This window comes from Roseburia sp. AF15-21 (assembly GCF_003479505.1).
In the GTDB taxonomy this organism is placed as follows: Bacteria; Bacillota; Clostridia; order Lachnospirales; family Lachnospiraceae; genus Roseburia_C; species Roseburia_C amylophila.
The window spans coordinates 1-85,450 of the sequence record NZ_QUHG01000012.1; the positions used below are offsets into that span (position 1 = coordinate 1).

At 38.7% G+C, this 85,450-nt stretch carries 87 protein-coding genes, 2 tRNA genes and 2 pseudogenes; 24 read left to right on the top strand and 67 right to left on the bottom strand.

The genetic code is table 11. The features are described 5' to 3' along the window. The 10 genes and pseudogenes from DWW33_RS13590 to DWW33_RS13645 form a co-directional block, all read right to left on the bottom strand. Nucleotides 1-744, bottom strand: a pseudogene (locus DWW33_RS13590) (ATP-binding protein); the annotation flags it as partial. Between the two features lie 8 nt (nucleotides 745-752). Beyond that, the gene (locus tag DWW33_RS13595; protein WP_118639709.1) at nucleotides 753-1,487 is read right to left on the bottom strand and encodes a LytR/AlgR family response regulator transcription factor; all 735 of its coding nucleotides are present in this window, start codon (nucleotides 1,485-1,487) and stop codon (nucleotides 753-755) included. 1,371 nt (nucleotides 1,488-2,858) lie between these two features. Beyond that, complete coding sequence (locus tag DWW33_RS13610; protein ID WP_181977215.1) at nucleotides 2,859-4,250, bottom strand: tyrosine-type recombinase/integrase; 1,392 nt, start codon at nucleotides 4,248-4,250, stop codon at nucleotides 2,859-2,861. A 1-nt stretch (nucleotide 4,251) separates the two neighbouring features. Further along, entirely contained in the window at nucleotides 4,252-5,241 is a 990-nt protein-coding gene (locus DWW33_RS13615) for a helix-turn-helix domain-containing protein (RefSeq protein ID WP_118639710.1), read from the bottom strand. A gap of 119 nt (nucleotides 5,242-5,360) precedes the next feature. Next, entirely contained in the window at nucleotides 5,361-5,537 is a 177-nt protein-coding gene (locus tag DWW33_RS13620) for a helix-turn-helix domain-containing protein (protein WP_003864535.1), read from the bottom strand. A 486-nt stretch (nucleotides 5,538-6,023) separates the two neighbouring features. Next, a complete protein-coding gene (locus tag DWW33_RS13625; RefSeq protein ID WP_117739565.1) occupies nucleotides 6,024-6,446 on the bottom strand; it encodes a hypothetical protein in 423 nt (140 codons plus the stop codon). After that, on the bottom strand, nucleotides 6,446-8,854 hold the full coding sequence (locus DWW33_RS13630; RefSeq protein ID WP_117739566.1) for an ABC transporter permease: 2,409 nt from the start codon (nucleotides 8,852-8,854) through the stop codon (nucleotides 6,446-6,448). Before DWW33_RS13630 ends, DWW33_RS13625 begins: the two co-directional genes overlap by 1 nt. A 13-nt stretch (nucleotides 8,855-8,867) precedes the next feature. Further along, nucleotides 8,868-9,533 carry an ABC transporter ATP-binding protein gene (locus DWW33_RS13635; protein WP_117739567.1) on the bottom strand — a complete coding sequence of 222 codons (666 nt, stop codon included), beginning with the start codon at nucleotides 9,531-9,533 and terminating at the stop codon, nucleotides 8,868-8,870. A gap of 165 nt (nucleotides 9,534-9,698) precedes the next feature. Continuing rightward, nucleotides 9,699-10,991, bottom strand: coding sequence for a sensor histidine kinase (locus DWW33_RS13640; RefSeq protein WP_117739568.1), 1,293 nt, complete (start codon nucleotides 10,989-10,991; stop codon nucleotides 9,699-9,701). 63 nt (nucleotides 10,992-11,054) lie between these two features. Further along, a complete protein-coding gene (locus DWW33_RS13645; RefSeq protein ID WP_117739569.1) occupies nucleotides 11,055-11,768 on the bottom strand; it encodes a LytR/AlgR family response regulator transcription factor in 714 nt (237 codons plus the stop codon). A gap of 136 nt (nucleotides 11,769-11,904) precedes the next feature. On the opposite strand from DWW33_RS13645, the pseudogene DWW33_RS16295 reads away from it, so the two are divergent. Further along, a pseudogene (locus DWW33_RS16295) lies at nucleotides 11,905-12,132 on the top strand (transposase); the annotation flags it as partial. On the opposite strand, the gene DWW33_RS13655 reads toward DWW33_RS16295, so the two are convergent. Both DWW33_RS13655 and DWW33_RS13660 read right to left on the bottom strand, forming a co-directional pair. After that, nucleotides 12,057-12,401, bottom strand: coding sequence for a DUF3784 domain-containing protein (locus DWW33_RS13655; RefSeq protein WP_242999649.1), 345 nt, complete (start codon nucleotides 12,399-12,401; stop codon nucleotides 12,057-12,059). The pseudogene DWW33_RS16295 and the gene DWW33_RS13655 sit on opposite strands and share 76 nt — an antisense overlap. Before the next feature lie 51 nt (nucleotides 12,402-12,452). After that, nucleotides 12,453-12,830: an SdpI family protein gene (locus DWW33_RS13660; protein ID WP_003864540.1), complete on the bottom strand. Its 378-nt coding sequence runs from the start codon at nucleotides 12,828-12,830 to the stop codon at nucleotides 12,453-12,455. Nucleotides 12,831-13,258: 428 nt separating this feature from the next. On the opposite strand from DWW33_RS13660, the gene DWW33_RS13665 reads away from it, so the two are divergent. Genes DWW33_RS13665 through DWW33_RS13690 form a run of 6 tightly spaced genes read left to right on the top strand, consistent with a single transcriptional unit; the run spans nucleotide 13,259 to nucleotide 16,984 of the window. Then, a complete protein-coding gene (locus DWW33_RS13665) occupies nucleotides 13,259-13,645 on the top strand; it encodes a plasmid mobilization protein (protein ID WP_117739830.1) in 387 nt (128 codons plus the stop codon). Beyond that, on the top strand, nucleotides 13,623-15,176 hold the full coding sequence (locus DWW33_RS13670) for a relaxase/mobilization nuclease domain-containing protein (RefSeq protein ID WP_117739829.1): 1,554 nt from the start codon (nucleotides 13,623-13,625) through the stop codon (nucleotides 15,174-15,176). The genes DWW33_RS13665 and DWW33_RS13670 overlap by 23 nt, the downstream gene beginning before the upstream one ends. Nucleotides 15,177-15,205: 29 nt before the next feature. Continuing rightward, complete coding sequence (locus DWW33_RS13675) at nucleotides 15,206-15,532, top strand: hypothetical protein (RefSeq protein ID WP_117739828.1); 327 nt, start codon at nucleotides 15,206-15,208, stop codon at nucleotides 15,530-15,532. After that, entirely contained in the window at nucleotides 15,519-16,298 is a 780-nt protein-coding gene (locus tag DWW33_RS13680; protein ID WP_118639711.1) for an FAD-dependent thymidylate synthase, read from the top strand. The genes DWW33_RS13675 and DWW33_RS13680 overlap by 14 nt, the downstream gene beginning before the upstream one ends. Before the next feature lie 16 nt (nucleotides 16,299-16,314). Beyond that, nucleotides 16,315-16,701 (top strand): dUTP diphosphatase, encoded by a 387-nt coding sequence (locus DWW33_RS13685; RefSeq protein WP_255494011.1) that lies wholly within the window; start codon nucleotides 16,315-16,317, stop codon nucleotides 16,699-16,701. A 4-nt stretch (nucleotides 16,702-16,705) separates the two neighbouring features. Then, nucleotides 16,706-16,984, top strand: a complete 279-nt coding sequence (locus DWW33_RS13690) for a helix-turn-helix domain-containing protein (RefSeq protein ID WP_029471616.1) — start codon at nucleotides 16,706-16,708, stop codon at nucleotides 16,982-16,984. A gap of 131 nt (nucleotides 16,985-17,115) precedes the next feature. Here DWW33_RS13690 and DWW33_RS13695 read toward each other — a convergent pair whose 3' ends face one another. From DWW33_RS13695 to DWW33_RS13810, 26 genes are all read right to left on the bottom strand, one after another. Continuing rightward, nucleotides 17,116-17,544, bottom strand: a complete 429-nt coding sequence (locus DWW33_RS13695; RefSeq protein WP_029471615.1) for a hypothetical protein — start codon at nucleotides 17,542-17,544, stop codon at nucleotides 17,116-17,118. A gap of 115 nt (nucleotides 17,545-17,659) precedes the next feature. Further along, complete coding sequence (locus tag DWW33_RS13700; RefSeq protein ID WP_029471614.1) at nucleotides 17,660-17,974, bottom strand: helix-turn-helix domain-containing protein; 315 nt, start codon at nucleotides 17,972-17,974, stop codon at nucleotides 17,660-17,662. A 224-nt stretch (nucleotides 17,975-18,198) separates the two neighbouring features. Then, on the bottom strand, nucleotides 18,199-18,489 hold the full coding sequence (locus DWW33_RS13705; RefSeq protein ID WP_003864551.1) for a hypothetical protein: 291 nt from the start codon (nucleotides 18,487-18,489) through the stop codon (nucleotides 18,199-18,201). A 3-nt stretch (nucleotides 18,490-18,492) separates the two neighbouring features. Continuing rightward, complete coding sequence (locus tag DWW33_RS13710; RefSeq protein WP_117499797.1) at nucleotides 18,493-19,377, bottom strand: DUF4316 domain-containing protein; 885 nt, start codon at nucleotides 19,375-19,377, stop codon at nucleotides 18,493-18,495. After that, the gene (locus tag DWW33_RS13715) at nucleotides 19,367-19,627 is read right to left on the bottom strand and encodes a transposon-transfer assisting family protein (protein WP_096240118.1); all 261 of its coding nucleotides are present in this window, start codon (nucleotides 19,625-19,627) and stop codon (nucleotides 19,367-19,369) included. Before DWW33_RS13715 ends, DWW33_RS13710 begins: the two co-directional genes overlap by 11 nt. Next, complete coding sequence (locus tag DWW33_RS13720) at nucleotides 19,624-21,645, bottom strand: YodL domain-containing protein (protein WP_117739825.1); 2,022 nt, start codon at nucleotides 21,643-21,645, stop codon at nucleotides 19,624-19,626. The genes DWW33_RS13715 and DWW33_RS13720 overlap by 4 nt, the downstream gene beginning before the upstream one ends. An 81-nt stretch (nucleotides 21,646-21,726) precedes the next feature. Then, nucleotides 21,727-22,776 (bottom strand): DUF5688 family protein, encoded by a 1,050-nt coding sequence (locus tag DWW33_RS13725; RefSeq protein WP_117739824.1) that lies wholly within the window; start codon nucleotides 22,774-22,776, stop codon nucleotides 21,727-21,729. Nucleotides 22,777-22,804: 28 nt separating this feature from the next. Next, complete coding sequence (locus DWW33_RS13730; protein WP_117739823.1) at nucleotides 22,805-24,916, bottom strand: DNA topoisomerase 3; 2,112 nt, start codon at nucleotides 24,914-24,916, stop codon at nucleotides 22,805-22,807. Between the two features lie 72 nt (nucleotides 24,917-24,988). Next, nucleotides 24,989-25,735 (bottom strand): CD1107 family mobile element protein, encoded by a 747-nt coding sequence (locus tag DWW33_RS13735; RefSeq protein ID WP_117739822.1) that lies wholly within the window; start codon nucleotides 25,733-25,735, stop codon nucleotides 24,989-24,991. Further along, complete coding sequence (locus DWW33_RS13740; RefSeq protein WP_003864571.1) at nucleotides 25,710-26,018, bottom strand: DUF4315 family protein; 309 nt, start codon at nucleotides 26,016-26,018, stop codon at nucleotides 25,710-25,712. The genes DWW33_RS13735 and DWW33_RS13740 overlap by 26 nt, the downstream gene beginning before the upstream one ends. Nucleotides 26,019-26,044: 26 nt before the next feature. After that, the gene (locus DWW33_RS13745) at nucleotides 26,045-28,288 is read right to left on the bottom strand and encodes a C40 family peptidase (RefSeq protein ID WP_117739821.1); all 2,244 of its coding nucleotides are present in this window, start codon (nucleotides 28,286-28,288) and stop codon (nucleotides 26,045-26,047) included. Between the two features lie 51 nt (nucleotides 28,289-28,339). Next, nucleotides 28,340-28,798: a hypothetical protein gene (locus DWW33_RS13750; protein ID WP_029471606.1), complete on the bottom strand. Its 459-nt coding sequence runs from the start codon at nucleotides 28,796-28,798 to the stop codon at nucleotides 28,340-28,342. After that, nucleotides 28,782-31,250, bottom strand: coding sequence for a VirB4-like conjugal transfer ATPase, CD1110 family (locus DWW33_RS13755; RefSeq protein ID WP_117739819.1), 2,469 nt, complete (start codon nucleotides 31,248-31,250; stop codon nucleotides 28,782-28,784). The genes DWW33_RS13750 and DWW33_RS13755 overlap by 17 nt, the downstream gene beginning before the upstream one ends. Next, nucleotides 31,201-31,590, bottom strand: a complete 390-nt coding sequence (locus DWW33_RS13760) for a PrgI family protein (RefSeq protein WP_117739818.1) — start codon at nucleotides 31,588-31,590, stop codon at nucleotides 31,201-31,203. Before DWW33_RS13760 ends, DWW33_RS13755 begins: the two co-directional genes overlap by 50 nt. A 22-nt stretch (nucleotides 31,591-31,612) precedes the next feature. After that, nucleotides 31,613-32,485 carry a VirB6/TrbL-like conjugal transfer protein, CD1112 family gene (locus DWW33_RS13765; RefSeq protein ID WP_117739817.1) on the bottom strand — a complete coding sequence of 291 codons (873 nt, stop codon included), beginning with the start codon at nucleotides 32,483-32,485 and terminating at the stop codon, nucleotides 31,613-31,615. Between the two features lie 19 nt (nucleotides 32,486-32,504). Beyond that, nucleotides 32,505-32,720 carry a Maff2 family mobile element protein gene (locus tag DWW33_RS13770; protein WP_005334815.1) on the bottom strand — a complete coding sequence of 72 codons (216 nt, stop codon included), beginning with the start codon at nucleotides 32,718-32,720 and terminating at the stop codon, nucleotides 32,505-32,507. A gap of 127 nt (nucleotides 32,721-32,847) precedes the next feature. After that, nucleotides 32,848-34,671 carry a VirD4-like conjugal transfer protein, CD1115 family gene (locus DWW33_RS13775; RefSeq protein WP_117739573.1) on the bottom strand — a complete coding sequence of 608 codons (1,824 nt, stop codon included), beginning with the start codon at nucleotides 34,669-34,671 and terminating at the stop codon, nucleotides 32,848-32,850. Then, on the bottom strand, nucleotides 34,668-35,231 hold the full coding sequence (locus DWW33_RS13780; protein ID WP_003864610.1) for a PcfB family protein: 564 nt from the start codon (nucleotides 35,229-35,231) through the stop codon (nucleotides 34,668-34,670). Before DWW33_RS13780 ends, DWW33_RS13775 begins: the two co-directional genes overlap by 4 nt. After that, on the bottom strand, nucleotides 35,232-35,510 hold the full coding sequence (locus DWW33_RS13785; protein ID WP_005423569.1) for a hypothetical protein: 279 nt from the start codon (nucleotides 35,508-35,510) through the stop codon (nucleotides 35,232-35,234). Further along, nucleotides 35,500-35,643: a hypothetical protein gene (locus tag DWW33_RS15860; protein WP_164492145.1), complete on the bottom strand. Its 144-nt coding sequence runs from the start codon at nucleotides 35,641-35,643 to the stop codon at nucleotides 35,500-35,502. The genes DWW33_RS13785 and DWW33_RS15860 overlap by 11 nt, the downstream gene beginning before the upstream one ends. A gap of 68 nt (nucleotides 35,644-35,711) precedes the next feature. Next, nucleotides 35,712-40,973: an LPXTG cell wall anchor domain-containing protein gene (locus tag DWW33_RS13790; protein WP_118639712.1), complete on the bottom strand. Its 5,262-nt coding sequence runs from the start codon at nucleotides 40,971-40,973 to the stop codon at nucleotides 35,712-35,714. 473 nt (nucleotides 40,974-41,446) lie between these two features. Continuing rightward, nucleotides 41,447-42,106: a sigma-70 family RNA polymerase sigma factor gene (locus DWW33_RS13795; RefSeq protein ID WP_117739575.1), complete on the bottom strand. Its 660-nt coding sequence runs from the start codon at nucleotides 42,104-42,106 to the stop codon at nucleotides 41,447-41,449. 122 nt (nucleotides 42,107-42,228) lie between these two features. Beyond that, complete coding sequence (locus DWW33_RS15865; protein WP_181977217.1) at nucleotides 42,229-42,375, bottom strand: hypothetical protein; 147 nt, start codon at nucleotides 42,373-42,375, stop codon at nucleotides 42,229-42,231. Nucleotides 42,376-42,726: 351 nt separating this feature from the next. Continuing rightward, entirely contained in the window at nucleotides 42,727-42,954 is a 228-nt protein-coding gene (locus DWW33_RS13800; protein WP_005334838.1) for a hypothetical protein, read from the bottom strand. Nucleotides 42,955-43,188: 234 nt separating this feature from the next. After that, nucleotides 43,189-43,542: a hypothetical protein gene (locus DWW33_RS13805; protein WP_096240143.1), complete on the bottom strand. Its 354-nt coding sequence runs from the start codon at nucleotides 43,540-43,542 to the stop codon at nucleotides 43,189-43,191. Nucleotides 43,543-43,619: 77 nt separating this feature from the next. Next, a complete protein-coding gene (locus DWW33_RS13810) occupies nucleotides 43,620-44,909 on the bottom strand; it encodes a Y-family DNA polymerase (RefSeq protein ID WP_330427582.1) in 1,290 nt (429 codons plus the stop codon). Nucleotides 44,910-45,156: 247 nt separating this feature from the next. Here DWW33_RS13810 and DWW33_RS13815 point away from each other — a divergent pair, with 247 nt between their 5' ends. From DWW33_RS13815 to DWW33_RS13830, 4 genes are all read left to right on the top strand, one after another. Next, on the top strand, nucleotides 45,157-45,615 hold the full coding sequence (locus tag DWW33_RS13815) for a helix-turn-helix domain-containing protein (RefSeq protein ID WP_005334845.1): 459 nt from the start codon (nucleotides 45,157-45,159) through the stop codon (nucleotides 45,613-45,615). Between the two features lie 83 nt (nucleotides 45,616-45,698). Beyond that, complete coding sequence (locus DWW33_RS13820; protein ID WP_005334847.1) at nucleotides 45,699-46,223, top strand: ImmA/IrrE family metallo-endopeptidase; 525 nt, start codon at nucleotides 45,699-45,701, stop codon at nucleotides 46,221-46,223. A gap of 65 nt (nucleotides 46,224-46,288) precedes the next feature. Continuing rightward, nucleotides 46,289-46,939 carry a CpXC domain-containing protein gene (locus tag DWW33_RS13825; protein ID WP_117739577.1) on the top strand — a complete coding sequence of 217 codons (651 nt, stop codon included), beginning with the start codon at nucleotides 46,289-46,291 and terminating at the stop codon, nucleotides 46,937-46,939. A gap of 153 nt (nucleotides 46,940-47,092) precedes the next feature. Then, complete coding sequence (locus DWW33_RS13830) at nucleotides 47,093-48,307, top strand: IS256 family transposase (RefSeq protein WP_118639713.1); 1,215 nt, start codon at nucleotides 47,093-47,095, stop codon at nucleotides 48,305-48,307. Between the two features lie 403 nt (nucleotides 48,308-48,710). Here DWW33_RS13830 and DWW33_RS13835 read toward each other — a convergent pair whose 3' ends face one another. The 21 genes from DWW33_RS13835 to DWW33_RS13940 form a co-directional block, all read right to left on the bottom strand. Then, nucleotides 48,711-48,902 (bottom strand): DUF6219 family protein, encoded by a 192-nt coding sequence (locus tag DWW33_RS13835; protein WP_117739578.1) that lies wholly within the window; start codon nucleotides 48,900-48,902, stop codon nucleotides 48,711-48,713. A gap of 27 nt (nucleotides 48,903-48,929) precedes the next feature. Further along, nucleotides 48,930-49,274: a hypothetical protein gene (locus tag DWW33_RS13840; RefSeq protein WP_117788246.1), complete on the bottom strand. Its 345-nt coding sequence runs from the start codon at nucleotides 49,272-49,274 to the stop codon at nucleotides 48,930-48,932. Nucleotides 49,275-49,326: 52 nt separating this feature from the next. After that, nucleotides 49,327-50,007, bottom strand: coding sequence for a hypothetical protein (locus DWW33_RS13845; RefSeq protein WP_004614749.1), 681 nt, complete (start codon nucleotides 50,005-50,007; stop codon nucleotides 49,327-49,329). After that, nucleotides 50,004-51,584 (bottom strand): hypothetical protein, encoded by a 1,581-nt coding sequence (locus DWW33_RS13850; RefSeq protein WP_118639714.1) that lies wholly within the window; start codon nucleotides 51,582-51,584, stop codon nucleotides 50,004-50,006. The genes DWW33_RS13845 and DWW33_RS13850 overlap by 4 nt, the downstream gene beginning before the upstream one ends. Nucleotides 51,585-51,596: 12 nt before the next feature. Next, nucleotides 51,597-51,908, bottom strand: coding sequence for a TIGR04197 family type VII secretion effector (locus DWW33_RS13855; protein WP_158551238.1), 312 nt, complete (start codon nucleotides 51,906-51,908; stop codon nucleotides 51,597-51,599). Then, nucleotides 51,883-52,542: a hypothetical protein gene (locus DWW33_RS13860; protein WP_044988162.1), complete on the bottom strand. Its 660-nt coding sequence runs from the start codon at nucleotides 52,540-52,542 to the stop codon at nucleotides 51,883-51,885. Before DWW33_RS13860 ends, DWW33_RS13855 begins: the two co-directional genes overlap by 26 nt. Before the next feature lie 214 nt (nucleotides 52,543-52,756). Next, nucleotides 52,757-53,374 carry a hypothetical protein gene (locus tag DWW33_RS13865; protein ID WP_004614753.1) on the bottom strand — a complete coding sequence of 206 codons (618 nt, stop codon included), beginning with the start codon at nucleotides 53,372-53,374 and terminating at the stop codon, nucleotides 52,757-52,759. Nucleotides 53,375-53,376: 2 nt separating this feature from the next. Further along, on the bottom strand, nucleotides 53,377-53,913 hold the full coding sequence (locus DWW33_RS13870; RefSeq protein WP_117739580.1) for a hypothetical protein: 537 nt from the start codon (nucleotides 53,911-53,913) through the stop codon (nucleotides 53,377-53,379). 30 nt (nucleotides 53,914-53,943) lie between these two features. Next, on the bottom strand, nucleotides 53,944-54,345 hold the full coding sequence (locus DWW33_RS13875; RefSeq protein ID WP_181977218.1) for a hypothetical protein: 402 nt from the start codon (nucleotides 54,343-54,345) through the stop codon (nucleotides 53,944-53,946). Between the two features lie 13 nt (nucleotides 54,346-54,358). Continuing rightward, complete coding sequence (locus DWW33_RS13880) at nucleotides 54,359-54,655, bottom strand: hypothetical protein (protein ID WP_015514766.1); 297 nt, start codon at nucleotides 54,653-54,655, stop codon at nucleotides 54,359-54,361. A 9-nt stretch (nucleotides 54,656-54,664) separates the two neighbouring features. After that, nucleotides 54,665-55,663: a DUF6017 domain-containing protein gene (locus tag DWW33_RS13885; RefSeq protein WP_117739581.1), complete on the bottom strand. Its 999-nt coding sequence runs from the start codon at nucleotides 55,661-55,663 to the stop codon at nucleotides 54,665-54,667. Nucleotides 55,664-55,741: 78 nt separating this feature from the next. After that, nucleotides 55,742-56,644, bottom strand: a complete 903-nt coding sequence (locus DWW33_RS13890; protein ID WP_005334867.1) for a ParB/RepB/Spo0J family partition protein — start codon at nucleotides 56,642-56,644, stop codon at nucleotides 55,742-55,744. Next, nucleotides 56,634-57,419, bottom strand: coding sequence for a ParA family protein (locus DWW33_RS13895; protein ID WP_005334870.1), 786 nt, complete (start codon nucleotides 57,417-57,419; stop codon nucleotides 56,634-56,636). The genes DWW33_RS13890 and DWW33_RS13895 overlap by 11 nt, the downstream gene beginning before the upstream one ends. A 14-nt stretch (nucleotides 57,420-57,433) precedes the next feature. Next, nucleotides 57,434-58,399 (bottom strand): ParB/RepB/Spo0J family partition protein, encoded by a 966-nt coding sequence (locus tag DWW33_RS13900; RefSeq protein ID WP_005334872.1) that lies wholly within the window; start codon nucleotides 58,397-58,399, stop codon nucleotides 57,434-57,436. 326 nt (nucleotides 58,400-58,725) lie between these two features. After that, nucleotides 58,726-58,799 (bottom strand) — tRNA-Arg (locus DWW33_RS13910). A gap of 280 nt (nucleotides 58,800-59,079) precedes the next feature. Continuing rightward, the gene (locus DWW33_RS13915; protein ID WP_022242309.1) at nucleotides 59,080-59,952 is read right to left on the bottom strand and encodes a DUF3881 family protein; all 873 of its coding nucleotides are present in this window, start codon (nucleotides 59,950-59,952) and stop codon (nucleotides 59,080-59,082) included. A gap of 114 nt (nucleotides 59,953-60,066) precedes the next feature. Beyond that, nucleotides 60,067-60,567 carry a DUF4446 family protein gene (locus DWW33_RS13920; protein ID WP_117699147.1) on the bottom strand — a complete coding sequence of 167 codons (501 nt, stop codon included), beginning with the start codon at nucleotides 60,565-60,567 and terminating at the stop codon, nucleotides 60,067-60,069. Between the two features lie 39 nt (nucleotides 60,568-60,606). Continuing rightward, complete coding sequence (locus DWW33_RS13925) at nucleotides 60,607-61,494, bottom strand: ParB/RepB/Spo0J family partition protein (RefSeq protein ID WP_118639715.1); 888 nt, start codon at nucleotides 61,492-61,494, stop codon at nucleotides 60,607-60,609. Next, the gene (locus DWW33_RS13930) at nucleotides 61,495-62,262 is read right to left on the bottom strand and encodes a ParA family protein (protein WP_117842299.1); all 768 of its coding nucleotides are present in this window, start codon (nucleotides 62,260-62,262) and stop codon (nucleotides 61,495-61,497) included. 492 nt (nucleotides 62,263-62,754) lie between these two features. Beyond that, nucleotides 62,755-63,408 (bottom strand): response regulator, encoded by a 654-nt coding sequence (locus DWW33_RS13935; protein ID WP_117842298.1) that lies wholly within the window; start codon nucleotides 63,406-63,408, stop codon nucleotides 62,755-62,757. After that, nucleotides 63,401-64,423 carry a sensor histidine kinase gene (locus DWW33_RS13940; RefSeq protein WP_117947867.1) on the bottom strand — a complete coding sequence of 341 codons (1,023 nt, stop codon included), beginning with the start codon at nucleotides 64,421-64,423 and terminating at the stop codon, nucleotides 63,401-63,403. The genes DWW33_RS13935 and DWW33_RS13940 overlap by 8 nt, the downstream gene beginning before the upstream one ends. 152 nt (nucleotides 64,424-64,575) lie before the next feature. Between DWW33_RS13940 and DWW33_RS13945 the strand changes: the two genes are divergently transcribed. Then, entirely contained in the window at nucleotides 64,576-65,520 is a 945-nt protein-coding gene (locus DWW33_RS13945) for an alpha/beta fold hydrolase (RefSeq protein ID WP_118639716.1), read from the top strand. Nucleotides 65,521-65,763: 243 nt separating this feature from the next. Here DWW33_RS13945 and rsmG read toward each other — a convergent pair whose 3' ends face one another. From rsmG to rpmH, 8 genes are all read right to left on the bottom strand, one after another. Continuing rightward, entirely contained in the window at nucleotides 65,764-66,486 is a 723-nt protein-coding gene (rsmG, locus tag DWW33_RS13950) for a 16S rRNA (guanine(527)-N(7))-methyltransferase RsmG (RefSeq protein WP_118173656.1), read from the bottom strand. 21 nt (nucleotides 66,487-66,507) lie between these two features. Then, nucleotides 66,508-68,385, bottom strand: a complete 1,878-nt coding sequence (mnmG, locus tag DWW33_RS13955; protein WP_118173657.1) for a tRNA uridine-5-carboxymethylaminomethyl(34) synthesis enzyme MnmG — start codon at nucleotides 68,383-68,385, stop codon at nucleotides 66,508-66,510. 30 nt (nucleotides 68,386-68,415) lie between these two features. Further along, complete coding sequence (gene mnmE / locus DWW33_RS13960; RefSeq protein ID WP_118173658.1) at nucleotides 68,416-69,801, bottom strand: tRNA uridine-5-carboxymethylaminomethyl(34) synthesis GTPase MnmE; 1,386 nt, start codon at nucleotides 69,799-69,801, stop codon at nucleotides 68,416-68,418. Nucleotides 69,802-69,920: 119 nt separating this feature from the next. Continuing rightward, nucleotides 69,921-70,544, bottom strand: a complete 624-nt coding sequence (jag, locus tag DWW33_RS13965) for an RNA-binding cell elongation regulator Jag/EloR (RefSeq protein ID WP_118173659.1) — start codon at nucleotides 70,542-70,544, stop codon at nucleotides 69,921-69,923. Between the two features lie 15 nt (nucleotides 70,545-70,559). Further along, nucleotides 70,560-71,831 carry a YidC/Oxa1 family membrane protein insertase gene (locus DWW33_RS13970; protein WP_199535058.1) on the bottom strand — a complete coding sequence of 424 codons (1,272 nt, stop codon included), beginning with the start codon at nucleotides 71,829-71,831 and terminating at the stop codon, nucleotides 70,560-70,562. A 16-nt stretch (nucleotides 71,832-71,847) separates the two neighbouring features. Continuing rightward, on the bottom strand, nucleotides 71,848-72,063 hold the full coding sequence (gene yidD / locus DWW33_RS13975) for a membrane protein insertion efficiency factor YidD (RefSeq protein ID WP_022242297.1): 216 nt from the start codon (nucleotides 72,061-72,063) through the stop codon (nucleotides 71,848-71,850). 24 nt (nucleotides 72,064-72,087) lie between these two features. Further along, on the bottom strand, nucleotides 72,088-72,411 hold the full coding sequence (gene rnpA / locus DWW33_RS13980; protein ID WP_022242296.1) for a ribonuclease P protein component: 324 nt from the start codon (nucleotides 72,409-72,411) through the stop codon (nucleotides 72,088-72,090). A gap of 57 nt (nucleotides 72,412-72,468) precedes the next feature. Beyond that, complete coding sequence (gene rpmH, locus DWW33_RS13985) at nucleotides 72,469-72,612, bottom strand: 50S ribosomal protein L34 (protein WP_022242295.1); 144 nt, start codon at nucleotides 72,610-72,612, stop codon at nucleotides 72,469-72,471. A 478-nt stretch (nucleotides 72,613-73,090) separates the two neighbouring features. On the opposite strand from rpmH, the gene dnaA reads away from it, so the two are divergent. The 12 genes from dnaA (at nucleotide 73,091) to DWW33_RS14045 (ending at nucleotide 85,291) form a co-directional block, all read left to right on the top strand. Further along, nucleotides 73,091-74,440: a chromosomal replication initiator protein DnaA gene (gene dnaA, locus DWW33_RS13990; RefSeq protein ID WP_118173660.1), complete on the top strand. Its 1,350-nt coding sequence runs from the start codon at nucleotides 73,091-73,093 to the stop codon at nucleotides 74,438-74,440. Nucleotides 74,441-74,712: 272 nt separating this feature from the next. After that, nucleotides 74,713-75,825, top strand: a complete 1,113-nt coding sequence (gene dnaN / locus DWW33_RS13995; RefSeq protein WP_117699187.1) for a DNA polymerase III subunit beta — start codon at nucleotides 74,713-74,715, stop codon at nucleotides 75,823-75,825. A 29-nt stretch (nucleotides 75,826-75,854) separates the two neighbouring features. Then, on the top strand, nucleotides 75,855-76,064 hold the full coding sequence (locus tag DWW33_RS14000; RefSeq protein ID WP_022242292.1) for an RNA-binding S4 domain-containing protein: 210 nt from the start codon (nucleotides 75,855-75,857) through the stop codon (nucleotides 76,062-76,064). After that, nucleotides 76,061-77,152: a DNA replication/repair protein RecF gene (gene recF / locus DWW33_RS14005; protein WP_022242291.1), complete on the top strand. Its 1,092-nt coding sequence runs from the start codon at nucleotides 76,061-76,063 to the stop codon at nucleotides 77,150-77,152. Before DWW33_RS14000 ends, recF begins: the two co-directional genes overlap by 4 nt. A gap of 27 nt (nucleotides 77,153-77,179) precedes the next feature. After that, entirely contained in the window at nucleotides 77,180-79,096 is a 1,917-nt protein-coding gene (gene gyrB / locus DWW33_RS14010; protein ID WP_118639717.1) for a DNA topoisomerase (ATP-hydrolyzing) subunit B, read from the top strand. Nucleotides 79,097-79,108: 12 nt separating this feature from the next. Further along, entirely contained in the window at nucleotides 79,109-81,703 is a 2,595-nt protein-coding gene (gene gyrA / locus DWW33_RS14015; protein ID WP_117947859.1) for a DNA gyrase subunit A, read from the top strand. 74 nt (nucleotides 81,704-81,777) lie between these two features. Then, the gene (locus tag DWW33_RS14020) at nucleotides 81,778-82,581 is read left to right on the top strand and encodes a putative ABC transporter permease (protein WP_118057781.1); all 804 of its coding nucleotides are present in this window, start codon (nucleotides 81,778-81,780) and stop codon (nucleotides 82,579-82,581) included. Nucleotides 82,582-82,623: 42 nt separating this feature from the next. Continuing rightward, a complete protein-coding gene (locus DWW33_RS14025) occupies nucleotides 82,624-83,088 on the top strand; it encodes a hypothetical protein (protein WP_147404729.1) in 465 nt (154 codons plus the stop codon). 11 nt (nucleotides 83,089-83,099) lie between these two features. Continuing rightward, nucleotides 83,100-83,945: a fumarate hydratase gene (locus tag DWW33_RS14030; RefSeq protein WP_118639718.1), complete on the top strand. Its 846-nt coding sequence runs from the start codon at nucleotides 83,100-83,102 to the stop codon at nucleotides 83,943-83,945. Nucleotide 83,946: 1 nt separating this feature from the next. Continuing rightward, a complete protein-coding gene (locus DWW33_RS14035) occupies nucleotides 83,947-84,459 on the top strand; it encodes a GNAT family N-acetyltransferase (RefSeq protein WP_118088421.1) in 513 nt (170 codons plus the stop codon). Between the two features lie 60 nt (nucleotides 84,460-84,519). Further along, entirely contained in the window at nucleotides 84,520-85,077 is a 558-nt protein-coding gene (locus tag DWW33_RS14040; protein WP_117842284.1) for a Fe-S-containing hydro-lyase, read from the top strand. Between the two features lie 126 nt (nucleotides 85,078-85,203). Then, a tRNA-Ser gene (locus tag DWW33_RS14045) sits at nucleotides 85,204-85,291 on the top strand. Nucleotides 85,292-85,450: the final 159 nt, after the last annotated feature.

Sequence of the window (85,450 nt, forward strand, 5' to 3'; positions counted from 1 at the left end):
GGTTTGATCATATTTTTTTGTCTGCGTCAAATAGTATTCGTATTGTACCTTTGCCTGTTGCTCTAAAGCGATGAGCTGCTTTTCATAATAGTTCTTTTCATCTGCCATTTTAACAAAATATAAAAGGTATAGATCTGCCAGAACAATACACCCCATATTGACTGCACATAAATAATTTTCTTCTCCATTTTTAAAATTCTCTACAATTACACCCATGTTAATCAGATTGTATAGGAGTATAATTCCATACATGATGTACCTTGTCTTTGCATAAGGAATATCGCTCTTTTTCACAAACCTGTTTATGAATGTATAATACAAAAAAATAAGTATTACTTTTGAAAATGTTACCTCAAGGCAGTAAAGCATCGTTTCATTCACATTTTTTATATCTGCTGCCTGCAAAATACATTGTAAAAGAATCACTCCTAATGATTCACAAACAGACATGCAAAATACCAATGCCTCACATTCAATGATACGTCTTAACGGTTTATCCATATCCTCATAATACAGAGCATATGCTATTATCCCCGTCAACACGCCCCAGACCACCAAATTTAATATGGAATGATTGAGCATATTGATACAGGTTGTAAAAATCACTGTGACAGCCTCGATCACAATATATGCATATCTATTTTGACTGCTCCTTTTATACTTTCCATTCATAAACTGGAACAGTATGTTACTTATGATAAAACAGGAAAGAGCATTACATAATATCAGTAAAATCGTATTCATCGTTTCTCCTATGAATTTTTCTGCAAAAATTTATTTACTTCTTCTCTAAAATCGCTGCTTCTCTTTTGCGCAATCTGGAGTTCTTTTCCATTATCCATATAAATGGTAAAGCCTTTTATTTTTTCAATATGCCTTAAATTAACCAGATTTCCTCTGCAATTCACAACAAAATCATAGGGCTGCAGTTCCTCAACCAGTTTTTCAAAAATGCAGTCATACTCATATGTGATATCAGACAACGCTATCAGTACTTTTCTTGATCTTTTTATGTATTCAAAATATAAAATGTCCCTGAGTTTCAATTTAATCGACAGATACTCTTTCCCATTGCTGTCCGTCACTTTATAAAAATCCTTTTCTGCTCCGGTATCCGGCAGTTGATCCAGCAGTTCCAACATCTGCGTTTCCAATTTATCATATTCCAATGGCTTACATAGAAATGAAAATGCGTGAACTTCGTTAATGACCTGCATACAATATTCTTCATAACTCGTAATATACACTAATTTCACATCCGGAAATTTTTCTTTCAATGTTCTCCCCAGTTTAATACCATTCAGTTCTTCCATCGAAATATCTAAAATTCCGATATCAATGTTGCTGATATTTTCAAGCATTTGATTTGCAGACGCAAATTGCTCAATATGATAAGCAATCTTTTGACTTGTAAAAATCTTATGCAGCATAGTCACTGCACACTCAAGATCTGCTATATCGTCATCACAGACAACAATTTCCAGCATAGCACTCACCTTCTTTCTCATTTATATATCGGCTCAATCTTTATTCTGTTTCAAATCTCACCTATAAAAGATATCACATGAAACAAAATATTACGGTATTTCTTCACCAAATACAATTTTTTAACACGAAATACGATTAAAAAAAAGCATTAAACCATTTACCCCTGTTAATACACAAAAGCACTGTATCTCAAACTCTTTGAAATACAATGCTTCCCTGCATTTTCTATATCGTCATGTTGATATTATTACTTTACTATCCTGCACACTCTCTGGGAGTGACTGTATCTATCAAAAAAGAAGCCAGCAGTTTATTCACGCACTACTGACTTCCTATATTATTCATTTTATTTACTTCGCTGCGTCTCAGACAAGTTTTCCATCTTTAAACACAATCTCTTTTATTTCTTAATATGCTTAAAAAGTTTCGTAACAAACAAGGCTTTCAAGAATATAGTGTTTTTTCACTTCTTTTCCTAATTTTACACCCCAAAGCTCATCCTACATTGTAGTTAATCCCTTTGTGTGATAAATCAGAAAATGTGAATCGGTGACAAGCATCCATTCCCGCTGACAAAATCAGTATTTTCAGTCCTGCTTCGCTGACAAATTTGTCACTGAAATTACAATTCTGCATGAAAAAAGCGGCAATGAAACTATCTTCATTACCGCTAAAAATGAGCGTCTCCTATAGGAATCGAACCTACAATAGAGTCTTAGGAGAGCTCCAACTTATTGTCACTCTCTGTCAATCTGAGGTAAGGTAAACCCATATGGGACACTATTAAAAACTGTTTCCGATTCAATTTGAGTTATTCTGAATACCCCCTCTGTCAAGCTCTGTAAAGCTCTGAAAGTTAGCTGATTGTTTGCTCCAGCTAATAATTGGGGAATGCCTTGATATTACCATCGACATCTGTTATATGACCACCATGCTTCGTACGTTCGATCATGGTAAACAGTATTCAATTAAACTTCCTATCGAAAGCACAAGATATTTTCTTGTCTATAAATAATATAACGCATACGAGACGGTTTGTCCATGCGTTTTTGACTGGCTACTTTGATATTTTCAAAGCAGCTTCGAAGTTGCTTCAAAGTTTTTTTTCAACTTATACCTTCAATTCGGTTGGATGCTCCCGTGCTCTGAATTAAAGCAACTTCTAAGAGTGTTTTCAATTCATCTACATTGGCTTCGAGAAATAATTCCTGTCTGCCTTGTGTTCGTGTATGCTACCAACCATTTGAATTTAAAGATTCATTTATTGATTCATTTGAAACTTTATTTGTATTATTATTCCGATACTTATTTCTTATATCGTTGCGAATCGTTTTTCCACTAAAATTACACTATTTTTTCACTATTTTTCATTACTTCATCGTCTTCGCCAGTGAATTGAGCAATGCCCGCATCTCTGGATTTGCCAACACTTTTGCCAGAAGTTCCGGATCGACTTCATCAGCAACAGTTGCATTATTATTTCCCTGTTGTACATGCATCTGTGGATCCAGATTCTTTTTCTCATAAAACGCTTCTTCAAAAAGCTCTGCATTTTTTCTTCTGTCATCATCCAGAATATGAGAGTACACATCCGTAACCATATTGACCTGAGCATGACCGGAATCACCCTGTACCGCCTTGATGTCTCCACCATTCAGTTTCAGCTTATAAGTAACGCTGCTATGACGAAAGCTGTGAAATACAACCGGTGGGAGATTATAGTCCTCGATCAGTTTCTTTAAAGGACCACGGATTGCTCCATCTCCGAGAGGAAGACCAAAGGTACTTGCCATAACCAGGTTATAGTCCATATATTCATCACCAAGAATTTCTTTCATTTCATCTTGCTCAGCTTTCCAGTCTACTAGCATATTAGCGACACTCTTTGGTAAGAATATCTTACGCACACTGCTTTCTGTCTTCGGTGTTTTCAAAATACGGACCGTAGAATTCTTCTTATGATTTGTCGGAAATACCAACAACACATCTTTTCCATCCAATGCATTCAACGATTCTTTTCTTATACGCTGTGATTCTTTGTTGATGAAGACATATGCACGGTTTTCTTCAATTGCCTCAGGAGAGATATCTACACAATCCCAGGTAAGACCAAGCAGCTCACCAAGTCGCAGGGAACATGAGAAAGATAGATTAATTGCGAGCTTTAATCGTTCATCTTCACAGACACTGAGTGCATACATCAATGTATCCGCTGTCCAGATGTCTCTTTTTTGGGATTTATGTTTTGGTACAGTCGCATGAGTACAGGGATTCTTCTCCATCAGTTCCCATTTCACTGCCTGTTCAAAACAGTTCCTGAGCAGCTTATTAACATCCCTGACCGTACTGGACGATACAAATTCATTTCGACTGGTTTTATTTAATGGATTGATAACGGCACGCCTCTTCAAAAGACTCTGATAATATCTTTCGATGAATCTGGTATTAATCTCTGAGAGTTTCGTATCACCAATGATCGGAAGAATATAGTTATTGATAAGAGAGACATTTCCTTCATATGTAGAAAGCGCCCAGTTTTCTTTGCCATAAAGTGCAACATATTCTGTAATAAGCTCGTCCAATGTTTTGCATTTACGGACGACAAATGATCCCATCTCTTTTTTATATTCAATTTCTTTTTTTCTTCTTTTAGCTTCGGCTTTTGTTTCATAGGTTTCCCATTTCTGTTTTCTCTCGCCTTTTTCATTCGTATAAGAATAGATTACATTGAATTTTCCGTTTCGTTCTCTTATTGATGCCATATTATTGCATGCTCCTTTCCAAATCTCTTTGTTCCATCCAGTCCTCAAATTCATCCCGAAGGATCCTAACCCGACTGCCAACTTTTATTACTGTGAACTTTCCTTTATCCGCCCACTTGTTGATCATGCTTCTGCTGACCTTTGCCAGATAGGAAGCTTCATCAAAAGTAAGATACTTTATATTTCCATTGCTTCCTCGTATTCCGGTTTGTGATAATTTCTTCCGCCGGAAATTAGCCAGGGCAATATTTTGTTCCTGTGCAAGTTCTTCATAATCATTCGATGGATCCAGCTTATAACGGTCCTGACCTTCCAGGAATTTTTGAAAACTCTCTTTTGTGATTCTTTTCTTTTCTGCAATCACAACGAATTCAAAAAAATGGCTATACTTTGGATTATCAAGAATTGTATATACCGAGCTTCTGGTTGTTCCAAGCAACTGTGCCATCTCCGGCATCGTAATAGTTGCATCTTCCAGAAGAGCGTCTTTTTCTCTGTCTTCCTTTGTTCGATACCGGGACTGGCTTTTATACCAGTTCTGAAAGGATTCTTTTGGTATTCGTTTCCAGTAATCGACAATAACAGCTTCCATTTGATTTTTCTTGAGTAAATCATAAACAAGATACTCATCAACACCCAACAGATCCGCAACTTCCTTAACGGAATAGGACCAGGATTTTAATTCTTTCCCTGGTTCTTCTCCGGTAACTTTATGGTATTTAATCTGATTGGCGTACCATTTTTCAAAGCTGGCAATATTGATTCGTATCTTTCCGGCAATCTCTTTAGATTCAAAAACATTTTTATGCACCAGCCAGTATCGATCTGTCTTTTTTAATCCCAGCAGCTTTCCCATTTCCGGCACGGTCATCCAGGTTCTCTTTTGTGTCGAACGCCGTTTGTAAGGACTGTCTTCTGATATCTTTGAAATGATTTCTTCAACATCGTCCATTTCCGGAACTTCTTTTTGTTTCATAATCGCTGTTGCCATTTATTCTTCACTTCCTGTCTTTTTAGTGTTAGTATTTTTTCTTATATCATATCTCAAATCCAGATAAAAATTTAGGATGTCGATTGCAGAAAAAATCTGCCTGATCAACACCCTGTTTTTTACTGTTCCAAGTTATCGAGCCAGTCATCGAAACTCTTCTTTGAGATACGATACTTTCCGCCATCCAACTGGATCCACCGGAATTCCTTTTTCTTTAAAAGGTTATAAATAGTAGGTCTGCTGACTCCTAAGATTTCCTGTAACTCTTGAACTGTATAACATCTTTTCTCTGACATTTCTTTATCCTCTTTTCTTTGAAATATGAAAAAAAATTATTCCTTCATATAACGAAACGCTCAGAGCATGTTTTACAGTGGTCAAAAGCAAATTTTTTTACTTTTTTTCCTACGAGTCTTCTTGCGAGTTTTTTAATACCACTCGTAACATTAAATTTTTCAGTAAAGAAAAAGAGCATATGGAATTGAATCCATACACTCTATGATTATTGGAACTTTATTTCATTTTTAATTCAACAAACTTTTGTTTATTTCGTTCTTAAGTTCATCTTTATTCTCGTATGTTCTCACTATCGGAATCGTACTCTGTCTGTTCTACATAATCTGCGGAACAGTCTCGTTTATACGGATAAAAAATAAACTGAGCCACGGCTGTTCCAACATGAAATCAGCCGTGGCCTTATTTATATCATTTCACTCTTTTTTGAAATAGAACAACACCACAGCAACAACTCAAATCGACTTAAAATTCCAGACTATTCGCATTCAGCAATACTTCAACGAAACCACAATTTTCTCTCCATTTTCATAGTCACAAACAAAACGACTGTCTGATTGTTTTGTCAGTAAAAAGAAGCTTTCATTTGTTTCGAGATTAAACTGTGTGGCATTTTCCGTTGTTTCTGCTTTTGCTTTATCGAAGCATTGCTGCCGTTTAACCTTCAACATTCCTACCTGCTTCGCTGTTAAGTCATACACATCTTGTCTGCCAATATTCTTTTCTATGTTGTTGGTCTGCATCACAGACTCCAGATATTCCACATACCCCTGCGGAAGTAATTCGTCCGCAGGGATTATCAATTCTTTCGTGTCTGAACATCGTATTTTCTCTATCAGCGTTCCTATGATTTGAGGTGAAAGCACCAGAATATCGTGATTACCTGTAATACGGATTGAATATTCACACATCAATTTTCCATTCCTCTTAATCTTTCTACAAGTGCTTCTTTTGAAAAGCTATGCATTGATACAAGGGTAATCAAAAGCGGTACAGCAATCAGTACAAGCGTATATGCAAGGACAAATACTGTTGGGAATTTGAATGAGATATAAAATGCTCCTCCATTATAAAGTAAATGTGTAAGCACATATCCTAACAGCGTTCCGATTGTCATCGTTACAGCCACAGCCACAAACACTAAGAGCAGGCTTTCTCCTAAAAGCATCTTTCGTATTTGACCTTTTGACATACCAATAGATTCAAGCATTGCAAGCTCCTGTTTACGGGTAACAATATTGGTAATCAGTGTATTCATCATACTTAAAATACTGAACATCATAATAAAAATCGCCAACCCGCTGATTGTTCCGAATATTGTATTTGCTGTTTGGGCGTAAGCCACTTTTCTGTCGGCGTATGCTTCCAAAGATAGCTCTGCCCTTTGAGAAATCATTTCATTTAATGCTGCACCAACTGTGCTTTCCTTTTCTGTATCAACCGATATAAGAAGGTGGGCATTTAGGCTTTCATATGGAACAAATTTTTTCACAGCTTCCTCCGGCATAACAAACCAACCGTCTAAACTACTGTTGTCCAAAGTATATTGTTCATTTAACAGACCAAGCACCGTAACTTCTTTTTCTGCCATTTTATTACCGTCATAATAGTGAAGTGTTAGAGTATCCCCAACGCAAAACTGCCAACCATAGATTTCCTGCACATTTGTATTATCTGCAACAAGGACATAATCACCTGACATTAGTTTGTCATAATCAGCAGTTCCTTCTTCAATGTATTTCTTGATTTCTGTTGTTTCCTCTTTGTTCATCGGATAAATATAATCATTATTGTCGTATTCATCCTGTTGTGGAAAATCAAAACTTACACCGAGGCTTTTCAGTTCTTCTACCTTTTCCACCCCATCTATGGCAGAAATATCCTCTACCATTTGTTCTGTTATAGGTGTCTGTGCCTGCATTCCACTCATACCGTTTTCATTCAGTTCAACGGCAGCATCAGAATATTTGATATGGAACTCTGCTTCTTTCCATATACCCTGCCTTGCATAATTATCTTTATCAAAAGAGGTCATAAATGTCGCCGCTGTCATAAAGAGAATACCACCAAGAGCAAGAGAAAGCATTGTGATAACCGCTTTCTTTTTATTCTTAGAGAAGTTCATCATACCTAATCCAAGTGGCGTAAGGCTGCGACACATCTTATTGTTTGCCGTCTTTTTCATATCGTCCTGTGCTGTATAGCGAAGTGCTTCCATAGGCGATACCGCAGCGGCTAACTTTGCAGGCTTATGAACGGAAATCATCGTAATGACATAAATGACTGCAAACACTACAACCGCCATGATCAAGGTATTGATGATACTAAATCCTGATGGAATAATAAAGTATCCTGCAATTCCGCCAATCAAAATACCGATAGGGGAAGCATACAGAAACAATCTGCGTCCTTCTTTTGATACCAGTTTTTTCATCTGCTTTTTCGTCATACCGATAGTGCGAAGCTGACCAAATTGATGAATTTTGCCGATGACGGATAGGTAGAATACACCGTAAATAACCAAAATACAGGCAAGCAGGATCACGATACCTATCAAACCATATTTTAATACATCCTGTGTATCCACAGATAAAGAGTCCAGGAATGCTTTTGATGGGCTGACATATTTTCTTTCAATACCTGCGTCACTTCCGATTAAATACATCGCTTCTTTGCAATCCTCGGAACGCATTGTTGTCGCACCGTACAGCTTTGCATAAACCTCATAAGATTCGTCCTTTAACTGACTGCCACTTTCAGCATAGCTTTGTGAGAAAAACGCCGCAAACTGTTTGGCATTTTCTCCGCCCTTCAAAAGACCTGTAACCGTAAAGGTTTCTGTATTTCCATCATAAAAATTCAAGGTAATCTGACTGCCGATACTCGCATCAATGCCCATTTTTTTTAGCATAGCACCTTGTACTGCGATTTCGTTTTCCTGTACAGGTAGCTTACCGCTTTCTAATTCTCCGATTTGAATTTTATCGGACAGCTCACTTACATAATACGGAATAACCTCAAAGCCATCCATTTCAGAAGTCGTTCCCATTTTAACCTGAATTTGATATGCAATTCTTTCATCATCCTTTAAGGTTTCTACCTGTTCATTTGTAAGATTATAGTAACCCACTTCCTGTGCGTGGGAGAGTCTTCTCTGATTATCCTCCTGCTGACCGACAGCATACATAGAAATTGCCATTAAGAGAGCCGCCGCCAAAACAATGGTAATCATCACAAAGATGTTACGCATACGGCTTGATTTTAGGCTCTGCTTTGACATCAGAGAAATCATTTTTGCCGTTATCTTTTTATTGTTCATTCCGACTGCCTCCTTACTTTGCTATTTTGCCATCTTCAATGCGTATTCTCACATCCGCCTTTTCAGCGATTTCAGGGTTGTGGGTAATCATCACGATAGTCTGATTAAACTTTTCGCTTGTCATCTTCAAAAGGTCGATAACCTTATCGCTTGTACGGCTGTCAAGGTTTCCTGTCGGCTCGTCGGCTAAGATGATAGCAGGCTTTGATACCAACGCACGGGCAATCGCTACTCGTTGCTGCTGACCGCCCGAAAGATGGCTCGGATAGTTAGAAAGTTTCCCGTCAAGTTCCAAGAAACGCACAATCTCTTTCAAAAATTTCTTGTCCTCGGTTTTTCCATCCAAACGAACAGGAAGCACGATATTCTCATACGCTGTAAGATAAGGGATTAAATTATAGTTCTGAAAAATAAAGCCGATACGCTGACGGCGGAACACCGTAAGCTGTTCTTCTGTAAGTTTTTCAAGGCTCTTATCCTCCACCTGTACACCACCGGAAGTAGGGGTATCCAATCCACCAAGCATATTGAGTAAAGTAGATTTACCACTGCCCGATGTACCAATAATGGCAACAAATTGACCATTTTCTACGGAAACATTTACATCATCCAGAGCTTTGACAAGGCTCTCGTCTTTACCATAGTATTTTTTCAAATGGGTTGCGTTTAATATTGACATAGTAATTCCTCCTTGATTTGTACCACTTGATATGCCCATCATATTCCATTTTAATAAAGATACAATAGCAGACGCAGTTTCTAATATTCAGAACGCAAAATCTAATATAAGCATTTAAAAAGCCTGCTGTCCGTGATAGACAACAGGCTCATAAGCCACAACATATTATGGGATTGGTATTAAGATTTTTAAGGTGAATTTCTCATTCTCGCATTTGATAGTCAGCTGCCCATCATATTTTTCTGCGGCTTTTCGCATATTAGAAATGCCGAAACCGTGAAGAAAATCATCACTTTTAGTAGTTCTCTGCTTTGTGTATTCTCTGTTTTGTAAACAACTATTTTCAATCAGTACGGAAAAGAAGTTTTGTACCCGTCCTGCTTTCACAAGTATCGCCCTCTGTTCTTCAGGAAGTTTTTCACTTGCTTCTATGGCGTTATCAAGTCCATTCCCGAAAATGGTACTAACATCCAAAGGCTCAATAAAATCTACACCATTAAGGTCTGCGGTAACAGATAATGCAATATGCTTTTCTCTTGCCGTTTCTGATTTTTCTTTCAAAATGATGTCAAGAATATCGTTCCCCGTATGCTCATAGTCCTCATACATTGCCACCTGCGATTGCAATTTTTCAACCATTTCTGCCGTTTCGGGAGAATTGATCTGCCGTTGCAAGACAAGCAGATGATTTTTCATATCGTGGTAAACGGAGCGTACCTTCTCCTCATCTTTGAGTTTTTCCTGATAGTAAGCAAACTGCTGTTGAAGCTGTGCAATCTGCATTTTGTCTTTCTGTTCCTGTTCGCGAAGAAACATCGTATTTTTAGAGTATAGAAAAACAATAAGAAAAATCAATATAAAAATTGTCAGACTGAAAAAAATAAGTATATGTGGTATTTTGCTTAAATTCAAGACATTATAAACGCTGAACATCAATGCAGCAAAACCTATCATAAAAACTGTTGATAAAACTGCACAATCATTTGCCTTGATTTTGTACTTAAAGTTTTTTAATACCTCATAAATGATAATCAGTGAAACAATACGAATAGCAATTGCAATAACATACACTTCCCAACGTAGAATATTTTGACAATCTATCACGACCAAAAGCATATTATTGAATATAAACTTCGAGACTGGATAGACAAATGCCTCCACTAAAAAAATACAACAGATAAACCAAATTTCTATAGCAATAACAGTTTGGTAAATGGACTCTTTGTAACTGACTTGCAATACTATGAAAGCCACGATAAAAATGATTGGCATTTTGAACGCACCAAGCCCCGAAAACCAAGTTAATATCCAAGTAACCATGAACATTATAATCGGCGGGATATATTTACATAATGATGTATGAAAGCGAGACTCCTTCAGTAAAATCCCACTGATAATATACAGACAAGCCATTTCTACTACTGTACTTAATATATCTAAGCATTGATAAACCCACATTTTATTGCACCTCCAACACTTCCGTTAGTGTGCCTATAAAATCCAAACAATAATAAAGTCCCATTACAGCATATCCCCCCAGAAGTCCGTCAGTTTCATCATAAAGTCCTTACGCTTCGGCTGGCTGATTGGAATACGCTCTCCTGTGGTCATCACAAGTTCCAAGCTCTCCACACTTTTCACATAAGCCATATTGACCACAAAGCTCTGATGCGGGCTGGCGAACTGCGGCTGTGCTAAGAGAAGGGCGGATACTTCTTTCATATTTTTGTAGATTATCTGCTGTTGCCCCTCAAAATGAAGCATAACATTTCTCTTTTCGGTTTCTGCATAGCAGAGATTTTTATACAGCACCTTATACTTTCCATTATCGTTCTGAAAGCTCATATATGGCTCGTCTTTTCCTTGATAACGGGCAAAATAGCGGTCAAGCTCCATTTTTAAGACGCTATATTTCACAGGCTTTAAGAAATAATTGACTGCACCGTACTCATAACCTCTCCATACATATTTCTTCAAAGAGGTTAAGAAAATAAGCCCAACGGTGCTGTCCATCTCGCGAATTTCCTCCGCTGTCTTTAAGCCGTTTAGCTTTTCCATCTTTATATCCATAAAAATCAGGTCATAATCTGACCTGTATTCCTGCAATAACTCGATGCCGTCGTGATAGATAAAAAAGCAAAACTCTTTATTCGTTTCAGCAGCATACATTATAAGATTTTCTTTCAGCTCATCAATGAGCGTTTCTTCATCATCACAAATCGCTATGTTAAACATTTCTGTACCTCTTGTTGTTATATATCCTCCGCCTGAATAGGCTTTTTTTACACTATGCAAATTGCTATATTATATCAAAATCTAAAGAATGAAGTCAATATTCACCCAATGACTTGTTTATGTAGAACATAAACAAATCTGCTGGCTTTTTAATTTTATCTGCAGATATATTCCCCTTAAGCAGTGGGTCTTCGATGATTCCCATTCTCCCAAATATCAAAAATTCAAGATTGATAAGCTCCCAAAAATAATCTATTACGAAAAATGGGATTACAAAGACTACATTCCTTACCTCGAATGGAAGTATGGCAAGAAAATCAAACCTGTCAGCCGCCGTTCTGAATGTGATATTGATGACAACTGTAACCAAATAATATAGGCTGGTATAGCCATATATGGGGTTAAAAAGCAGGATAATGTCGCTCCTGCTAACATTATAACAGTCCATATGAAGCACTGATTTCTTATATCACGAGAGATCTGAGCTTTATCATACATTGCCTGTTCTTCTTTAGAAAATGAATTAAATCCTGAAACATATTTAGTTGCTTTTTCCTTAAAAATCGCAAATAACACACCTATAATTACAAATGGTATAACCAAAATTATACATGACCAAAATCCTATATTCATAATACATACCTCCTCTTAAAATACCAATTTCTCTGTTTCAAAAACTGGAATTTATCGTCTTGTTCCATTCTTATCAAAATTCTTTTTTAATGCTATTTCTGTTGGGAGAATAGATCCAATTAAAGGAATAAGTTGAACACCACAAATAATTCCTCCTATACTCCCAACACAATCTTCATTTTTTCCAATTACTAAAAGCATGAATATTACTGTTATCGGCAACATAACCATTCCACAGACATACCAAACTTTACCACAATATTTATGAGCAAATTCCCATGTGTCTTTGTTCTTCATAGACATCGAAGTCCGATATCCAAATACTGAATTTATTTCCTTTGGAGCCTTTTTCATAAAATATCTTCCAAAACCAATCATCGTAAATGGAAGAAGCAAATCCATAATCAACATAAAAATCCAAAACCCCATTGTAAACCTCCTTTACTACAGCTCCCGATTTTACTTTGTAATCATAACAAATTTTCTCCACAACTACATCCTTTATGCTTTTCTCTTTTTTTCATTCTATCACAAGCTCACCATTAATCATCATTTTTTTTGATATTTTTTCTTTTCCCCCACTGTAAAACAGCCTCTGAGCGTTTCGTTATATAGAGGGGTACACATACAGAGCAAGATCCACCCATGTTTAACGGTATTGCCATTTGGCCTCCCGTCAACCTATGGGTTTTATCTTAATGGGGATCTCCCCATACCCTCTCAATAACAGACGTTTCACTTGTCTGTTGGTTCCACCTAAAGGTGTTCACAGCACTATTTCTAATATCGGAAGGGACAGCCGATATTGAAATACGTGGACTCCCGGTGGGAGGAATAGTCTCAGCGGAAGGAGGAGTATGAGAACAAAAAACAAAGATAAAGAACTGAATCACAGACATTTTATAGGATTACGTCTTACAGATGTCGAACTTGATTTATTAGCTCAAGGTGCAGCTTGTTTGTCCATTAGCCGATCAGAATATCTGAGAAAACTACTACTTGAAAAGCAAATCAATCACCAAATTGAAGTTGTTGCAGACATGAACGATCTCAGAAAACTGGTCAGTGAATATGGAAAAATCGGATCGAATCTCAATCAGATTGCCAAGCATTTTAACAGCGGTGGCAGTCAGTCACGTGCTATAGAAAATGAAATCCATCAGTGCATCACTGACTTATTCCTACTGAGAAAAGAGGTACTGAAACTGGCAGGTGGTATGAATGGCAATCGTAAAACACATTAAAAGCAGAAATGCAAATTACTCAGCTGCTATCAATTACCTTCTGTTTGAACATGATGAAAAAACCGGGAAAAAGATTGTAGATGAATCCGGTCGAAGCATCTTGCGAAAAGAGTTTTATATGGATGGACTGAACTGTGATCCGATGTCTTTTGACAAAGAATGCGAACTGACAAATGCTCATTTTCATAAGAATAAGAAACGTGAAGACATCAAAAGTCATCACTACATTATCAGCTACGATCCAGCCGATGTTACAGAAAACGGTCTTACCGGAAAGAGAGCACAGGCAATCAGTTTGGAACTTGCAAAGCAGATGTTTCCCGGATATCAGGCACTGGTAGTTACTCACACCGATGGCCACAATGAATCCGGAAATATCCATACTCACATCGTTATCAACAGTGTGCGAAAGACTGCAGTGGAAAGGCAGCCATATATGGATAAACCACATGAGGAAGCCGCCGGTTACAAGCATCGTTCCACTGATAAATTCATGAGCACTTTTAAGAAAACTGTCATGGATCGATGCCAACAGGAAGGACTTCACCAGATAGATCTTCTTGCTCCGGCTGAAAGAAAAATCACGCAGAAAGAGTATCAGGCACAGAAACACGGCCAACAAAAACTTAATGAGATCAATCAGAAAATCATCGAAGATGGTCTCAAACCAACATCCACCGTGTTCCTTACACAGAAAGAATATTTACGAAATGCGATTGATGAATGTGCTGCCACATCCAATAGTTTTGATGAATTCCAATCTAAACTTCTGGAACAATTTCAGATCTCTGTGATTGATCATCGGGGCAGATACAGCTATCTTCATCCTGATCGACAGAAGCGGATTACTGAACGTGCACTGGGAACACGATACGGAAAAGAACACCTGGAACAGACCTTCTTACGCAAGGATCCATTGACCATTCTCTACGTCAGATCTCACCTTCGCCTGGTTGTAAATCTCCAGACAAATGTGAAAGCAATGCAGAGCCCGGCTTATGCTCATCGGGTAAAACTTTCTAATCTGCAGCAAATGGCAAATACCATTATCTATGTGCAGGAGCATGGATTTGATACGCAGTCAGATTTGAAAAATACACTACTTGCAGCAAAGCAGGAACTGAAAGAAATGCAGACACAGTTTGCTCAGCATCGGTCCAATCTAAGGACTCTCAACGATCAGATCCGCTACACCGGACAGTACTATGCAAACAAGGAAGTTTATTCCCAATTTTCAAATGCAAAGTATAAAGGAAAGTACCGGAAAGAACATGCGAAAGAAATTCAGAAATATGAAGAAGCCAGAGATTGGCTGAGATCCTTTTATCAGGATGGAAAGATGACAAGCCTAAAAACCCTGACTTTACAAAAAGAAAAACTGCAACAGCAGATAGCTTCCGAAGAAGAAGCAATAAGCAGCTTGAAAGAAAAATTAAAAGATCTGGACACTGCCGATCAGAATGTTGATGCCATTCTTCAGATGCAGATTCCAGAACCAGTGAAATCAAAAACCAAAGATCTCGAACGATAACTATTACAAAACAAAGGAGGAACTATCACATGACACAAGAAGAATTTAATGTTGTATTTGAACTTCAGATGAGAAAGTGTGCCGATATTCTGGCACATAAAAAGAAAGAATATACCGGTGATAATATTGACCGCCTCAGTGCATTCAAGATTGCTGCCGCTTTACAGAACTGTGATCCAAAAGCAGCACTGACCGGCATGATGTCGAAACATGTCGTATCCCTTTACGATATGTGTTATTCCACTCTGTTACATTTTGACATGGAACAGTGGGATGAAAAAATCACAGACTGCATCAATTATCTGATCCTTTTAAAAGCTCTGGTAAAGGAGGAACAGGCCTATGGATCACATTGAAACAGCTATCTTAAACTGCTATGGAATCCGGGAAGCAGAACAAAATATGGTCTTTGCTGCCAGGCTCACACAACACGGTCATACGATTCAGAGCATAGCAGATCTGATGGACCTTTACCATCAATCCTACAGTCAGAAGACCGTAGAAAACATTGCGGGGCTTCCACATCCAACCGTACAGAAATTCATGGTCATTACCGTGGCTGTTGTTGGTGCAAGCAGACGCTTCCTGGCACAGATCACAAGGCATCAGAACGAAGTAAAGTACATGAGTGCATCTCTGCAGTACAGCAATTATTCCGGTCACGCTGCATTTGCTATTCCATATGGGATCATGAAAGCAGATAAAGAAATCCAGGATATTTACAAAAAAAGCTGTCAGTCAGATCTGGACCACTATACAGAACTCTGTGCCTTAGGCATTGATCATGATTCAGCCGGATATGCCACACCTCAGGGACTTCGAAACGTACTGATCATCAGTGCAACGCCTTACCAGTGGAAGCATATGATCGGTCAGAGAACCTGCAGAAGAAATACGGATGAAACAAGGATTGTGATGCTACAGATCTGGCAGAGATTGTACAAATTAAGCCCGATTCTTTTTGCACCGGATCTGACCGGTCCATTCTGTCAGAGAGGAAACTGTATGGAAAAACAGATGTCCTGCCAGAATCCTATTTCAAAACTTTGGATACCGTCAGATATCTTAAAAGCAGATTATCCATTGCTCATCAGAAGGGAGGTGAGCAGCCATAAAGATTAAACTGATTGACTTTGGTCTGAAAGCAGATCATTATCCCTTCCGGCCACATGAAAATGATGCCGGTGCTGATGTATTCATGCCTTATGATTGCGTATTAAAACCAGGTGAGGTTGCAAGAATTCCACTTGGATTTGGTCTTATCATCCCCGATGGATTTGCCGGATATGTCTTTCCACGAAGCAGCATGGCAGCAAAAGGACTGGTATGCGAACTTCCACCGATCGACTCCGGTTACCGTGGTGAGATCCATGCCATTATCAGCAACGTAAGCACATCTTCTCAGACCATTCATAAAGACACACGCGTCGGTCAGCTGGTGATTACACCAGTCGTGATCGCAGATTTTGTCCTGGACCTTGGTAATGAACGAGGAACCGGGGCTTTTGGAAGTACAGGAGAATAATACTATGATTACATTTGGAAGAAAATTAAAACACTTAAGACAGAAAAATCATCTCACCCAGAAAGAACTCGGCATGGCTGTTGGATTTCCAGAAAGCTGTGCTGATGTCCGGATTTCTCAGTATGAAAGCGATGTCCGAACACCGAAAGAGGATCTTATGAAACTCTTCGCATCAAAACTCGGTGTTCCGGTTGAACTCTTTACCGTACCAGTACTCTCAGAACCCAGGGAGTATGAGGCAGCGGAGTATTGGAGGTATGAGTTAGGGGCAGAACTAGATTAAGTGTCATAATACTGAAATGAGGCAACGGCTTTTCCGCTGCCTCTCTCTTATCATTTTTTGGGGTAATAATTGAAAATATCCTGCGTTGAGCAATCCTCTTTTTCTGCGCTTTATCTGCATATCTATATATTTCATTTTATTTCTGTTCCATCGATAAAAAGCACATATTTATCTAGATTATGAACAATATCATAATCTTTTCCATATTCAATCGGTCTAAATTCTATCTGCATAATGGATTTTCCATTTTCGATATCTTCTTTCCAAGAATATACGGTCATATCAAGGCTGGTTGCATATCCATGATCTGTAGAAAATTTTATTGAATGAAATGAATTCTCTTTGTACATTTTTAAAAGCAGTCTTGCAAATGCTTCTTTATCAGAAATATTTTTTCTGTTAGCAACTACTGTAAGATTTTCATCTCTATTCATAGAAAAACTGCCAACTACATCTGGCTCACCTTCTTTATACTTTAATAAGCTTTTTCCAATTATCATTCCAACAATAATCGAAAAAACGATAGCAACAAATACAAGTGTTATATTATTTTTCTTCATTTTATTAAGTTCCTCAGAATTATATATAAGTCTTTAGAACTACTATATCATATTTTCACGTTAAACCAAATAAAAAAGAAGAGCAATAAGCCCTTCCATCTTCTTATTCATGTATTTATTCCACCAATGCCCTCACCGCATTGATAATTCTCTGTTGCTTTTCTTTAGGTAGTTTCTCTATCATTTCAGATAACTCATTCGTAACGCCAGTAACCGAATGTGTCACAACATCAATCAATAGTGTATCTGCTGAAACATCTAATGCATTTGCAATCGCAATAAAGGTATCAAGTTTTGTTACTTTCAGTCCTCTCTCTATAACACTTACATGAGTTGGACTTAAGCTTACCAGTGCTGCCAATTCTTCTTGTGTAAGATTCTTAGCTTCCCTTGCAGCTTTTATTCTCTGACCAACCGCCTTTAAATCCATTGTGACACCTCCTTTAGAACGATAATTCGGTCTAAAACTAGTATAACGATTGATCTTTAAAACATACAGAATCTACAGATTGTTAACTTGTTCTTTAGAACTATTTTAAATTAAAAAGGCCCAAAAGGGCACTTTCCCTTTTGAGCCTATACACTTTATCAACTAACGTATTTTGCTTTCATTTTTCCTCATGGTCATGAGGCTTTTTTCTCTTAAATCGCATTCTATGAATCCTTTGATTGTTCTTTCTGTTCTTCAATAATTCGTTCGGTTGCTTTATGAATCCTATCCTTGGAATAGGGTGGTCTTAAATTCAATGATAACCGTCCCTTTCTGATCATATACGTTTCACTGCCATCTTCCGAAGCTCCTTTCAACCAGCAATCATCCGGATACTTCTCAGCAAAGGATCTCAACCGTTTCTGCAAGCTCTGATTGAAGGTATACACATCATAGAATCCGTCATCTTCATTGGTCAGAATAATCGTTTCTTTTTCACACTTTAACCTTCGCATATTCTACCCCCGCTTTCTTTCCATTTCCTGATCCAGGTACTTGGGTATCGGCTTTCCGGACCGACGAGCAATAGCAATCTGTTTCTGATGCAGTCGTTTGATCACGGATCTTCGTTTCTTGGGTTTGCCATCCTGTTGATTTCTGGGAGTCTGTTTGTTGCTGCGGGCATTAGAGATCTTTTCTGGATTCTTCTTCTGATTATTTACCAGACCGTCCACCATATCATAATTGGCTTCGGTACCGGATTCTCTGCTTCGTTCATAAGTGCCGTTCTGGTAGAACTTCTGGTAATGTTCCAGACGGATTTTACCATCTTGTTTTAACTGTTCGACTGAATTTAGCGGTGCCTGCTGTTGAATGTAATTATGGATCTTTTGTTTTGTTTTTTCGTCGAATTTCTTACATTCTTCGACAACCATTTTTCCATAGGCATCCAGGATAACACCTTGAGCCTGATCCCGGTATACTTGATGTTCCATCAGATAAAACTGTTTCCCGTCGATGATGATGGTGTCTGTTGCAATCCAGTTCCCTTTTTTTCCGTCAATTTGATAATTCTCAGTCTCCATAGTGATCAGTGCGCCCGATGTATTGATACGAATGAATCCGGCCAGATACTGTGGATAGTTCTCATCTACATAGTAGCAGTTGATTTCTCCATCCCTGTTCAGTACAAGTACGTCACTGACTTCGCATTGCTTTTTCATTCGTTTCCAGATGTCAGCGACTTTTTCTTCTTCCTGCATTTCATGAATCGAGATTACTCGGTAATTTTCGACAGTAATCGACACATTCTGCTGTCTTGCTTCTTGATATGGCAGATGCCACAGTGCTTTTCCTGCTGTCTGCTGATCTACTCGGTAGACTGCAAATTGATTAAGCTTCATAGGCATCGTCCTCCAAGTTATTCAGATAATAATTCAGATCCAGAGAATAGTAGTATTTGTCTTCGATCTGCTGTAATTTTCCAACTGTAGAATTGATGATCTCAATCATTTCATCATTCTCAGTATCACTTTCTTCCTGTTCCAAAACTTCCAAAGCTTCTTTCAGTGTTTGGATTGTTTCTTCCTTTGTGTGCTGCTGGAAGATAGCAGTAATAGTCAGTTCGTTTTCTTCCAGGTTTACATTTCTCATAGGCTCATTTCTCCCCTTTTCTTTTTCGGTATTGGTTTCATCTGTATATTCAGCTCCTTCTCGTTTTTTTCTTCGCTTATATTTTTTTCGTTATCCACTTTCTTATTGGATTTCAGAGGATTTTCCACATTTGGATGTCTTTCTTCCAAGTACTTTTCCACACGACTGATTGCATTTTGCACATAAGAGTTTTCTCTAAATCCAGGAATCGAATTCAAAAATTCTTTCTGTATTTTTCCTTCAATCATCAGGCTCTGCATCCCTTCATAATCACTTCCGTCTTTCAGGTCAAAGCCAACACATTTCAGTCCATGCATACGTTCTGATGGGATTTTCTCATAAGCTTCCAAGGCTTCCGGTAATGTCAGGTCATAATGTACTTCACCCATTACAGGAAATTCAGCACATTCAGCCGCATAAAAGCTGATACATGTAAGATCATTTTCATAATCCACATTTTCTATTTCCGGGACAATATCGAGTATTTTTTCTCTTTGTGCTGCAAACTCTGGAAGTTCTGCAAATCCAAATCGATCCACGTAATATGCCTGCATATCCCCACCACGGTTTGTAATGATAACATCACTGACCGACATAGAATGTGCTTTATAATCTGCCGGTGGATTATCGTTGAATACGGCATACAAATCATCCAGCTTTTCATTTTCATGTAATCTGCCAGAATAGACACACTTATAATTTGCTGCATCGATTGTAATGCCATCTTCTTTGACCATTGCCATATTCATAAATAAATGTTGTTTTCCCGGTGTGTCTTCATCCACATGATAAATCGCATAGCGGTCACCATTACCTCTGAACATTTCTTCCTCTAGGGTATAATCATACTTAAATGGGTACATAGCCCGATCAACTCTCTCCGAAATATCCGTCCCTTCTGTAATCGTGTCTTCCAGCCAGTTTTGGATATCTCCCCATGATTCAAACTGTAGATAGCCGGCAATTTCATGTGTCCCATCCGGTGCCAGTACAATATGTCCCGGTTCGCTTTCCCGATAATCATAGCGGTATCCGGCTGCTTCCAGTGCATCTACCAGAATGCCGTATTTTTCATGTAATTCTGTTTTCTGTTTTTCTTCAAGAATGATTTCCAGCTCTTCTGTAAGCTGATCGATCATTTCACCGGCTGTCTTGCGGATTACATCCATAGATGCTTTCATTTCCTTCATTTCCCGGCTGCTACTCCAACCTGCAATGTAAGGAAAACTATAATCCGATGTATCCAAACCAAAGGAAGAACACACACAATAAGCAACGGATTCTGCTTCAACCTCTTTTGTCAGTCGGTCTTTTTCTACTCCAAGACTTTCCATGATCTCCCTGTCATGCAGTTTTGCATGGGCGGTTTCATGAATAGCAGTCTTTAAGGTCTGGCTTTCACTGAGTCCTTTTTTGATCACGATTTCCTTATCTACATTGTGATAATATCCATTGGCATTGCCATTGATCTCATCGAATCGTATCGGCACTGGGGATATTTTCTGAATAGCCTGCATGAAAGAATCAAAATCCTGCACAGCTGCAGTCAATAATTCCGGTGCTAGTGTCTGGATTGGTTCCCCGGATGTCTGAGCAATATCAAAGACGGTAACTGCTTTAAAATGTGGAACCGTAACTTCCACTTTTTCAGTCTTAGGTTTTCCATCGGTTCCCATGATTGGTCGCTGATTTTCATCCAGGACCTCTTTTTCCTTCATTTTCTTATATGGTGCTGGTGCGATGATCGTAATTCCTTTTTCGCCTTTCATGACCTGTCTACCCATGGACTGCCAGTTTTTGTAGCTGGTAACAAGTGTGGCATCCGGTCGCTGCATAGCAATCAGCATTGTATTGTTAAAGGAATAATTGTGAAACTTTGCCATGGTTTTAAGAAATTCCTGATAGCGGTTACTTGTAAAAAGTTCTTCCACACCGGATTCCAGTGACTGCATAATGCTGTCCATATCTTTTCCCTGAACAGGCAGTGGAATAGTAGTAGTTTTATTTTGTTCTGTCATAATACTCCTTTCCAAAAACGCCCTACGACATTTCTTTATGCCGCAGGGCGTTTGCTCATTTAACGTTTTTCATGCTTGGTATTAAAGTTCCATATCATGTTTCTTTGCTTTCGGTTTCTTATCCGGCTGTTCTTTTCCGGCTTTCTCCGTTTTTGCAGCCTGTGCTTCTTTTTCTTTCTGACGTTCTGTGAATCTGTCAGCTTTTTCAAAGACATGATCCTTTGTATCAAAGTGATATACATCATTGGTAAGGCGTTCTGCGGGGGCTACCTGAGTGGCATTTACTTTTTTTACCATATCTCTTAACATTTCTGCATCCACTTGCCCGTCATCTGGAAAGACCAGCATTTGATGGATGGATGATGGCAAAATGAAGAAATCATTTCCAAGAAGTTCCCCCATGTTATCCATGAATTCCGGATAAAAGATCACACCGGCTCCATCAATTCTTTCTGTATTCGTAACAAAAAAGAATGTCGGCATCTCACTTGATTCCTGCAATGTTTCCTGCAGCATTTCACGTTCATCCGGTGTCAGCATGAGAATATTTTTCTGATACATTTCATCTATCAATGCACCTATACTTGATACCTCCGGGACCATAACTCGCGGTGAACTTTTCATCGCATCTTCATGAAGCTGTTCTGCCGAGATTCCATACTGTTCAAGCAGATCATTCTTGATAAACATGGAACTTAATCCATCCTGATCCTTGCCTACTGCCACATGATAGGTAATTGCGAGGTCTTCCTTCAGCTGATGCGGCGCATTTTCGAGGACTTCCTTATTTGCTTCGGCTGATGATACACGGATAAACAGCTTGTCCTTCACGTCTTCATAATTTAAAATGGATTTCAGATCAATCTGTATCGGTGTCTCAATGACTATATCTGCAATCTTTCTGCATACAGTTTCCATTGTTACGCCAGGCTGTGCTTTATATGCTTCATACAGCTGATTAAGATTAATCGTCGGGGTAAGCATCTCACCTTCTTTTCTCACCATCAATCCCGTATAGGCACGGTTCAGTTTCTGACACTCCATCGTTGATACTTCTGCATTCTCATAATCCTTTGGTAAAAAGAGTTTGATATTGTCCTTTACTTCATTTACAAATTCATTAAAATTCATTCTTCGTTTCCTCCTCTAATCTGTTTTCTTATTTCTTTTTGCTTTTGTTTTTTGGTTTCTTTTGTGGAAAGGATAAAGAAAAATTTACCCTTCCGGTTTCATCTGCATCCATAAGAAGATCTGCCTCAAAGTACATATTCTTCTTTTTGGAATACAAGTCTTTTACATGCACACTTCCACTTTTCAGAAGTTCTGCAGCCATCTTCTTATCCATGGCTTTTTCCATGCTCTGCAGATAGCGATTTTCTTTCCAGAGAGCAAAGTGACAATCATGGTTGCTACAATAGAAGTTGGTTTTGCTTTCATATACCAGGCTTCCACATACCGGACATGTTCCAATGCTTTCTCTGGTCTGAAATCTTCTTGTTTCTTCTTCGGAAATCGCATCGCATCCATTCAGCATCATGGTCAGCATGTTTTTGATCCCGGTCATAAACTGTTCCGGTGCAATTTCTCCATGCTCCATCAAGAGCAGCTGATTTTCCCATTCTGCAGTCATACTTGCAGATTTCAGAAAGTCTGGCAGGATCTCCACAAGGACTTTTCCATCGTCTGTTGGAAGAATCTTTTTTCCTTTTCGGGTAGCATATTGGGAATAGATCAGTTTCTCGATGATACCGGCTCTTGTTGCCGGAGTTCCTAATCCTTTCTTTTCCGTATCTTCATCGAATTCCTTATTTCCAGCTGTTTCCATTGCCGCAAGGAGAGTATCTTCGCTGTATGGTTTTGGTGGCGATGTAAAATGTTCTGTCTTTTCTGCAGCTACAGCATAGAAAGTCTGTCCCTGGGTTACTTTCGGCATCCTCTCTTTCATTTCCTGATCCGGATCTACGATTGCCATGCGATCCTTATTTTTGAAGCAGTTTTCAAAGAGTTTCCATCCATCCTGCAGGACAATTTTTCCTTTTGCTTTGAAGATTTCTTCCTGGCATTCCACTTCAATCTCTGTCTCCTGGTAAATGTGATCCTTACTCATTGCCATGACTGTATGGACTGCGATTAGAAACAGTATCTTTTCTTCCCAGGATTTCAGTTCACCCAGATGACAAGATGCAAGCTCCATCGTTGGGATGATTGCATGGTGATCTGTCACTTTACTGTTATTCATGACTTTCTTCACATCTGGCTGCTCCGGCTGATCAAACGGACCTGTCAGTTGATATTTCTCATAAATCTGACGAACCACATTTCTTACGGTCTGCTCCATATCTTCGGTCAGATACTGGCTGTCCGTTCTTGGATAAGTGATCAGTTTCTTTTCATACAGGCTCTGAGCGGTATCCAGTGTCTGTTTGGCTGTCATTCCGTAGATACGGTTTGCTTCTCTCTGCAGTGTGGTCAGATCATAAAGCTTTGGTGCTTTTACTTTCTTTTCCGTTTCTTTTACTGCTGTGACAATAGCTTCACTTCCTTGGCATCTGCTTCTTAACTGTTCCGCCTCATCCGGATCAAAGATTTTTGGCTTTACAGCCGGAATTCCATCACAATCGAGTTCCACATTGAAATACTTTTCTTTCTGGAAATTGCTGATCTGTCCGGCACGTTCCACCAACATGGCAAGTGTCGGTGTCTGAACCCTTCCAACGGTCAGCTTTTTGAAGTACTTTGTGGTGTAAGCTCTGGTTGCATTCATTCCTACCAGCCAGTCAGCCTGAGAACGACATACAGCAGCTTCGGCCAGATGTCGGTATTCCTCCGCGGATTTCAGATGCTGCATTCCATCAAGGATTGCGGAATCTTCCAGAGAACTGATCCATAATCGTTTCACCGGCTTTTTACTTCCAGATAAGTCATAGACATGTTTGAAGATTAATTCTCCTTCACGTCCGGCATCACAGGCATTTACGACGTATTCAATTTCCGGACTGTTGAGCAGTCTTTTTAAGATATAGAACTGATCTTTCTTATCTTCTGAGACTGTAACTTTCCAGTCTTTCGGGATGATCGGGAGATCTTCATATCTCCACTGGTTAAATTTCTCATCGTAAGCATCCGGTGAAACATATTCGGCCAGATGTCCGAAGCACCAGCTGACCATACAGTCGGTTCCTCGTAAATATCCGTCTTCTCGTTCCTGTGCTCCAATCACTTCTGCGATTGCTCTTGATACACTTGGTTTTTCTGCAATTACTAAATACATGATGTATTACCTCCTTCATATAACGAAACGGAGAGAGCATATTTTACAGCCCCCTCCGCTAAAAAAGTTTATTTATTTTTCATTTTCTTCAAAATCTTCGTCTTCAGACTCTTCCTCATCCGGAACTTCTTCCAGTCCACCTGTTTCCAAACCTTCCGGCTGATCATCCTCATCTTCCTCTTTTTTAGGTTTATAGATCTTGAAGTAGTAGTAAGCTGCCACACCGCCGAGAGCCAAAATCAGGATTGTTGCCATTGCACCCATATTGGTTTTGGTAGATGCTGTTTTCTCCGGATCAACGGTAGCTTCCTTGTCTACATCCTCATTATTTGTTTCATCCAACACTACCTTTGATGTATCCGGCTGTGGTGTTACGACAGTAGAAGTGCTGTCTTTATCCAGAAATTCAGACAGATCATTCTCATCAATCTGGGATAACATATAGACATTCTGTGATGTGGCACTGCGGTCGATCACGATATAGAAAGTGTTATTATTCTTCGTTGTAACCGTAAGAAATTCCTTTGTGGAATCATCGGTAATGTCATCCTTGACTTCGCCATTTCCTGGTGTTGTAAAGGCAGTTCCCTTGTCTGTTCCATCTTCCGGCAGCACCTCACTTGTACTTGCCACCTCATCCTTTTTGTCATCTTTTTTCTCTTCTTTGTCTGTTGACTGCTCTGTCTGAGTTGTCTCTACTTTGGATGCCTCTGCTGATTCATCCACATAGGCAAATGCTGTGGTTGATGCTGTAAAAAGCATCATGACTCCCAACAACAGTCCTGCCATTTTCTTATTCATTTTCTTCCATTTCACCATTCTGATTTTCCTCCTTATTTTTTTCTGTGAATACAAAGGAGCCTGAACCTTCTTCGTCAGACTCCCTGCTTACCTGAAATTTAACTGTTCCACTCTGGATACCATCCAAAAGATCATATAACTGATCATTATCCATCTTCATACCACGGATACACCTGATCATCTCATTGTCCTCTTCCTGCTTTAATGCAGCCTGGACACCTCTGAGATATTGCTGCAGATCCGCAATCTTTTTCTCTGTCTTAGCAATCTCATCCAGATATTTCTTAATCTTTTTATTCAAACTTTCACCTCCCTTCGTTCACCCCTTTATGGCAGTCTTCCAAAGCACATGAAGTGTTGCTGCCAGTAGGATGTGCTGATACTTGAGTAATGGATCGGATCTCCGCAATGAATCATCATATTGTTACCGACATAGATACCCACATGGCTTGCACCGGATGTGTTATACGTTCCCTGGAAGAAGATCAGATCTCCTGGTTTTGCTTCTTGCGGTGATACATAAGTACATACGCCTCTTAATCCATCCGCGGTCAATCGTCCATAGTTCCAGCCATTACCACAGTGGTTAATGACATAAGATACGAAACCTGAGCAGTCAAATCCGGACGGAGAGTAGCCACCCCATACATAAGGTACTCCCAGATATTTTTCTGCTTCTCGAATCATCCGGGCGAATTCTTCATCCTGCAGTGCTTCCGGTGGAATCTCATAACTCATTCCATTACCGCCTGATCCACTGGTCACATTGTTTACATCCCACAGATAATTTCTGTTTCCATAGGTCGTATTTAATGCATTGTAGATGATCAGCTGCTCCGCATTCAGATTGGCTCTTGCCACAGCATCAAAGCTTCCATTTGTCAGTGTCACATATAGAATCTTCTTAGTGCTTGTACTGGTAACCGTTACTTCCTGACTGCCATTGTCATCTGCGATATAGGCTTCCCAGGTCTGGTGTCCATGAGCAGAAGCGGCAGCATGGTTATCATAGTAAACGTCAAACTGCACACCATATCGTGCAAAGGCTCCGGTATCCTCAACTGTGTATTCCACACCATTCATTACTACCTTTGTTCCAATCGGCACAAACGGATTGGAAGCATCTACAGCAATGGTATGGTTTGCAGTTGGATATGCACCACTGGCAGTTGGACCTCCGGACCATACTCCACAACAGATTCGACAGTTACAGTATCCACTGGTCACTACCTGTCCCAATGATTCTCCGACTCGAACATTTCTGGTTTCTGTCACCGTTTCTGTTCGACCTTCTGTATTCAGATGATATTGTGCTTCAAAAAGAGCTTGCAGCTCGTTTTCAACATCTGCGTACGTCCAGTCCCCATATTTTGCGGTAAGATACGAGATAAGATGGTATGGATTATGGCCGATCTCAGCAATGTTGTACTGATACTCGTCATAATTCGGATGTCTTCGTTCCATCTCATTGATCTGCTGGTTCAAGGCACTTTCCAAAGTGGCATATCTGTTTTCAGCAGCATAGATATCCTCATCCGAACTTGGATACGTTGTAATACCGATCACAGATCCAGCTCCCTCTATAGAGGCACTGCAGCTCCCCAGGGATACCGCTATGACAAGAAAAAGAAGCGCAAAAATACCGATGCCTGCGAACATGGCACGATTACGCTTTATGATCTCTTTCAAGGCAATCTTTGCTTTTACCGTCATGTTCTCGACACCGGCAATGGTTGTTGCTCCACCCAGACTACCAGCGGATTTTCCAGCTCTGGCTGCCCGGTAAGCATCCTTATATCGTTTTTTCTGGAAGAAGCGATTATAAAAATGTCTCTTTTGTTCGGCTTTCTTCACCGATTCTGCATGTTTTGCTCCTTCCATACTTTCTGCAGAACCAAATTTCAGTTTCTTTTCTACGGTAGCCTCACGATAACCTCTGCGATGGGTTTTCACATCCGTTCGTTTACTCCGGATCTGAGCATGACGCAGACCACGCAAAGCAGTTTCTGTTTCACGCTCTACAAGTCTGGCACTTTCCACACCTGCATTTTCATCTATTTCTTCCTCTTCGGAAATGACTGCTTTCATGCCAGATATAACAGTTTGTGTGGCAATGTATTTCCCGGCTGTCCCTCCCGGTTTCATACCAGCACCTTTCACCATCTGATTTCCTTCATCATCAAAGGATAATCTTCCGGCTTTTGCCTGTTCTTTGGTCATCTGTTTTTGCAACTGCTTCTTCCGAATAGATTTCTTTTGACTGTTCAGGCTGTTATCATCATCCGGGATTTTTTCATGACGATGCAGTTTCTTTCGATATCCAGATACTTTTTCTTCCGGTGTGACTTCAACTGTATCCTCAACAGTTTCCTGTCGGACAGATGATTTCCGGATTTTCTCCATCTGCAGTCGTTTTCCTTTTCCCGATTTTGAATCTTCGCCCTCAGTCTTTTTTCGTTCCCGTTCCGGAACAAATTCTTCTTTATTTTCCGGTCGCCCCCGACTCCTGTGACTGATATCTTTTATGCTGCCATCACGGAGATTTTCTTCTATCAGACCATCTCTGGTCATCTTTGCGACCTTTTTATCTTTGCCTTTAAATTCTTTTCCAGCTATAGGTCATCACCTCCTGGCACAACTTTTCTTTCTGTACTCATTCAGTTCCTGGCGTCCTATAATCGGGATACCAGGATAACCATCTGCCTGTGTCCTGATTGCTGGAGAGCTCGCCTGGATATGAAATACCCAGTTCAATTCACTCGGATCTCTCGGCCAGAAACCATTGATCAGCATAGCCTCCTTGAACTGATTGTTGTGCAGATGGATCTGGGTACGTTTATACAGAACTTCTTTCAGATCATCACTGGTAAGATGCGGATAGATTTTCTGTGCCGGATAAAAATTCCAGAATACCCAGTCAAGGATAATGTTCTGTGTTTCCAGCGGAAGTTCATACAGATGATGATCATCATTGACTGTATGAACACGGTATCCTGGCTGCACATTTTCCAGATTTTTCATCTGAATGTAAGGATTGTCCTGATTCCACTGCTTGATTCGGATCTTATCGATTTCCTTCATTTGCATCCCTCATTTCTTTATCTCGTTTCAATGTTTCCTCGGGCTTCGTGGTCATCAGACCATATAATTTCAATGTCTTATCGAACTTATCCTTAAATGGAATGATCGTTGTTCCATAGAAAAGAAGTCCTTCACCTTCCCCGGAATTCGTCACATAAGACAACTGATATGGGGAAATATTCAGCTGTTTTGCAAGGATCTGTCTGTCACCTGCAGCCTGGTTCAGCATCAGGATAAAATCACTGTTCTCAAAGATATTTTCAATTTCCCTGCTGGCAAGAAGATCTTTGATATTCTGTGTGATTCCAGTCGGTACGCCTCCCCATTTTCTGAATCTCTTCCAGATTTCTACGGAATAAGCGGCTGTCTGTTCTTCTTTGAGCAGAAGATGAAACTCATCGATATAGTACCTGGTAGATTTGATGCCACGGTTGATCGTAACTCTGTTCCATACCTGGTCCTGGACAATGAGCATTCCGATTTTCTTCAACTGCTTTCCAAGTTCCTTGATGTCAAAGCAGACAATACGGTTATTCAGTTCTACATTGGTTCTATGGTTGAATACTTTCAGTGATCCATTTACATAGATTTCCAGTGCTGTTGCAATTCTCTGGGCCTGTGGTTCTTTCTGCTTTCTGAGGCAGTCATACAGGTCACCGAGGACCGGCATGTTTTCCGGTTTTGGATCTGCAAAGTACTTCTGATACACCAGTGGAAGACAGCGGTCGATCACTGATTTTTCCTCTGCTTCAATACCGTCCCTGCTTCCCATGATCAGCTCACATAAGGACAGGACAAAATCAGATTTCACACCAAGTGGATTGTCATCATCGGAATAATCCATATTGATATCCATCGGATTGATATAATCCTTACTGGTTGGTGAGATGTGTACTACCTGTCCGCCAAGTGCATGGACCAGCGGATAATATTCACCTTCCGGATCTCCGATGATAATGTCATCCTTCGTAACAAAGAAAGCATTGGTGATCTCTCTTTTGGCAGCAAAGGATTTACCGGATCCAGGAGTACCAAGGATCAGGCCATTCGGATTTTTCAGTTTCTTGCGGTCCACCATGATCATGTTGTTGCTGAGTGCATTTAATCCGTAATACAGGGATTCTCCTGCCATAAAAAGTTCCTGAGTGGTAAACGGTACGAAGATAGCAGTGCTGGTCGTGGTCAGTGCACGTTTGATGGGGATATGATTGACTCCCAGCGGAACACTGCTCATCAGTCCTTCTTCCTGCTGATAGTCCAGACGTTTCAGTACACAGTTGTATTTCTGTGCAATTCCGGCAGTCTGGAAGATGGCATTGTCCAGTGCCTGTTTGGTCTTTGCTGTATTTAAAAAGAGCGCTGTTACAAGGAACATACGCTCATTTCGTGACTGCAGGTCTTCTAACAGACGCTTAGCTTCTCCGCCATACGTGTTCAGATCCGATGGAATGATATCCATATCGTATCCGGCCCGGACTGCTTTTTTCTGTTCTTCAATTTTCATCCTGTTGATATCCGTAACCTTGCTTTTTACAAGCTTGATTGCTTTCATCTGATCCACAGACTGAACATGCAGATTGACGATGAGATTCTTATCAATATCCAGAAATTCTGCAAGCATCTTATCTGTAAGCTCCGGTGCCAGGATCTGCAAATAAGAGACTGCCCCGATGGTATTTCCCATGCGGAATGTATTTCTGTCCTTGAATACAAAACTGGTCGGTGCCACATAATCTTTGGTATTGAGTCCTGTACGGATCATGGAACCATAATCAAACTGGAAGTCTGTCATGTTATCTGGATTGAAAGTCTCATATAAAATCTGCAGTCTTTCCACCCCATTCAATGGATAAGCCGGAACTCCAAGGATCTTGAAATTGTTCAGGATATCCGACTCAATACGTTCCAGCTTTGGCTTTGCTTCCCGGATATTATCCGCTTCGATGGAAAAGGTGATATATTTTGATTTCACCAGTCCATTATTCCCTTTCGCCAGCTGCTGTTTCAGCATCTTGGCATATTCCATACGAACATCGTCAAAAGAATCCTCCTGAGGACGGATCCGGATGACCTGTTCAAATTCTTTCATGCTGCTTTTATGATTGATAAAGCTCAGCTGAAAATGAATACTGGCATCAAAGTAATTGAGGAAATCGCACCAGTTTTCAAAGATCGCATTTTTATCTTCGTTCTGAGCCAGCTGGTAGTTGATGTCATAAAAGCGGATACACTTAGAATACGTTTTTCCCTGTACCCTGCAGATCCCATCTCTTCCCATTTCCTTATAAGCGATCGACTGCTGGACGGACAGTTTTTTCTGCCTGCGTTTCTCTTCCTGCTTTTCTTTTTTCTTTTTCTCTTTTCTGTCTACTTTTTTGTATCCGGTATCTGCGACAGTTTTCTTATTTTTCTTTTTTCGCAACCGTTTTTCCTCCTTTCGGTTTTCCTGCATCCGGAGACTGTCTGATCTGTTCCGGATCTGTTTCATAATAGTTTTCAGTTTCATATTTTCTGATGGGTGGACGAAGAAACTTCACCCGGATCATATGCATCAGAACATCTTCCAGGTGCATCCCGTCTTTTTCGTACATGGCAAATAAAAATGCCGGTAACATCAAAAGCACCATGACCGTTGCCGCATTACTGTTTCCCATCACATTACGCAAGAGGAAATAGCTTGGAATTCCCATTGCAGCACCAATCCCAATACAGATCAGCTGTCTTTTGGTCAGGTTAAATGCTACTTTATTTTTTACCTTCGTTAAGTCTTTCGGTACGCTGACATATGCCATGATTTTCACTCCTTCCTGTAATTTAGTGCGCGTTAAATATCGACTTACTTAAGGATGCCGTCTTAAAGAGGCTGTAACATAAGATCACCGTGTAAGCTATAACGCCAAATAATGAAGAACTCAGATTATCTGAATACTGGATACCTGCAACAAGCACTGCATAGATTGCAACGCATACCATCATCAGAAACGCCTGGAAAGCCAGGGCAAAGAGTCCTCTGAAATAATTCGTGCCGATCTGTCCCCATTCTCTGTTACTCATAGTTGCGAATGGAATCGGCGCAACTGAGGTATATAGGTAAATCTCTATCATACGTCCATACATGATCACTGTGATCAGTACAGACAGGATTCTCATACAGAAGCCGGCGATAAGGGTTTCCAGCGCCAATACAACAAGTTCTCCGATTTCCATACTTTCCAGTGTTGCGGAAAGATCCGTCAATGCCGAAGAAATATCAATGGCGGTACTTCCTGTGATAACACCGGCCGCAGAATTAACTACGTGCTGGCCCACATCGAATACCGCCATTGTGATCGTAAATGTGTTACTCACCAGATATACAGCGATCCACATTTTTACGAAGTACTTGAAAAACATCCAGGTATCAATATCATGCATGTTGTTGCGCTCGGTCAGCATAGAAATCAATTCGTAGCAGAGTACGAGTGTGATAATAATACCTGCGATCGGCATGATCACGGAATCAGATAAGTTCCGGATCATACTGAATATGCTGCCGTTCCACCCTTGCGGGGTCTGTCCAACCTGGGTAGCGATCTCACCAGTCTTTTGATTGACATCAGTAAACATTGTGTCCAGGTTGGAAGTGATCATCCCGGTTAAGAGTTCCCTCATCCATTCCTCAATCGCATCAAAAATCTGACTGAACATGGATCTCTACTCCTTTCTCTTAACCAAATAATCCACTCAGAAGCGGAATTAGCTGTGTTCCGATCAGGATAACACCACCACCGCTCATCAGCTGCTTAATTCCCTGGGATTTTGCACCCGGATTGTCGTTTCCATAACCTTCCATCAGGTTGATTACGCCCCAGACACCAAGACCGGCACCGATTGCAACGACCAGTGTCTGAAGGATATTGATTGCACTGCTAAAAAAAGCCATAATCAAATGTATGAACAAACGCTTTTCTTATGGTCTGTAAGCGTTTGGCTCTACTCCTTTCCCTTTTATTCAGACCTTTTTGTATCCTTATCAGTAGTAGCAGGGTGCTCGAATTCTTTCTTTCATATCAGTCCTCACCTTCCTCAGCTTCAATCGATGATACGTCTTCTTGTGTTACAGTTACTTCATACATTTCAAATTCTGTATCTTCGGACATCACCAGTCGGTGTGCCAGATACTTTTCGACATCAAACGCATTATTCTTATTAAAATCGGCAAGCTCTTTGTACCGTTTATGCTTTGTGATGTCATATTTGTTGCTTAAAAACGGCCGGACTCCACGAAGCTGTAAGATACATTTTTCTCCATCCATGACCGCCAGCTCATCTCTACTCATCAGTTCTTTTCCAGTCTTTTGATAATTCAGCCCATAGGACCGGTTGCTGCCTCTGGTGTCTGATGTGTTGTAAAGATCTATGGTTTCCTTTCCCAGGGTTTCTGATATTTCTTTCAGTGTGGAACTTTCCTTTCCACCCAGGAAAAGAACGGTGTCACAGTTACCCGTGATCGTCTCAGCCGCATCCTTATAGATTGTTTTCAGCTGAGATTGTGACTGCAGAATGATAGAAGCGGAGATTTCCCTGCTTCGGATCGTAGCAATCAATTTGTCGAATTTTGGGATCTGTCCGATATTGCTGAACTCATCAAGAAGCAGTCGTACATGATAGGGAAGCCTGCCTCCATGCTCATCATCCGCTTTATCACAAAGCAGGTTAAAGAGCTGGGTGTACATGATTGCTACCACAAAGTTGAATGTGTCATCTGTATCACTGATGATGACAAACATAGCTGTTCTCTGATCACCGATCATATCCAGTTCCATCTCGTCATAGGACATGATTTCTCTTAGTTCCTGAATATCAAATGGTGCAAGTCTGGCACCACAGGAAATCAAAATCGATTTTGCAGTTTTGCCGGCAGCAAGCTTGTACTTGCGATATTGCCTTACTGCAAAGTGTTCTGGATTTTCTGCTTCCAGCTCTTCAAACAATTCATCCACTGCATTTTTAAATTCTTCATCATCCTCCCTGGTCTCACTGGCATTGATAAATTCCAACAGAGTAGAAAAGTTCTGTTCTTCCTCTGGTGCCTCATACCAGATGTATCCGATCAGTGCAGAATACAAAAGACGTTCGGCCTTCACCCAGAAATCTTCCGTTGATTTTTCGCCTTCACCCTTGGTATTTGCGATAATGGTATTGACCAGCTTCAAGATGTCTTTTTCACTCCGGATATAATGGAACGGATTGTAATGCATGGACTTTTTAAAGTTGATCGTATTTAATACCTTGATCCGGTATCCTCCATTTACCAGCATCTTCCCGCATTCGACGATGATCGTACCCTTCGGATCAGTGACCACATAGGATACGTGATCCGTCATCTGCATAAGGTTGGGCTTCACATAGAATCTTGTCTTACCGGATCCGGAACCACCGATGACAATCACATTCTTATTTCTGGCATACTTTGGTGCTTTTGGTCTGCTGTTCATGGTCAGACGTTCCGTTTCTGTGAGGATGACATTGTTTTCAAAAACCGGATCCATGAAGGGTTCGATATCTTTTCTATTTCCCCATCTTGCAGATCCATACTCCACACCCTGCCGGAACTTCTTTGCGTTTTTAGAACGATAGTAGACAACCAGTTTTAATGCACTTGCAACCAGAACACCTACTGTAAGGTCCTGCAAAGCGATACTTGGCAGCCAGCTTAAAAATGCCAGTCGAAAATTGACTAACATCACGCCAAGTCTCTGGACCATGCTTTCTCCCAGGCAATGCCGGTACAGCCAGGATCCTTTATCTGCTACATAGAAGATAAAGAAATATGGGAGATTTAAGATCACCAGCCGTTTGACCTGGATCTTCTGTAATTTCTCCCGCATCATCGTTCCTGACCTCTGGATTTTTGTCTCTGCTTCACACGCTGGCGGTGCTTTGCTTTTCTTTCTACAGATTTCTGCAGTTTCTTTCTGACCGATGGTTTCTTCACCTGTTTCTTTTTCAGTTCTACTCCGGCATATTCCCGGAAAGCCGCTGTCATCACATCCACATCTTTAGCCTTAAAGAAGACCAGATATTTCGGTGGATCCGCACCGACTTCTTTTTTCAGGCTGTAATCAATCCCGTATTTTCTTGCCACACGGTCAAAGGATTTGATATTTTCATCTGTGATCTTTATGTTGGAAAGCTGTACTCCCTGTGCATTCAGCTGCTTGATGGTCTGCTTTCCATGCGGCTTTTTCTTTTCAATCTTTTTTCGGGCTTTTTCCCTTCCTTTCTCCTGGGCCCGTCCGGTCTTTTCAGCCATTTTCACCTGCGTTGCTTTCTGTTTCCTCCGGTTGTCCATTTCCAGGAACTTCCGAATGGCTGCTTTTAGCACACTGGCAGTGATCTTGACTCCCTGGATGCTCAGGCTGATCACTTTCTGATTTACTTCTTCCTGCAATTACCCACGTCCTTTCTTTCCTTTCATTTCAGAATAAAGACGGGCAATACAATATCCGATGCATGGAACATGTTTTCCATACGGACAGCCACCACATGGTGTTGTTTTTACTGCTTTTTTCTTTTCCGGAAGCAGATAGTGGCACTGTTTCAAGCTACAGCCTTTCTTTTTGCCTCCCCACCAGTAACAGTACTTGCAGGACCATGGCTTTTCTTCGCTGTACTTTCTTCCCTCAATAGCTGCATTTGGTTCTATGATCAGATCTTTATTAGTCTTCATTCTGTTCTTCCTCTTTTCTCATGATTTCTGTCAGTTTTTTCTCTGCCTGACTTCCGGCAGCAATGAGACAATACAAAACTGTAAATATTGCCGCTGCTCCCAGAAGAGCAACAAAAATAATGATATTTCTCATGGTTTCTCCCATCTAAAAAAGCGTCCACAGATTCCTTTCGGTTTCCATGAACGCTCATTCTTATTTAATTAGTGTTTCTTTTTTCTCATAAATGCAAGGGCTCCTGTACCAGTCGCACCAATGCCGAGAAGCATAAACCACAGCCACAGATTGGTGTTATCCCCAGTCTTTGGTGAATCACTGACAGGTTTTCCACCTTCCGGTGTCTTTTCTGCCGGTTTTTCCTCATCCACCATGGTTACATGCTGTACTACACTGGTATCCTTTACTTCGAATTCCACATCTTTTGCAACCAGATAGCCATCCGGTGCTGTTTCTTCACGGAGAGTGTATTTTCCGATCGGAAGCATTTCGATGTAATGTGCTTTCTCTGTACTGGTCCAGCTTTCCACAACTTTTCCATCCTGATCAAGGATTGTGAGTTTCGCTCCCGGAAGTTCTTTTCCGGCGATATCCTGTTTGGAGATTTTCACCTTCGTTACATCATCCTTCATCTCAACTTTCTGCACATCGGCAGTATCTTTGATCGTGAACTTCACGCTTTCAGCTGTCACGTAACCATCAGCAGGTTTTGTTTCAACCAGTGTGTATTCTTTTCCGACAGTCAGCTCACGGATCACATGTGCTTCTTTACCGGAAGTCCATTCATCCACGATATTTCCATCAGCATCTACCACTTTCAGCTTACATCCTGGAAGTTCTTTTCCGGTTGTCAGACTGGATTTGGTAAATTCAACGACGGTTGGCTGATTATCAAAGGTAAAATCATAAGTGACTGTCGGCTGATTCTCACCTGCATACTCAAAAGTAAATTCCTTTACTTCATCGTTGGTTACGAATCCGTCCGGTGCATAGAGCTCTTTTACATAGTAAGTTGCTCCTATTGGAAGATCTGCAACAAATTTGATCTTTCCTTCTTCATCCGTAGATTTCAGTTCAATGATCTCATCGGCTTCAATCAGGACTTTACCTGTTGTCTCAGACTTAATGTCTTCTTTGGCAAATAATCCAAAGATAGCGCCTTCCAATGTACGGTCAGAATCTTTTTCTTTCTTAAGTACAGTGACTTCTACTCTCTGGCGGTTGTTCTGCCAGTCTTTGTCATAGACTACAACTGGTGTATTCTGATCCACGTAAGTCAGATCTACATGACGGATCTCACCATCCAGTACATGACCGTAAGCAGTTCCTGTTTCTTTCACATAGTATTTACCAAGTGGAAGATTTTCCAGTTTTGCAATACCGGTTTCATCTGTCTTGATCGTTGCAATCAGTTCATCCTTTTTATAGTAATCGTCACTGACGCCATCGGCAGCCTTAATGTCTTCCTCAGCATAGACTTCAAACGTAACATCTGTCAGCTTTCCGGTTACATAGTTGAAAATGTGTTCCACCACACCTTTGACCTTATCGGCCAGTGTAACAGAATCCAGGAATTCTCCCTTTTTGTTGATGATGAGTTCACCAACCGGTACCTCGTCCTTCATTTCCACTTTCTGAACTTCTCCGGTATCTTTGACTGTGAATATCACATCATTGGCTACCAGATAACCATGCGGTGCAAACTCTTCATGTAGGGTATAAGTCTCACCCACTTTCAGATATTTGATCACATGCGGTGCATCTTTGGAAGATGTCCAGCTATCTACTACATTTCCATCTTTATCCGTTACTTTCAGATAAGCTCCATCCAGTTCTACACCGGTTGTTGCATCTGATTTTGTGATCTCAACAGTTGTCGGCTGGTTCTTCTTTACGGATTTTAATGTTACTGTCTGTACATCCTGCCCCTGATAAGAAGCATCAAATCTCAGTACTTCATCCGAAGATACGAATCCATCTGGTGCTTTCAGTTCTTTTACATAATAGCTTCCAAGTGGAAGATCCAGTGTACATGCTGCCTGACCTTTTTCATCAGAAGTCATTTCCTGTAAAAGAGTATCTGCTTTGACAATCACTTTTCCATCTTTCGTCTGGATGTCTTTTGCATTGTAAATACCAAACACTGCTCCGGCTACTGTATTGCCTGTCTCAGCATCCTGTTTTTCGACAGTAATCGACACTTTCTGTCGTTCATCTGTGACAGAGATTTCTTTCTCGATCACTGCAGTATCCTGATCCGCATAAGCAAATTCGACATTTTCCGGCACAGTATTTAACACATAAGTGTCCGGTGCATTCTTCTCTTTAACATAGTACCTGCCAAGTGGAAGATTCTTTACGGTTGCATAACCATCTGCATCCGTTGTGACGGTTGCTACCAGTGCATCCTTTGCAAAATACAGAGTTCTCTGTCCATCTGCACCTACCTGATGATCGGCAGTATAAATATCCTCTGCCGCATAGACTTCAAATTCAGCACCTGCAAGTCCAGCCATTTCAAACTGGAATTCCTTATCAAATCCCTTTAACACTTCACCCTGTTTATAGATCTTTAACTGACCTTTGACCGGGGCATTGGTATATTCCACATCAATGACTGCATCTCCTGTGACAGGATCGGTCAGATAAGCAGTATCTGTATCAACTGCAACTGTCACATAGTTTTTGGATATTGTGTACCCATCGGGTGCCGTCACTTCCTCAATCCTGTAGTTACCAGGTTTCAGATTTCTCGGCAGTACCAGGTATCCTTCCTCATTTGTGAAATAGGATTTGTGTACCGTTGGCTTCGGATAGGATGTTGTCTGTTCCACATATTTCTGATTATCCAGGTCGTATACCTTGAACTCAGTATTAGCCAGGAGTACAGATTTCTGTGTTTCTGCATCCTTTTTGATGATCTTTAATTTTGCTTTGAATTCTTTATCCAGCAGCACTCGCCATGTCTGCGGTGTATCCGGATGATTCTCTGTGATCTTCACTACAAAATCATCGACCGGTGCATAGTTGTGTTTGCTTGTGGTTTCTCTTACCACATAAGTTCCATATGGAAGCGGAATCGATCTTGCATATCCTTTTTCATCGGTAAACATTTCTGCCTGGCCATCTGCAGTCAGTACAACTGGTCTGGCTGAGTCAAAATCGTAACTTCCATCTGCTTTTACTTTCAGATCACTGACAAGCCATGCTGAAAAACCAACTCCCTGCAGAAGATCTGCATCGGTCTTCCCATTGTTTGCTGCCTTGATGATCTGGAACGGCTGCTTGATGACGGTTTCTTTACATACAGAAGTTCTTTCTACTGTCGGAACAGTAGCACCTTCGTAAGTACAGTCCACCTCATGTTCTGTCGGATCCAGTACGTATCCCACCGGAGCACTAAGCTCTTTCAGATAATACTTTCCAAGATAGAGATCCGATACAGAAGCTTCGCCATTCTTATCCGTTGTCAGGGATGTGATCAGGCTGTCTTTCTTATGGATCATTCCGGTTCTTCCATCCGGATGAACAATATCTTCCCTTGCATAAAGACCATATACTGCACCTTCCAGCGTTGCATCACCCTGTGCTGCATTCCCTGTCTCAGCATCCTGTTTTGCAATGTTGAGCTTTGCATTTACACGTTTGTCTGTTACGTTTTTAGTCGTTGTCTTTCCGATAGCAAGAGTCACATTATAAGACTTTGTATCGATCTGATATCCTGTTGGAACAGAGATTTCTTTCAGATAAACAACTTCCTGTGTTTTCTCCATTGTGAGCTGTGAAGCACCATTCTGATCAGTTGCAGGCATCTCTGCAATCAGCTTTGTACATGCAGCATCGGAATAGATCCCGTACACTGCACCAGCCAGTGCATTTCCTGTATCCTGGTCTTTCTTTACAATGGATACCTTGCATTCTTTTGTCCAGGTTACTTTAAAATCCACATATTTCTCATTTCCGACACCTTCACCGAAAACAAGAGCCAGGTCCTGTGTTCCGGATCCTGTTACAATCTTGTAAGCAGAGTATTCTTTATCAATGCTTCCCTTCATCCGAGAAGAAAATGTAGCACTGACGCTCTCTGCCTGATCAAGTGGTGCTGTCAGATAAAACTGTGTACCTCCACTGATTTCTACACTTGCTCCTGCAGCACTGGTTTTACCGGTTGTCACATTTACAAGCTTTACACCGCTTGGCAACTTAAATGTGATTGTCTGCAGTTTATCTGCTTTGAATGTGATCACGCTTGTTCGCTGGCTGTTTCCTTCCACATAAGCCTTTACATTAGATTCGGAAAAGCTCATATCTACAGACGGAATGTCCGGCATATTTACACAATAATTGTAAAGTTCCATTGCCAGGTTCTTTCCTGTTGCATTGGTTCCGGATGCCCAGTCACTGGATCCATTTGCATAAGCTGCTGCAAGATGGGTAATGATGAATCTCTTTCCTGCCGGAAAATCCGGATGTTTCTCATCGAAGAAACCATTCTCATCACTTGCTTTTGTTCCGTAATAGCAGACCTTTGCAAGTGTCTTTCCATCGGCAAGTTTCTGGATCGTATAAGTTCCATTTCCCGGTCCTTTTTTCGATGGTTCAACACAGTATGCTGTCGCATTGATGCTTCCCCATTTCACATAATATGGACAAGTCAGATAAGAACCTAATCCATAGTCTGCGTAATAGTACCAGGAACCGGCTGTGACTGTGACTGATTTTGTTCCTGTCTCACCGGAAGCAAGCATCATTGGCATATCAAAAGTAATACTTTCGCCTGCTTCAAGATCTGCAAGAGCAACTTCCTGGTCAACAGCTTCCTGCATAACCTCTGAGAGTGTGATCCCTGTTTCCGGATCAACGGTCTCCTGATTCTCCGTTGCTTCGATCTCTGCATCAAATTCTTTTTCTGTCAGTTCTGTTTTGCTCTCCGTTTCAGCAGCACCAGTTTCCTCTGTAGACGAGTCAGCCTCAGAATCCTCTGTTTCTGTCTTATCGGAAGAACCAGCATCCTGATCAGAAGAACTTTCTGACTGCGAATCTTTCTGCTGATCCGCTTCTTTTACCACGATCTTTCGATTGATCTGGTAGGTTGGGTGATCCGTTGTCTGTGGTTCTACATAATAGACTGCCTTATAGGAATTGGCATAATCGGTAGAAAAGTCATTCCCGTCCGTATCTTTTGCTTCCTGAAATGTAACTTTTACTTTGCTGTCATCCTGGATCGTAAGACCGATATAATCACTCTTTACATCGAAATTGTCTCCAACCTTGATCTCATAATCCTTTGCAGTTACCACTTCATCTTCATCCAGCTGATCCTTGATTTCCTCATAATACGGAATCTTTTTTACAGATCCGGCATCATCAGAAGCATAGGCAACAGCGGGAGAGAGTACCGTCGATAGAACCGTTACTGCAGTCAATAAACCGGACATCACCCTGCGTGCTTTCTTTTTCACGTTCATTCTCTTAAATCCTTCCTTTCTGATTCTTTTGTGTATGGTTATCTGTTAGTTTCTGCATATTATCTTTTATACGAAGATGATCGCCTCCTTTCCTGAAATTTGCGCTATTTGGGACAGTCAGCACAAGCTGAGATAACAGCACAAATATATGGCGGTACTTGTTTGTCACAAATACCGCCACATGATTTCTACTGTCATCCTCTTTTTAGATTCAGACATTTTATTTTGATTTAAGATTTAAGCGTTTTCCTGTTTTCTTTCCCGGATCCGTTCCTATATCAGTTTCCATCTCTGATACGTTTTCTTCTGGCAGACACGCAGCTTTTCGCTCTATGCATGTTCAAACCAAATATCACTCCGGGCAGGCTATTCATTTTTCAAGGTACATGAAGGTGTTCTATGCAAACCCTTCATATAACGAAACGCTCAGAGCCTGTTTTACAGTGGTCTAATTCAATTTTTTTGAAATTTTTTTAAAATTCTTCGTTTTCCGCCTTTTTTTTCATCGTTTTTAATGCCCTGTTCAGGAGGTCATTTACACTCTGCTGTTTGATTCCCAGATAATCTGCAACATCCTGCTGACGCATTTCCTCGAAATAAACCAGATTGAGTACCGTCTTTTGTCTCTCTGTTAACTCTTTGATCAAAGCGTTCAGAATTTCTCTGTCGATAACATCGTCAACAAAATCTTTTGAAGATCCTCTCATAATCTCCGCATCATCTGTAACATCGCTGTTAGAAAATACACCATGATTGGTGCTGATTTTGCTCTGGCTGTATGCCATACGGTCTTCAGCCTCTATCAGCAGACGGATATACCAGTTTTCATTATCAAAGAACTCTTTATTGAATTCCTTGTTATCGCCAGTTACACTCACATATTCATAGTCATCACAACTATGAAGTGGAAATACGGTTGATTGATTTCCTGCTGTATAAAGCACATATCCGTGATCATAAACAGAGATTGTTGTATCTGCATTGATCATTTCCTTTACTACAACTTTGTGTTCCTTCAAGGATTTCACGCTTGGGATTCTCTTCTCCACATCAGCAACTTTCACGATTTTTTTCAGTTCTTTTAATGTCAACATAAAGACCACCTTTCTGCCTTTCGGCTCCGGGTGGTCCATTCCATCTTTTATAAAATTCCTGCACAGACATAAAGAACTGCAGTACAAGAGGTCACGAACTCACCCGTTTTTTTTGAACGGGAGTCCGCGACTCCTTTGTAACGCATGTATCTGCGTTTAGATTAAGTTTGCCAGATTGCCTGGCTTATTGAGTTGCTATGTGCATCTTCTGATTTATTCTCTGTTTGCTGTTTGCGAAACATGGAATAATCGCCCATAGCATCGTAAGGACAACGCCTTACAAATTCCTGGTATTCGATTTCAGTCATCTTTGCTTCCTCCTTTGTGTCATATTATCAAAATCTCTATTTACAATTATTTTTGCAAAAAAGAATTCAACCTCTATATAACGAAACGCTGAGAGCCTGTTTTACAGTGGTGTACGACAAAAAAATTTAAAAATTTTTCGAAATACGTCAAAAAAGCCCGACAAAACAAATACTTCAACAATCTCCAAAACCAGAAAATACTTCTGATCTTGCAGTGTATCCGTAAATGTTTTGCCGGGCTCTTAGTGATTCCAGTCAGGTTCAGCTCCTTGACAAACTCTTGCTGTCTGGTGCGTTCTTGATGGTTCCTGCCAAATCCAACGCTTACTACAGACAGCTCATTCTATTCTGTTATGATCCCTGATTCATCATCTTTCGGGAATACGTCCGCATCCTGGACTTTAATTGTTCATCTCGGATGTGGATCGGACGAACCGACACCATATCATCCTTTACAAATATCTCCAATGTACTGCGACATTTTTTGCACTCCACTTCTGAATCGCTTTGTGCGCTCTTTTCAATAAATGCTCCACATACAGAGCAGTGTACATGCCATTTAATAGCACCTGATCCCATATAGGCTTCCTCCTTTAAGCAATAAGATATTTCTCCATTTATTACTCAACGGACCAAAGGGAAATCAAATCCGCCTTATGAGCATCATGCCATCCATTCCGTAAGTGCCAAAGCTACACGAACAGCACGATTTCTATTCTGATCAGATCTGCTTTGTCGATCTGTGCATCCTTTTTTATCCTTTCACCAGCTACCACTCACTCTTTCCGGTATAAAAAATTCCGCTGTGATTCATTAACATGATATTTCAATAGTTTCAAATACATCACCAGTCAGATCACAGATGTCCTGGATCTGAATCTCGGTATCATCAATCCGTAAGTGGACTGATGGATCAAAAAATTCTACGGTTCCAGATAATGTATGGTACTGACCAATTAATGGATCCTTCCATGACTTTTGAAAATAAGTTGCCTGTATCTTCATTCCATATGCCAGGATCCTTAATTTCATATCCAGCTCATTTTTCTTTTCCTCAGATAAATCTCTTTTTGGTTCGTAAATGATTTCCTGTTGCCGGATCGTTTCATCCAGTCCACGAAGTGCCGCAAATGGAGCAAACTGTTTTGCCCTGCGTCCTACATCCATGGGATGTCTCCTGGAAACCGGTCTTGGTAAATATAAATACGGTTGATATGCACTTGCCAGCACTATTCGCACCTCCTCTAAGCACGGTGTCCTCCAACCTGTTCATTGCGTTCTCTATAGGTGGAACACTCCAGCAGATTGGATCCACGCATGATCGCATTCTTTCCATAACGCTGCTTTACATTCAATACTGCTTCCTGTAAATGCCGTTCTTTATCAGTCTGTTTGGGATCATCAAACAGGCTGTACTGCACATAACTTTCAGGAGCAACCCTGTTCGCACACACCTCGATTCTTCGGATTCCGGTATATCTGTCTGCAATCCTGAGATATAAATCTTCCACTGCATCTATGATCTTTTTGGAACTGTTACTTTCTCTTTCGAGTTTTACGGTTCCTTTGGATGCCTCATGCTCATACCTGTGGTCATAGGCGATCCATAAGGTGAGAGAGCTTGTTACCAGTCCTTTTTCAAACAGATCCAGGACCAGATTATCTGTCATTTCCCTTACGATCACAAGTGCTTCGTCAAAAGAATAATTTCGCATCAGCACCTGACCATTTGAAAGGCTGTGTTCCTCCGAATGATAGTTCTTGATGTCACTCATCCGGCACGTTTCATATCCCCATGCATGATCGATCAACAGCTCTGCATCAATCCCAAACATCTTATACAGCCAGTCTTCGGATCTTAAAGAAGCCATTGCAATATCGCCCATCGTATGGATCCCGTAACCAGCCAGTTTTTTTTCAGTCCGGGATCCAATCCTCCAGAAGTCACTTAATGGTTTATGATCCCATAGCTGCTCTCTGTAAGAGAATTCATCCAGGATTCCAATATGGTCATCCACATGCTTTGCTACGATATCCATTGCGATCTTAGCAAGATACAGATTGGTTCCCACACCAGCGGTTGCAGTGATACCTGTTTCCTCCATAACCTCCTGCATAAGCTTTATCGCCATTTCTTTTGCAGTGAGATGATAAAGCTGCAGATAGTTTGTCACATCAATAAAACACTCATCAACACTGTACACATGGATATCTTCTTTTGAGACATACCGTAGATAGATTCCATAGATCTTTGCGGAATAATCCATGTACAACTGCATCCTCGGCATGGCTGTAATGTACTTCACACAATCCGGTATCTCATGGATTCGGCACCGGTTCTTGATGCCAAGAGACTTCATAGCCGGAGTGATTGCCAGGCAGATTGTTGACTTTGATCTGGTCGGATCTGCAACCACCAGGTTTGTTTTAAATGGATTCAGCCCACGTTCTACGCATTCTACAGAAGCATAAAAGGACTTCAGATCAATACAGATAATAGAAGTCTGATCCTGACTCACATTGCCACCTCCCATACGTCTTTCCTCTTTTTGTAACATGTATCCCATTTTGACTATCAATGATTGTCTATCCTTCCTGTTTTCATTGAATTACAGGAAATTCATTTCACATATCCATTGACAAAAGAGGAAATATTGTGTATCTTATAGGAAAGATGTTTCCCTTATCTGTGATTCACATTATAGGAGAGATATTTCCCTTTGTCAAGATTAATTTTTAATTTTCAGGAGACACATTTCCCGTTTTGCCTTGAGGCGGCTAATGAAACTTATAAGACAAGGCTTAGAAAGAGGTATGTTTATGACATTCGGTGAAAAAGTAAGATCATTAAGAAAAGAAAAAAAGATGAGTCAGCAGGAACTGGCCAGTATGGTTGGTGTTTCATATAGGACCATTCGATCCTGGGAAGTAGAAGGACGTTTTCCAAAACAAAATGTTCTGTATCAGAAACTGGCAGATGCATTACAGTGTGACGTTTCTTATCTCATGAGTGAGGATGAAGCTTTTATCACAGAAGCATCCGAACAGTTTGGTAACCGTGGTGCCAAACAGGCTCAGCAGATCCTGGAACAGGCTGCAGCTATGTTTGCTGGTGGATCACTGACAGACGAAGATAAAATAGCTTTTATGGATGAGATCCAGAGCCTTTATCTGGATTCCAAAAGACGTGCAAAGAAATTTACACCGAAAAAATATCTGAAAAACCAAGAGGAAAAATAATAGAAGGCGGGATTATTGTACACCTAATCTGTTACCTTATAGTTACAAGGATATTTCTGCCCTTTTTATTTTTTACTTTTGAGGTGATTTATTTGAGAAACACTTACATATATACAGAAACAAAGAAATTAATCAAGAAATATGGCACCAGGGATCCCTTTGAGATCATGGATCAGATGAACATTGTTGTCGGGGAAACTTCCAGATATAAGACACTGAAAGGATATTGTTTTATGAGCTGCAAGACGATCTATGTCATGATCAGCAGTTTCCTTTCAGAAGAAGAAAAGATGATCGTTGCCGCCCATGAATTAGGGCATATCATCCTGCATCGTTCCCAGCTGAAAATGGCTCCGATGCAAGATGATACACTCTACAATATGACGGATAATACAGAATACCAGGCCAATCTGTTTGCTGCCGATCTTCTGATTGATGATGAGGAGATCGAAGATATGGTTCAGAACGAAGACCTGGATTACTTCGGACTCTGCAGTTCTCTGAATGCAACTCCGGAACTCATGAGCTTTAAACTATACAGCCTGACAAAACGAGGCCAGGCTTATCATATGCCGATGGAGATTCAGAGTAATTTCCTGGCAAAATAATAAAGGATAAGCGCATTCTACAATAAGAAAACTATAGATTTATCTCACTGAAAGGAGGAACATTTATGTCAAGACATCATATTGAAAAAGTAACTTGTCCTTCCTGCCATCATGAGGGGGATTTTGAGCTCTGGGACAGTATTAATACTGCACTGGATCCTGAAATGAAAGAGAAGGTACTTAATAAATCTATTTTCCTTTATACTTGCCCGAGCTGTGGAGAGACCTTTCGTTTAAACTATCCTACACTCTATCACCAGATGGAAGATCTTATCATGATTTATCTGGTTTCTGAATCAGAAGTAGAAAAGACATATGAAATGTTTTATGGTGAAAATGCTTTGTTTGATTTTCGTACTGAAAAATATTTATCCCGAATCGTAACGTCACCAAATCAGCTCGTTGAAAAGATACAGATTTTTGATGCAGGTAAAGATGACAGGATAATGGAACTTGTTAAATTACTTGTGACAGATTCTCTTCACGAGAATAATCCTGATAAAGAATTTGATGAACTGCGCTTTGCTGTCGACGACGACGGAACAAATATTCTTGTAATCATTAATAAGGGTGAGATCACTGGTGCAGTTGACATTGACAATATGTATGAATTTGCTTCTTCACACTGCACTGATTTCAAAGATCTCCGCGATGATGAGGATATTGTTATCAATAGGGAGTGGATCCTTAACAAACTTACCGAAGAACAAAATTAATAATATATTTGGTGGCTACACCCCCAAGCCCCTGTAGAATAAATAACGCCAGTACTGGAGGTAGTGTAAAATAGTTTGTGTTTTTGGTAAAAAATAACTCCTTTTTGGTAAGAATTCAGATATGACAATTCTTATCGAAAAGGAGTATTTTTTATGGCAGTTGCAAAGGAACAAATTCGACAGATCATCTCAGAAAACAACATTAATAGCGTTGCAGATATATACACGCTTCTGAAAGACAGTTTCAAGGATATCCTGCAGGAGCTGATGGAGGCAGAACTGGATGCAACTCTTGGCTACGAGAAAAACCATAAGGGAGATCTACAGACAGACAATAAAAGAAATGGTCATTCTACAAAAAACTTAAAGAGTCAATACGGTGAATTTCAAATCGACGTACCAAGAGACCGTAACGGTGAGTTTGAACCAAAACTTATCCCTAAATACCAGAGAGATATTTCAGGGATTGAGGAAAAAGTGATCTCTTTATATGCCCGTGGTATGAGTACACGTGACATCCACGACCAGCTCCAGGATCTTTATGGAATTGAGCTGTCAGCTGAAATGGTCAGCAAGATCACAGACAAAATACTTCCTCAGGTTAAGGAATGGCAGTCCCGTCCTCTGAACCCGGTTTATCCGTTTGTCTTTATGGACTGTATTCATTATAAAGTACGTGAGGATGGCAGAATCCTGAGTCGTGCTGCGTATGTAGTTCTTGGCGTTACAGTGGAGGGATACAAAGATATCCTCAGCATCACAGTAGGTGCAAATGAAACCAGCAAGTTCTGGCTTGGGATGCTTAATGATCTTAAGAACCGCGGAGTAAAAGATGTCCTTTTCTTCTGCGTGGATGGTCTTCCGGGTTTTAAAGAAGCTATTCAGGCAGTTTATCCGCAGGCAGAGATCCAGAGATGTGTGATCCATATGCTACGCAATTCTTTCAAATATGTAAATTATAATGATCTGAAAAAGTTTTCCTCGGATTTCAAAGAAGTGTACAATGCTCCGAACGAAACAGCCGCTTTAACAGAGCTGGAGAACATGAAAGAAAAATGGGGGAAGAAATATCCGTACGCGATCAGTAACTGGGAAAATAATTGGGAAGATGTAAGTTCCTTTTTCCAGTTTTCTAACGATATCAGACGCATTATGTATACGACAAATATCATAGAAGGATTAAACCGCCAGTATCGGAAAGTCACAAAAACGAAAAGCGTATTCCCAAGCGATTCTGCATTGGAAAAGATGCTGTATCTTGCCAGCGAGAACGTAGTCAAAAAGTGGACGCAGAGATACCGGAACTGGGATCAGGTATTGAATCAGCTGATCGTCCTTTACGGAGAACGGCTCACTGCTTATCTGTAAGAGAAAAGAAAAGCAGGAATGGGGAAGCTCTTTTAAGCCCCTCATTCCTGCTCTCTGTCTATTCCTTCGGCATTTATATTATTGCCAGAAATTTCCGATCCTATTCCAGAGGTCGGGTGTGGGCAGAGCCCACAAAAGGCAATAATCATGATGCCTTACTTGTCATGCAAAAAAATCAAAAATGATGTATATAATTTTCCTACATGGCAATACTGTAAGTACAAAGATATATTCGACAGCCGCATAATCATTAATTCGACAGCAAAGTTTTACATATCTATTTCTTATCAGAAAGATTTACTTTCCATAGACACAAGAATTTTTACACCCTCGTACTGGATATCAAAAATCCCGCACCGGCGTTATTTATTAAAATATTTTGTTTTTTAATCTTCAACACTCTCTACTGAAACTTCTTTTTTTTCCTACTTTTACCAGAAATCATCTTGTGTCCTGTATAAATAGCCATAATCATGCAAAGCAAAGAACTTGCTGCAAAGTACTTATGGCCTTCTTTTGATCCCCTATAACCTGTATAAAAAGTTCCAAGCATTGTAATCAGTGCACCGATAGACCAATATTTATGTGCTTTCATTCAGATACCTCCTGCCGTTTTTCTTAATCATATACCTTTTAAAAGATATATACAAACTGTTAAGGAAACAATCGGAGTTGGTGTAAACGAAAAAGCAGCCTTGAGATTTTTCGTTTGCACCACCTTCGATTCTTTCCTTAACGATTTTCTCAATCTTATGTTATCTAAAATGCTCTTTTGCTCATCAATCAAGAGTATTATCTTCTCATTTTCTCCCGCATATTCCCGCATATGTTCTAGTCCTACCAGTGCAGCGTAAATCTGTTCATCTTCCTCCTCTTCTTCTTTCCAAATCCTCTGTTCTTGAAACTTTAATTCCTCTTTATTTTTCTCCATCTTCTTCAAATGTGCCCGAAGTTCTTCCTCAGACATGCAATTAACCTCATTCACATAATACCTCCTTTATTTTTGTTGCAACAATTTATTAAGCTTCCTTATTTTCTGTATTCTTTTTTAAAGCAATCCATAAAACTATAAAAAAAGCCACATACACAACCATCCCCATCATAGTCGATTCCCTAGCATACTTTGTTGACAAATTTAATATACCCTGCTCTTTCCCAATTTCTTTTACCACATCCAAACCAGAAAATTTTTCCATCCAATGTTTGAGTTGCCATAAATAATAGACAATTACAGCAAAATATATACCTATAATTCCGCCTAATCCCAAAGTATAATTTTTCATAGATTTATTCCATAAAATTTCTTTCTTCGCTACATAAATATATAAAGCAAAGATAATGATACTCCCTAAAATAAGGATTCCCATTTCCATCATAAAGGCTGTAATAATCAAATTACTTGCAGACTTTGCAAATTGTTCTATAATAGCATCTACACCCATTTTTAAACATGCTACCGCTAAACCAAACATTACTCCAACAAATCCAATTTTTAAATAATTTTCATTTTTTCTGTTTTCTATTTTAATAGCTACATACAGCGCAGCACTATAAAATGTCCACAAAATAAATGCTGCTATAAACAATTGATCAAAATATCCCCATGCCATATATGGAACTCCAACTAATATCTTAGAAGCACCTCCGAAAATAAGCGTTGCAATTATTACAATCAAAATATCTTTATTCTTCTCCATCATTCATTTTCCCCTTTCAATAATTCTTCTAATAATTTCTGACTATCCTCGTCCGCAAAAGATGGTGTAGATAATTTATCACTAAAATCTAAAATTTGTGTTCGGCCAAACTCCATAAACCCATCAACAGATTCAATATATGCTTTATCACCAGAATAGGTTAACGGTGTATACATTAATTTTCCATCCGTTGAATATGATAAATAACCCGAAATATTTGTATCTTTATGTCTTTCATCCAAAGTGCCCGTTATCGTATAAGTTCCGTCTGGATTTGGAACATCTTTTCCCGAAGCTATTTTATATATTCCTGCTGCATAATCTGATGCCCATATTTTTCCAATGCCAGGTTCTGAGTCTCTATATGTATCCATTGGAATATTATAATTCCAGTTCTGAAAAGTTGCTCTATCTTCTGAATTTCCAACACAAATAGTGCCTCTATTTCCACCTTCTGAAGACTGGAAAATAACTGTCACTTCGCTTTTGGATAATGAAGAAAGTGTAAATTGCGTTAACCCTAATAACGCACTCAAACCTGCTGCTGCCTTTACATTTGGATCTGTTGAAGATAATTCTCCTGATAATACCTTATGTCCAGATGTTGTATATATATCTTCTTTAGGTATTTCTTCCAAACTAAATCCTAAAATTCCCTCTAATGCATCAAACTCCATTGCTGAGATTTCTTTTTTCCCATCCAACTTCCAAATAGGTTGAAAAGATATTTCATTATCTGGAACATAAATAGGATATATCTCTCCTTTATAAAACAACGCTTTTTTATCTTTTGAAAGAAATACTAATTCTGTTCCTTCTGTACGTTTTATACACGCAATATCCATTGTCGTTAAAACAATTCCTTTTTGTTTCAAATACTCAGTTTCTGATTCGCTTAATTTTAATTCCTCTTTAGCTTTCAACCACGATTCCAGCTTTAAGCATTCCACCTCCATAATTTTTTTCCAATCGAAACCTGTTCTGGGTATGTATGTTCCACTTTGAAATCGTCCGCTCATACTATTAAGTGCAGTTGTGATAGCTTCACGCAGACTACTTGTCGTTGAAAACAATATACTTGTACTACCTTCAATTTCATCATATTTATCTGATTTGCTTTTCCATTCATCATACAACTTCTGACTAGATTCAGCCAATCGTTTATAGTCATTTACCTTCCAACTATAATATAAATCTATGATAGAATTAGAAGTCTCTTTTTTCATTTCATACTCATCTGCTTTTTCCAAATAAAACTCCTTGTTATCAAGTGCTTTTTTCATTTGGCTTTGAATATTCGCCCCATCAAGAACTTCATCTCCTACCAAATCTTTTAGTGTTGAAAATTCTGCAATATCATACGCATTCGCCGACTTTATTGCATCAATTACAGTTATATAATCGACCAACTGTTGCTTTAAATTCTCAAAAGAAACGCTTTTAATTTCATTATCTGTAGAAAATGCAGTTACACTCTTAGAAACAATATCCAGAGTCTCATTATCATTTTCGAGCTTATGGATTGCCTGATCACATTGGCTTTTTATATCATTCGGGTTTAAATAATCACTTTCTTTCATAAACTTTCCTCCCTAGTCATCGGCGGCTTTAATCACTGGATATCTAGTTCCATGTTGTGCAAGTTTCCCCATCATCTCATCAAACTGCGAAAAACTAAGATTCAGACTTCTTATATTGTGAACATCACCATCTAAGGTCTGCCCTAATAATTCAATTCCTTGCTGTGCATATCCGTATGCCTCTTTACTTTTACTGTTCGCTGAAATTGTTGTCTTAGAATCCTGTGGAACTAACGGAACATGACGAAAATAACTTTTAGCCGTTTCAATTTGAGTTGCAACTTCGTTTACATGCCCATTATTTACTTTTATTCCTTTTGACATCGTCACCATCTCCTTTACTAAATTTATAAACATGCACTCTTATATTTAATACTACTTTATTTACCATAACATTCAGCATAAAAACTTTATTATTATTTTCATAAATAATATTTCCATTTAAACCTAATGTTTTTATATAATTTCCTACTTCTATATTTGTGACACTTGTGTCAAGTTTTATATTATTTTCTTGATTATTCTGTATATCTGCTATCACCTTAATTATAGTAGCATAAGTCGAATTTATTGCCTTCTCAATCCCAGATAGTAGTAAAGATGAAGCCACTTTTTCTTGTAGTACTTCTGCATCAGTTTTCTTTTCTCCAGCTATCTCTAAAATAGTTTTTTTACCTAAATTGTGTTCTATAAAATAAGAATTTCTCCACGATAGTATTTCAAATCTTTGATTTCTTTTAGCATTCTGGTTACTTTCAATTACAACACCTAACGGGTTGTAATAATTAATAAAATCTGTATGTGTTAACTTAACAATATACTTTTTGCATTCTTCCTCCCAAGAAATAGTAACATATTTTCCATGCATCATTGTTCCCAGATCTTTCATTCTACAAATATAGGAGATAATAGCAGAAATCGTACAATGATTCTTTAGATTTTCTTGTTCCTGATTCATATAATCTAACATTCTACTTTGAGCAATAACCGCTGTTATTTCTGAATATCTTTTTAGAAAGTCCTATAAAAAAGGACTTAATTTAGCATCTCCATTGAACCATCTACAGCTTCTTCAAATATAGCAACACTAAATAAAACTGCCAAAAGTACAGATGATACAATTCCATAGATATTCAATTTTTCATATCTATTTCATGATCCTACTTTCTTCTTTATTCTGCCTCATTAATTGGTTTTTTCATAATATCATCATTGATTTGATATGATGGATCGTCTGCTTTTTTCATTATTTCTTTTAGCTTTTCGTACGAAAATGACTTGACATCCTGATTTGGAAAGTCATTCCCCTCCCTAACATAATTGAGCACAATCTCTGATAGGCGTGTCCAATACCGTTCTATCTGATGTTCGCCTTCAAAGTCCATACCAGTATCTGTAATAACTCTTTTACGATACCATTCAATGTAATCATGCACTTTATTATTTTTATTTAGGACATATAAATTCCCTTCCTCATCAAACTCACTTGATAAATACTTTTTTACATCCTCTAATGTGACCTTTTCTTTACAACGGTCAGACATATTATAAACATGTAACGCAACAAACAACTCCTTTTCATCAATATGTTCATATGAACTATATTCATATAAATGAAGCGGACCATCCTTGCGAATTAATGCATCATTTTGTCTTCTATAAGCTATACAAATCTCCCATTCTCTTTCTTCCGCTTCCTTCTTTTGAAATTGCAGATATCGCAGATATAAAATAGAGCCTATTGCTATAAAGCAACATATTAACACACCAACTTTCACTATTTTTTTCATAATCAATCCTCCATTATCGAATCCTTAATAACATACCACGAATTTTCTTTTTTCTTTATCAATTCCCTTAACTGTTCTTCCGAAAGTGATTCCAGATTTGTAAGCTTTATTTCAGGGTGTTCATTCGCATAGTTTTGCATAATACTCCTTAAATCTCCCAAATACTCCTCTACTTTTGATTTTCCAGCCATTCCAACATCATCCGGCGATTTAAACCACTTTGTATACTCATCTAAAACTTTAACTTCATTACTATTCTTTTCGTCAAGACCAGCAACTAATTGTTCAATTGTTATATCAGCATTTGTTTTATTATAAACATGTACTCTTATATTTAATTCTACTTTATTTATCATAACATTCTGCATAAAAACTTTATTATTATTTTCATAAATAATATTTCCATTTAAACCTAATGCTTTTATATAATTTCCTACTTCTATATTTGTGATACTTGTGTCAAGTTTTATATTATTTTCTTGATTATTTTGTATATCAGCTACCATCTCAATTACGGTAGCATAAGTGGAATTGAACATCAAATCGTTTTCTTTATTCTATCACAGCTTCTATTGATCCGCCATCAATCTTTCAAACCAAGTGTCCATAGCAAGGATGAACTGACTTGCTCCTGCCCATTCTTCTAGCATCTCATCCAAGGTCTTGTGTTTTACATATTTCTGCACATACACCCAGGTGGCTATACCACTGGCCTCAGAAATAATTCCTGTTATGATCTTACGCATGATGTCCTCAAATTCTGCGATTTCCTCTTTTGGAACGATGTCATAGAGATTAGGAATCTGAAAATCTTCTTTCCCACAGTTCTCATGTACATTAATCAGCTCTGCTTTCACCCTCTTTCTGGATTCCTCGGGTAATTTCAAATATTGCCAGATCATTGAGACCACTTCGGAAGGTGTGTCTTTTTTGATCGGTGGTAACTGAATAAAATCATTCTTTTCGCTCATTTTCATATCCTCCTCAAGATAAAATAAAATCAATAATAGATTCTCTTGTCATGTCCAATACAGTATCTACGAAGACTCCTGCAAAAAGGATCAGATACAGAATTACACTCAGCGAAAACAGAAATGCAACCTGTACCCAGTCATGGTAACAGTATGCAGTCGCTATAATCAACAAAGTGAATATAAACCCAAGGATCCCTCTGACAACCGCATAAGTCTGTACTGTCATCTTTACTGCCAGTCCGATCACAAAAAGGATCAGCCATACCGGCAGTAATAATATTTTCCCAGCAAGTTTTAAAATAAACATGTGCACCTCCTATCTTACCAGTCCTGGCATATCATGGTTCACCTCTGCCTGATAATACCCGTTCATCGTAGACGGTGCATTAAACAGGGCTGCTAATAAATATTTCTTGATGTTCTTCACTTTGGTGGTGTTACCACGCATACAGTGTAAGACATACTCGATATGTGAATAGGTCAGCATCAGAAATTTTTTCTTCACCAGTGATGCCGGATACCAGTTGCTGGCAATCAAGATCTTGTCATTTTTACACATCACAGTTTCTACGATCAGGTTCACGATTTCATCTACCTGTCGCATATCGTCATGATGGGTTACTTCCAGTGATTCATAATCAATGGTCTCCTTGACAAGGTTTTCATAAGCCTGATAATCCTCAGAGCGATTATCGCTATCACATCTTTTCTCATCCACAGATATGATATGATTAGATTTATTATCATTCATTTCAGTATCACTAAGATTAGTATTATTAGGGTTTGAAATGTAAACTTCTTGAAGTTTGTTTTCGGGACTTCTAGAAGTTTGATTTTGGGACTTCATGAAGTTTAAATTGTAAACTTCTGCAGTCTCTTCATTTTCCACAGAAGTTTGTTTTTTAAACTTCTCTAATTCCTCTCCAAATTTTTTCTCATCTGTTTTCTCAGGCATAAAGGTTTTTACGTAGATAACATTCACCTTTCCAAATCCCTGTCTACGTTTCTCAATCAGACCAATTCCTGTTTCGTCATCCAGTTCTCTCATGGATTTGATGGCTTTATTTCTGCCACAGTTCAGTAATTCCATGATATCTTCGATGGAAAAGTAGATATATGCTCTGTTTTTGTCGTCAAACCACTGATTCTTGATGGAAAGAGACATTCGATCCAACATCAGTCCATATAAAATTTTGGCATCGCTTGATAAATCTTTAAAGTAGCTGTCTGTAAATAATGCTTTTGGTATGCGGTAGAAGCTGAACTGATCAGCTTCGGTACCGTAAAAATAATTAAATGTCATTTTTTTCTCCATAATTTCCTCCTTTCATTTTCTGCTAAGAAGTCCTCTTTTTAAACTTCTTTGACATTGTTTTCTTAGCTTTTTCTCTCCTTAACAGGACTGTTCCTGCATCCACTTTTCTAATAATGATTCAATCACCTGCTCCATATCTTTGGCTGTATAATCATCCGGAAAATACTTTGTCAGTTTCTTTTCTGAGAAAGTAAGAGACCGGGATACTTTCTTTGCCATCACACAGTTATTGAAAATCGATAACATCTGAATCTGATTGATTGGTCCATCATTCAGCTGATTTCTGAGTGCTGCAATCTGTTTTGGTTTGATGAATCCGGTGTCGCTGATATATTCGTAGATCCATCCCTGTACTTCCTTATCGATGTAGGAGATATTGACAGCAACCGTAAACTGAAGCTTCTTGTTATCTACCAGATCAAGAAGTTCCGGAATAAGTTCTGTTAATCGTACAAATCTTTGAACCTGAGCTCTACTTTCCCCAACTTGCTTGCTCAAGACTTCATCAGATCTCAACTTCGTCTCATTTTGAGACAAAGTTAAATCTGTTCTAACTCCCTGTCTTTTCATTGCCTCTAGTTTCATCTTATAAGCAAATGCTTTCTCACTCGGCAACAATTCCTCTCGCTGAATGTTAGCATCCACCATAGCCACAATGGCATCATCATCCGATAATTCTCTTACGATTGCCGGAATAGTTGTAAGTCCTGCAAGCTGTGCTGCATGCATTCTTCTGTGACCGGATACCATTTCATATTCTTCATTATCATCCATTCGAAGCAGTACCGGTGTCAGTACTCCATTGATCCTTACACTTTCAACCAGATCCTGCATCTTTTCATCATCCAGCACCTTGAACGGATGATTTTTAAACGGATGGATCTTACTGATCTCTATCTCCATTGCAGATTCTTCATTTACCACACCAAGCAGTTCATCAATGCTTGCCAGTTTAATCTTTTCGCCACTTCTATTTTTCATTTTTCAAAACCTCCTGTGTTAAGTTCTTATATGCTTCGGCAACTTTTCCTTTCGGGCAGTGCATGTAGATGCTTTTTCCCTCTGCACTGGTCTCAGCTGCTTTTACAGACATCGGAATCACATTTTCAAATACTTCTATCTGGCTTCCGTATGTTGTATGTACTCTCGATGCAATGTCCCTTGCGTAATTGGTTCTGAAATCAACCATAGTCAACAGAATGCCCTCAATCGCCAGTTTCCGGTTCAGCCTTTTCTTTACTGTAAGAATGGTCTTGATCAGCTGCTGAAGTCCTTTCACCGGCAGATATGCGGCCTGTACAGGTATCAGCACGGAATCGGAAGAGACCAGTGCATTGATTGTCATCATACCAAGACTTGGCATACAGTCGATCAGGATATAATCGTATCGGCCTCTTATCGCATCGATATATTCCTTCATGATCATTTCTCTGCTCATAACATTTCCCATCGTTACTTCCAGGGCAGAAAGCTCAATATTTGCCGGAAGTAGATCTACATTTTCCTGGTGATGTAAGATACCATCTTCCAGAGAGATTTCTTCTTCGTTAATGACATCCATCATAATCGTTGCCAGTGTGATGCGAAGATCATCCGGTTCCTCATATCCAAGACTTGCGGTTAAACTTCCCTGTGGATCCGCGTCGATCAGCAACACTTTCTTACCTTCTCTTGCCAGTCCAATGCCTACATTTACGGTTGTGGTGGTCTTTCCGACGCCACCTTTCTGGTTTACTACGGATATAACTTTACACATGATTTCTTCCTCCTTTAACTATCCCATGATTCTTTTTTCCATAATTTCAACAGTGCCAGTATTTCCCGTTTCATCATTGCCGGTGTATAAGAATTTGGAAAATACTTGTGCAACTGCTCGTTTGTGAATGCCACTCTTGTGATCTCACCCTTTTTCACTTCACACATGATCTCTTCCATCTTTTCCAGTGACAACTGTTTTTCTTTACTCAGTTGCCGGATCCTCTGGGCCTGTGAGAGTGATGGGATTGCCTGTGCATACTCCATTGCTACAAGCAGTTCTCTTTGTTCTTTTTCACTTAATGCAGCTATCTCTACAGCCGGACAAAAAGAAATGATCTCATCATCCAGTTTCTGCAACATTTCCGGTATCAGTTTTGTCAGTGAGATATAACGCTGCACTTGTTTTGGGCTATCACCACAATCTTCACTGATGATTTCTATTGCCCGCTTTCTTGGTGTTTTGTGGTCAACTTGGCTCTTTTTTCGACCACTTTTTCTTTTTAATACGTCATTCTTCAGTTTGTAAGCAAAAGCTTTTTCACTGTAGCTGATCCGTTCTCTGTGAAGATTGGAATCTACCATGCTCAAGATGGAATCATCTTCACTTAATACCCGGATGATTACCGGTACTTTACGGTATCCCAGTTTCTCCGCAGCATGTTTTCTTCTGTGGCCGGATATGATCTCATAGTATCCATCCGGTACCGGTCTGACGATCAGCGGATTTAATATTCCATACTTTTCAATGCTTTCCTGCAGAAGAAACATTTCCTTATCATCCTTCACCTGAAACGGATGCTCTTTGAACGGTCGAAGACGCTCAATCTCAATTTCTATGATTCTTTCTTCGTTTTCTTCTGATTGTCTGTTTGGTTCAGTCATCTTGACTCCTTTCCTCCAGGATTCAGGAAATAAAAAATGCCTGCCTGGAACTTTTATAGATAGTAAAGTTCCAAACAGACATTGCTGTTTGACCATTAGCTGTAGCTAATAGAATTGAATACTGTTTCAGCTAATTCATGTTTGCAGGTTTGGGAGAGATTGTTTCTTTTCCCGCCTTTTCTCTGATTTACATCCCCGAATAAGGGGTGACAACAGAGCGGAACCCAAATGTTAGCTGAACTTCCTAAAACCCATGTTTGCAAACCGGTAATTTTGATTAGCTGTCAGCTAACAAAAATCAGATTGCGTTAGCTGGAAATTGATCATTTTGAATGGAATTTCGTGTCACGAACGTGATTTGAAAATAACAAAAGCGTTCGTTGTCAGCTAATCCAGCTAACATTTTCGAACGCTTTGAAGCCCGTCGCCAAGAGGATTTGAACCTCCGACCCCTCGCTTAGGAGGCGAGTGCTCTATCCAGCTGAGCTATGACGACACATGCCGCAAACCCTTGATTTTACTGGGTTTCTGGGATTTTTCCCTTCGGCCATATATAAGATTATCAACTCTTTTTTGAGTTGTCAATCTACAGATTTTTTTGAGTTGGTAACATTAGAACGTTCCCCAATTTGGTGAATGCTTTGTTGTCACCTTTGGCATTTTTCAGAATAGATTCGAACTGAAAGTTGTTTTTCATTTTTTCCCTTTGGGGAATGCCTCGGCTTTCTCTTAGGAGGCACTTGTTATATCCATTTAACTATGAGAACTAATATTACCTAATAATTTACTTTTCCCTGCATCCAGATGACTCCCTTAAATCTTCTGCCAATTGCAGGTTCCCCCAGAAGGTCTTTTTCATTGATGCAGACATCATATATCAAATCGTTACAGTCCAGTGTAAGCAAACAGATTTTATCACCTGTCATCTTATTATTCTCCATCCTGTAATCTACAATTTCACCTAAAATGGAATACTGGTCACTTTCGATTCCGTATGGCATAAAATAAGAATCTACAATACTTAAGATATCCTCGTTAGCTATCCGTCTTGACAACATGGAATAAGTATCAATATCTTCCAGTGTAAGATTTTCAATGGCATCCTCGTCTCCCTCTCTTGCAGCTGCAATGAGGTAATTACGGTCCTGACTGTTTTTCTTTGTATTCTGGATCTGCTTTTCATTTTTGCTGATTGGCATAATGATTTTTCCATTTAATGACAATGCACTTAATGTAGCGGACATTGGACGCATCTTCGGATTTCTGTGATGCTCGGATAAATATTCTGCAACATTCTGTAAATAGAAAATCAATGTAACGCCCAGCTTCATTTCGTCACAGACACCGGCATAAGATTCTTTTTCGGAATGCTTCTCTATCTCTATCTGCTCCTGGGTCGTGATTCCGTCACCCTCTACATACGGGTAATAGTATTCAGTATGAAAGGTTCCATCTTCTGCATATTCTCCGCAAACACGGATTCCAGCTCCCGGTGCAATCTCTTTCGTCATTTCTACAAATTCATTTCCCATGGAATCTTCTGAGACTTCAATTCTATCCGGGGATGAAACGATTTTATCCGTGAGTTTCTCTATATCAGATTTTTTCATATTGTTCTGAAATCCAATTGCTCTTAAATAGCTATGCACGAATCTGTTCTTCCTTCCTTGAAATACCATCTGAAAACCTAAAACAGGCATACCCTATTATATAGTATGCCTGTCATTTTTACAATCTGCTTTCTGCAAATTTATTCATTAAATTTATTCATCTTTTGATTTCATTGCCATTTCTAAAGCTTCTTTTTCTTCTTCGGAAAGTGCAATAATAGAATTTCCATCAATAATTTCCTTAATATACGTATAGCAGCCTTCTCTGCTATGCATTGCATTGATGATATATCCGTCATTGCGCTCATTCAACATTGCAAGGGAAAAGCTCAGCTTTCCACCCATCTCATTAAAGGCATCATATTTTACAAGCCCAAGCTTCTGGAATGTAAAACGTAAAGTAGCAAATATATCTTCGATATTTTTCTTATTTGCCTTGTTAGATGCAACCAGATCATCTATTTCATCTAAACGCTCTTTCAATACATCTTCCAGCGTCCTGGCATCTTTTCCGGACATGAACTTTTTATATTTCTTTTTTAACTTACTCATCTGGACGATATTTACAATGGTAACTATGAAAAGTATCAATACCAGTGCTGCCAGTCCTACTATTACATAATCGGAATCAATTCCTAAATATTCTGAAAAAATCATGTTGTTATCCTCTTCTCTTAATTACAAACAAATGTTCTATTTTCTAATACTTTCGATTAATTCATATATTCTTGTTAATTCATCCGGGGAATAATATTCGATTTCAATTTTTCCCTTCATAGAATCCTTCTGATTAATGATAACCTTTGTTCCAAGTATTGTTTTCATTTTTTCTTCTGCTTCCTGGTAAACAGCATCCAGTTTTTTCTTTTCCGGATTCACCTCTTTTGCAGGTGCATTCTTCTGTTTCTGCATTTTCTTTACCAGCTTTTCAGTATCTCTTACACTGATTTTCTCATCGAAGATTTTCTGTGCAAGTATATACTGTTTTTCTTCATCAGTGATTCCAAGTAAAGCTCTCGCATGCCCGGTAGAGATCATATCGTCAATTACCATTTGCTGTACTTTATCACAAAGTTTTAAAAGCCGCATGGAATTAGTAACTGCAGTTCTGCTCTTTGATACTCTCTCCGCAACTTCATCCTGTTTCAGATTGAATTCATTTAAAAGGCGTTTATATGCAATTGCCTCTTCAATTGGATTTAAGTTTTCCCGCTGGATATTCTCAATCAGGGAAATCTCTACGATTTCCTGTTCAGTTAAATCTTTGATGATTACAGGAACTTTCTTTAATCCTGCCATCTTTGCTGCTCTCCATCTTCGCTCACCGGCAATGATTTCGTAATAGTCTTTCCGGTCTACTACCAGAAGCGGCTGCAAGACACCAAACTGTTTGATAGACTCTGATAATTCTAATAATGCATCTTCATCAAAATTCTTTCTCGGCTGTTCTTTATTTGGTTCTACTTTATTGATATTTACCATGACTTCATTTTTTGCATCTGTCTTCTCATTGGATGTTCCAACTTTATCTGCAATCAATGAATCCAAACCTTTTCCCAATCCACCTTTTCTTGTTGCCATTTAGATATCCTCCCTGTCAATTACTTCTTTTGCAAGAAGTCTGTAGCTTTCTGCTCCCGCTGACTTGCTGTCGTATAGATTAATTGGAAGACCGTGACTTGGTGCTTCTGCTAATCTTACATTTCTTGGAATGATTGTTTTATAAATTGTTGTATGTAAATTATTTTTTACATTATCTACTACTTCATTAGAAAGATTTGTCCTGGAATCATACATAGTAAATACAACTCCTTCCATCTTCAAATCTGGATTCAGTCTTTCCTGTACCAGGTCAATGGTATGAATCAACTGGCTGATTCCTTCCAATGCATAATACTCACACTGAATTGGAACCAATACGGTATCTGCTGTTGTCATAGCATTTACTGTCAGCATATTCAAAGATGGCGGACAATCAATAATAATAAAATCATAATCGTCCCGGATATAATCTACTGCATTTTTTAAAATATACTCTTTATCATTGATTCCCAAAAGTTCAATCTCTGCTCCGGACAAGTTTACATTAGATGGAATCAAAGTCAGATTTTCAATTTCTGTTTTATGAATACTTTCACGAATTGTACATTCATCCAGCATTAATTCGTAAACAGTATTTTCTAAATCATCTTTATCAACTCCCAATCCACTGGTAGTATTTCCCTGCGGATCCAAATCTATTGCCAATATTTTTTTTCCGGCTTCTGCCAGACATGATGACAAATTAATAGACGTTGTGGTTTTACCAACTCCGCCTTTCTGATTTGCTATTGCTATTATTCTTCCCATATTATTTTCCTTTCTGTCTCTTTCATCATTGAAACATAAATTTCAGTTTTCTATTATTTTATCTGTACCGAACTTGTTTTATTATAACACTATAACACTTTCATTTCCAGTAAATCCACGTAGAAATGAAAGTAATTTTTTCTATTATTTTCTCTGTTTTTACTTTTGTTTTTTACATAAATTTGAACAAAGAATGTACCTTGGCACATTCTCGTGCCTGCGTTGGTCGCTTGCAATATCTGCCTTATACACCGCAGTATTCATTCTCGCAGAGAGTTTTTTTGCTTTATAGGAAAGCAATTTTCTGTAAAGCAAAAAAATGTTTCACGTGAAACATGAAACATTTTCTTTCATAATATAGTAGACTAATTTTTTTATTCATACTAAATATTGTATCTATTTTATGTTTCACGGACGTTCTTTTACTAATGTTTCACGTGAAACATTTTATCAAAATACCTCTATTATGTTGTATATCAATTACTATTTATTCTAACTTATCTTATTTCGAATAGCGAATACTGCAGCCTGTGTTCTATCTTCCACATCTATTTTTCTAAATATATGGGAAATATGATTTTTTACTGTTCGTTCACTGATTGTCAACTCATCAGATATTTTCTTATTGCTACATCCTTCTGAAATCAATCGAAGTACATCTAGTTCTCTCTTAGTCAGACATTCTATTTTTTCTTTATCTAAAGCATAATCTTCCATACTTTCATTTAGTGCAGGAAGAAGACTTGGCTGAATATAAGTATTTCCAGAAATAACCACATCAATTGCTTCTTTTAATTCATCATAACTGGAATCCTTTAATAAATATCCATCAATGCCGATATCAACAGCTTTCAATAAATATTCGACTTCATTATGTACTGTTAATATCAATACCTTTACTGGAATTTTATTCTGTTTTATATATTCTAATACTTCAATGCCATTTTTCTTAGGCATATTTATATCTAATAAAAGTATATCTGGATGAATCTTCTTATTTAATAAATTCAGACATTCTTCACCATCATTTGCCTCTGCAATTACTTTCATCGTACCATCCAGTTCCAGTAATTGTTTCAAGCCTTCCCGAATCATCATATGATCATCTGCTATGATTATTTCTATTTTATCTTTCACTTTACTCATTTTCTTCCTCCTCAACAAAGTTTGGTACACGAATACTTATTGTAGTACCCTTTCCTTCTTCACTTTTTATCTGAATCTCACCTGATAAAAGATGAACTCTTTCTTTCATAATAGATAAACCAAAACCGGAATTTTTTGTTTTTGCAACTTTCTTTTTTGTATTAAATCCAATACCATCATCTTCAATTACAAGTGAAATATCATTTTCAGTATATTCTAATACAACACATATTTCTTTTGCATCAGCGTATTTCAATGCATTCGTGCATGCCTCCTGCATAATTCTTAATAAAGACAATGCAACAACAGGTTTCACGTGAAACGGTTTTCCTATTATAATATATTCTATCTTCCGGTTCCACTCCTGCTCAATTTTTGCAATAGCATGTTTCAGTGTTACATCTATTCCTATATCATCTACTGACATTGGTCTGAGGTTATATATCATTTTCCTTGTATTGCTTATCACATTGCGAATATTATCAAGTACATTTGATAATTCCATTTTACAACGCTGCGAATCCATATCCATTACACGCATAGAAAGTTCTATCTTATGAAGCATACTGGTAAGATCTTGTACTGTAGAATCATGTAAATCTCTTGCAATGCGCTGTCGCTCCATTTCCTGTGCTTCTAATAACTGAATCTTATATTCTGCATTATCTTCTTCCTGATATTGCTGGGCAATTGTCTCCTTTTCCCTCTCACATTGAATAATAGATTGACACTCTTCCAAACGACGTTGTACATCATATAACTTGTTCTGTAATTCAGACTTTTCTCTAATAATATTTTTCTGCTGTACTTTTAGCTCATTAATTTTTTCCTTATTACGGGCATTCACTGTTCTTGGAGTAAACGCTTCATAATTTGGATCATTTATTTCATCCAGAAGTTCAATAAATTTTATATTTTCTTTTTCTGTATTTTCTAAAGAAATAATTTTCTTTTCTGTCTCTCTCTTTTGATCTATCAGTTCCTTCTGAATTTTCTCCAGATATTCTCTAATCATAGCCCCTCCTAGAACATATGTTCTTATGTGGTATACATAATAATTGTAAACTATTTTTTTCTATCTGAAAAGTCTTATTCTATGATTTTAATTGTAAAGCAGCATATTTTTGTTTATAATAAAAGTATCATAAACTTTAGGGAGGAATTACGATGAACAGGAATCTGAAAAAAGTAATCGGCATCACTACTACTGCTGTTGCCGGCATGTATATTATAAATAGAATTGTAGATTATACTGCAGGACAAAAAAATCTTTTAACTACCGAAGAAGGAAATATATATCACTGGAAAAATGGTGACGTCTTCTATACTGTTTCCGGTAAAGGAACTCCGGTTGTTCTGATTCATGAACTGAATCCTGCTTCTTCCGCCAAAGAATGGAGTAAGATTGTACACCGCCTGGAAAAGAAACATACCGTCTACACTATCGACCTGCTTGGCTGCGGCCGTTCTGAGAAACCAGGTATTACCTATACCAACTTCCTATACGTACAGTTAATTAATAATTTTATCCACGACATTGTAAAAGAAGCGGCAAATATAGTCGTAACTGGTATTTCTTCTTCTTTTGTCATTATGGCACAGACAATGGAGCCGGATAACTTTAAAAAAATTATTCTGGTTAATCCATCTGACATCAATATCATCAAGGAAATGCCTACGAAAGAGACAAAGGCTGCCAAAACTATTTTAGAGATTCCGATTCTTGGTACCTTTATCTATAACCTGATTATGCATCACAAAAGAATCCGCAATTACATTGAAAGTAAATATTTCTTCAAGAAAACATTCCTTTCATCCAAATTAGAAGATACTTACTTTGAATCTGCACACAAAGGAAACAGTGCCGGAAAATATCTGCTTGCCAGCACCAAAGGAAATTATGTCAATATTGATATCAGCAATGCTGTGAAAAAAGCAGACAATCTCTACATCATTTCCAGTAGAGAAAGAAATAATGCCGTAGCTATTACAGAAAAATATCTTCACTTAAATAAGAATATTGAAGCAACCTACATTTCCAATTCCAGATATCTTCCCCAGCTTGAAACACCGGATAAATTTAAAGATATTGTTTTAATGTTCTTACAATAATAAAACCAGTCATTGAAAACAACGTATAAATCTTTAAAGGATAACAAACGAAAATTTGTTATCCTTTTTATTTACGCGAGTAGCGAGAAAAATCGCATGCTTGCATGCAGATTTGGCGAGCACCGCGATAACTCGAGAAACTCGCAAAGCGTGTTTCTCGTAGTTTACGCAACTAGCGAGAAAAATTATGATAGAAAAGAAGGAACCAAACATGTTTTCAGTAGTTTAATCTAATTTTAATTTTTACTTTAAAGGGCTTTTTGATGGAGTTCCAGCCTTACGTGGATATGCTTTTGGTGTCGCATGAACCTTATTAATTACCACAAAAGAACGTTTAATGTCACTATCCGGCAGTGTAAAGTGAATTACATCCTCTATCTCGCCGCCCAGCACGAAAACTGCCTTCTTTGCATCCTTCAGCTCATCTTCCACCTCTCCAGACTTATAAGAGATAAATTTGCCGCTTGTGTGGATAAATGGTAGGCAATATTCACTTAATGTGGATAAATTAGCAACTGCTCTGGAAACACATAAATCAAAGGATTCCCGATAATCTTTTCTTTTAGAAAGCTCCTCTGCTCTTCCATGAACCGTTTCAATATCCTTCAGATTAAGTGCTTCCATAACTTCATTTAAGAATAATAACCTTTTATTCAAGGAATCCGCCAGAGTAATCTTAAGCTCCGGAAACATAATCTTAAGTGGGATTCCAGGAAAACCGGCTCCGGTTCCCAAATCCAACAAAGTAAGCGACTTCTTTAAGTCCATCACCTGGCAAAGAGAAATACTGTCTAAAAAATGTTTCTCCACAACATCCTCAAATTCTGTGATTGCAGTAAGATTCATTACTTTATTCTTTTCTACCAGCATTTCATAGAAAGTCAGGAACTGTTGCTCTTTCTCTGCAGTAAGTTCTAAATTCCAATCTGATAGAATATTTCTCATTTTTGTAAAATCATATGCCATAAGATATCCTCATTCTTCTTCCTATTTTTTTACCTGTTCCATATAGACTAACAACATCGTAATATCTGCAGGTGATACACCGGAGATTCTTGAAGCCTGTCCAATGGAAACCGGACGATAAAGCTTTAACTTCTGTCTTGCTTCGATACGAAGGCTGTCTACTGCATCATAATCAAAATCATCCGGAATTTTCTTATTTTCTAATTTTTTAAAATGCTCCACCTGTTTAATCTGACGTTTGATATATCCATCATACTTAATATTAATATTAACCTGTTCCTGTACTTCTTCCGGAAGCTCCGGTCTGCCTTCATCAATTGGAGCTAGTTTTTCATAATCCAGTTCCGGTCTGCGAATCAGTTCGGTAAGACGGGTTCCGGTATTCAAAGGAGTACTTCCATATTTCTCTAATAGCTTCTGCACATTCTCTTTAGCACCGATTGTTACTGACTCTACCCGGTTTATTTCATCCTGAATTAATTTTTCTTTTTTTACTACCCAGTCATATCTTTCCTGAGAAATGAGTCCGACCTGATAACCATATTTACTAAGACGAAGGTCTGCATTATCCTGACGCAGTAATAAACGATACTCGGCACGGGATGTCATCATCCGATATGGCTCATGATTCTCCTTAGTAACCAGATCATCAATTAACACTCCGATATAGGACTCGGAACGATGCAATACAAGCTGTTCCTTCTCTTTTACATATAAAGCTGCATTGATTCCAGCAACAATACCCTGGGCTGCAGCTTCTTCATAGCCGGAACTTCCGTTAAACTGGCCGCCGCTGAACAATCCCTTGATATTCTTAAACTCCAGCGTAGGTAACAACTGGTTTGGATTGATACAGTCGTACTCAATAGCATATGCATTTCTTACAATCTTCGCATGCTCCAGTCCCGGAACCGTATGATACATTTCATATTGAACATCCTCTGGCAGGGAACTGCTCATTCCACCGACATACATTTCATTGGTATTTAAGCCTTCCGGCTCCAAAAATACCTGATGTCTTTCCTTATCGGCGAATTTTACCACTTTATCCTCAATGGAGGGGCAATATCTAGGACCCGTTCCTTCAATAACACCAGCATAGATTGGTGAACGGTCGAGATTTGCACGGATAATCTCATGAGTTTTTGGATTTGTATAGGTAAGCCAGCAGGATGCCTGCTCTATCTGAACACTTTCCGGGTCTGTAGTAAAGGAAAATGGTACTACTCTCTCATCACCGGTCTGCTCGGTCATTTTACTGAAATCAATACTATTCTTATCCATTCTTGCCGGAGTTCCTGTCTTAAAGCGGAACATTTCTACTCCATGGGCTTTTAAAGAATCTGTAAGATGATTAGCAGGCTGTAACCCATTCGGTCCTGTATAATTAATCACATCTCCATAGAGACATCTTGCCCGAAGATAAGTTCCGGTACACAATACAACAGCCTTACTGTGATAAATTGCTCCGGAAAATGTTTTAATGCCGGCAATCTTATTATCTTCTGTGATAATTTCAGATACTTCCGCCTGTCTTATGGTAAGATGTTCAGTAGACTGCAACGTTTTCCGCATTTCCATACTATAAGATGCCTTATCTGCCTGGGCACGAAGAGAATGCACTGCAGGACCCTTAGATTTATTTAACATCTTCGACTGAATAAATGTTTTATCAATATTAATTCCCATTTGTCCACCCAAAGCATCAATTTCACGAACCAGATGTCCCTTGGAGCTTCCACCAATGTTAGGATTACAAGGCATCATCGCAATACTGTCTACACTTACTGTAAATATAATGGTTTCGAGTCCCATTCTGGCACAGGCAAGTGCTGCTTCACAACCTGCATGGCCTGCTCCAACCACACACACATCATATGTCTCTTCGATTACCGACATTTCATTATCCTTCTTTCTATCTAAATATAATTATTTACCCATACAGAATTTACTGAAAATCTCATTAACCAGATCATCTTCTACTGCTTCTCCGATAATAGTACCCAGTTCTTCATAAGCATTCATAAGGTCAATGGAATAAAAATCTTCCGGCATTCCATTTTCTACACTCTGTTTTACTAACTTTAAGCTCTCTACTGCCTGAATCAATGCGTTTTTATGTCTAATGTTAGTAATATATACTTCATCGTTAAATGAAATCGTTCCATGGAAAAACATTTCCGTAATGGTTTCTTCTAATACATCAATTCCAAGATTTTCTTTTGCAGAAATAGCTATCATCTTATGATCTGCACCGGATAATTTTTCTTTGATCTCATCTTCTCCGGTTACCTGGATTAAATCAGATTTGTTCAATAAAATGATGGCTTTCTTCTCCCGGATGGCATCTATAATCTTTTCGTCATTTTCATCCAATGCAGTAGAAGTATCCACTACATAGATAATAAAATCAGCTTTATCCACAAGGAATAGTGCTTTATCCACACCAATCTTCTCTACCACATCCTCAGTACTTCTGATTCCAGCGGTATCCATGATATTAAGCGTAATGCCATTTAAATTAATCTGCTCTTCCAATACATCACGAGTAGTTCCAGCAATATCCGTTACAATTGCCCGCTCTCTTCCTACCAGCGCATTTAATAAAGAAGATTTTCCGGCATTCGGCTTTCCGACGATCACTGTATTAATACCTTCCTTTAAAAGGCTGCCATTTTCCGAAGATGCAATCATCTGATTCATCTTCTGCATCAGTTTCTCTATTATAATAAGAAGATTCTCTCCATATCCATCAATACTGATATGCTCCGGATCATCTAAAGCAGACTCAATAAATGCAATCTCATGTATGATTTTACCACGAATTTCTTTGATTTTCCCTGTAAGAGCTCCGTTTAACTGCTGCATGGAGCTTTTCAATGCAAAATCATTTTTTGAAGAAATGACATCCATGACAGATTCTGCCTGGCTTAAATCAATACGACCATTCAAAAATGCACGCTTGGTAAACTCTCCCGGTTCTGCCGGTCTTGCTCCATTTTTCAGCACTACTTCTAAAATACGCCGCATCACAAGTGTTCCACCATGGCAGTCAATTTCTACTGTATCTTCTCTGGTATAACTGTTCGGTGCCCGCATCAGAAGAACCATTACTTCATCTATTATTTCATCTTCATCATAAATATGGCCATAATGAATCGTATGACTCTTGCACTGTGATAATAGCTTGTTTCCTTTTTGTGACCGGTATATCTTATCAATTACATCAAAAGCATCTTCTCCACTGATACGGATGATTCCAATTCCTGAATTCGTCATGGCGGAAGCAATTGCTGCAATAGTCTCTGTTTTCATAGAAATCTCCTTAATATAAGAATTCTTATATTATCTGTGTAATATATAAGAGTTATAAAACGGTATAATTATATCATTTTATAACTCTTATGAAATCATTTTCTTATAAAATTTTTAAATTATTTTTTTAATGTAACAACTACATGACGGAAAGGTTCTTCTCCCTCGCTGTGGGTTTCTACATATCTGTCTCCCTGCAATGCAGAATGAATCACTCTTCTTTCGAATGGATTCATCGGCTCTAAAGATACCGGACGTTTTGTTCTCTTAACCTTATATGCAATATTCTTTGCAAGATTTTCCAAAGTATCTTTTCTTCTCTGACGGTAATCTTCAGTATCAAGCTTAACTTTGATATATCCATCCGAATGTTTATTAACAGCAAGATTTGTAAGATACTGAAGAGAATCTAAAGTCTGTCCTCTCTTGCCAATCAGCAGTCCCATTTCTTTACCGCTTAATTCTACTTCATAGACCTTATCATCTTCTGCTTTCTTAATATCAATGGTAACTTCCATATTCATAGCAGAAAATACATTTTCCAAAAACTCACGGATATTATCTACCGTATCATTCTTCTTCCGTGCCTTGATGATTGCACGTTTACTCTTGATACCAAGAAATCCGGTAGAACCCTTCTCAATAACTTCTACCTCAATCTTGTCACTGGTAGTTCCAAGCTTAATCGAAGCCTCTGTAATTGCATCATCCACTGTTTTTGCTGAAACTTCAATAAATTCCATTGTATATTACCCCCTCTATTTATTGTTTCTTTCATTGAATTCACGTACTCTGTTAGCTTTAGAAGCAAGGCTTCCTGCTTTTGCATTACTTCTTACCTCTGCTGCATGCTCTAAAGCTTCTTCCTTTTCTTCTTTTGTCATAGTACCTGATTCAATAACATTTGCTTTTGTACTCATCTTTGCAGCATTAGCAATCTGATTTTCAATCAGACCCATTTTCTTTTCACGCTTTGCTTTTGCTTTTTCCTGATTAGCTTTCATAATAGCATCCCAGTCCATCTTATCAAGACGTTTGTTGATACCCCACTGCTGGATACTACGAACAAGAGCACTTGCAATCCAGTAAATACCAAGACCAACCGGTACAGTGAAACACATTACAAATGAGAATAATGGCATCATAAGATTCATGGTTTTCATCTGCTGTGCCATTGCATCATTTTCACCGGTAGAAGCGGTAGGCATTAATTTAATATTTAATCTCTGTGTCAGGAAAGAAATAACCGGAATCAGTAATGCACCAATAGCAAGTAAATAAGCTCCTGACTTAAAGCCTGTTGTCATAATATTCCATGGGCTGTTTGAAATGTTAAGACCAAGGAAATAGTTTAACTTCTCTAAGGATTTCTCAGTTGCATCCAGATTAGTAAGATTACCAAATACTTTTGTTAACTCACTCCATCCGGAAGTATTCATCTTATATAAAACATCAACAATATAATTATGAAGAACATTTGTATCCGTAGCAGTAAAATCAACAGATAAACCTGCAATTTTAATTTTATCAACAAAGCTTGTCATCTTATCCGCAAAGCCATCAACAGACATAATCTCTGTAACAAGAGCAGAAAACTTTTCTTTTACAGCCGGTACATATGCCGGTACATTTAAGAATACACGATATAAAGCAAACAGAATCGGCATCTGGATTAACATCTGGATACAGCTTCCAGTCGGTGAAACACCATATTTCTGGTAAACCATCTGTGTCTCTTCCTGCATCTTCTGCATGGAAACCTGGTCTCTTTTGCCATTATATTTTTTCTGGATAGCCTGAAGTTCCGGATTCATCTTCTGTGAAAGCTTTGAAAACTTCTGCTGTTTATAGGTTAATGGAAAAAGACATGCATAAATAATCAAAGTTAAGATAATGATGCAAAGTCCGATATTTTCTATTCCAAACAAACTGTTCAGCACATAATAGATTCCATTCATAATCCATCCTAAGACCTTCGCAATCGGTCCGAGAATCTTACCATTGTACTGAGTTAAAATGATTTCTGACACTTAACGTACCTCCTAATCATGGAACCGGGTCATATCCGCCTTTTGAAAAAGGATTACATCTTAATATCCTCCAGAGAGCCAGTGCTCCCCCCTTTACTGCACCATACTTTTCCACGGCAATCAGACCATAAGTAGAACAGGTCGGGCAATAAGGGCACTTTGTTGTTTTCATTGGTGAAAGATATTTTCTATAAAATTTAATGATTGCAATTAAAATTTTTTTCAAAATCATTCCATCTTCTTTTCGATATTATCTTTAAATAATTCCATGAAGATTCGAAAGATGTAGCAATGAACTCTTTAACTTGTGATAACCTTCATTTTTTGCTGACACCCTTACGATGACTACAATGTCCCAACCACTATGAAACATCTCTTCGTGCAGTCTGTAACTTTCTCTTAATAATCTCGTCAGATGATGTCTTACTACACTATTTCCTACTTTTTTACTGACGGAGATTCCAATTCGATTCGATTCCAAACCATTTTCCAGAACATACATCACCAGATACTTGTCCGCATAAGACTTACCATTGCGATATACATTCTGGAAATCTTTGTTTTTCTTCAATGAGTCCATTTTTCAATCCTTAAAAAAGTCTTGTAATAAGAAGAAAAAGACCACAAAAGTTGTGGCCTATGCTGATAATTTCTTTCTTCCTTTTAATCTTCTTGCAGCCAATACTTTTCTTCCGCCTGCTGTACTCATTCTTTTACGAAAACCATGAACTTTATTTCTCTGTCTGTTTTTTGGCTGAAATGTCATCTTACCTTTATGCATAATAATCCACCTCCTCTATGCTAGAAAACATCAGTACAATTATAACAAAAAAACCTGTCAAGTCAAGTAAAACCTGCATTTTTCGGTAATTAATTTTTATACTACTATATATATAAGGAAGAAACTATTTTTAATCTATATCTAGTATCCATTTTCTTCCTTCCATACCATAAAATTTATATATCAAAATTTTATGAACAGGTTATCCACAATTGTTCATAACCTGTTCATAACCTGTAGATAATTTAAGGATAACTTGTTGTTAAAATGACCCTGCCTTAATTTTGAATAGCTTTTTCCGCTAAAATAAAGGCTTTTTTATCCACTTTATTCACATTAGGCTTATCACCTATACCTTTAAAAGTTCTCATTGATAATTTGCCCCATTTAGTTTATTATTAAAAGAGTAGGATTCTATATAATGCTATAAATATGAGAAGCTTTAAAAAGCTTAAATAATAGAAACATGGAGATTTTTATGGAACAGATCATTGAAAAATGGGAAGAAATTTTAAGAACTGTCAAGGAAGAGCATGAACTTACTGACATTTCTTTTAAAACCTGGTTAGAACCACTGAAGGTATTTGATGTCAAAGACAATACTTTATACATACTGGTACCGGATGAACAGATGGGGCTTAACTACATTACCAAGAAATATACACTTCCTATTAAAGTAGCAGTCGCTGAAATTATTGGAAAGGATTACGAAATCGAATTTGTACTGCCGGAGCAGGCAAAATCCATGCGTACACCGAAACCGATGGCTTTCGTAAATGCAGAGAGTATTGACAAATCCAGTTTGAATCCAAACTATACCTTCGATACTTTTGTTGTTGGAAATAATAACAAACTGGCTCATGCAGCTTCACTGGCTGTTGCAGAATCTCCGGGAGAAGTCTATAACCCACTCTTTTTATATGGAGGCGTAGGACTTGGTAAAACACATTTGATGCATTCCATCGCACATTTTATCCAGTCCAATAACCCAGATGTGAAGATTTTATACGTTTCTTCGGAAACTTTTACCAATGAACTGATTGAAGCCATCCGAAATGGCAATAATACAGCTATGACAAAATTCCGTGAGAAATATCGTAATATCGATGTACTTTTAATCGACGATATCCAGTTTATTATAGGAAAAGAAAGTACACAGGAAGAATTTTTCCATACCTTTAATGAGCTTTATCTTGCTAAGAAACAGATTGTTATTTCTTCTGATAAGCCGCCAAAGGATATGGAAACATTAGAAGAACGTATCCGCTCCCGTTTTGAATGCGGTCTGACTGCTGACATCGGTTCTCCGGATTATGAAACCAGAATGGCAATTCTGCGAAGAAAAGAAGAAATGGATAATTTCCATTTAGATGATGAAATTTTAAAATACATTGCTACTAATATTAAGTCTAATATCAGGGAACTGGAAGGTGCTTTAAATAAACTGCTTGCCTACTCCAATCTCGAACAGACTGAGATTACCATGGAAGTAGCCATGAAAGAGCTTCAGAATATTATTTCTCCGGACAAGCCGAGGGAGATTACTCCACAGCTTATTATTGATGTGGTATGCGAACATTTCCATATTACAAAAGAGCAGATGATTTCTAAAAGCCGCAGCAACGATATTGCAAAGCCGAGACAGATTGCCATGTATCTTTGCAAAAATATGACTGGGGTTTCCTTAGAAAATATTGGAGAACTCTTAGGAGGAAGAGATCATTCTACCGTAATTCATGGTATTAATAAGGTAGAAGCTGAATTACAGACTAATGAAGCAACCGTAAATCTCTTAAATACCATTAAGAAAAAAATTAACCCAAATTAATTTATGCACAGGGTTCTGTTTATAATTTGTGAACTAGCTGTGGAATGGCTTTGGATAACTAATTATGTTAACTTTACATAAAAATTTATTCACTTTTTATTAAGACACAATCCGCAGTCATTTAAACAGGTTATACAGTAACAAAATTCTTTTAAATGCTTATGAATTAAGGGTTGCAGAGGTTATTCACTTATTAACATCCCCTAAGAATAAGACGTTTAATTTCTTTTTAAATATTATATTTATATATGTCGAAAGGAGTTATGAACAACATGAAAATCATCTGTTCAAAATCAAATTTACTTTATGGTGTAAACATTGTTTCCAAAGCCGTACCAACCAGAACGACCATGGCTATCTTAGAATGTATCTTAATAGATGCTTCTGCCGGTGAGATTAAATTAACTGCCAATGATATGGAACTTGGAATCGAAACAAAAATAGAAGGAGAGATTGAAGAAAGAGGAATTATCGCATTAGATGCAAAAGTTTTTTCTGATATCGTAAGAAAGCTTCCTGACAATGAAGTTGTAATCGAAACAGACTCTTCCTTTAAGACAACCATTACCTGTGAAAAAGCAAAATTCAATATCATTGGAAAATCCGGTGAAGATTTTTCTTATATTCCATATATTGAAAGAAATGAAGAAATCAGCATTTCACAGTTTACTTTAAAAGAAGTAATCCGCCAGACAATCTTTTCTATTGCAGATAATGATAATAATAAGCTGATGACAGGAGAATTATTTGAAATCAATGAGAACAGCTTAAAGGTTGTATCACTGGATGGCCACCGTATTTCAATCCGTAATATAGAACTGAAAAATAATTATGAGCATAAGAAAGTGGTTGTTCCTGGAAAGACTTTACAGGAAATCAGCAAGATTCTCCCGGGAAATGCTGACGAAGATGTCAGCATGTATTTATCAGACAACCATATTGTATTTGAATTTGGCAATACCACCGTTGTTTCCCGTCTGATTGAAGGCGAGTATTTTAAGATTGAACAGATGCTTTCTTCTGATTATGAGACAAAGGTTAAGATTAACAAACGTGAATTATTAGACTGTATCGACCGTGCTACCCTTTTAGTAAAAGAGGGAGATAAGAAGCCGATTATCATGAATATAACAGATGATAAGATGGAATTAAAAATCAATTCTTTCATTGGTTCCATGAATGAAGAAATTGATATTACCAAAGATGGAAAAGATATTTTAATTGGATTCAATCCGAAATTCTTTATCGATGCCCTTCGTGTCATTGATGAAGAAGAAGTAACCCTTTATATGGTAAATCCAAAGGCACCATGTTTTATCCGGGATGAAAATGAGACCTTTATCTATCTGATTCTTCCGGTAAACTTTAATGCAGCTGCAAACTAGGATTTGCAGAGGCAGGAAGAGAGGCAATCATGCAGGAAATTAAGCTGCGGGATGAATATATTAAGCTGGGACAGGCGTTAAAAGCTGCCGGAGTCGTAGACTCCGGAGTCACTGCCAAGCTCGTAATATTAGATGAAAAAGTTAAGGTAAATGGCGAAGTTGAAGTACAGCGTGGCAAGAAATTATATGATGGAGATGTAGTGGAAGCTTTGGGCGAAACCATAAAGATTGTAAAATGATAATAAAGTCCATTGAACTTAAGAATTTCCGTAATTATGAAGAGTTAAATCTGAATCTTGACGGTGGAACCAATATTTTATATGGGGACAATGCCCAGGGAAAGACCAATATATTAGAATCCATTTATGTCAGCGGAACAACGAAATCCCATAAGGGAAGCCGCGACAAAGAAATGATTCGTTTTGGTGAAAATGAGGCACATATCCGTACTATGGTAGAAAAAAATCAGATGAGTTATCAGATTGATATGCATCTGAAGAAGAACCGTTCCAAGGGAATTGCCATTAATGGTGTGCCAATCCGCAAGGCAAGTGAGCTTTTCGGTGTGCTGAATATGGTATTTTTCTCACCGGAGGATTTAAATATTATCAAAAATGGTCCTTCCGAGCGCAGAAGATTTTTAGATTCGGAAATCTGCCAGCTGGATAAAATTTATCTTTCTGATTTAACCAAGTATAATAAAGTTTTAAATCAGCGCAATAAGCTGTTAAAAGATATGGTATTTCATCCGGATTTGGAAAATACGTTATCCGTGTGGGATATGCAGCTCATTTCTTACGGCAGGCGGATTATCAGCCGGCGCCGGAGATTTGTAGAAGAATTAAATGAAATTGTCCGGGGCATCCATGAAAGCATTTCCGGTGGCAGGGAGCAGCTGACGCTGACGTATGAACCGGATATCGAAGAAGCTTTTTTTGAAGATGAATTAAACCGGGCAAAGGAAAAGGACAGAAAATACTGCAGTACCTCCGTGGGACCCCACAGAGATGATATTTCCTTTTTTATCGGAGATATCGATATCCGTAAATTCGGTTCCCAGGGACAGCAGAGAACTTCTGCTTTATCACTGAAATTATCAGAGATAGAGCTGGTGAAAAGATGTATCCATGATACACCGGTACTTCTTTTAGATGATGTGCTTTCCGAACTGGACAGTAACAGGCAGAATTATCTGCTTAATAGTATACATGATATTCAGACGGTCATTACCTGTACCGGTCTGGATGAATTTGTAAGAAACCGCTTCCAGATTGATAAAATATTTGAAGTCATAAGCGGAACAGTAAGTGAAAAAAATGAAATGTAAAATAATCCGTGAATAGGAGGAATACAGATGAGTACGGAATACGGAGCAGACCAAATTCAGATTTTGGAAGGTTTGGAAGCAGTAAGAAAGAGACCTGGAATGTATATTGGAAGTACCTCTGTGAGAGGACTTCACCATCTGGTATATGAAATTGTGGATAACTCTGTCGACGAAGCACTGGCAGGTTATTGTACCCATATTATCGTTACGATTAATAAAGACAATTCCATTACAGTAGAAGATGATGGACGTGGAATTCCGGTAGGAATTAACCACAAAGCAGGTATTCCTGCGGTAGAAGTAGTATTTACTGTATTGCATGCCGGCGGAAAATTCGGCGGTGGAGGATATAAGGTATCCGGTGGATTACATGGTGTAGGAGCATCCGTTGTAAATGCACTTTCTAACTGGCTGGAAGTACAGATTTTCCACGATGGAAAGATTTATAAACAACGTTATGAACGTGGACATACCATGTATCCACTGAAGGAAGTCGGAAAATGTGATATAAATAAAACCGGTACTACTGTAACCTTTTCTCCGGACGGAAGCATTTTCGAAGAAACCGTATATGATTTTGATACATTAAAGCAGCGTTTAAGAGAGACTGCATTTCTGACAAAGAATCTTAGGATTACACTTCGTGATGACAGGGAAGAGCCTGTAAAAGAACGGGTATTCCATTATGAAGGCGGTATTAAGGAATTTGTAACTTACTTAAATAAGAGCAAGGAAGCATTGTATCCGGAGGTTATTTATTGTGAAGGTGAAAAAAACGGGGTTCTTGTTGAAGTTGCTATGCAGCATAACGATGCATATAACGAAGCTACGTACAGCTTTGTCAATAACATCATCACGCCGGAGGGTGGAACACATCTGGCAGGTTTCCGTAATGCGCTTACCAAAACTTTTAATGAATATGCGCGGGCGAATAAGATTTTAAAGGATTCTGAGACGGCACTTTCCGGTGATGATATCCGTGAAGGTTTAACTGCTATTGTAAGTATTAAGATTGAAGAGCCTCAGTTTGAGGGACAGACCAAGCAGAAGCTTGGTAACAGTGAAGCAAGAGGAGCCGTAGACAGCGTAGTAAGTGAGCAGCTTACATACTTTTTAGAGCAGAATCCTCAGGTTGCAAAGACCATTTGTGAAAAATCACTTCTGGCACAGCGTGCAAGAGAGGCAGCGAGAAAGGCAAGAGATTTAACCAGAAGAAAGACTGCATTAGAAGGAACCTCACTTCCTGGAAAATTAGCAGACTGTTCTGATAAGGATCCGAAAAACTGCGAAATTTTCATCGTCGAGGGAGATTCCGCCGGCGGTTCCGCAAAGACTGCAAGAAGCCGTGCAACCCAGGCAATTCTTCCACTTCGTGGAAAGATTTTGAATGTAGAGAAAGCAAGACTTGATAAAATTTACGGAAATGCTGAGATTAAAGCCATGATTACAGCATTTGGTACCGGTATTCATGAAGATTTTGATATCAGTAAATTAAGATATCATAAGATTATTATTATGACCGATGCCGATGTGGATGGTGCCCATATCAGTACCCTGATGCTTACTTTTATTTATCGCTTCATGCCGGAATTAATCAAACAGGGCTATGTATATCTGGCACAGCCGCCACTTTATAAGATTGAGAAAAATAAAAATGTCTGGTATGCCTACAGCGATGAACAGCTCAACAATATCTTAAAAGAGATTGGACGAGACGGTAATAATAAGATTCAGCGATACAAAGGATTAGGAGAAATGGATGCCGAGCAGCTTTGGGAGACAACCATGGATCCTGAGAAGAGAATCTTACGTCGTGTTGTAATGGATGAAGAAGAAGCATCTGAAATTGATGTAACATTCAACACCTTAATGGGTGATAAAGTAGAACCAAGACGTGATTTTATTGAAGCAAATGCGAAGTATGTCCAGAACCTGGATATCTAGGAGGAAAAATAGATGGATGACAAGATATTTGACCAGATACATGACGTAGACTTAAAGAAAACGATGGAAACATCCTATATAGACTATGCCATGAGTGTAATTGCAGCCCGGGCTTTGCCGGATGTAAGGGATGGTCTGAAACCGGTACAGAGACGTGTACTGTTTTCCATGATAGAGTTGAATAACGGTCCGGATAAGCCACATAGAAAATGTGCCCGTATCGTCGGAGATACCATGGGTAAATATCACCCACACGGAGACAGTTCAATCTATGGAGCATTGGTAAATATGGCACAGGACTGGTCTACCAGATATCCATTGGTAGATGGTCATGGTAACTTCGGTTCTGTAGACGGTGATGGAGCTGCGGCAATGCGATATACCGAAGCAAGACTTTCTAAGATTTCCATGGAAATGCTTGCTGATATTAATAAAGATACCGTTGATTTCATGCCAAACTTTGATGAGACCGAGAAAGAGCCTGTTGTACTGCCATCAAGATTTCCAAATCTTTTAGTAAATGGTACAACTGGTATTGCGGTAGGTATGGCAACCAATATTCCGCCACATAACTTAAGAGAAGTTATCAATGCAGTAGTAAAAATCATTGATAATGAAGTAGAGCAGGATCGTGGAACCGATATTGAAGAGTTATTAGATATTGTAAAAGGACCTGATTTTCCAACCGGTGGAATGATTCTTGGTACAACCGGAATCAACGAAGCATACCGTACCGGCCGTGGAAAGATTCGTGTCCGTGCAGTTACCAATATTGAGCCGATGAACAATGGAAAGAACCGTATTATTGTGACGGAGCTTCCATATATGGTAAATAAAGCCAGACTCATCGAAAAGATTGCAGAGCTGGTAAGAGATAAGAAAATTGACGGAATCACAGATTTACGTGATGAATCAGACCGTCAGGGTATGAGAATCTGTATTGAGCTGCGTCGTGATGTAAATCCAAACGTAGTATTAAATCTGTTATATAAACATACCCAGTTACAGGACACCTTTGGTGTTATTATGCTGGCACTTGTAAATAATCAGCCGAAAGTCTTAAATCTTCTTGATATGTTAAACTACTATCTGATGCATCAGAAGGAAGTTGTAACAAGAAGAACGAAATATGATTTAAACAAGGCAGAAGAAAGAGCTCATCTGTTAGAGGGTTTACTGATTGCCTTAGACCATATTGATGAAGTAATTTCCATTATCCGTGGAAGTAAGACAACACCGGAAGCAAAAGAAAAATTAATGAACCGCTTCGGACTCAGCGATGCACAGGCACAGGCTATTGTAGATATGCGTCTGCGTGCACTGACAGGTCTGGAACGCGAGAAAATTGAAAATGAATATAAGGAATTAGTAGCAAGAATCGCAGAATTAAAAGCAATCCTTGCAGATGAGAAGAAGCTTCTTGGTGTTATCAGAGAAGAAATTCTTCTGATTGCAGATAAGTATGGAGACGAAAGAAGAACATCTATCGGATTTGACGAATATGACATTTCCATGGAAGATCTGATTCCGGTAACCAATACGGTAATCACCATGACAAAATTAGGATATATCAAGCGCATGAGCGTAGATAATTTCCGCAGCCAGCATCGTGGTGGTAAAGGAATTAAGGGAATGGAGACCATTGAGAACGATTATATCGAAGAACTTCTCATGACAACTTCCCATCATTATCTGATGTTCTTTACCAACAGCGGAAAAGTATATCGTATGAAAGCATACGAAATTCCGGAGGCAGGAAGAACAGCCAGAGGAACCGCAATTATCAATCTGCTTCAGCTTCAGCCGGGTGAGAAAATTACCGCAGTTATTCCGATTAAGGAATACAAAGAAGGTGAATATCTCTTTATGGCAACCAAGAATGGTATTGTGAAGAAGACACCAATCTGCGAATATGCAAATGTCCGTAAGACAGGCCTTGCAGCAATTAACCTTCGTGATGATGATGAACTGATTGAAGTAAAGAAGACAGATAACAATAAAGATATCATCTTAGTAACCAAATATGGCCAGTGTATCCGTTTCCATGAAACAGATGTAAGAAGCACCGGTCGTGTATCCATGGGTGTTATCGGTATGAATTTAGCAGACAGCGATGAAGTCGTAGGAATGCAGTTAAATACCCAGGGTGATGCACTGATGATTGTATCTGAAAAAGGTCTTGGAAAATGCACCCTGATGTCTGAATTCTCACCACAAAACCGTGGCGGTAAGGGCGTGAAGTGCTACAAGATTACCGAGAAGACCGGTAATATCATCGGTGTCAAAGCCGTAAATCAGGATAACGAAATAATGCTGATTACCACAGAAGGAATCATCATTCGGATTCCGGTAAATGGAACAGCACTTTTGGGCAGAGTAACATCCGGAGTAAAACTGATTAATGTAAATGACGGAGTAACTGTAGCCAGCATGGCTAAGGTAAAAGAAGATAAATCCATTATGGAAAATGATATTCCGGAGCCGAAACAGCCAGAAGGTGTTATTGTAGAAGAAGATGAAGATGCATCAGCATCGGAGGAAGAGCTGATATCCAAGGAGCTTGGTGAATTAATAAACCGCGCAGAGCAGGATAGCGAAGAAGAATAAAAAACTTTATAAAAAAGAGGGCGGAATCACTGTATCATGATTTCGCCCTTTCAAAAAATAATGGGGGATTAAAGATGCCACAGACATTTTATGAAGTACTATGGATTTTTATTATTTATGCATTTATTGGATGGTGCAGCGAAGTATCATATGCAGCATTGGATAGGGGAATCTTTGTAAACAGGGGATTTTTGAACGGACCGTACTGTCCAATTTACGGATGTGGAGTATTAATCGTGGTTGTGTTACTGACACCATTAAAGAAAAATTTGCTGATATTATATTTAGGTTCCTTCCTATTGACATCAGTTTTGGAATTTATAACAGGATTCGTAATGGAAAAAGTATTTCATAATAAATGGTGGGATTACTCGGATAAACCCTTTAATATAATGGGATATGTATGTCTGAAATTTTCAATTTTCTGGGGATTGGCTTGTACCTTTATTATGCTGATTATTCATCCGATTATTTACGGATTCATTCATCTGATACCGCATATTGTGGGGGTGGTATTACTTATAATTATAATGACCGGATTTGCCATTGACGTAGTAGTAACGGTATCTACTATTGTGAAGTTCAACCGCAGGTTAAAGGTAATGGATGATATTGCAGCAAAAATTAAAGTATTGTCCAACCAGATTGGTGAAAATATTTATGAAAATGTAGAAGAAGCACTGGAAAAATCTGCAGAATTTAAAGAAGGGCATGCAGAAAAGATAGAAAAACTCGAAAATCTGCGTCATAAATATGATGAACTTTTATCCAAAAAGAATGCAGTATCCAGCCGTCTGATGAAAGCATTCCCGGATATGAAATCAAAACATCATAACGAGATTTTGCAGAAATTAAAGAAAATCAATATAAGAAAGTAGGAAAATATGAAACCGAAAATAAAAACAGGGATAAGCGCAATCATGATAATAGGATGGATATTTGCAGGGCTGGGTTCTGTCTTTTTAATAATGGGAATCCTTTTTCTGACACAGTCCGGTAAAGAGGAAGCCTTTAAAATGTTAGGACTCATCTTTGGCGGAACCGGACTATTCTTTTTCCTGATTGGTGTCATTTTTTTGATATTGCATTACAATAATAAAAGCAGCTTAAAGAAAATTGTAGATAACGGCTATTACATTATGGCAGAAATTTCAAATATAGATATGAATTATAATGTAAACGTAAATGGCAGATGCCCTTATGTGATATATGCCAGATATCAGGATATGAATGGCTGCATCCATACATTTCACAGCCGCAACATTTTCTTTTATCCGGCGGGAATGATGAAAAATAATATGGTAAAAATTTATACAAGACCGGATAATTTTAAAAAATACTATATGGATATCGATGAGATTTTACCGGAAGTACAGATGCATTAAAGGAGACAGAAATGATAAGAACAGTAAAAACAAGTGAAATAACAGAAAATATCAAAGAAATGTGCATTGAAGCAAATTATTATTTATCCAGGGATATGGATGCAGCAATGAAAAATGCGGCTGCAATGGAAGAATCTGAACTAGGACAGAAAATATTAAATCAGTTACAGGATAATCTTGAAATTGCAGATAAAGAGCAGATTCCGATTTGTCAGGATACCGGAATGGCAGTGGTATTTATTGAAGTTGGACAGGATGTTCATTTTGAAGGTGATGCTATAGAAGATGCCATTAATGAAGGAGTGCGTCAGGGATATGTGGAAGGATATCTTCGGAAATCCGTCGTAAAAGACCCACTGATTCGTGAAAATACCAAAGATAATACTCCGGCAGTTATACATTATTCCATTGTGCCAGGCGATAAAGTGAAAATGACTGTTGCACCAAAGGGATTCGGCAGTGAAAATATGAGCCGCGTCTTCATGTTGAAGCCTGCAGAAGGAATCGAAGGTATTAAAAATGCCATCATGACTGCAGTAGCTGATGCAGGTCCAAATGCCTGCCCGCCAATGGTAGTAGGCGTTGGAATCGGAGGCACCTTTGAAAAATGTGCGATTCTTGCAAAAAAAGCATTAACCAGAAGCGTAGATTCCTATTCTGAAATACCTTATGTAAAAAATCTGGAAATAGAAATGTTAGATAAAATTAATAAGTTAGGCATCGGACCGGGCGGATTAGGCGGAACAACTACAGCTTTAAAGGTAAACATCAATACATACCCGACACATATCGCAGGACTTCCGGTGGCAGTGAACATCTGCTGTCATGTAAACAGACATGTGGTAAGGGAGATTTAAAATGAACGCAATTGTAATAGAAGGAAAAGAATATCATTTTAAAATGGCACATCCGGAAAATACAGAAGAAATACTGTCTTTATATCAGAGTGCCATGGGAACAGAAGGCTGCACCTGGGATGAAACATATCCAAGCCGGGAGACCATTGCAAAAGATTTTGCAAATCAGGCATTATTTATAATAGAAGATAATGCCCATAAAATAGCCGGAGCAATTTCAATTGATGAAGATACGGAAGTAAATGCATTAACCTGCTGGTCGAAGCAGTTAGAGCCATCCGCTGAGTTGGCTCGTCTTGTCATAAGAGAGACAGAACAGAATCATGGACTGGCACGCATTATGATTCAAAAGACCATGGAAGAATTAAAAAAAAGTGGCATGAAAGGTGTGCATTTTCTGGTAAGTAAGACAAATGAACGGGCAATGCGTTCCTATCAGAAATTGAATTTTACAAAATGTGGTGAATCGGATCTTTATGGAGAAGACTGGTGGTGCTACGAAAAGGCATTATAATAGATTTATTATAAAAGCTGGTAAATATCATTATTTATTATAGAAAGAACAGGTGATAGAATGGATAAATATATTACAACACCGATAACAGAAGAAAAGACAGCGGAGCTTCATGCAGGAGATTATGTATACATAACAGGAACGATTTATGTGGCAAGAGATGCAGCTCACAAGAGAATGATGGAAGTCTTAGAAAGAGGAGAAGAACTTCCGATAGACATTTTAGATTCCACAATCTATTATATGGGACCATCACCGGCAAGAGAGGGAAGACCAATCGGTTCCGCAGGTCCGACCACTGCAACCCGTATGGATAAGTATGCACCAACCCTATTGGATTTGGGTGAAAAGGCAATGATTGGAAAAGGAAAACGTTCCAAAGAAGTCATAGATGCCATCATCCGTAATAAAGCAGTATACTTTGCAGCAATCGGCGGGGCAGGCGCACTTCTTTCTAAATGTATTACCAAATCAGAAATTGTCTGTTATGAAGATTTGGGAGCGGAAGCCATCCGCAAGCTGGAAGTAAAAGACTTCCCGGTAATAGTTGTGATAGACAGAGATGGCAACAACCTCTATGAAACAGCAATAGAAAAATATAAGAAAATCCAGCTTTAAAATGCTCTAAAAAAATAAGTGAAAAATAATTTGAATTTGTGATTGACAAAGTGAAATAGTTTTAGTATTATTATCTATGCGTCATGTACGCAGACAACATCATATTTATTTGGAAAGTTCAGATATGGAGAAATACTCAAGAGGCTGAAGAGGCGCCCCTGCTAAGGGTGTAGGTCGGGCAACCGGCGCGAGGGTTCAAATCCCTCTTTCTCCGCTTTTTCCAAAGATAAAGAAATTTATTTTTTTTGGAAAAAGTTGTTGACAGATAAGAAATAAGATGTTATACTAAATGAGTTGTGTCTGAGAGATACAATAAAGAACCTTGATAACTGAACAGTGAAATAACCTTGAAAGATTTTGAGAAAAACGTAAT

What these genes read in the sequence shown, in the direction of transcription:
- DWW33_RS14025 (WP_147404729.1), top strand. Translation starts at nt 82,624, where the DNA reads ATGATAATAGGATGGATATTTGCAGGGCTGGGTTCTGTCTTTTTAATA.
- DWW33_RS13665 (WP_117739830.1), top strand. Translation starts at nt 13,259, where the DNA reads ATGAGAACAAAAAACAAAGATAAAGAACTGAATCACAGACATTTTATA.
- DWW33_RS13725 (WP_117739824.1), bottom strand. Translation starts at nt 22,776, where the DNA reads ATGAATTTTAATGAATTTGTAAATGAAGTAAAGGACAATATCAAACTC.
- rsmG (WP_118173656.1), bottom strand. Translation starts at nt 66,486, where the DNA reads ATGGCATATGATTTTACAAAAATGAGAAATATTCTATCAGATTGGAAT.
- DWW33_RS13875 (WP_181977218.1), bottom strand. Translation starts at nt 54,345, where the DNA reads ATGAGCGAAAAGAATGATTTTATTCAGTTACCACCGATCAAAAAAGAC.
- DWW33_RS13805 (WP_096240143.1), bottom strand. Translation starts at nt 43,542, where the DNA reads ATGGATGTAGGACGCAGGGCAAAACAGTTTGCTCCATTTGCGGCACTT.
- mnmE (WP_118173658.1), bottom strand. Translation starts at nt 69,801, where the DNA reads ATGAAAACAGAGACTATTGCAGCAATTGCTTCCGCCATGACGAATTCA.
- DWW33_RS13870 (WP_117739580.1), bottom strand. Translation starts at nt 53,913, where the DNA reads ATGTTCAATTCCACTTATGCTACCGTAATTGAGATGGTAGCTGATATA.
- DWW33_RS13895 (WP_005334870.1), bottom strand. Translation starts at nt 57,419, where the DNA reads ATGTGTAAAGTTATATCCGTAGTAAACCAGAAAGGTGGCGTCGGAAAG.
- DWW33_RS13940 (WP_117947867.1), bottom strand. Translation starts at nt 64,423, where the DNA reads ATGATTAGAGAATATCTGGAGAAAATTCAGAAGGAACTGATAGATCAA.
- DWW33_RS13790 (WP_118639712.1), bottom strand. Translation starts at nt 40,973, where the DNA reads ATGAACGTGAAAAAGAAAGCACGCAGGGTGATGTCCGGTTTATTGACT.
- DWW33_RS13785 (WP_005423569.1), bottom strand. Translation starts at nt 35,510, where the DNA reads ATGAAGACTAATAAAGATCTGATCATAGAACCAAATGCAGCTATTGAG.
- DWW33_RS13695 (WP_029471615.1), bottom strand. Translation starts at nt 17,544, where the DNA reads ATGAAGAAAAATAATATAACACTTGTATTTGTTGCTATCGTTTTTTCG.
- DWW33_RS13670 (WP_117739829.1), top strand. Translation starts at nt 13,623, where the DNA reads ATGGCAATCGTAAAACACATTAAAAGCAGAAATGCAAATTACTCAGCT.
- DWW33_RS14040 (WP_117842284.1), top strand. Translation starts at nt 84,520, where the DNA reads ATGGATAAATATATTACAACACCGATAACAGAAGAAAAGACAGCGGAG.
- DWW33_RS15860 (WP_164492145.1), bottom strand. Translation starts at nt 35,643, where the DNA reads ATGAGAAATATCATTATTTTTGTTGCTCTTCTGGGAGCAGCGGCAATA.
- DWW33_RS13775 (WP_117739573.1), bottom strand. Translation starts at nt 34,671, where the DNA reads ATGATGCGGGAGAAATTACAGAAGATCCAGGTCAAACGGCTGGTGATC.
- DWW33_RS13850 (WP_118639714.1), bottom strand. Translation starts at nt 51,584, where the DNA reads ATGAAAGAAAGTGATTATTTAAACCCGAATGATATAAAAAGCCAATGT.
- DWW33_RS13815 (WP_005334845.1), top strand. Translation starts at nt 45,157, where the DNA reads ATGAAACTTATAAGACAAGGCTTAGAAAGAGGTATGTTTATGACATTC.
- DWW33_RS13620 (WP_003864535.1), bottom strand. Translation starts at nt 5,537, where the DNA reads ATGTCAGAGAAAAGATGTTATACAGTTCAAGAGTTACAGGAAATCTTA.
- DWW33_RS13640 (WP_117739568.1), bottom strand. Translation starts at nt 10,991, where the DNA reads ATGTGGGTTTATCAATGCTTAGATATATTAAGTACAGTAGTAGAAATG.
- DWW33_RS13730 (WP_117739823.1), bottom strand. Translation starts at nt 24,916, where the DNA reads ATGTATTTAGTAATTGCAGAAAAACCAAGTGTATCAAGAGCAATCGCA.
- DWW33_RS14020 (WP_118057781.1), top strand. Translation starts at nt 81,778, where the DNA reads ATGCCACAGACATTTTATGAAGTACTATGGATTTTTATTATTTATGCA.
- DWW33_RS13760 (WP_117739818.1), bottom strand. Translation starts at nt 31,590, where the DNA reads ATGGCATATGTCAGCGTACCGAAAGACTTAACGAAGGTAAAAAATAAA.
- DWW33_RS13840 (WP_117788246.1), bottom strand. Translation starts at nt 49,274, where the DNA reads ATGTCTGAGGAAGAACTTCGGGCACATTTGAAGAAGATGGAGAAAAAT.
- DWW33_RS13800 (WP_005334838.1), bottom strand. Translation starts at nt 42,954, where the DNA reads ATGGGATCAGGTGCTATTAAATGGCATGTACACTGCTCTGTATGTGGA.
- DWW33_RS13700 (WP_029471614.1), bottom strand. Translation starts at nt 17,974, where the DNA reads ATGGATTTAAAGGCGGTTGGTCAGAGAATAAAAGCTGCAAGGGAAGCT.
- jag (WP_118173659.1), bottom strand. Translation starts at nt 70,544, where the DNA reads ATGGAATTTATTGAAGTTTCAGCAAAAACAGTGGATGATGCAATTACA.
- DWW33_RS13900 (WP_005334872.1), bottom strand. Translation starts at nt 58,399, where the DNA reads ATGGTCAAACAGCAATGTCTGTTTGGAACTTTACTATCTATAAAAGTT.
- DWW33_RS13925 (WP_118639715.1), bottom strand. Translation starts at nt 61,494, where the DNA reads ATGGCAACAAGAAAAGGTGGATTGGGAAAAGGTTTGGATTCATTGATT.
- DWW33_RS13830 (WP_118639713.1), top strand. Translation starts at nt 47,093, where the DNA reads ATGGCAGTTGCAAAGGAACAAATTCGACAGATCATCTCAGAAAACAAC.
- DWW33_RS13690 (WP_029471616.1), top strand. Translation starts at nt 16,706, where the DNA reads ATGATTACATTTGGAAGAAAATTAAAACACTTAAGACAGAAAAATCAT.
- DWW33_RS13930 (WP_117842299.1), bottom strand. Translation starts at nt 62,262, where the DNA reads ATGGGAAGAATAATAGCAATAGCAAATCAGAAAGGCGGAGTTGGTAAA.
- DWW33_RS13855 (WP_158551238.1), bottom strand. Translation starts at nt 51,908, where the DNA reads ATGTCAAAAGGAATAAAAGTAAATAATGGGCATGTAAACGAAGTTGCA.
- dnaA (WP_118173660.1), top strand. Translation starts at nt 73,091, where the DNA reads ATGGAACAGATCATTGAAAAATGGGAAGAAATTTTAAGAACTGTCAAG.
- DWW33_RS13635 (WP_117739567.1), bottom strand. Translation starts at nt 9,533, where the DNA reads ATGTCAATATTAAACGCAACCCATTTGAAAAAATACTATGGTAAAGAC.
- DWW33_RS13860 (WP_044988162.1), bottom strand. Translation starts at nt 52,542, where the DNA reads ATGAATCAGGAACAAGAAAATCTAAAGAATCATTGTACGATTTCTGCT.
- rnpA (WP_022242296.1), bottom strand. Translation starts at nt 72,411, where the DNA reads ATGGACTCATTGAAGAAAAACAAAGATTTCCAGAATGTATATCGCAAT.
- DWW33_RS13735 (WP_117739822.1), bottom strand. Translation starts at nt 25,735, where the DNA reads ATGGTGAAATGGAAGAAAATGAATAAGAAAATGGCAGGACTGTTGTTG.
- DWW33_RS13655 (WP_242999649.1), bottom strand. Translation starts at nt 12,401, where the DNA reads ATGAATATAGGATTTTGGTCATGTATAATTTTGGTTATACCATTTGTA.
- DWW33_RS15865 (WP_181977217.1), bottom strand. Translation starts at nt 42,375, where the DNA reads ATGACTGAAATCGAATACCAGGAATTTGTAAGGCGTTGTCCTTACGAT.
- DWW33_RS13745 (WP_117739821.1), bottom strand. Translation starts at nt 28,288, where the DNA reads ATGACCAGAGATGGTCTGATAGAAGAAAATCTCCGTGATGGCAGCATA.
- DWW33_RS13865 (WP_004614753.1), bottom strand. Translation starts at nt 53,374, where the DNA reads ATGAAAAAAATAGTGAAAGTTGGTGTGTTAATATGTTGCTTTATAGCA.
- gyrA (WP_117947859.1), top strand. Translation starts at nt 79,109, where the DNA reads ATGGATGACAAGATATTTGACCAGATACATGACGTAGACTTAAAGAAA.
- DWW33_RS13945 (WP_118639716.1), top strand. Translation starts at nt 64,576, where the DNA reads ATGAACAGGAATCTGAAAAAAGTAATCGGCATCACTACTACTGCTGTT.
- DWW33_RS13755 (WP_117739819.1), bottom strand. Translation starts at nt 31,250, where the DNA reads ATGCAGGAAAACCGAAAGGAGGAAAAACGGTTGCGAAAAAAGAAAAAT.
- DWW33_RS13675 (WP_117739828.1), top strand. Translation starts at nt 15,206, where the DNA reads ATGACACAAGAAGAATTTAATGTTGTATTTGAACTTCAGATGAGAAAG.
- DWW33_RS13660 (WP_003864540.1), bottom strand. Translation starts at nt 12,830, where the DNA reads ATGGGGTTTTGGATTTTTATGTTGATTATGGATTTGCTTCTTCCATTT.
- DWW33_RS13825 (WP_117739577.1), top strand. Translation starts at nt 46,289, where the DNA reads ATGTCAAGACATCATATTGAAAAAGTAACTTGTCCTTCCTGCCATCAT.
- DWW33_RS14035 (WP_118088421.1), top strand. Translation starts at nt 83,947, where the DNA reads ATGAACGCAATTGTAATAGAAGGAAAAGAATATCATTTTAAAATGGCA.
- DWW33_RS13765 (WP_117739817.1), bottom strand. Translation starts at nt 32,485, where the DNA reads ATGTTCAGTCAGATTTTTGATGCGATTGAGGAATGGATGAGGGAACTC.
- DWW33_RS13680 (WP_118639711.1), top strand. Translation starts at nt 15,519, where the DNA reads ATGGATCACATTGAAACAGCTATCTTAAACTGCTATGGAATCCGGGAA.
- DWW33_RS13720 (WP_117739825.1), bottom strand. Translation starts at nt 21,645, where the DNA reads ATGACAGAACAAAATAAAACTACTACTATTCCACTGCCTGTTCAGGGA.
- DWW33_RS13610 (WP_181977215.1), bottom strand. Translation starts at nt 4,250, where the DNA reads ATGGCATCAATAAGAGAACGAAACGGAAAATTCAATGTAATCTATTCT.
- DWW33_RS13715 (WP_096240118.1), bottom strand. Translation starts at nt 19,627, where the DNA reads ATGAGAAATGTAAACCTGGAAGAAAACGAACTGACTATTACTGCTATC.
- DWW33_RS13845 (WP_004614749.1), bottom strand. Translation starts at nt 50,007, where the DNA reads ATGATGGAGAAGAATAAAGATATTTTGATTGTAATAATTGCAACGCTT.
- DWW33_RS13885 (WP_117739581.1), bottom strand. Translation starts at nt 55,663, where the DNA reads ATGGAGAAAAAAATGACATTTAATTATTTTTACGGTACCGAAGCTGAT.
- DWW33_RS13795 (WP_117739575.1), bottom strand. Translation starts at nt 42,106, where the DNA reads ATGGACCACCCGGAGCCGAAAGGCAGAAAGGTGGTCTTTATGTTGACA.
- dnaN (WP_117699187.1), top strand. Translation starts at nt 74,713, where the DNA reads ATGAAAATCATCTGTTCAAAATCAAATTTACTTTATGGTGTAAACATT.
- DWW33_RS13615 (WP_118639710.1), bottom strand. Translation starts at nt 5,241, where the DNA reads ATGGCAACAGCGATTATGAAACAAAAAGAAGTTCCGGAAATGGACGAT.
- DWW33_RS14000 (WP_022242292.1), top strand. Translation starts at nt 75,855, where the DNA reads ATGCAGGAAATTAAGCTGCGGGATGAATATATTAAGCTGGGACAGGCG.
- DWW33_RS13770 (WP_005334815.1), bottom strand. Translation starts at nt 32,720, where the DNA reads ATGGCTTTTTTTAGCAGTGCAATCAATATCCTTCAGACACTGGTCGTT.
- DWW33_RS13595 (WP_118639709.1), bottom strand. Translation starts at nt 1,487, where the DNA reads ATGCTGGAAATTGTTGTCTGTGATGACGATATAGCAGATCTTGAGTGT.
- DWW33_RS13630 (WP_117739566.1), bottom strand. Translation starts at nt 8,854, where the DNA reads ATGAACAATAAAAAGATAACGGCAAAAATGATTTCTCTGATGTCAAAG.
- mnmG (WP_118173657.1), bottom strand. Translation starts at nt 68,385, where the DNA reads ATGTCGGTAATCGAAGAGACATATGATGTGTGTGTGGTTGGAGCAGGC.
- DWW33_RS13810 (WP_330427582.1), bottom strand. Translation starts at nt 44,909, where the DNA reads ATGGGAGGTGGCAATGTGAGTCAGGATCAGACTTCTATTATCTGTATT.
- DWW33_RS13835 (WP_117739578.1), bottom strand. Translation starts at nt 48,902, where the DNA reads ATGAAAGCACATAAATATTGGTCTATCGGTGCACTGATTACAATGCTT.
- DWW33_RS14030 (WP_118639718.1), top strand. Translation starts at nt 83,100, where the DNA reads ATGATAAGAACAGTAAAAACAAGTGAAATAACAGAAAATATCAAAGAA.
- rpmH (WP_022242295.1), bottom strand. Translation starts at nt 72,612, where the DNA reads ATGCATAAAGGTAAGATGACATTTCAGCCAAAAAACAGACAGAGAAAT.
- DWW33_RS13935 (WP_117842298.1), bottom strand. Translation starts at nt 63,408, where the DNA reads ATGAGTAAAGTGAAAGATAAAATAGAAATAATCATAGCAGATGATCAT.
- DWW33_RS13705 (WP_003864551.1), bottom strand. Translation starts at nt 18,489, where the DNA reads ATGCGAAGGTTAAAGTGTGAAAAAGAAACGATTATTCTGACCAATGAA.
- DWW33_RS13625 (WP_117739565.1), bottom strand. Translation starts at nt 6,446, where the DNA reads ATGTGTGAATATTCAATCCGTATTACAGGTAATCACGATATTCTGGTG.
- DWW33_RS13710 (WP_117499797.1), bottom strand. Translation starts at nt 19,377, where the DNA reads ATGAAGCTTAATCAATTTGCAGTCTACCGAGTAGATCAGCAGACAGCA.
- yidD (WP_022242297.1), bottom strand. Translation starts at nt 72,063, where the DNA reads ATGATTTTGAAAAAAATTTTAATTGCAATCATTAAATTTTATAGAAAA.
- DWW33_RS13890 (WP_005334867.1), bottom strand. Translation starts at nt 56,644, where the DNA reads ATGAAAAATAGAAGTGGCGAAAAGATTAAACTGGCAAGCATTGATGAA.
- recF (WP_022242291.1), top strand. Translation starts at nt 76,061, where the DNA reads ATGATAATAAAGTCCATTGAACTTAAGAATTTCCGTAATTATGAAGAG.
- DWW33_RS13880 (WP_015514766.1), bottom strand. Translation starts at nt 54,655, where the DNA reads ATGTTTATTTTAAAACTTGCTGGGAAAATATTATTACTGCCGGTATGG.
- DWW33_RS13645 (WP_117739569.1), bottom strand. Translation starts at nt 11,768, where the DNA reads ATGTTTAACATAGCGATTTGTGATGATGAAGAAACGCTCATTGATGAG.
- gyrB (WP_118639717.1), top strand. Translation starts at nt 77,180, where the DNA reads ATGAGTACGGAATACGGAGCAGACCAAATTCAGATTTTGGAAGGTTTG.
- DWW33_RS13750 (WP_029471606.1), bottom strand. Translation starts at nt 28,798, where the DNA reads ATGAAGGAAATCGATAAGATCCGAATCAAGCAGTGGAATCAGGACAAT.